This is a genomic window from Paenibacillus glacialis (assembly GCF_001637205.1).
Lineage (GTDB): Bacteria > Bacillota > Bacilli > Paenibacillales > Paenibacillaceae > Paenibacillus_AQ > Paenibacillus_AQ glacialis.
In genome coordinates this window covers 288,357-376,915 of sequence record NZ_LVJH01000003.1, presented here as the reverse complement: position 1 = coordinate 376,915, position 88,559 = coordinate 288,357, and the positions used below count along the sequence as shown (strand labels likewise).

Here is an 88,559-nt window from a genome sequence, read left to right as displayed (position 1 = left end):
GCCGTTGCACCCCACCCTACGGCATTCTTTTTATCTAACTTCCACATTTCCCTAGCTACTTCTTTTAATATACGTATTTGAATGACCCGTATTAAGAGCCCAGTGAAAATTATCCAACCCAAAATCAGGATCAATACCGTTCTTCTTCAATATATTTCTAGCATACTTTACACGAGCTTGAGTCATTTTGTTTCGATTTTTAAATTCTCCCTTAACTACAACGTTATATGCGTGAGGATTTTTCATTCCCGTGACAAAAGAAGAAAGACGAACATTTATAACTGAGTTCAAGAAACCACTGGTTTCAATGATGACCATCCAGGTCAGAAAACGGATATAGGAGCTTTTAATGATCTTACTAGTCCTACTTAAATATCAAAGGTGTTACTATAGGATTATTATGTAAAAACAAACCCCAATCGAGCTGCAAGATGCTCGTTGGGGTTTTGAAGTTATATAAATATGTCTGAAATCCTTTTCCCTGCTTCAATGGCTAGTCGTTTTAAACCTTCGATTTCTTTATCTGCTACTGTTATTAATACATAGGAGTCACTATCAACATCTAAATATGCTAATGTTATACAGCGTTCTTTTAGTTTTTGCGAAACCTCATTCAAGACTTGTTCAGTTAACAACTCTTCATACTGTACCTCATCTAACCATTTCCAATCTAAAGGAGGGAAATTATTTCTTTCAAGTAAGTAATCTATTATTTCACAAATATCCTGACTGGCTTCTTTCCAATCTATTTCATATGCCAATCCATTTTCAATTAATTCATCAACTAGTGCTATCCAAGGTAACTCTTCTGAATGCTCATCTATATTTCTCTCATTAAGTTGTTCGCTATGTTCTTCAAAATACCTATTTGGGTTATCTATGGCTAATCTAACAACCTGAATAATTACATCAGAATCTATTGACAGTTTTGTGCTGAGTTGCAAAAGAGCTAGGGTACTCATCTCGTCACACCTTCTACTCTACAAAATCAACAAGAGGGTAATTTATTTCCTGTTGTTCCAACAATATCATGGGTACCAACGAATCATCAATATCAATAGCTATATCATTACGAATAGCTAATTTTGCTAACCCTAATATTGGTATACTCAATAATTCTTGTGGAGTGTTACCGTAATCATCTTCCAACTTTTTATGACACTCTATCATGTACTTTAATCCTTCGTTCACTTGAATTTTATCATTTTCAATTATTCCACTTAGTACTTTCGCATAACCATTATAAAGTTTCATACTTTTTTTACCTTCAAGTTTCTTTAGTACTGCTACATACTCAGCAGCATGTTCTATCTCACCAAGAAGTATATATTTCATAGCATACCCAACAGATTTGTGTAGTTCATGGTCTTCATTCTCTTCTTTAATTCTTCCACCAAATAATGTTGTTAAAGAATTAATCAATTCTTCATTTCCACTAATTAATGCCATTAGTAACCTTGTATGTTTATCGGTAGTTACATAATCACTAGATATATCATTTTCTTTACTATCGTATCTTTGATAAAGCACTTCTTGCATTTTTCCAGCCAAGTAAAAACTTTGTTTAGATTTTGAAACATTTCCGTTCAGAACTATTTCTCCAATAGCTATGTCTTGGAATCCATCAGCAAGTAGCTCATAGTAGAATCCTGCATTCTTTGGTAATCCATTATCCCTATATCTCTGTATACGTTCATTTGTATCTTCTATTGTTTCATCAAAGATCTCGGGGAAATGTTGAAGATATTTTGCCATGTTAATCCTCCTATTTAGTAAAATTAATATAATGATAATACAGTAACATAGACCAGATATTCACATATTATACAGCGAAATAGATAATAAATATTATGGATAGGTACCTAGCCTTTTCCACTTATTTATGCCTTTGGAATTCATTCTATTGAGAGTTTTTGTTACCTTATTACCATCCTCAATAAATCTCTGTACTATTTTTGCAGCCTTTCTTACCTCTGGATCAGGAGATTTAATCATTTTCTTTAAATTCCCTTCAATCCATTTGTTACTCATTTGTTTGCCCATTTTTGTTTTTCCAAGTTTTGAACTTCCAAACTTTGATTCATTGATTATTATATCAGCAACTTTTCCATCTTTTGAATACTTAACATATAATCCATCAAAACCATTATTACTTCCTACTTTTGAAGGTAGCTTTTTACGACCTGCTCTTTTCATTACTATGTCGGCTAAGTCTTCTCCAACTTGGCCCTTTTCTGCGTTTGTTTTAGCCTGTTTAGCTCTATCCTTTATGTCCGTGTATGGTTTTTTCTTTGGTGGTGCGGAAGAAGCCTTACTCGTTTTCTTATTAGCTTCCTCACTAGCCTTCTTCCGCTTCTCACTGTCTTGGCGCTTCCATTCCTCTTTCGTGGTAGATCTTTCACCCGGCTTTGGCTTGTATCCTTTGTTCTCCTCTAATCCAGAGTTTTTCTTCTTCGACTTAGATGTATCTGTATCTTTCTTGGTCTTATCCGTATCCTTCTTCGACTTATCCTTCTTCCCAGATCCGCCGCCTGAGGAACCGCCTCCACCGTCTGTAATACCAGAAGAATTGTTTTTTCCTCCGCTGCGCTTGGAACCATTCATAATGGATATCATGGTGAGTGCAGCACGCATCTTATCTCCGCCTAATTTCTCGACAAGGTCTCCGACGAATTCATACCGCATTCCCTCTTGCATCGCTTGTTCCATTACTAGACTCTTACCGTACTGTGTCGCCACATGGCCTGATGTCGACAAGACTGATGCCATTTTAGGACTCTTCATCGCTAGGGATTGCATCACGTTCTTCAGCTTCATCACTTGCTCGCCGAGACCGAGGTTGTTTGCCATCTTCCTCGCATTGGTAAACACTTTCCCCAGACCTCCGCTGGCGAACCCAGATGCCATATCTGCGGTTTTACGCAATGCTTGGACCGCATCTACGGCTCGTGTTGTTGCCTGCACCAACTTCTTACCTGCATTAACTTTACTAATCCCTTTGCCTACGACCTTCGCTGCCGTTGCACCCCACCCTACGAATGGAATTGCCGCTGCCGCAGATAGGGCTGCGTTCGCGTAGTCTCCACGTGCTAGGTATATTCCCGCATTCGCTAAATCCGCTACTTCTCCGATACCTGGAATCAGCCCTGCCACATCGAGCACTACTTGCGTGATGTCTAGGGCTTTCTCCCAGAAGCTTTTCTTTTTCTTCGGTGGTTCCGGTTCAGGTTCAGGTTCGACAACCTCCACTTCAGATACAAATGGGGCTTCGGGTTCAGGTTCCATATCTTCGACATACACGGCACATTTCGTTTGTCCTGTGAGTCTGACTTCCGTCGCCTGGATGTCACTTATTCCATCGATGACGATACTGCTCTCGCCGCAGAGTAGGTATACGCCTTTCTGTGCTTCTATCGTTAATGCCTTCTCCGTCGTTAGCTCTATATCCTGCTTACCTGTCATCGAAATTCCGCTATCACTTTGGATCAGGACGCCGTTCCCATCCTCTAATGAGATGAATAGACTTCCTTCTGTGGCCTTCAAGGTCAGATCGGAGGCGCCGAACTTCATTTCCTTCCCGAAGTTCGTTCCCCAATACTTCGTATTCGGATCTTCCATCTTCGGGGATGGTGGAGCTCCTCCTCCGCCTCGACGAACGGAGCTCTGCGCGATGCCCTCTTCTTCTCGCCCGCTTGGAAAATACACCTGTACGGAGTCTCCCTCTTGCGGCATGCAGTGAAATCCACTGCCATCTTTCGATGCATAGACCGAGGAATACGGTATCCAGCTTGCTTCACTTTTCACTTGTGTGGCATCGTTATTCAGATGTACACGTACCGTGTCTTTCTTCACCTCGATGATTTTGCCTTCCAGTGAAGCACCTGCTAGAGGTGTGTTGATCATTTCATTTTGCCGAATGCCAGCTTCTGGACTGAGGGTATAGCGATGGAGTAGTTCACCATCTCTCAATTGGCTTGTCGCTGCAGCTACCGTAAGTTCATGCTTCTGAAATGTTACGTTATCCCCTAGATTGAACCACATGCTACTCTCTACCGTATACTGGGTGAAATCCACTTCACTTATTCCTGTAGCTCCACTTCCGAGCGCTTCCTCTAATGCTCCCAAGTTGCGACGAATTGTATACGGTAAATGGTTCGGCAGGGTGTGTAACTTGCCTTCGGGTAGTCCCACCCATAACTTCGGCGCACTCGCTGCTAACTCTGGCATCAGGACTGCACCGAATCGTGAGGCTACCCGCTTGATAAATTGCCAATCCGTCTCTTTATATTGCAAGGTAAAACTTCCTAATGGGTGTTCTCCTGTCGCGTTATCGATTACATCCGAACCTGTATAAGCACGGAGTACCTCCTGCACGAGCTCACTACATTTCATCTCCTGATTCTGAAATGAACGTATCCGTGGCTTGACGTCCAGTAACGCGGTATATGAAATGGCCTCTAATTCGAGTTGGTAAATCCCTCGTACGGTTTGTATCGCGAAGGTCTCTACCATGCCTTGGAACAAAACACGTACACGCTTCCCTTTGTCATCGATTTCCTCGATCAAGATCGTCTCTTCGTTGGCCGCTTGTTCTATGTAGTGATCTTTCGCTGAATCCGGTATGATGGCTTTCAATTGTAACCGCGCGTGTTCACCCACCCTTCGCTCCAGATCCAATACTTGAATCTGTTGCACCCGATAAGGCGATACGAGACGAATGTTCCCATATCCCGCTGCATATACTTTACTTTTCTTGGCTTGGATTTCAGTTCCCATACTCTCCTCCTCCCTAGCATTTGCAACCTATCTTGCTCAATATTCCATCATGGATTGGTTGGAAGAACCACTGCTTCCTAGCGAGGTCCCTCCAAGCTCCTGTCCATCATCTTCAATACGAATGCTGCCACTAAACACACAAGAATTGGTGCAACTACTCAACAAGGCCGGTTCTCCTTCTACAAGGACATCGCTTTTCCCGCCAACCCATGCTGAAAGAATCTGGGGTACACAGGGTGCTTTTTGCAATCCTTCAGTATCGAACTGCCCGTTCTGAACGGCCGGATTAAGTCGAGAAAAGCAATTCCCAAACGGCATAATATGAACACCAGGCACATAGTCCGCGATACTGAGTTGTGCTTTGTCCTTCAAGTGCACGCCATGACACATGGGTATCTTCAATCGATTCAATTGCGTTCCGAAGCTACAGCTCAGTATCGCTCCTGCAACAACATAACTTTTCTGTTCTCCCCCTGCGCCATCATTCACAATGATTGGTCCAGCTTGCATACTTTATGTCCCCCTTCGATTCTGGGTATGATTCATGAACAAAAAACGGCCATTATTGCGCGTCATTCGCTGCTGCCGTTTCTCTCGTGGTGTCATCTATGGATGTGCCATTAATGGCTCGTGTCTTGTTTCACTCTAGTCAGCTTGATTCCCGTGAAATCTCTTCGTAATAAGCTCTCCGCCACGGCTAAATGAATCACAATTTCCGTTTCTCTTATGCCATCGATTTGAAATAGCATCTGTTCCCCCACCTTATTGCTGTCCAAGACCAGCTCTTTTAAGGAACCATCGGGATGGAATTGACTTTGCCCAGACAAGCAAGCATTCCGCGGAGGCACCATCAGCCAATAGGTATCGTGTCTCATCCGTCCGATATCCAACAGACCTACAGGCTCATATGGCATGCGTGGACAATACATTTCAATAAGACGTTTCAGTCCGTCCGATAATAGTGGAAAGGGACGCTCCAAATAATCAGGATATGTAGGTTGTCCAACACCACGGATCGGAAATTGCAATTCAAGTTCACGTAATTCATGTGAACGGCTAGATGTTAACATCTCCGTCTTGACGACGTTACTCAGCCCTGCTGGCTCAGCAGGATCAGAGATCCGCGGATCCAATGACAGATGAAAATAATCCATAAGCATGGCTATACCTCCTGACGAGCAGGGAAAATTTGTAGCATCTTCCGCTCTGATTCTGACCATTTATCAGCATCTTGTTCATCAATCATTGCGCCATTCATAAGTGCTCCTGTGAAATCGGTATCCGATAGGTCTGCTCCTCTGAAATCAGCCTGCTCGACATTAGCCAACGAGAAGTTAGCCCCAGTTAAGATTGCTCCACTATAATTAGCACCACGTAAATACGATTGACTGAATTGAGCATGTGAGAGATTAGCCTGACTGAAATCCACTTCTTCAAACCCAGGCATTTCCCACAACTGTGGATCTGCTTGCCCCCGCATTCTCTGCACACCTTCGAATGTAGCCTGGCGTAAATCACAGCCCTTAAAGCTGGTACCATGAATACAACTATATGCAAAGCTAGCTTCCGTAAGGTGGCAATGTTCAAATCGTACGCCTACCAACAGACTCTTGGTCCAACGGCTACGTTCGAGATTACTTTCTTCGAACCGAGAATACCGGAAGTCCATACCTTCATACACCTCATCAGCCAAATCGAGATGGCTATAGACTCCATACCCATAAGCAGTATCTTTTCGCTCGTTAAGCCATGCTTTCACCTGTTTATTCTCTTGAGGACGACGATCCATTTTGTAGACCACTTCACTCATGTCTAGGTACTCACCAACACGAACCTCAAATACTTCTTCTTTGTCCAACAACATAAATTCTTGAGATTGAGCGGCATAGGGCATCGCATAACGAATTAGAGCAACCACATACGAATGAACATACTCAGCCTCTCGTAGTAGCTCTTGTTCCACATCCATCGAGGTAATCTGACCTCCATAGCTGTGAATCTGCGTCTTCATCTCAGCTACCCAACCATCCAGATGAGCAAAAGCCCACGTTGCGTCATAGTAACTACGATGGACCGTGTTATCCATGAACCACTTCTCATCCGTCGCTTCGGCAAGATAACGAGCTCTTCCCTCCATCAGATCCGTTCGTAGCATCGCGTAGGTTAGATATCCAATCTTCCCCTTCTCCCCAATCGACTGTTGTTCCAATAACGCCTTGCACCATGAGCGAATGGACACCACGAACATATCCTTAAGCACCTCACGTTGCTGGATATAATCTCGCTCAAGCTCAGCTAACAGGACAAGTCTTTTTGTCTTGATTTCCTGTTCCCGAAATTGAACCCTCGCCATGTCCTTCATTTGTGCTTTCCCGTTCGTAAGTTCTCCTATGGATTTCTCACTCACGAATACCCCTCCTGACTTATGATCCTTAATTCGTCTTCAGCTCGAGGCCGGATATATCTGTATTCCCATCTAACACGATGGTACTTTCTTTACATGTGAGGCTAATTTTATCCTTGGCGGAGATCACGATGTTCTCCTCAGCATTCATCATAATGTCTTGCTTGGCCACTAACCTGATCATCTGAGTACTACTAATTTCAATCCCGCCGCCTTCGCTAAGCCGGATGAAGATTTCGCCATCCTTACCCGTAATAACAATCTCCTCTGGCGTCATCTTGAGTTCCTTACCAGCAGCCGTACGGAAATATTTGTGGTCCGGGTTACTAAGTTTGTTCGACGCTCCTTCATCTGAGTTCTTACGAACGGAGCTTGATGCAACGCCTTCTTCTTCTTTGTTTCCTGGAAAATAGACCCTCACATGGTCCCCAACTTCTGGCATACAGTACCAACCACTATTTCCTTCTGCGGTGTACACGGATGAATAAGGGAAGCAGTGAGCCTCTGCTTTATTCTGGGAAGGATCAATGTTGAGGTGAACTTTAACCGTATCTCGCTGGATTTCGATAACTTCCCCTTGAATGGAAGCTCCAATAATCGGATCGTTATATAGGGGATTGGCACGCAAGCCTTTTCGTGTACAGAGGGTATATTGATGCTTTAACTGACTGCCTTTCATCTCCGTGCTGGCTTCGCACACGTACAAGAGCCTACCTTTAAATGTAATTGCATTACCTAGATCTAAGACAAGGCCACTTTCTACCTCGTAGTAGATGTAGTCGTTCTCCTCTACGCTAGCTCCCGTATTCTCCGTCGTGTCACGAAATGGCTCCAACCTTTTGACCACACGATAATGGAAATCATCTAGCTTTCCTTTGGGATTCGCATCGTGCAGACCGAAATAAAATTTAGGACGCTCAAACACCGAAGCTGACATAAGAATGGTCCGCAAGCGTGAAGCCATTCGCTTCAGAAACTGCCAATCTGTCTCCATATATTGCATCGTAAATCGGCCAATTGTGGCACCATTCGTCGCCTCATCCATAATATCGATGCCTGAATAATCCGAGGCGATCATATTTAGTAGCTCTGGATACGTCATATTCTTGTTCTGAAAAGACCGACTTTTCTTCTTAACATCCAATTCGTACGTATGCGATACACAGTCCACTTCGAGATAATAAATTCCACGAATCGCTTGTACCGCAATATTACGAACGATGCCACAGAACAACGGCGTACTCTTTCCGTCTTCATCCAATTGGCTTATTTCAACCGTTGTACCCGCATCGCACATGAGGACGTAACTATCCTTCAACTCCTCCGATACGATACCTTTGAAATGTAAATAAGCATGCTCGTTCAATTTCTTCGAGATCGTTAGCTCTTGTAGATTGACCAGTTCAAACGGGGATACTTTGAGGTTGTGGTAGGCTAGTGCAGCTTTATTCATACGTGGTCGCCTCCTTGAATCTTGGTTGAAGCCATCATCTGATGGGCTGCTGGTTTCCAATCTTCCATCTCGACATCCAAACAATTAAAGGTACATAACACAGCGCGATCATCTAACGAAACAAAGAACATCAGATTATACACGTTCAAAGTGATCGTAGGAGATAGAAACTCGCAATACCCAATAGGTATTGAATGCTCTTTCACACCGTCTCCATACCACTTCTGTAACTTCTGTGTTTTACGTAGGATCTTCGCCATCTCAATCGTGAAATCCTCAATCTCCGTTTCATCTACTGCTGTATTGGTATAGGTAAAAGCCATATTTACAGTTCCTTCAACATTCGTGAAAATATGATCAGGACGCCGTCCTGAAGGATATTTCAGGTTAGCCATCTCCGGTGACATTAGCTTAAATAATTGGGGCATAACACTCAGTTTGTCTTCATCATCTAGAGTCATAACTACGGTAACGGATTGTCCTTACTATCGCTGTTGTCCTCAGATTTCTTGATCGTATAGCGACAAAGAGGTAGAATCCAAGGATAAAGGGGAAACGCTAATGCTTCTCTATGACAATTCCGTCCTCTTCGCTACCATCTGCATAATCCATTGTTCCGAGCAAAATACTAATCGTGCCTCATATCCATTTTCTTTCTTAATTAGTTTTCCTCATGCAAAAAAAAAAGACTTACTCCTACTCATATTTTGAGTGGAATAAGCCTTGGTTTATTGATTTATAATCTATATTTTAATTCAATTAAAAAGAGAGAATCAGGTGTAGGAACAATCGACTACCAGAAGGCACCCTGTATAAGTTACAAAAGGTAGCCCGAGTGAACCGATTTATTATTCCTGATAGCGAAGACTAATCTAAGAAATAACGTACCCGAGATAAGTTTTCCATTGTTGTAGAGACATCTGCATTAAGTGAAATCGAGTTCCCAGAGTACTATCGAACGAAGGGTCTGTTTGTCGAGCAAATGGAAACATGGCGTGAGCGTATATACTCCAAAAAATCACCTAATACGGTACCTTGGTTTAAGTGATACCTCGGTCAAGAAATGACTTGCACGACGATTGATTAATTCCCAATCTGTTTCTTCATATAGAATATTCGGCTAGCCAATTATCCCCGAAGAATAGTAATTATCTAGGTATAATTAGTTATTTTACCTTTTGGGATGGTGATGACGTATCATATTCCATACTCCATATAGATTAAAATATGGATCATCTTCCTCAAACATTGTACACTTCTCTTGTTCTATTAAATAAATTGGGGAACTTGGATCTAGACTAAAAGTTTCTCCATCGTTGATCTTTGTTTTTTCATCAAGGTTATATAAACAAAACACCTTAAAAAGGGTAGCAACTTCCCTTGCTGTTATGTTTTCTGCTGAAGTGATCACATCACGTAGTCCAAAACATTGCATACCCGTAGTATAAAAAGTGCTACCTTCTTGTGACATCTGAATAAACGCAGAAAATATCTTCGAAATATCTTTACTCTTACTGATTTCCAACCAATCTTCTTTTGAGCGCGATCTTCCAGATGATTCAACATTTACTGCAATACCACCGACATTAAGAACAGCAGAAGCAACATCCATAATATTTAATATCTTATCGAAAGATCCCCCTTCTCCTATAAGGTAAATAATACTGCTATGTGTTTTCAGCCTCTCTATATCATCTTTATTAATCAATCCATAACCACTAATTTCAATAGCTTCTGCAATATAAGGATTATGTTCACTTATATCTACTTCATAAAGATGGTCTGGCTTATCTAAATTTCCAATATGATTTCCCATATACAGATAGCCGTTACCCTTTCTAGCCATTGCCTCTTTAAAATCCTCTCTATTCGTCCAAATTCCAGGTATACCCAAAATGATTTTTGGAGACGCCATAATGATATCACCTAATTTCTCATTATTAATTAATTTGTTTAAAAATGAAATTTATCTTGTCGAGATATTGGACTGGCTGTTTAATACTTATTTCCTTTAATATATTCATCACTTCTTCTTTTTTTGAAGGTACTACCTTTTTTAGAACACTAATATATGGGTTAATTAAGTCCTCTGAATTAAGAATACTTTTAAAAATCCTTTTCAAACAATTCTTTGCTTGTGGCTTCATATATGCTATTGCTTGAGTTAATTCATATAACCCCTCTTCAAGCCCATTACGTTCAGCAATATGAAAAATGGTTTCAATTAAATCACCTACAATAGCAGGTTCATCTATATCATCATGAAAAATATCACACAGAGCAATAATCGAATTATTATCTGCATTTTGTGCTATTTCATTTAAAACATCTTCTATTAACTCTATATTATAATCTTCGTTATCTAGAAAGCGCATTTTCTTTAAAGTAGCAATCTGATCTTCTATGGACATGCTATTCCTCCCAAGTTACGGCTTTTTAAAAATATTTACGTTATTTTTTTGATAATTTTCATAGTATTTAATATATTCCTTCAACTTTTCTTTAGTTTCTTTATTGTACAATCCATCTTCTTTTAAGATTCTTCTTAAGTCATTCATATCAAAAGCTAGCGCATCTCGTGAATTCAAAGACATATACAAATTGTAATCTTCAGGACGATTTTTTGAACCCATACCATTCGTAAATGTTCGTCTATGTCTTCCACCTACCCCTGGGAACGGATGTTCTAGATTTATAGCATAGCTCTCATCCATATCTATATCATAATTTTCTTTCATATATTTATTGGATGGCATATGATGGCCTGTGATATTGTCCCCTTTCACTTCTGGAAGTTCTCCAAACTTTCCATGATTCAATTCATTTGGTAACAGCTCATCACTTGTTTGTGGGACATTTTGTCTTTTCTTATTTACAAATTCTTTATATCTCTCATTAAGTCTATCCTTAAGTTTATCATAATCAGTTTTAGGTTTACCCTTCCCATCAGCATTCTTCGACATCCGCTCAGCCAATTCCTTCTTGCCTTGCTCCATCTCATCCCAGAATTTCTGTTGTTGGCGTGGATCGGAGCTCTTCCATACATTACTATTTGGCAAATCGACATTTGGCCCCAAGTGAACGGGCATTGGTCCAGCCAGTTTGTTCCCTGCTTGTTTAATCGACGCTGCAACATCATCAAGCAATTCTCGGGCTTCCTTCATATATTTCTGACCCATCTTATTTCCTAATTTAGATAGATCATCTACTTTCTTACTAAATTGTTGCCCTACAGCGCCTATTCCCTTTTGTATCCATGGAGCTACGCTACTGATTTTCTTTACTACTGCTCCACCGATTCCTTTAACGATTCTTGAATCAAGTATTCCTGCGGTTAACGCTCCTATGGCAACATCGTTCATGAGGGTTTCTAGACTGAATCCTTCTCCCATCATCGTCTGCCTTATGACACTCTCAAAGCCATTCACTACTGCTCCGAAGGTCATTTTCCCACCAATGACTGCTCCTGCTCCGAATGGACCGAATATAGCTCCAGATATTGCTCCTATGGTCGACTCTCGCAAGGCCGCCCATCCATAGGCACCGAAGTCACTTACTTCCCCTCGGGCAATATCGGACGCGGCCTGACTGACGACGGCCGCTGTCCCTGCTATCGCTGCCCCTGCTGCTACGGCTCCTATAACCACTGCTCCTGCACCCAGTGTCGCTACGACAACAACGGCAACAACTACAACTGCCGCAACTACTGCAAGTGCTCCAAGTACATTTCCGACAAGCTTTCCCCAACTAAACGGTGGTTTCGGTTCTGGTGGCGGTGGCGTCCCTATCTGTGGTGCATCATCGTAGACTGGATAGCTTGTTCTATCCGACCCATCAGCAATGACCTGATTCCCTAGAATATGGTACTCATTCTCAATCGCTATCCCGCTGGTCTGTCCAGTTTTTACAATCATAATCTGGCTTTCCGCTTGGATCACTACTCGCTTTTCGCTCTGTATAATGATTTCACTATCCGCTTGTAATAACAGTTTCTTGTGGCTTGTTAATGTAATACCATTATCGTCTTCTAGGGTTAGCTTTAAAGGTTCCTTCGAGCCACTTACAATATCTATTCCGGTCGGGGATAATTTAGCCTCACTCCCATGCTCTGTACCGAAATACCTAATATTAGGATCGCCCGATTTCTCACACTCTCCACCATTCTTTCGTATACACCCCGTTATGATAGCCCCTTTCCCATCGGCATCTGGCAAATACAATGTTGCGCTCGTTCCGATTTGAGGCATACAGTACATGGCATTCCCCGTGGGTGGAGCAAATGTGAACCAGTGAGCCTTCTCCTTGGGTTGTTCCTTATCTATCGTTAGATGTAGCTTGACCTGCTCTCCTTTAACGTCAAGTACTTCACCCTCAAGTGACACGCCAGAAAGTCTATCATTATGTATAAGTCTTCGTTGTATCCCTTTTTTTCGAGACAAGCGGTAACTGTATGCCAGCTGTATCTCCTCTAACCGTATCGTCTTCTGGCTAACGACCAGTTCTTTATCTCTGAATTCCACGATGTCACCGATCTGATAATGCTGATCACTCGTCATATCATAATAAAAGAAATCCGTATTATGCAGTCCTGACTCTCCGCCACCCGCTTGATGATAAGCGACTAAATCTTTTCCTGCTGTATAAGAAATATCCTCTGAAATCTGTAGTTGTCTACCAGGAGGTGTGCCAAAATATAGTTTCGGCGTGGCATACTGTAAATCGGATGTAACGAATTGTTGAAAATGACTTGCAAGCCGATTGATTAATTCCCAATCAGTCTCTTCGTATTGAATAATCGGCTCTCCTATAGAAAGCCCTTCTCCGATGTTACACGAAATATCTGCTCCGGGATGTTCTTTCATGATGTTCTTGAGCAAGGCATCATAGGTCATCGAGATATCCTGGAAGGATCGTTTTCTTTTTCCTCCTTTGATTTTGCTCACATAAAAAAAGCTTATTCCTACTCATAGTTCAAGTAGAATAAGCCTTCTATGTTTATAAGTGATGGTTTGTTGGTAGTATTATCGTTCTATTGTTATGAAGTGAATCCTAAATTATATTCAGAAGATCAATCATTTTATTCTGATAGCATTTCAAAGAACTCATTAATATTATCAGCTATTTTTTCAATAACGGGAGCTAACTCTTCAGATTCCTCATGATACCAAATGCAAATAGTCGGCTCTTGACTAACCGTATAGTCTAAACACACAAAATCCCCACCAAACAAAGCTCCAAATGGTATTAATTCATCACCTATTAGTTCGCCATTATCGGTTAATCTTTCATCCAGCTGTGTAAGCACCACAGAAATATCATAATCTCCTAATTCTGATTCCTTAGGATTATCCAAAATACAAAGAAATCTCTCAACAACACATTCATTTTGACTAAGAATAAATTTATTGGTAACAGGAATACCACCATTACTCTTTTTAATAAACTCTATAAATGCTGTTGGAAATTTCACATGGCTGTAATTTTCAATTTTGATAATTCTCTCATCACTAGGTGGATTAAGTATAGAATTTTGAATAATTTCCATTTTCATACCTCCATTATCATCTTCCATTTACTCTATATGACCAAAGGCCTTTAGTTCTTCCGCCATTATGGTTTGTAATATTATGAATGCCAAAGGGTACCAACTCCATCTTACCATCGAATTCAGAATGGTGCCAAGTCGTCCCTGAAGGTCTCCCTCCTATTGCTTCATCTAACCATTTAAACTGCTCTGCATCTGAAGCTTTCCAAAGTTCTTCTGGAAGTTGTTTAGTTTCCTTAACAACACCAGCGGCATTAAAATCAGCAATCCTACATTTCTTTCCTTCTGCTGTCACTATAGTCTTAATAGGTACATCTTCAATTAAGGCTTGTTTCACAGCATATTCTTTTATAGCAATTTTCTCATTTTTGGTAAGTTTTTCAGCACCAGGTATATCATCAGTCCATGTCCATCTTTTATTAGTCTTAACTTGATCAATATAATTTCTAGCCACACTATCTAAACTATCACCATTATTTAATATCTTCTGTCCAGCTTCACTTATCTCCTTAGCAGTATTTCCTGTCCCCTCAGCATTCTTCGACATCCGCTCAGCCAATTCCTTCTTGCCTTGCTCCATCTCATCCCAGAATTTCTGTTGTTGGCGTGGATCGGAGCTCTTCCATACATTACTATTTGGCAAATCGACATTTGGCCCCAAGTGAACGGGCATTGGTCCAGCCAGTTTGTTCCCTGCTTGTTTAATCGACGTTGCAACATCATCAAGCAATTCTCGGGCTTCCTTCATATATTTCTGACCCATCTTATTGCCGAATTTAGATAGATCATCTACTTTCTTACTAAATTGTTGCCCTACAGCGCCTATTCCTTTTTGTATCCATGGAGCTACGCTACTGATTTTCTTTACTACTGCTCCACCGATTCCTTTAACGATTCTTGAATCAAGTAATCCTGCGGTTAATGCTCCTATGGCAGCGTCGTTCATGAGGGTTTCCAGACTGAAGCCTTCTCCTTCCATCGTCTGCCTTATCACACTCTCAAATCCATTAACCACTGCTCCGAAGGTCATTTTCCCACCAATAACTGCTCCTGCTCCGAATGGACCGAATATAGCTCCAGATATTGCTCCTATGGTCGACTCTCGTAAGGCCGCCCATCCATACGCACCGTAGCCGCTTACTTCCCCTCGGGCAATATCGGACGCGGCCTGACTGACGACGGCCGCTGTCCCAGCTATCGCTGCTCCTGCTGCTACGGCTCCTATAACCGCTGCTCCTGCACCCAGTGTCGCTACGACAACAACGGCAACAATTACAACTGCCGCAACTACCGCAATTCCTGCAAGTACCCTTCCGACAAGCTTCCCCCAACTAAACGGTGGTTTCGGTTCTGGTGGCGGCGTCCCTATCTGTGGTGCATCATCGTAGATTGGATAGCTTGTTTTATCCGACCCATCAGCAATGACCTGATTCCCTAGAATATGGTACTCATTCTCAATCGCTATCCCGCTGGTCTGTCCAGTTTTTACAATCATAATCTGGCTTTCCGCTTGGATCACTACTCGCTTTTCACTCTGTATAATGATTTCACTATCCGCTTGTAATAACAGTTTCTTGTGACTTGTTAATGTAATACCGTTATCGTCTTCTAGGGTTAGCTTTAAGGGTTCCTTCGAGCCACTCACAATATCTATTCCGGTCGGGGATAATTTAGCCTCACTCCCATGCTCTGTACCGAAATACCTAATATTAGGATCGCCCGATTTCTCACACTCTCCACCATTCTTTCGTATACACCCCGTGATGATAGCCCCTTTCCCATCGGCATCTGGCAAATACAATATTGCGCTCGTTCCGATTTGAGGCATACAGTACATGGCATTCCCCGTGGGTGGAGCAAATGTGAACCAGTGAGCCTTCTCCTTGGATTGATCCTTATCTATGGTAAGGTGTAGTTTGACTTGCCCTCCTTTGACGTCAAGTACTTCACCTTCAAGTGATACGCCAGAAACCGATCATTGATTGTATACCACCTAAGCTGTAAAAATTCGCAAAGGCGAACGCTAATGGTTATTCAGGAAAAAACTACCATATGCATAATCCATTCTTATCAACAAAGTACTAATAATGTTTTGAAATCATCCTCTTCCTGCTTTTGTTTTTAATGTAAAAAAGATTTACTACTACTCATTTCGAGTGCAGTAAATCTTCTAAGTTCTAACCCTACCAACTGGTCAATAGTTCTTTTTTACCATTAATAATATGAATACCCTTTATTTTAAATACATTTCTAAAAAAATCATTAATACTATAGCTATTTTTTGTACCCAGGGCTAACTCACATCTAGCAGTTAAGTTTGTCCACAATTGCTCTCTTGGCTCAAAGAGTATTTAATATACTTGTTCATATGTAATAGAACCTCGGCATTATTCCCCGAGGTTCTATTACTATTTTTCAATCGTGTAATTTATCAAGAAATTCAGAAAAGTTATCTGCTATATAAAATACATTTTCGCGTGCTTTCTCCTCAGCTTCTTCTGCTGTTATTCCTTCATCTCTCATTAACATTTCTTTTTCTCCTGCATTTTCATGTTCCCAGAAAACTACAATCGGTTCATCTTTATGATTTTTATAATCAAAACAAATTAAGTTTCCTGCTGGATCAAACGCAATGGGAATTAGTTCTTTTGGTAACGTTCCTTTATATTCATTATAAACAAATATTATATACTCATCATTACTCCCATCAAATGACAATAGAGTGCCAAAAACTTTTTCTCGGTTTTCTACATTAAATAACTCTGGTTCTACATTTGCACCATTATTTAATGCAACGCACTTTATATAATCACTCGGAAAATTAAATCCTAACTCATCACCAATTTTATTCACAAAATCTTCACTGACAGGTTCATCGGCAAATTGCCATACTATCTTACTCATCTAATCCCATCTCCCCATAATTTATTACCACCTAAATGATTTACCTCATGAACTTTGGATATGACTAACTGCATCTTTCCAGGAATCTGGTGATGATGCCAAGTTAATCCCTGTATTCTTGCTTTTCCTGCTTTTATTTGCGCTAACTGTTTTGGAGTAAATATCTCTTCAGAAATTTCACCTTTATCAAGTGCTTTCTTTAACGCATTTGTACATTCTTTAAATTGCATATCATCTGCGCCCTTAAACAGACTTCCATCTAATTTAAGTGAAAATTTAACATTATCACCTTTAAATATTGGGAACCCTAATACATCGTAATCTACACCTTTCACATGCCTCCCTCCTGCTAACCCTTTATTTATTATATTATTTTCAAAATCAAGTTTTTTTGATACCTGATAGAGCAGGCCTCCCTTTAGGCTTCCCATCTTTTATATATGGGCCATCCACTAAAGAATTAGTATCGTTAGCTCCACTTGTTGCCTTACCACCTACCTTCACCCGTCCCCTAAGTAGTAATCTTAAACGTAGGGAAATTAAAAAGAAGCTATCCCGAAGTATGCAAAACCTCGGTAAGCCCCTTTCTTTTAAAACAATTTACACAAGAAATTTGACAGATCTTCTGACTTATTTGAGGCGATTCTTCAAATAAAAGTACTTGAAATTGTATGACCTGCTTTTAAAGCTAAATCTATTAGTTCACTAATTTCTATATTCGGTACTACCACTAAAATGTAAGAGTCGCTGTCTATGTCTAAATATGCAAGCGATAAAGATCGTTCATACATTCTATCCGCAATAGCCTGTAGCTTTTCCCCTGTTGGCATTGCGTCTGACATATTCTCAATCCAATCCCAATCTAATGAATCTATCTTTTTCCTATCAGATAAATCATCGATTGCATAAGTAATTTCCAAAGTACTTTCTTTCCAATCTATTTCATACGCTAATTCAGCTTCAATCAATGCATCAAGCAACACAATCCATGGTAATTCCTCTGAAGGTTTTTCCATGCCTCTTTCCTTAAACTTTTCTTTAAATCTAAAGAAATAGTTATCAGGTTCCTCTATTGCAAATCTAACCTCTTCGACAATCTTACTTGAATTCAGCGCTAGTCTCTCTGTCAATCTTAATAATGCTAAATTACCCATTCACATCCTCCTAATTATTAATCAACAAAATCAACAATAGGATACTGAATATCCCGCTGTTCCAACATAACCTTTGGCGCAAGTATGTGATCTACTTCTACCTCTATCCCATTATTCATAGCCAATTTAGCAAGACCTAATGCAGGAATACTTAAAAGTTCCTCTGGTGTATCTCCATAATCATCTGTTAATTTCCTATGGCACTCCAACATGTATACCAAACCCTCTTGAACAGATTCCTTATTCTTTTTTATTATTCCATCCAACACTATGCCATAACCCTTATATAGACGCATCCGACTCTTCTGATTTAATTCTTGAAGTTTTATAACATATGTCTCTGCTTCATCAAACTCTTTTAATATAATATGCTTGACAGAATACCCTACAAGTTTTCCTAAGATATCATCATCTGCTTCTTCTTTATCTCTACCACCAAAGAGTGCAGATAGAGAATTGATTAAATCTTTGTTATCGCTTATTAATGCCATAAATAATGTTCCATAACTATTGGTATTTACATAATCCATCGAAATATCAAATTTATCGTCGTATTTTTGAAATATGACTTCTTGCATTTTAGCAACCAGATAGAAATATTGCTTTGATTTAACTATATCCTTATTAAGGATGATTTCGCCAATTGCAATATCCATAAATCCATTACGAAGTAGCTTATAGTAAAAACCAACATTCTTCGGTAAGCCATTTATTCTATAATTCTCTAATCGTTTTTCCGTTTTTTCAATAAATCTAGCATAAATTTCTGAAAAATAATCAATATACGTCTTCCCAAATTCATCCATATCAATAAGCTCCTTATATCAGTTTTCAGTTTCCTATTACACTTACATACTATCAAGGAAACTTCCCCATACGCTTCCATATATTTAATCCTTCTTTTGTTAAATTATTAAGAGTTTTATTGACCTGTCCTCCATCTTGAATAAATTCCTCAATTAACTCAGCAGCCTTCACAACCTCAGGGTCTTTTGACCTCTACATCTTCTCCAGATTTCCTTCTATCCAGGAACTACTCATCTGCTTACCCATTTTTGTATTTCCGAGTTTCGAACTTCCGAATTTCGACTCATTTATTATTATATCAGCAACTTTACCATCATCTGAATATTTAACATATAGACCATCAAGTCCATTGTTGCTTCCAACTTTACCATCTGCATAATCCATTGTTCTGAGCAAAGTACTACTCGTGCCTCATATCCATGTTCTTTCTTAATTAGTTTTCCTCATGCAAAAAAAGACTTACTCCTACTCATATTTTAAGTGGAATAAGCCTTGGTTTATTGATTTGTAATCTATATTTTAATTCAATTAAAAAGAGAGAATTAGGTGTAGGACAATAGACTACCAGAAGGCACCCTGTATAAGTTACAAAAGGAAGCCCGAGTGAATCGATTTATTATTCCTGATAGCGAAGACTAATCTAAGAAATAACGTACCCGAGATAAGTTTGCCATTGTGTAGAGACATCTGCATTAAGTGAAATCGAGTTCCCTGAGTACTATCGAACGAAGGGTCTGTTTGTCGAGCAAATGGAAACCTGGCGTGACGCGTGTATACCCCAAAAAAGTCACTTAATATGGTACCTTGGTTTAAGTGATACCTCGGTCAAGAAATGACTTGCACGACGATTGATTAATTCCCAATCTGTTTCTTCATATAAAATATTCGGCTAGCTAATTATCCCCGAAGAATAGTAATTCTCCGGGGATAATTAGTTATTTTACCTTTTGGGATGGTGATGACGTATCATATTCCATACTCCATATGGATTAAAATATGGGTCATCTTCCTCAAACATTGTACACTTCTCTTGTTCTATTAAATAAATTGGGGAACTTGGATCTAGACTAAAAGTTTCTCCATCATTGATCTTTGTTTTTTCATCAAGGTTATATAAACAAAACACCCTGAAAAGGGTAGCAACTTCACTTGATGTTATGCCTTCTGAAGAAGTGATTACATCACGCAACCCAAAACAATGCATACCCGTAATATAAAAAGCATCTTTTTCCTGTAACATCTGAGTAAACGCTGAAAACACCCTCGTAATGTCCTTGCTATTAGTGATTTCAAGCCAATCTTTCTTCGTACGCGCCCTTCCAGAAGATTCAACATTTACCGCAATGCCACCAGCATTAAGAATAGCTCTCGCAACTTCCATAACGTTCAGTACCTTATCGAACGTCCCCCCCTCTCCTATAAGGTAAATGATACTGCTATGTGTTTTAAGCTGTTCTATATCTTCTTTACCGAACAAGCCATGCCCACCAATTTCGATAGCCTCTACGATATAGGGATTATGATCACTTATATCTACTTCGTAGAAATGGTCTGGTTTTTCTAAGCATCCGATATGGTTCCCCATATATATAACCATTACCATTTCTGACCATCGCTTCTTTAAAAGCATTCCTATCCTTCCATACCCCAGGAATCCCTAATATAATCTTCGGAAAAGTTTCCATAGTTCCACCCGCCAACTTTTTTCTGTATCGATTCTTCAGTTAAATTACTTGATCTAAAATCTTATCTATCGTTTCATTATTTTTAGAAGAGCCCTTTTTGATATCAATTAAAATATTGGTAATAACTTGCTTTGTTTCATTATCAACTTTCTTCAAAGCATCAGTAAATGGACTTATTAATTTCTCTCCATTCAACAACGTTTTAAGAAGCGTTTTAGCCCACCCTTTCGCCTGAGGCAACATGTTCACTATGCCTTGCGATAAAACATACATTCCCTGATCTAAGCCATTCCGATTTGCAATGTAAAAAATAGTCTCGATTATGTCGTCAGCGGCCGAAGGCTCTTCAATATCATCCTCGAAAATAGTACATAAATGCTTGATAACTTCATTACCTCCGTTATATGCTAATTCGTTAAGCAAGCTTGTAAATACATCAATGTCATCACCTTCATTATTTAAAAACCGCATTTGATATAAAGTATTAATTTGTTGCTCAAATGACATATTAAAACCTCCCTTACGACTATTCTCATTATTTCGGTGGTTTTTTAAATGCCTCTTTGGCGTCCACCTTGTATTTTTTATAATAGTCTATATATTCTTTTATTTTCTTCCTAGTTTCCTTATTGTAAAGATCGTCCTCTTTCAGGATTCTCCTTAAATCATTTATGTCAATCGCCAAAGCATCCCTTGGAGATAAAGACATATATAATATATCGTCTTCCGCTCTTGATTTTAGATTCAAACCATAGGTGAGCGTTCACTTGCCCAATGTATCTGGTGATAACCTTACATGTCACCCCATATGCCTTCGAATAAATTTATGAAGGAAAAGTTTGGTGTTGAACGTGATGAAAGTTATGCAATATTTTTGGAACAAATAGTTCCTGGCGTTAGTCGGAATACCTTTACCAGTCCTAAAAAAGGGGCTTTCCCTTGGTTTTTATACCTTGAGGAAAGCCCCTATACTTCACAAATATAAATATATTAATCATAAAATCTTATAGACTCGATTATTCATTTATTGAATATCCATAAAAATATTTCATACCTTTTTCCCAGTCCATTTTTGAAAGTACATCAATATAATTGAGGACATCTTTGAATTTCTCATCTGTAACAATTGTATTGTACTCAACAGGGCTTTTAATTCCACTCCAAACTGATAACAAAGAGGGAATTACATTAGTTTTTATCATATCCTTATTTTTCAATGATATTACTGCTTTCTCAACTAGTTTCTTAGCTAACTCTCCTGGAAACACGGGTTCCATATAATAATAATACTTACCATTGTTAATTCCTTTTATATAATCAAGATATAGGTTTCCAATTTCGTCAACTGGTGCCTTTTCATCTAATGTATCGGAATAGTTAAGCATAATATCCAAGGTATTCCTAATTGTTTCTTCTACATTAGTATCCTCCCATTCTTCTAGCATTGCTAATAAATATGGAATTACATCATATGATAAAGTATATAGAGCGCATGATGCAAATGTGTCCGCATTATCTTCAGACACATTGGAAAGAAACAATAAATTTTCATTGTTTAATAGATCTTGATGTGACGCAACCGAACAAAATAATCTTATACATAAATTCATAACATTTTCATCCGTAGCGGTATTCAACAATTGAATCAGTAAACTTTTAGCTGTAAAATCACCTAGTTTTAATAAATCATTTATTAATATGACACACTCTTTTTCAGTGGTTAATTTTGTAATAGATTCTTTCAACAAACTAATATCGCCACTAGAGTTTTTTTCTCCATACCAAATACTAGGCATTAGATAATCGGATTGTACCAATTTAACATCTCCTTTTCATTATTCTGATTCTCTGTCTATTAAACACTCAGAATCGTTTATTCCAATCATCTCAATTTCTGTCTTATAGCCACTTCCATTGATGGCATGCAAAAAAGACTTGTTCATACTCATAGTTCAAGTGGAATAAGTCTTCTAAGTTTTTCAAAGTGTTTAGTAAATTTATAAGTGTAAGGATTTGTTGGTTGTATTGTGCGATTGTTCTGTTTATGATGCATCCTAATTATAATTTTCCCGACGTCTACTAACTAAGTTTACACAAATAATTTGACTCACTCTTCTGATATGTAATAAAACCTCAGCATTATTTACCGAGGTTCTCTTACATCTTTTACTCATGTAGTTTATTAAAAAATTCAAATTTGACAGTCAGTCCAATTAATTATATCTTGTTTGCTTCTGTGCGTTTAATAGTGTTACTATTTCATTTTGATTCATTTTTCTGGCTAATTCAATTACACTAAAATTCCTCATGAATTCGTTTGAATATTCTAATGTTGCATCTACTCCATTGTCTAGCAACATTTCTACAGCTTTAAAATTCCCTTTTCTCGTTGCTATAAAAAGAGGGTTCATTTTAGGCGAACTTAAATTGAACATTATATTTTTTGAAAGTAGTAATTCTATTAATTCATTTTCATCATTTAGTAAGGCATTAATCAACTCAATTCCACTGAATTTATTAATATCTATCTCCCGCGATATTAATTGTTTGGCTAAATCAATGTTTTTATTTAAAATTGAAACATTAAGTAATGATCCTTCTTTAGTTAGGATATTTATCCACTTTAAATCTTCTTGGATAACTTCTTTTACGAATTCATTATTATAATTTAAAATACTTTTTCTAAGCTTCTCAGATAATTCTACAATTCCAATATCTTCTCCCCATAGACTATCCTCGTTAAATTTCGACATATAGTTTTTGTATTCTAACGAATTAGGCTTTGGCCCACTAAGAACAGCATCTATAAATTCTTTTGGAGGGCAGTAGTTATATTCCATGACATACTGAAAAATCAAATCAGGTGCAGCAAATCTTTTTACACAATCTTCGCCCAATACTCTTATCTCTGAAAAACCTAAAGTTACTTTTTCATTATTATATGTCATAACAATCGAATCATTTGTATCTCTTACCATATTAAGTGGATACTTTATATATTCCCATAGTTTTTTTATGAATTCTTCAGAAACATTTCCTTTATAAAAATCAGCCTTTTTATTTATCCACCCCACATTTTTAGAATTCTCAAAATGTTGTAGTGAATAATATGTTAAGTCCTTAAAGTAGTTCATTAAAACCCTCCATTTCATCACTCTCACTCTTACTACTTTATTAAATTCATTGCTTTTAATATATCCTGGGATCGTTCACTATAACACCATCCACAAATTGTAATTCCCTTTCCATTAACTATTTGACTAATTTGATCTCTTGACAACTCATTTATATCTAATATATTTACATTATTCTTATTTCCCCACGTTCCTAAATCAGAATCAAAAAATGTCTTCTCTGGTATTAGAGCACCATCTACAGTCCCATGAGCCCCAGTTAAAATATTTACATTACCCTCAGCATTATTTACTATATTTTCAAAATGTTTCTGTTTAATCTTATCTGTTGAAACAAAAATATTTCCTCCCGCTTCATTTTTAACAGAATAAAATGTCGGATCATCCAAGCCTCTGATAATTCCCTCATCCGCTCCATTATGAAAATCAGCTAAATATGGAACATCCTGACCATCACTCCCATAACCACCTCGAGTGCTAGTCCCCTTAGATTTAATCGCCTCATCAGCATTCTTCGACATCTGCTCAGCCAATTCCTTCTTGCCTTGTTCCATCTCACTCCAGAATTTCTGTTGCTGGCCTGATGGCGTTAGATCGGAGCTTTTCCACACATTTGTACTCGGTCCCACTGGTACAGGTCCAGCCAGTTTGTTCCCTGCTTGTTTAATCGACGTTGCAACATCATCAAGCAATTCTCGGGCTTCCTTCATATATTTCTGACCCATCTTATTGCCGAATTTAGATAGATCATCTACTTTCTTACTAAATTGTTGCCCTACAGCGCCTATTCCCTTTTGTATCCATGGAGCTACGCTACTGATTTTCTTTACTACTGCTCCACCGATTCCTTTAACGATTCTTGAATCAAGTATTCCTGCTGTTAAGGCTCCTATGGCAGCATCGTTCATAAGGGTTTCCAGACTGAAGCCTTCTCCTTCCATCGTCTGCCTTATCACACTCTCAAATCCATTAACCACTGCTCCGAAGGTCATTTTCCCACCAATAACTGCTCCTGCTCCGAATGGACCGAATATAGCTCCAGATATTGCTCCTATGGTCGACTCTCGTAAGGCCGCCCATCCATACGCACCGTAGCCGCTTACTTCCCCTCGGGCAATATCGGACGCGGCCTGACTGACGACGGCCGCTGTTCCGGCTATCGCTGCCCCTGCTGCTACGGCTCCTATAACCACTGCTCCTGCACCCAGTGTCGCTACGACAACAACGGCAACAATTACAACTGCCGCAACTACCGCAATTCCTGCAAGTACCCTTCCGACAAGCTTCCCCCAACTAAACGGTGGTTTCGGTTCTGGTGGCGGCGGTGGCGGTGGCGTCCCTATCTGTGGTGCATCATCGTAGATTGGATAGCTTGTTCTATCCGACCCATCAGCAATGACCTGATTCCCTAGAATATGGTACTCATTCTCAATCGCTATCCCGCTGGTCTGTCCAGTTTTTACAATCATAATCTGGCTTTCTGCTTGGATCACTACTCGCTTTTCACTCTGTATAATGATTTCACTATCCGCTTGTAATAACAGTTTCTTGTGGCTTGTTAATGTAATACCATTATCGTCTTCTAGGGTTAGCTTTAAAGGTTCCTTCGAGCCACTCACAATATCTATTCCGGTCGGGGATAATTTAGCCTCACTCCCATGCTCTGTACCGAAATACCTAATATTAGGATCGCCCGATTTCTCACACTCTCCACCATTCTTTCGTATACACCCCGTGATGATAGCCCCTTTCCCATCGGCATCTGGCAAATACAATGTTGCGCTCGTTCCGATTTGAGGCATACAGTACATGGCATTCCCCGTGGGTGGAGCAAATGTGAACCAGTGAGCCTTCTCCTTGGATTGATCCTTATCTATGGTAAGGTGTAGCTTGACTTGCTCTCCTTTGACGTCAAGTACTTCACCTTCAAGTGATACGCCAGAAAGTCTATCATTATGTATGAGTCTTCGTTGTATCCCTTTTTTTCGAGACAAGCGGTAGTTGTATGCCAGCTGTATCTCCTCTAACCGTATCGTCTTCTGGCTAACGACCAGTTCTTTATCTCTGAATTCCACGATGTCACCAATCTGATAATGCTGATCACTCGTCATATCATAATAAAAGAAATCCGTATTATGCAGTCCTGACTCTCCACCACCCGCTTGATGATAAGCAACTAAATCTTTTCCTGCTGTATAAGAAATATCATCTGAAATCTGTAGTTGTCTACCCGGAGGTGTACCAAAATATAGTTTCGGCGTGGCATACTGTAAATCGGATGTAACGAATTGTTGAAAATGACTTGCAAGCCGATTGATTAATTCCCAATCGGTCTCTTCATATTGAATAATCGGCTCTCCTATAGGAAGCCCTTCTCCGATGTTACACGAAATATCTGCTCCGGGATGTTCTTTCATGATGTTCTTTAGTAGCGTATCATAGGTCATCGAGATATCCTGAAAAGATCGTTTTCTTTTCTGAATATCTAATTGGATACTGCCAGATAAGCTTTCAATCTCAACATAATAGACACCATTCACATGCGTATTTTTCACGGAGGAAATTAAGCCTTTAAAGATGATTACTTGCTCGTCATTAATCTTGTCAGACAGGACTAGTTCATCTTCCCACATTGCTCCGGTCGTTGATTGAATCTGAAATGAATCATCCACGATACCTTTAATGGTCGCTCTAGCATGTTCACCAGGCCTAACGGTGATGTCCAAACTGATTATCTTTTGAATAGAATATGGCGCTTTAATAACTACACTATCGTAAGTAATCATGTTCATAACCTCCCATTTGACTACTCATCATGCTGTCCATCTTTGAGGAAAGCGATTTCTTTCTCACAACTTAAGCTACACACAAGTGTTGATTGTGTAGTCAGTGCTGCTTTCCCCTCCACCAATGTTCCTTCTTTACCATTCCGCCAATTCCCGAATGGGACTGGAAGGCATGGTTTACCACTGATCGTCGTTCCATCTTCTGCGATAAGATATATTACTTCGCTACTCGTATTATTCGGGCTTATACATATACCGAAATAAGGTATATTGTCAGGTTTACAGTCATCCACGTTCATCATTGGTTTTTCATTGACATAAGTACCGTGACTTTCAGGAAGATTAATGCGCCGACGATGAGTTCCAAAGTGACAATACATCGTTGCTCCTCTCACTACATAAGCAGGTTGATCTGACATAGAATCCCTCTCCTTTCTATTCAATAGGAACCCTATCTAACAAGATCCCTGTAAACCCACGACGAAGTATACTTTCCGCAACATCTAATCGAATGACAATCAATGGCTTTTCGCTCTCTTTAATTTGAAATATGGGGTGATTCTGAATCTGGCTTTCTTGTAGAACCAACTTTCTAATCGTTGTATGATCATTATGAAATTGCGTATTTGGACTCAAACAACTAATTTCCTTAAAGATAGGCAAATAATATTCTGATTGCTTCTGCATTACCTTATCCATAAAAACGACTACTTTAGTTAGGTATTCCGGCTGATACAAGTCTATCAGTTGCTTCATACTTCTTGATATCAGTACTAACTGTCGATCCAGAAGATCTAAATAGCTTGTATCTTGATCTGCTTTAACGTAAAAAATAGATGTATCAGGGATCTTATGTGCATCTGTCAGATGAATATTTCTGGTCTCAATTTGAGTTCTAAGTTGTTCAATCATTGGGATATTGGTATAACGCTCATCCTGCCTCAATACGAAGTAATCCATTATTCACAATCCCCACCTTGACCATTGTATTCAAAGACAATTTCACTTTCATCTCGATATTCCCCAACCGCCACCGTCAATCCTGAATCATCGGCCATTTGTTTGAAATGACATTCATTCATTACAGATGATATTTTATCTTTGATAAACTCTTTAGTTAACAAGTGACATTTGTAGCCTTCCATCTGCTTCACTTCATCAATATCCATCGAAGTAATTTTCCTTGCATACAGCTTCTTCTCATCTTCAAGTAGTTCCATACGCTTAAAAAGAGGATCGAACATAAAAGATGGATTCCATGTTATGCTGCACTCTATTGGGTCCAGATACCAATTAGAGTCATAAGCATCTAATCTATACACGACTTTATTCTCCATCACACTTGTACGTAAATAGGAACAATAGATATAACGGATTTTCCCTTTATCACCTTGTTCGTGTAACGTGCTTGCCTTCACAAATAAATCATTGAATGCATCACACAGGCTTCGGTCAATCTGTTCTTGACGTTCTTTGTAGGCATCGTCTATGAGAATGACATCATTGATCCACTGATTAAATACGTGTTTCTCCAGAAAATCGGATAGAGCAGCGTCTTTATCCATGTAGATCATCGAATGTTCACCTTAGATCCAGTCAACGCAACTTCATCTTGAATCGTTAACATAGTATCCGCCTGCTTAAGATCTACGCCTTCATCTCCCTGAATAAGAACCTTGGCTCCCCCTGTAATTTCTATATCATCTACAGCCGTAATCACGATTTTCTTGTCACTCTTAATCTCTATTCCACCATCGTCCGTAAGTCGTAATAACGTCTGTCCATTGCCAATGATCTCAACAGCTCCAGGCTGAAACACGATTTGTTTACCATACTTGGTACTAATACTTTTCACCGCTGGATCACTTCTCTTGGTTGTATCCGAAGAATCTAAGTCTACCGAACTTGCCGCAAAGGCATTCTTTTCTTGAGCATCTGGAAAATAAAGACGCACTTCATCACCTATCTCAGGCATACAATACCAACCGCTTCCATCTGGTGACGAGTACACTGTTGAATAAGAAAACCACATGGCCTTAGATGTTGAATGATTATCATCTATTTGAAGATGTAACTTGACCTTATCCTTAGCTATATCTGTGATTTTCCCGAATAAAGAGCTACCTATAATGGCATTGTTGTATTGCATATGACAGTGAAAACCTTCTCTATCCCGCAATTGATAATGATTTATGAGTATTCCTTTCTCAATCGCTATCTCAGCACGATATACGTATAATTCATGATCATGAAATTTCACAGGACAACCGATCTCTAACACCCTGTTGCTTGTTACTTCAAAACTGAAGTTGCTTTGTCCAGCAAACTGACCACCACTATTCTCGGTAATCTGTTTAAACTCTTTCATATTATTTTTGATCGTATAATTATATTCATTGAGTTCAACAGGTTGCCCCGACTCTGGTAGACCAACATAGTATTTAATCCCTTCCAGAGTACTTATAGGGAGCAATGGCATATGAAAGTGAGAAGCTAGTCTCTTAGCGAATTCCCAACTCGTTTCTCTATACTGAACCAATAACCCTCCAATTAAAGCTCCATTTGAGGATGCATCTACTACGTCTGCCTGTGGATAGGATTGTGTGATCACAGAAAATACATCTGAATAGGACTGTTGGCTATTTTGAAATGATCGATTTTCCTTTTTGATATCCATTAGGAAAGTCTTACTACTTGCTTCGATTATCATCGTTCGTACATTTCTATCCACTTGTACTGCTATATTCGTGATTACCCCTTTAAACAAGGTAATCTCACGTTTATCTTGTGTAACAAAAACCTCAATGATCTCATTTTCATCTATCTGTTCAACATACTGGTCTAGTTTATCTTCAGGAATAATTCCCCCAATGGATAACTTTACATGCTCATTAACCTGTCTGTGCAACCTCAAGTCTGTTATCTTATCGAACGGGCTAGATTTCATAGATATATCGGAAAGGGTATATATAACCTCACTCATGGTAATACCTCCTGTTCACGAATTTCAGCCGTTTGGATGGATCGAATAACTTGAAATGCTATATCTCTCCATTGAGGCTGATCTTTATAATGACAAGTAAATGTTCCCATAAGTGTTTTTCCGTCCACGGCTAGGAAATACATAATATTGTAAATAAAACCGTCAATTGCAGAGCCTTTAAATTCAAAGTATCCTATCTGTTTACCGTTCACACTCTCTACTTCGGTGGTATAAAAGACATTTGAAGGATTTGTTTTTTTGATTACGTCCCTCATACCATTCGTAAGTTCCTTCACCCAATAATCACTTAGTTCCTCATCTAGTTGACTAAATGTGAAGTTAATAGCCCCTGTACCCTCGGTCTTTATAATTTCAGGTCGTTGTTCATGTGGATATTTGATTTTCTTATGCTTTTCTTCCATGTCTATGAAATCTTTAGGCAATTGAACAAATAATCGTTGATTAAAAAAGGATGCTTCTTCAAATTCGTAATATTGATCTCCAATTTTTATTGGCCCATCTGTGATACTTAAAGGCTCTCTCGTTTTGTCTTTCATTTCATTTAATATTTTTAATATTTTCTCATCTGCACGCTCCATCAATTAACTTCCTCCTTCTCGTTAAAACTCACTAATCCACAATCACCCGCTGCGGTCCACCCGAGGAGAAGCTACGAGCTTTACCACCGCTGCGTACGTTATCTAGAATTCGACCCAGGTACTTGTGAATCTGCACATTGGTATAATCCTTGTAGGCTATGCCCATACGGCCTGAGATATAGTGCAGAATAAGGCTGCGTGACACGGTTCCCTCATTCGTGCACATCATCGCGAAGACGAGATCACGTGGGTCCGCACTGCCACTACGAAGCATCTGATCTGCGAAATAACGCATAACCATAGGCGTTACTGTACTCTCTCCATGTGCAGCATATGAGGTATGTAATACATTTAAGGTGTTGTATTCAGTCGTGAAATCCGCGAAGTTCTGGTAATCCTGACGGAGCCTTGCTCCTTCTTTCAACTTGAAACGACCAAGCTCTAGCTCTGAAGAGCTACAATCGATGTGTTCATCTAGCACAATCTCGCTAGCGTACACCGTCCGATCAATATCTTTCTCCGCTTCGAGGAAGCGAATCTTGACTACTAACTCCTTACCTGTTGCCAAGTAATCAATCGTCGTAGATTGATTCAAGATATAGAGCCTACCCTCATGCCGTACGATACCCGGTGAAATAATCAACTGCTTAGATCCAACTTCGAGATTAGCACCTGTCACAATACCATCGGAATAATCCGCATAGTGGATATCTACGAATTCACGAGGGAAATCTCGCAAGTTCGTCAACATTTCTGTCTTCAGAATTCTACCTTTATTGAACTGGGGATACAGATGCGTAAACAATGCGCTCCTCCTCTGCCCCTTGGGGACCTTTACTTCAATCCGTCGAAGAAATCGAGTTCAGACAGATCACTCTCAAATGCAAATATTTGTTTCCTTCCCAGATGTAATCCGTCCTTCCTCCGTGCGATAGGAAGTACGTGGAACCCCCAATGATTGTCATCTGCGAACACGAACCACTTGGTCTCTCCATTGACGATAGAGTCCGTGTCATCCTGTGGGATTTTATCAGGGTATGTCTTATCGACCTCCTCATGCGTAACAGGACGATAATCTTTCACTTTATTCACATATAAGTAACTCTGACGAAGCCCACCATCATTTCCATGAAGGAAGAATTCGATTTCCGCCGTATCGAAAGGACGTGAGATGGAACCCAGCACTCGGTTACTACGTTCCAAGCTACTAATCAATTCTTTCTCTTGGTTATTATGGGTATGTGCGCTGACCGTGTATGGAATAACAGCCGAGTAATTCGAAATATTTACTTCAATGCTACCGAATTTACGTGCATTTAAATACCGAATTGCGCCGCGTACACAAGATAGTTTAAGATCAGGCACCCTACCTTCCACTGGCTTCTGTTTGAACTCAATGCTCCGCCCTGGGACGAATTCTTTAAGTGCTTCGCGGAACACGTCGATGCGACAAGACTGACCTGTAAGCTTAATAATCGAATAGTCGCTGATACGACCTTCACGATAGAAATCATCCAAGAATTTACGAACAACATCGTATATATCTGCTTTAATTAATTGGGTGATTTCCTTAATGTTGAACACGACGTCAGGAAATTCATATTCATCCTTCATCTCGCCATTGCGAGACACCGATAAGAACCAACGATCCATGGTCGTTATCTGTAAGTCGCTCTGTTCAAGCGGATCGTTCTCCGAGTGAAATCGATTACGCAATATTCCGGTTCTGCGAAAGAACTGTTCTTTCATTTGTTCTGCAATTTCCCATAAGAAATGAAAGTTACCACGTACACGTAAATACTCATCACGTGAACGATTCTCATATAAGGTAAATGCCGTTGGGATAACATGCTCCGCCTCACGGTACCTTCGTTCTAATTCACTATATATTTGCTCAACACCCTGCTCATCGACCTCTCGGAATAGATCATTCCCAGGGATGTCAATCAAGGTGTCGATATCGCTCAGATTACGTTGACCCATGTAATAGTCGGCGAAGACGATCTTCATGAATTGCATAATGCGGTACGTAATGTTATTACCGCCAAAGTTGGTATCGCCATTCTCATAGGTCGTATTTATATCAATTCGGTAAGACATATGCCCGTCTTCTACGCGAAAGTTACAAGAGGATAAGTCCGTCGTTCCTCCCCCGCAATCAATGACTAACGCCTTATATTCCTCTCCGTCCTCGAACACGCCCCGCTCAATGCCGTCGGCAATGGTGTTATAGAGAACGGCCATCCCTTCATCAAGCGCATTATCTTCCTCAATCTTGTAATCAGGTAGAATTTGAGTGAACATATCGATAAACTGTGTCTTCATCTTCACGGGACTAGATAGATGCAAATGTCTGAACTTACATTTGAACTGATGTTCCGCTCGAGTCACCACATAACGGATATAAGCACGAAGAATGTCACTTCTAGATACCATAGCGATATTTCCCTGTGTATCCATGACTTCTTCGAGCTTGGTATAATTGTTCACCCATCGTTTCATCCCGTGAAATACACTGGCCCGGCTACTATAACTACTATGGCGCATACTTCGAAGCGCCTGATAACCGAAGTTATAATGAATATTCGTAGGGTCAGCGCAGTCCGTCACACTCACGACTGAGGGCAACGCTTCGATCCATTCCGTATTCTTATACGTGGTGTCTGGGAACTTAACATAGTTAATGGTATCCATTTGAATTTGTCCATTTAGTAGATCTAGACTACTTGGTGATGCCGCATAGCCGTTATATAGAAAGGCCCCAGCCGTCGTATTAGACGTACCGAAATCTATAGCGAGCACAGCGTCGGTCTCTTCTAGTTCTCTTATTTCGAGCTCTGCGAGTGGTATTTTGTAATATTGGATATTAGCTGGAGGTTGGTCATGTACCTGATAATAGGTGTTGTAGATATATTCCGACTCTCGCTTACGCAAGAATAACAAGCTGTAATGGCGATTCGATGTAAGCATCCACTGTGTCTCACGATCAGTTGACAGGTAATATTGTCCCTGCTTCCCATCATCTTGTTGCAGATTCAGAATGCCGCACAACTCCATCCGGTCATTCACCAATAGCACATTGGATTCCGTTAACGGGGCTGTAGATGTTACGCGATAACCATCTGACTTATCCATAGCCATACCTGAGTAAAGAATCAGTCTTGCAGGTACGCGAATCCCTCCGTCGCCTTGTAAAGGAATCTTCATATACTTGCGGATCGTACTTTGAACTCTATCAAAGCCATCCTCACAGATTGGCCCAATGAACAAGCGCTCTTCGGCACTCAAATATTTCATAATGATGCGGATTAGCCCTTCACGGTCCAAGTTATTGCCCAATCCTTCAACCAATCTTTGTTTATAGCAAATATTCCGCAACTGAAATGTGGTCATCTCCATAAGCTCATCGCGGGTATACTTAGCAGCACCACGTCCAGAGGATTGCGTTGTGAGATCATTATGCAATTTGTAGGAATAACCCTTCATGCCATCTCCTCCTCACTGTTTATCTGTGAAGTCATCCGTCATTCTTTCGACCCATACCAACCTGATGATTAATAGAGTGCGATATGATCTTGTATCATCGTAGAATCCTCATCGATAATGCCGAAATGATCGCTCCAATACACCTCGGCACGATACCGAATGGGAAGAAACAGCTCCATAATCAATTGAAGCTTCTTAACGGCTGTTTCATTCTCCCTCTGCCCGATGTATAACAGCAGTTCATCCTTCTCCTCACTGTTCGCATATATCGTCGAATATTGGAATATCCGACTCACCATGCATCTCAACAAATGGAGTGCCTCTCCGGTGTCATACAGTCGTAGTACATTGGCTGCGATGGTCTCTTGTTCCTCACGGTCGAACAATGAAATATGCTCTTGCACAAGTTTCCCTAGCAGTCCATCTCGGATATCTTTCAGTACAAATCGGATATAATACTCTCTCTTATTCATCCCCTGCATCAAATCAATATCTGCTAAGAAATGAATCAATATATCAAACAGCGTACTGCGTAGTTCTATATCTTCCGTATTGTTAATATCGAACATACCATTAAAAATATCGTAGAATCGATAGTACGGATTCACCTCAACGTCGCGTTCAACCGTCATGGCGTTCAAGTCCTCTTGACTAAGCTCCATATAAGGTGAATATACCTTGGCGGGTAGGAAATGGATGTCCTTCTTAGCTATTCCTAATTCCTGTCCACGAATGATGAGATCCCAGATATAATTCAAGCCCATTCTCCTTCGCACTTATATTCAGGGAACGCTAACTGAATCTCAGATACGAGAAAGCTCATTAGATCCTCCGATATAAACTGACTATTCCCCCGAACCTCTCGGCTCCGAAATCGAAGTAGTAATCGCGCCTTCCCTTGCTCTGACCGCACATGATCGTTAACAAAGGGATTCAATTCATACGTAACGGAATGATCCACGCCAGACTCATCGATCTCATGATCGACCAGTTCTAATATCTTGGATTGTTCAAAAGATTGAATCATACGAATAATCTCGCCCTTTGAGCGCACCCTTTGATCCTGCTTATGTCTGTATTTGCCGATAAATCCATCGACCCTACGGTTCGATATTACGTCATAATAGAGCTTACCGATCACCGTTTCTACGGGTTCTGCTAGCTGAAGTAAATGCCATATATCTGATTTATCACGCGGGGATACGATCGTAATCTCATCTTGTGTACGCTTGATATAACGGATATCTTCTTCGTCCCCATCTACGAGATAACCATGTCTGATCCCGGTTTTACGCAGCGGTAGCACATGTTCATAATTCACACGGTCTTCGGCTGGAATAGGAAATCCACCTGTCTTCAGCTCAAGCTTCTGAATGTTCCACAGCGGGATAAGATTCATTCGTTTGAATGATTCGTATTCTTCTAAATGAACTGTGACTTCCGAGATTTCTTCCGTTTCTGCCAGTTCCCCATCGCATGCTGTCAGCATGACATCAACGAACTTATGGATGTAGGGATGATTGACCGTTCTCCACGGAAGACCGTTGGTTATAAACACATGGTATAGTTTCTCAATTTCATCCTGATAAACCCTGTTCTGTTTCAGTCGAACTTGAACGTTATATCGTCCCTTGGAGGTGACCAACTCCCCCTTGAATTTCCTGTCACTGTTCAGCAATTGCTTAATGATCGAATAATTGCACTCTAGAAATACCGTGGTTAGTAATACCTCTTCCTTCTGACTCAATGCGTCGACGATACACTTCATATCAATCACTGTCGCTTCCGTATCTTGGGGAATCATAGGGTATAGAAATTCATGAATCGGGTCCAACTCTTCCCTTGGGCATAATGCCGTAAATACGTCATGATTGCCCTCATTTCCCTCGATCTCATCGAATACCCGACGTTCCAACTTCCGATTCAAATCATCCTGATACTCTACAAGATTGAGAAATACACTTGTCATCATGTTCTTCAACATACGACGTTGCTGTAGATCCTCCATCTTGTTAATTCGGTCCTGTACGATTTCCTTCATAATCACAATCCCTCCTTGCTATCAGGGCTAGAACTTGTCGAGGTTGAACCCTCAGCCGGTACATCGGTTGGTACACCCGTCGGTATATCCTTTCCATGCTGTGAACTATCAGTAGGCGGTGTTGTCGCCGGTTGCTTCGTAGTCGTCTGTGGAGTTGGCTCCATTGGCTCGGTCACCTCTTCAAAGGGAAAGGCTCCTCCTTGATCTCCCAAGGTAGCATTGTCTATCGGTGGTACTGATGCAGGAACTATGGGATGTAATTTCTCATCCGCCTTAGCAATCTTCCGCTCCATCGCCAGCACTCGTTCCAGCTTGCCGATCGATTGGTATTTCTCCTGTGCCTCCATGAAACCATCAATAGCTCCTGAATAATCCTGCGCATCGAATCTTCGGTCGCCCTTCTGCTCAAGCTTGTCACCCTGAAGGTTTACTGTCTCCATTCGCACGGCATCAAGCTTCTCCTGAACCTTACCTATCTTCTCTTGTAGATCCTTCTGAGCTGCGGTGTAGGACACTTCAATGGCCGATGTATTCGCCTTCTTGTAAATAACGAGTGCCCCACTGTAATCTTGGGCTTGAAATTTGAGATCTCCCAGCCTAATTTCTTCGGTTACACGTTCATAATTAATGGTACGATCTATTCTTTCTTGAATATCCACTTCATCGAACTCTTTCCAATTATCCGCATCATCTAGTGCCTTCGTATAACTAGAAACAGCCTTATCGTAGATGCCGTCTTTCAAATATCCGTCTCCGTCAACTAAGATCCGAGCGAGCTTCTGCTTCTTTCCAATGAGGAGCGCATGTACTCTATCCTTTACTTTGGAAGCTGCGTTTCTCGCCTCGCTATATGATTTAAGCGCCTTCGTATAATCTGCATCCGCCGCATATTCATCTCCATCACGTTCGAACTCCACCATATTGGCGGCTGCTTCAGCCATGCGGTTCGCTTCCCTAACTTTATAGATCCAGAATCCGCCACCCGTGAGTAGAAGCGCCAACATCACAATCAGAATACGCTTGATCCATTTCTTTCGATTCTTAGGTGGCTCCTTATACGTCTTATCTGTATAGATCGCAACAGCCGTGTAATTGTTGATGGTTTTTTGCTGCTTACTCAGAAGTATCTCCTCAAGGGTATCCGTCAGTGCATCAGGTTCTTTGCTTTCCACCAGTGCATCTAGCATCTCAGGAAGGTTAACCTGCTCCCATAATCCTGAAGTGCAGAGCAATATCACATCGCCATCTGACAATGGAATACGTGGAGAAAGGTACGGTTGGAAACGATCTGGATTACCCATATAATTCAGTAAGTTCCTACGTTCTTCATGCTGCGATACGGTCTCATCAGGAAGAAATCCATCATCCGCCATAACTTGTGATAGACTCTGATCTTTACTTTTCTGATTGACCCTTCCCCCACGAAAATGATAGAGCCTAGCATTACCACTGGATGCCCATATCATCTTTGTATAGTTGGTTACGACCACAAGTAAGCTTGCCTTCAGTCGAACCCTCCGACTCTCGAACTTCAACCATTCATGTGCCTCATGTAATGAGTTCCGTAATTGTCTGCGTGACAAGGTTGGTCGCTCTATGAAATTCTCTAATATCGTCTTGGCTATCATCTCGGCACTATGAGCTTCTTGATCGTTATCGATCCCATCTGCAATCACATAACATGCCATATCATCTAGCTCTATGTAAGCGAAATAATCTCTATTATCAATAAAAGAACCCGCTTCGGAAACGAAACCGGTCTTGAAATCACTGTTCTCCTTCCTCATGCGCGTTCCCCCTTATCTCTAGCGATCCGGATTTGGGGATTCCGCAAGGAATCACCAGCCCTTTTCTAATATAATAACTGTCGCATTGTCCTGATTTCTTAAGCCTTTAGCATCGACCTGTTCGATGATATCATCAGCGATTTCCTCCGCCGGCTTCTTCTGCTTCAATAAATGTTCAAGCTCTACTTCACTTAACGCATCGTAGACCCCATCACTGGCAAGCATGATTTTATCCTTCTTCTGCAATGTAAAAGGTTCACCTATCTCCATATTTCTAAAGCCCTCATATCCCAGATAGTTAACCAAATGCTTGCGTACAGGACTTGTTTCCGCGTCTTCTTTGGTCATTTCACCACTAAGAACTTTCTCTCGAAGTAACGTCTCGACCGTATGCTTAGAATTCATAGTAATAAACTCACTGTCACGGAATACGGAGATCATACTATCTCCCACAGCTGCCCAGTGAAGAATTCCAGAAGATATCACAGCCACAACTAAGGTCGTTCCACCGTTACTTCCACTTAAATTAGCCAGAATCCCACTGTTACTCTGCGTTGCTGCCTTGGCAAAAAACGAGGTAAAATCTTCCGTTTTCTCCAGTAGCTGAAATTCCTTACTAAACACCGTCACAGCGAGCGTACTAGCCATTCTTCCGTTAGACAACCCACTAATCCCATCAGCGATCACTGCAAATGTACCGACAGCGGTCGTTGAACTGGAGAAATAATCATCTTGCTCCTCGCGCCTACCGATACTTTGTCCATTTCCAATCTGAATCCCCTTGATCTTGGTTGTTGGTTGATGTCGCACGAGCGCTCGGCGGACAAAGTGCAATATAATCCATAAGAAGAGGGCTGACAGAATGACAATATAATGCTCTATATCTTTAATCTGCTGCATGTTAAGATCACGTCCTCAATTGTTTTCCCATTCGAAATGAGCGCCGCACAGAGGAATGAAGATAAATTTACTGTGCCCCAGCTGAATTAAATCATATGCTGCCAGTTCTGCAGGCGAGTAAACCGCTTCGTTATTATGATAGGCTAGTCCCGAGGCATCCCCAGGAAGTAAATAGAAATTTCGTTTCTTCGGATCGTAGACGATGACAGCATGATTTCTTCGAGAAATCGCATTGTCCCCAAGGATACGAATATGCATTTCCTCTGCGCGTCCAATGAAATTCTTCTCTGACATAATGCGGTAATCTTGACCAATCTGTGGTCCTTCAATACACACTAGCCAGCCTGTTACAGGATGAATACCGATTGTTTCTCCTAGATAAGGCATCGTCTTCTCTTCTGCATCCACAGAAGTCGGCCTTCTCGACTCCCCCTTAGGCATAGCCTCAACAGTAATATTGCAGTAGGGGCAGGTATTACCGTGTTTTCTCGTGCTGAACATGTGTCCGTTGGCGCATCTCGTCAAGCTCATCTTGTCTTCATTCCTCCAATTGTCTTAGTACAACACGCGACTTGTTTATTTCACTAGCAGTCGCGTGTTGGCAATATAGATCAAATCTCCCGTTCCAATCTGAAGCGGCTCTTCAATAACCAACTTACTTGCCGTACTCTTTCCAGCTTGTCTAATACCAGTCCCACTATTGGATTCCATGTCTTCAATGAACCACCGAGCACCTGCACGGTTCAATACAGCATGTTCCGAACTAATCAGTGATGCATATTCACATTCCGATAAATCTATATCAACTTCACCGCGTTGACTACTTTTTCCAATGAGTAACGATGTCTCCCCTTCGATGTACCATTCCTTTATCCGTTCGCCATCGTCATCTAATAGAACCAGCTTCACGACCGGAGCTCCTGCTGTACGTGAAGTCCTTCTAGTCAAGCGTTGCAATAGTATTGCACCTACAAAAAAGGCCGCTCCCACGGTGACTGAAATTTTCAATATTTGATCCTCAGGGTGTAATAAAGTGTAAAGAATAATGCCGGCTAGAATGCCGTACATGATCACATCAATCACTATAATCCACACGGTTTTACGCGCCTTCATATCCGCCACCTCCATATCCTTAAGGGGTATTCATGATTTGATTTATTTCTTCTTCGTTCCAAAATAACGATCGAACATAGCGGAAGTATTGAGCGGGTTCTTCGCGTTCTGTCCTTCTTTTGATTGCGATGACGCATCCTTCGATTTGTCCTGATATCCAAAAAACTGATCGAACTGATTACGCATTTGTTCGGCATTAAATGCCGTAGGATTCGTCTTAGACCTGTTACTTGCTTCGTTCTGTACATTCTGCCGTTGTTGATGTGCTTGCTTATTATGGTTCGTACTAGCTAATTTCTCATCGTATGCCTGACGGGAAGTTGCCTTGCTTAGTACCTCATATGCTTCATGAATTTGTTTGAATCGTTCTGCTGCTGCTTCACTGCCCTGATTGGCATCCGGATGGTATCGCTTGGCTAATTGTCGGTAAGATTGTTTGATTTCTGCACTTTGCGCATCCCGACCAACGCCAAGTATCTGATAGTAATTAGTCACTGACCTTGATCCCACCTTTATGTATAACAATGTCTGAATAACAACGAAAAAAGAATTTTAAGAGGCCGAAGCCTCTTAAAATCCGCCCTGATTAGGCATGTAATCATATGAGAAGTGCTTATTATTGTGCTGAGAAAGGATATCCGCCCAATACAGTAGCCAACTCGGTTTTGTCTTTCTTTTGCTTGATATACAAGCTGAACGAACCTACCCCTTCGGTATCGCCGAAGCTTTCGGTATAGTCCACAACGAAAGCGTTCGGGAAGCTCACTTCACGGACAACTTGATCTGCTGCGATCACTTTCAACGTAACTTTACGATAACAATCAGCCTTTTCAGCTGGTACTAATGACCAAGCTGCCAATTTCAATGTATCATCTGGCTTGTCTCCATCTGTAGCCGTGATAATCTTTCCACTGATTCTCAACGTAGAACCTACATCCGTTGATCTTGCATTTGAATCATCTGGTGTATCTGTGTCGTATACGACCTTCTGAATATTGTCCATACCTAGTTCAATCAGTTCCGCACCTTCAACTTTAAGAATAAATCCCATAAATACTTCCTCCTTTGAATTGGCAAATATAGTGTCTGGAGCGTTAGAACGTCTCCAGAATTTATGTGCAGAGGCGATCCTTTGAAAGAACGCCTCGAACATACGCTTAGGTAAATCCATCATCATGCTTTGATAGGGCTTGTAGCTTTAGTAATCATCACGTCCAAGTTCTTCACGTTACCGTTAAAGACCAAGTCAATGTGACACAGGTTATTCTTCTCATCGATCACATAAGTCATATCGTCTCCATCTTGAATGATGGAGTTGATGAATCCTCGCGTCCCTAACCATTTACTCTTTTGGCTTGTAGGGTTGTTACTGAAGAACTTCACGATATTCTCATGTTTGAAATCGCCTGTCTGAAAGCGAAGGATACGCTCTATATAGGTACTGACAAGCGTCTTATAGATCGAGTCGAACCCATCCTCGGAAGTCGCAAGACTTCTCGCTTTATAGACGGTAATTCGACGGATATCTTTATCCTGTAGCTGAGCACTCTCTGAGGAGAATACAAATCCGAAGTTCTTGCGATTAATGGCATCCTTAATATTGTTCGTGAATCCAGTAATCTCCTTCGCCATCGTTGTGACAGAACGCAGGCTATTGTCCCTAGCCTCAATGTCATAACGAACACCTGGGAATTCCCTACTCACATTCTTGAAGGACTCTTTCAAAAATTCTGGACATTGGTATGCAGCTACAATACCAGCCGCTACATAGGAAGCACCTACATAGACACCTTCAATCCACAACTTCAGAATATCTTCCTTCTCCCTTGAGAGCTGTACCCCATTCTCCGTCTGAAGCATACGACTATCAATCACAACGCCTGATTTATCCTTCGGAATAATGGTGAAGTTAGGTACACAAGGAATGGCGAATTCGCTATATTCCTTACGAAGTAATGGCGCACATTTATCGATATATTTATCAATACCTGCTGTTGCCATACTGCTAAAGGTTGTATCTTCCCCTGATTGAAAGTTGAAGAACAACTGTACTTTATAATCCTTAATGACTTGAAGAAGCATCGTTAGCGATTCAAGGTTATTCCCATCCTGCTTAACGACTTTCTCATTCCCACGGAAACGTTCACGACTGACTTTAGCTTGACCTGCCGTTTCTAACTCGATGGAAGGAACAATACCGAACCAGATTGTATCCGTGAATTCATTCTTTGAATTCACCGTATTCAGGAACGTTTCAAGTCTCGGAATATTACTACTCTTGACCATCATTTCAAGCTTGGTATTCGTAATCAGAAGCGAAGGTAACATCCCTTTGTTCTTGATTGCATATTGGTCAAAGAACATTTTGACACCAAGAATTTTCTCAACTAACGGCTTGACCGTTTTGACGAAATCATCTTTAGCTGTCTTATAAAATTCCAAATACGTATTATAATTCTGGATTTCCGTTGTAATATCTACTTCTTCATGAACAGCAGGAAGTGGGCAGAATGTACGCACGACGAGGTCCTTGACATACCCTGAAGGAGATTCGGAAACATTGTTATAATCATCTTCGAAGACGTTCACCAATTCATTGCTTCCGCTTTCATCAAGCAACAACAATTCTGTGCTCTCACTCTTCGGCGCCTCGATAATCTTCAATTCACCACTATCTCCAATCGTTAAAGTACCGATTCGAATGGCTTCAGACATATTCTCTTCTTGCGAATTACCTAGTAGAAGACGGGTCTTAATATCCTCAATGGCAAGTGGCAACATCGCCATGACATTGTTGTAATTCTGACTTGCATCTTCAAACATCGTATTTAGCTTATCTCCAAGGTCTAATTTCTTAGGATCGCCCTCATCTAACTTCTCATATTGTCCGAATAGGTAGTGGATTTCCTTACGCACTTGCCGAATATCATCCATCACTTTCTTCGGAGAAATCATATCGAGTAGATTCTCGAATTTGAAATCGACATTCGTGATACCCTGACTACGTTTCGTGTCGATAAGCGTAAATAACATCTTTAAGAAATCATTATTCTGATCAATACGGATCTCAGAAATACAATCTTCCGCCAATCCTTCAGGCTTTTTCAAGGCATACATAACTTTCTGATTCGCAGCGTTAAAGAATGAGTACACACTAGGTGAAAACTTGTCTAGAAATTCATCAAAGTTGTTCACCAAGAGGTGTTGATGGATCTCTTTGATCTTGTCATCACTCAGGCTGTCAATTCCTTTTACGTCCCCTACAATAGTGACAAGATCCAATTTCTCTGGATTGATTTCCTCAAAAAGCATCGTCCGATTCGTTTGATTTATAATGTCCATGAATGTCCCTCTCCCCGTTTACCGCTACTCCGACTTGAGAAGTCTGGTCCTGCTTATCATCTTTCCGCTCTTTCAAATCATCGCTATCATCCTAGTGATTCATTCGAGCAAATAAGACTTCATTCCCAATTTTTCCCCTGTCATACAATAATCTTAAGTAAACATGTTCTATATTGTCAATATATAGAATCACAGTATTATTTAGGGGACTTTTGTACCAAAATTAGGTATTTGATGATCACTTTTTTGTACACAAAGTCCTAATTATTGGATAACTATTATAATTCAAGGATGTATAACCGATAAACTCCCTTGTGTAAGCTTTTTACATTTGATCAAGATTCTACTTGATTCATCAGTCCTACTTTTTATAACACGCATATGCTTCTACTCCCGCTTCCCTAGTCACTTTTATCCATACATACCAACCGATCTAGTAACTAAAAAAGGTGGTTTTACAAAAACATGAGAATAATTGTTAGGACTATTTGCCTGTTTTTTGGATTCATACTTATTGCAGTTCCGACAATCTACGCAGAGGCACCCGCTAAAGATAATGGTGGTAAGGCTTTTGATGCCGTGTTCGTTCTAGATACGAGCTTCTCTATGAGTACAAGTGATAAAGAACGCATATCCGCTCAGGTTATCCAACTATTCATGGATATGAGTGAGGCAAGTCGTACACGCGTCGGCTTCGTAGCTTACAATGACCGTATTGTGGCAACACAACCCCTCACTTCCATTGCCGTGGTGGAGAAGAAGAAAGCACTTAAGCAGAAGATTAATGAATTACGAAGATCTGGTTATACCGATATGGGACTAGGTCTACTTAAAGGGGCTGAAGTTCTCGCAGCGGGGAGTTCAACTCCATCATCTCAAGACCAAGGCAGACTACCATTTCTCATCTTGTTATCTGATGGAGAGACAAGTTTCGGATCGAATAGCCATGGACGAACGAAACAAGGTTCCGATCAGGATGTCTCAGCCGCTATTGCCAAAGCAAATAAGAATGGATTCCCTATATACACGATCGGACTGAATCATGATGGTACCGTGAACCAGACTGAACTAGAACAAATTGCTTCCCAGACGGGGGGAGCATCCTTCATGACAAGTAGCGCTGATGATCTGCCGGAAATCTTCAATCAGATTTTCGCTAGTGAGATGAGATCCGTACTCGTTCCTATTGCTGGAATTACGGCAACAGGTGCTCTTCAGGAAATCAAAGTAACCCTTCCCAATTCAAGTATGGAGGAAGCTAATATTATTCTGCTCTCTGAACATCCATTGAAAGAGACACAAATGTATTTCAACTCGGAGAACACTAGGCTTTTCAAGTCCGACAAATATTCCTTAATGAAAATTTCTAATCCGCAACAAGGCACCGTGGTGCTTAAATTCAAAGCTAACCAAGGGGATTGGGTTAAGATCAATTTGTTAGGCAGTTATAATCTAGAAGCAGAGGCTAAGATCGCTCAGGATGCAACCATAAAGGGGCAGCCGACAGCCATTGAGGCTCACCTTGCAACACCCGGGGCAACAACGATGTTGAAAGATGATGCAGTATATACCGCACTGAAGGCAGAATTGGTCGTCAAAGAGGTCGAAAGTAACGAGGAACTGCGAATTCCCATGACCAATACGGGGAAAGGGTTTCGAACAGACTATGTATTTCCGAAATCGGGAGGGTATGTGTGGAAAGTCATGATTGATGGACCTGATTTCTATCGGGAGAGCTCATCAAGTAAAGTGAGTATTACCAACCTACCACCGCAAATAACAGAATCTTTGAACTTGAATTTCATCAAAGAAGACGGGGAAATAAAACTGGATCTTGCGAAATACATTCAAGATCCAAATAAGGATCCTATGACCTATTCATTGCAGGGGGGAGTCGAGGACAAGCTGTCTACAGCATTACTTGGATCTACGCTAACCTTAACTCCCACGCGCACGGGACAAACAGAAGTATCACTTGTAGCAACCGATTCTGAAGGTGGAACTGTGACTGCTCTCTTCCACTTCTCTATCCAATCCAAATATACGATCCACAAGATCATAGGTGTTGCCGTAGCTGTTCTTCTCATCGTTGGCATCATACTGTACTTCTGGCTACGTCCGAAACCTGAATTTGCTGGGCGCCTGGAAGGCTACTTCCTCAATACAGCTAGTGGTACTGATATTCCAGTGAAATCATGGCCGTTAACTTCATTCCCAGGTAGACAGATCACTCTGCTGCAACTATTTCGAAGCCTCGATGTGAATGAGAGTCTTTCGGAAAGCGAACATATTGTGTTCGAACCGGGGAAGAATGGGATATTGTTCGTCAAACATAATACACGTTGTGCCGTGGTTCGTGGGAAAACGCCTCTGCTTAGAAACAAAAAAGAAGCCCTCCACTTCAATGATAAATTGTATATCACCTTTGAAGATGGGAAGACCGAAATTGAGCTTCGCTATAAAGCGGTTAAACCAACGACTACCATTTATACAGGGGATAATTCCCAACACTCCGCCTAATCTGAGTGTTGGAATTCCCTTTCTTTAGGAAGCGAGTGTGGTACGACTGCGGGTTTTCGACCCGTTAGCCGGACCACACTCTTTTTGTGCAAAATATATTCTGTTTGTAGTGCTGCTCGAAACCAGCGAAGAGAACTACACCTCTTATTTGCGGATAACGCAAGTCCCCAATGAATGATGCGTGACAAGAACGGCGAAACAGCTCTATTTCCGGCTCGAACTGACACAAGCTTATCCTCAAATAAACGTGTTGGTACAGCGATAGGCGCCGCTCCGATGCAGCAAAAGTATAGCGTTGCCGCTAAGCTATAGATATCAGCGACGGGTGTCTGCAACGACTTATCAGAATATAATTCAAGTGGTGAATATCCGGCCGTAGTAAAGATGGGATGTTCAGTTGCAGAATCTGTATAACGAATAACAGACCCGAAATCAATCAACTTGCTCTTCCCATCCTTCCCAATGAGAATATTGGCAGGTTTGATATCTCGATGAACGTATCCTTGTTGATGAATATGCTCCAGTGCCCCAATCAACGGGAGCATGGAAGTTCGCAGAAAGTCAGCATTGATTCTCAGTTGGTTCTTCCTCACGACACTGTCCAACGTTATGCCATGACAATACTCCATCACTAAATACGCCGTTCCGTTTGTTTCAAAGTATCCCTCGTAACGGACAATACCTGGATGCTGTAGATCACGTAATACCATAGCTTCCCGTTGAAATGCCTCCCTTAGCTTTACAAACTGCGGCGAGACGGAAGCTTTCAAGCATTTGATCGTCTTGCCATCAGAACAACGGCGGGCCAAGGCACTCGGAAAGAACTCTTTGATCACACTCATTGTTCCTGTCTCTATGTGACGTACAATATATACGACTGACAGCTCACTACGGGACAATACTCTGCGAATTTGGTAATCTTGTTCATTTCCGAGCTTCGTATTTCGAGATAAAACGCCAATCATCGATTCTTTTCTCACGGCAGCCTCTCAGTTAAACCCCTTACTGAAGGAAATAGATCATTCGTTTCCCGGGTTTGATAGAATTGTGTCGAACTACTATATCCACACTATAGTAACAGAGAGCACAATTATTTCCAAGCTTGGGATTTGATTTTCGCCGTATCAACCACGTTTCATATTCTTCCCATAATAGATTTCTTCCATTTCTTCCGTAATTCTCTTGGTAATCTTCTCCTGTTCCCCTAAATCTAACATTTCTTTAGTGTAACCAAAGAGATAGTTATCTAGGTCAAATGCTTTGAGCTTGCACTTGGTATGAAATATGTTCTCTTGGTATACGTTAACATCGATCATATCATATTGCCCTTGAATTTCTTCTGGGATGTAATTCTGAATGGAGTTAATATCGTGATCAATAAATAGCTTGTGCCCACTGATGTCTCTTGTGAAACCTCGCACTCGGTAATCTATCGTCATAATGTCCGTGTCGAACGAGTGAATGAGATAGTTGAGCGCTTTAAGGGGCGAGATCTCTCCGCACGTAGATACGTCAATATCTGCTCGAAACGTACTTATCCCCTCATCGGGATGGTACTCAGGATAGGTATGAACCGTAATATGACTCTTGTCTAAATGCATCAGAACCGTCTCCGGTAATGGACCTGGTGACTCCTGGAACGAATCTGTTGGTGCTGTTTCCACGGGTCCTTCTGACACAAGCATCGTTACACTCGCTCCTTGTGGGAAATAATCCTGTTTCGCAATGTTGAGTACATGTGCACCGATTATGTTAGATACCGTCTGCAGAATTGTAGTTAAGCGATCGGCATTATATTGTTCATCAATATATTCTAGATAAGCTTCACGTTCTTCTTTCGTTCTGGTATAACAAATATCATACATATTGAAACTTAGGGATTTCGTCAGGTTATTGAATCCGTGTAATTTAATCGTTTGTTCTGGTGTAATCTTCATAGGTCATATCCTCTCGTTGTTCCAACATTCAAACTCTAATATACCCTTTTCGTACGAGGTGAAACCTTTGATTTTAATTAATGTATTTAAAATTTCAAACGCAATATGACCGAATCACACCCTACTGGTACTGTGAAATGTCGGATTGTCGCAAGTGAGCTTGGGTCATTCTTCTGTATACTTCTGCAATAATCTATGCTGTATCGCTTAGAACGTAACTATAGTCGAACAAGAAGCACAAGAACATCTGCTATCTCCAACAGCTGTGAAATGCAAGTGTTCTACGATGTATCTCGTCGTCATCATTTCTTACGCATTCTTTTCCATTTCAATATCGTGTTCTGGTTCTTTTAATAATGGCTGATACATCATAATCGCATGGTTCTCCGTAACGAATTGATCATCAATCAGTTCGTGATGTGCATTATACTTTTTACGATGGATGATATTATGCCTTACATATCCTCCCCATGGCTCAAGCGTGATCCGATGGTCTCGTTCGTACACTTCATATGTATACGACTCAGGGTTCATGGCTCTCCATTCCCCAATTAAATCGTTATCATCCATGTAAAGGCATAGCTGATAAGGAACTTCGGTATCATTACGGATCTGAAGATCTAGATAGTTATATGCACATGTTGCTCCACTTCCAAAAGGCTGTGTACGTCTTGCATCAGGAAACACATCATAACTATGACGATGTCTCTCCGTTATGGTTAACGAGGTATGCAGCGTAATCCAATAAATAAGGTTCGAGCATTGACACAGTCCTCCACCAACGCCTGCTTTGAAATTTCCATAGAACAGCACCATTCCCTCTTGATATCCCTTACGTTTCGTAGGTTTACCAATCTGTTTCCAATAAGAGAATGTCTCACCCGGTTGAAGGACAATTCCGTTCAGTTGCTTAAGTGCAATTCTCAAATTGATCACTTTATTATGCTGCATCCACATATCTACATTCTTAAGTTCTCTTAGCAAGGGTGTATTATGCGAACTCACAATATGTTCCAAAGGAGCTAGAGATATTTTCTTTGCATATCTCTCTTTACCCAATATCCACTTCATATATCTTCGATAGACAAAATAATTCTTCCCTACACATAATCTCAGTGGCGACCTTTTCTTGGGTTTCATCCGAAAATCCCTCCTTTGGTTTTGAGCCTCCATATTACGTCTTGTGTCACATTATAATGTATAAAAAATGCTTTGAAGGTCTATATAAGACTGGCAGTACTTCTTGCAAAAGATCGGCATCCGTTCTCTCATCCAAGCATGTTGCTCTTCATTTTCCATATGAAATGCATAGAAACCGAAGATACACAATATCATGAAACCCTCCAACAACTGCATATCCTTCTCCGTAAATGTCGACGATTTATCGATGTACTCTGCTATAAAATGAAGCCGGTCTTCCGGCTTAAAGCTAAGCACACTTCCCGCTACATCATAGAGATAATAACCATAACCAAACAAACAAAAATCAATGATCGCAATCCCATGCTGTGTTATGAGGAGATTGCCCTTGTTAATATCCGCGTGAATGATTCCCCAAGTATTTACGGTCTTAGGGTAAGTCTCTAATCTAGCGTTAAGGAGTTCAAAGAATTTCTTTACGATTATAAAATCATCAACCGAAAATACACCCAAAGAGACGCCCAACTCCAGCTGCTTAAGCATCGACTCATTTTCTGTTATATCAGAGTAGGTTGGACGAAATTCGCTCGAACTCACTCCTGATGCTCTTCCGAATTGATGCAAGTTGCGAACCTGTTCCGCCAAATGAGTAATGTGTTCTTTGGAGATCACTTCACCTTTCTGTATATCTCTGCCTTCAATCCATCGAAGCAGTGTGCTATGAACGACTACTCCTTCTTCTGTCACCTGGGTAACCCAACCCCCTAATGAATTACGAACTGGAGTCTGCACCATGATATCCGTTGTTCCGCTCAATTCATTTAATAACATCATCTCAATCTTGAGCCCTTCATTAGTATGTTGCAAACCACTCATAGTAGAAATTACTGATTTATGTATTCTTAAAAGATACGACATCCCACTTAATTCATCAGTCACTTTATAGGTCAGATTCTCGTTATGCCGAATAAATGCTGTTGACGAAACATGAATGGGGTATTGCTCTAATATTTCAGTGATCAACTTGTCATCCAATTCTATTACCTCCTGTTGAAATACCGTGACAAGCACTTTATATAGATTTTTAGATTTTAGTATGATTTATCACTTTTCTTTTATCCACAATTTTAACATATATCCATGATTATTCATCCAATATTTAGAACACCTAAATAAGCATTCATTTCATTCTTACGAGCAACCTATATAATATTGAACTAAAGTTTTCGCTCACAAGTTCAATCATTTCTAAAGAAAATCATGAAGTTCTCATTCGTAAAAAAGACCCCTCAACAGCATTGAATACTGTCGTGGGATCTCTTATGTGTGTTCAAATATACTTACTCCTGATCATTTTCTTTCCCTTGATTTGGTGTGTTAAGTCGACCCGCGTCCTTAAGCACTTCACGCAGCAAAAATTCTATATGTCCGTTTACGCTACGTAATTCGTCTTGGGCCCACCGCTCTAACGCTGCGTAAAGCTTAGGATCAAGTCTCAAGGGAAAACTCTTCTTCGGTGCCACCTTAGTAAATAGTACTTGTATTAATGATAGGTTGCGCCGAGCGGTCGGACACGATAGCCACCATTAAATTATTTATCATCGCTGCTTTGCGTTCCTCATCCAACTGAACGATCCCCTCACTTTCAATTCTTGTGATAGCCATTTGTACCATCGTTACTGCACCTTCAACAATCTTCTCCCGTGCTGATATGATAGCGGATGCTTGCTGACGTTGCAACATCGCGCTAGCAATTTCTGTAGCATAGGCAAGATGCGTCAAGCGAGTCTCAATGACCTCTACACCAGCAACCTGCAACCTCTTCTGTAATTCATCGCCTAATTCTGCTGCGACTTCTTCTGCATTACCCCTAAGTGAATATCCAGTACCCTCAAAACGGTCATATGGATATTTGCTCGCCACATGACGAAGCGCTGTTTCACTCTGAATTTCGACAAACACCTCATATTTCTCAACTTCGAATAGTGCTTTTGCGGAATCCGTAACCCGAAATACAACTACCGCTGCAATCTCAATAGGATTTCCTTCAATGTCATTTACTTTAAGTTTAACGCTATTAAAGTTACGCACACGCAGAGATACTTTTCTATGAAATGAGAACGGAACCGTCATCCAGAATCCATCATTACGGATGGACCCAACATATTTACCGAAGAACGTAATGACCTTGGATTGATTAGGCTGAACTACTGTAAAGGATGCCATACAGGTAACTGCAATCAATATCGATATTAACCCTAATATCACAATACCATTTATTAAGCTGAATGTTGCTAAAGCAATAAATCCAAGCATTATTAACAATCCCACAAATCCATTGATTGACCACGCCTTGTTCTCTTTCATGCTAACTTCCTCCTCAGATATAATATCTATTTGATATTATCATGATATCACTTTTGTATTTTATTTACAATATTTTTTTTATTATCTATACAAAAAAACAGACTCCCCCATCCAACAGGGAAGCCCATTCATGTCATCTATTCCATTAGTTCGCTACACTTCTCGCTTCTCTTGCGATTTCAGTCGCTTGCACCATGTGTTTCAGAGATGCAACAGTCTCTTCTATTCCACGAGTCTTCAACCCGCAATCTGGATTAATCCAGAATAATGCTGGATCTAATACTTGTAGCGCTCTATCGATCATCGATACCATTTCCTCTACGCTTGGTACTCTTGGACTATGAATATCATATACACCTAATCCAATACCTAGCTCATATGTGGATTCTTCAAAAGTATGAATAAGTTCCCCATGACTACGTGATGTTTCGATGGAAATAACATCGGCATCTAGTGCCCGTATCGCATCAATCATTTCGTGGAATTCACAATAGCACATATGTGTATGAATTTGCGTCGTGTCCTTCACTGTAGATGTAGATAGACGGAAGGCAAGAATGGAATCTTCCAGATAACTATCCCACTTCGCTTTCTTCAGCGGTAATCCTTCTCGAAGTGCAGGCTCATCGACTTGAATCATTTCAATTCCAGCCTTCTCTAGCGCCTCAACTTCCTCCCTTAATGCCAATGCAATCTGGAAGGCTACTTCATTACGAGGAAGATCATCACGTACAAAAGACCAGTTCAATATCGTCAATGGACCTGTCAACATCCCTTTTACCGGCTTATTCGTTAGAGATTGGGCGTATATACTTTCTTTCACAGTCATCGGAGCAATGAACTCCACATCTCCGTAGATCACTGGCGGTTTCACGCAGCGTGAACCATAGGACTGCACCCAACCATTCAATGTAAAAGCAAACCCATTCAATTTCTCTCCGAAAAATTCAACCATATCCGTTCTTTCGAATTCACCATGAACGAGGACGTCAATACCAATCTCTTCTTGAAGTTTAATCCAGATTTGAATCTGTTCTTCAATGAATGTCTCGTATTGCTCGTTGCTCCAATCTCCCTTGCGGAAGCTTTGACGAGCTTTTCTGATCTCTGGTGACTGCGGGAAACTTCCGATCGTCGTTGTCGGTAGGAATGGAAGCTGCCATTTCTCTTGTTGACTAACTTGGCGTTTGGCGAAGACACTTGTTCTTGTCGACGGCTGTGAATCCCTATTAGCAGCAGCTTGTCGAACTTCAACACGATTTCTTGACTGTGATGCATTGAGGGCTTCAACTGCACTTCTACTATTCTTTAATTTCTCTTCTACACCCTCATGTCCACTAGCAGCTGCGACAAGAAGAACAATCTCATCTAACTTCTCATCCGCATAAGCCAAAGCCTCTTTTAACACAGGATCTAATGCTGTCTCTGGTTTAGTACTAACCGGAACATGCAGTAGGCTGCAAGAAGGTTGAACCACAATCCGATCATAAGGTACGAACTCAGATAGTTCTTTAAGCAATTGCAGTGGCGATTCAAGACTTGAACGCCAAATGTTACGTCCGTCAATCAGACCCGCACCAAGCGTCTTCCCTTCTGGGAATCCGAACTTCTTAATCGACTGCAAATTCTGCTCTAATCCATGAACAAGATCAAGTCCGAACCCCTGAACTGGAAGTGAGATAATCTCTTCATAGTGATCGACCGCTTCAAAATACGTCTGTAGCATAATATTTAATTCTGGCGCAGCTTCATGCAGAGCTGTATAAATACGACGAATTCTCTCCAGATCCACTTTCGTAATAGATGTTACTAGAATAGGCTCATCAATTTGGATCCACTGAACACCTTCTTGTGCAAGCTCCTGTACAATTTGAGTGTAGATCGGTAAGAATTGTTCGATCTTATCATCGATTTGGTCCGGCTCATATCCTTTGGAAAGTTTCAAGAACGTGTACAATCCAACCAATACCGGTTTACCTTCTATACCTAACTTTTCTTTCGCTTCTTGATAAGCTTTAAGAGGACGGTTCTCAGTTAACGTTGGGGCTGCCCCATTCAACTCTGGCACAATATAATGATAATTGGTATTAAACCATTTGGTCATCTCACATGCAGCGGCACCTTTGTCTCCTCTTGCCATCGCATAATAGGTAGAGAACGGAACGACACCACCTTCGTATGAGAAACGTTCTGGTACAAGCCCGAACATTGCAGAAGTATCCAATATATGATCGTAGAACGAGAAATCATTCACAGGAATGAGTTCAATTCCTTTAGATAGTTGAAGCTTTAAATGATCTAAGCGAATGTTCTCCAACTGACTAGTCAATTGCGTTTCATCCAATTTCCCTGCCCAGTATGCCTCAAGTGTTTTCTTCCATTCTCTATTTGCTCCGATACGTGGGTACCCTAGATTACTACTCTTTAACATGTGTACATAACGCCTCCTCATATTTCATTATATTTATAAATATATTCATAAAAATACCCAAAAAAGGCATCTTTACCCTCTTATAAAAAGGATAAAGATGCCCTAGGATATACTTAATCTAGTCGCGATCTTTAACACCTCCCTATCTCCCGTAGGTACTTCAGTGTTGTCAAAATAGGCAGGTCTCCTGGCTCCAGAATCGTAATCCATTTGCTCCCTTCCCGATCCTTACGATCAGTGGTTAATGAGCAATGACTCCTCTGTTACAGTGGCGGGACCGCGCCGGTATTACACCGGTCTTCCCTTTTAAGCTAAAGTTAGTTCAACTAAAGCACCTTATTTGCACAATATTATTTGGTTGTCGTCTTTTGCATATAATACATCTTAGTGTATATTTATGCAACCATATATTACAAAATACTAGTTATCCTATGATTATAGTTGATATTAAGTGCTTTATCAATCTTATAAAAGTTCACTCCCTTGTCCACACCAAAACTGCTAAAATAGTAAAGTTGGTAGTTAATAATTAGGAGGATACGAATACTTCATGCGCTATATACATCAAGTCAAAAAGGGATGGACTGACCTATCCCTGAATATTAAACTATTCTTTCTAGCAAATGTGTTATTTCAGATCGGAGGCGGCATGTTCTCCGTCTTATATAATCTCTACATCCAAGGCCTTGGTTACGAAGATGCCATGACCGGAAGAGTCGTAAGTATTCAGTCATTGGCTACGGCTCTCATGTTCATTCCTGTCGGCTTGCTTGGAGATCGAACTAGCCGCAAGCGGCTACTCATCATTGGAGCTATGTTTAGCGGATTAGCTTTTATCGGTAGATCATTCTTGGATTCGGAGTTCAGCCTATTATCACTTGCTGTCGTCTCCGGCTTGTTCGCTGCCATCTTTCAAGTGCTGGCTATTCCATTCCTAGCTGAAAGTATTCCTATTAAACAGCGACTGCGCATTTTTAGTTATTATTCTTCTCTCGTCCTTGCATCACAAGTGCTTGGTAGTATGGGAGGCGGAATGTTAGCCGATCTCATGCAAACCTTCGGTATGAACCGTATTTCTAGTCTGCAAATTGTTCTGGCAGCAGGTGGGCTGGCTACTTTTGCAGCGTTCATTCCATTACTCTTCATCGTTGAAGCTACGCGAACGGTTAAACTCAAGGCGAACCTTTCCAATCCTACAGATCAACCGTCCAAGTCTGCATCCAACAACCTGAAGTCTGATTATACAATGATAGGGCAGTTTGCACTCGTCCAGCTTATTATCGGTATCGGCTCTGGGCTCGTTATTCCCTACTTGAACCTATATTTCACCAACCGTTTCTCTGTGTCCCTTAGTGCCGTTGGTTTACTCATCTCACTTGGACAGATAATGACGATTGTATCCATGTTAATCGGTCCATCTTTAGCTGCAAAGGTTGGTTCTGTGAAGGCTGTGGTGTGTTTTCAATTACTCTCCCTTCCTTTCCTTCTATTGACTGGATTTACGAATCTATTCGCTATCGCTGCGGTGAGCTTCTTATTCCGACAAGCATTGATGAATGCGGCCAATCCAATCCAGTCTACGGTCATGATCGACCGTGTGTCTGAGTCGAGCCGCGGCATCGCCAATTCCATTACCCAGACTGCATTTATGCTTGGATGGGCATTCATGGGTCCCGTTCAATCCTACTTTGTTACTACTTACGGTTATTATTGGGGTTATGCCGTCACTTTCAGCATCACAGGTGTGTTATATGTCAGTGCCGCTGCCCTTTATTACACAATGTTTAGGAAACCACGTCTACAACCAAAGAACGAATCGCTAGTAACAGATTAATACCCAAAGCAAAGGGCGTCTCTTAGCCATATATGACTGAGAGACGCCCTTTATATTTTTTTTAATTCAATGAGAAATCTCCCTCAAACAACTCATTCACGCTTACTCCTTCATAAATAATTCGAACGAAATCTTTCAACCTCACCAATATATAGTGTAAGACCAAAGGGGGAATGGCGGATGAACAATCCACAACAATATACTAAGCTCATTGCACTCACGCTAGCCGGCAGCCGTGAAGCCTACAGTGAGTTGTACGAAATAACCATTCAGGATGTTTACAAAACCGTTCATTTCCTCATTGGAGATCCATCTGATGTAGACGATGTCGTTCAAGAGATTTACATTCAAGTGCACAGGTCTCTTCCACAATTCGACATAAACAGACCCTTTCCCCCTTGGTTAATGGGTCTCGTGATGCGACAGATTCTTGCTTATCGTAGAAAGAGATGGACGCATCTCAGGATAACAAAAAAAGCTGAAGAATATGAACAAACTATGACCTATGATTTCTCACATCACGTCGTTGATAAATTATCTAATCATTCGTTGCTATCGAGTGTTGAACACCTGCCATACAAGTTGAAGCATGTCGTGATTTTACATTATTTAAGTGAATATTCACAAGAAGAGGTGGCTATTGCCCCCGTTGACATGACAATAGATCGCCCCTTCTTCTTCGCTATTAAAGATACACAGAGTAAGGCTTGACTATTCTAGGTACGATTACAGCCCCATAATGGACTTCCAAAGGAAAACCCAACTCCATAAGTAATTCGTGGTAATTATAGGGATATTTAGATATACTTATAGCTGTCATAACACCACAAGAGGAGGATTCACCCTATGAATCAATATTCCAACGATTTAAATGCACCCTATAATAACTATCCACCACCTATGCCACCTGCAAAAACGAACGGAAAATCCATCGCTGCACTCGTACTTGGCATATTATCTGTTGCTACTCCGTACATCGGTCTTCTTTTCGGAATCATTGCTATGATCTTAGCAAGTATCTCTCTCAAAGAGCTTAAATATAAAAATGAGGAAGGACGCGGTCTGGCCATAGCCGGTCTTGTATGCGGCATTGTCGGCACTGTAATTTATGCCCTTCTTATTGCCTTTCTCGTTGTCATTTTTATTTTCGCTGCTTCTTCAGATTATTAATATTAGCTTATTCCTTCTACTTCGAATCCTTAACGATCTACGACCTACATATGCAAAAAGAGACCTTAATCCATCATTTCTGATGAATTAAGGTCTTTTACTGTAAGTCTACTGCTATGATCATACTTTATAATTTATCTATAACGTCTCTTGTAGCGTAACACCTTCCGGCATCACAGACAGAACATGCTCTCGTACGGAAGCCTTCTGCTGTAATTCTTCGCAAAGAATAGCAATAATCCCTTGGTCTCCACGAGATCGAATCAGACGACCCATACCTTGTCTTAGACGTAATAGCATATGTGGTAGATCTACCTCTTCAAAAGGAGCAACCGATGCATTACGCTTCGCCATAAATACAGGATCGTTTGGAGGAAATGGGAGCGACCATATGATCACGTTCGATAATGATGGGCCAGGTACATCCAGTCCCTCCCATAGACTTACCGCACATAGAACGCTTGCTTCATTCCTTTGAAATGCTGAAATGAGATAACTAATCTCCTGATCGCCTTCATAATAAAATGGCATGTCCGCGCACCTTGGATCTAGCGTAATCTGCTGTTTGAACTGTTGTAACTCTTCATGCGTACGGAATAGGATTAGAGCCCTTCCATTCGTGCGTTCCAGCAGTTGGCCTGCAATCTCCAACTTCTCAGCAAAAGTCCCGTGAGCTAATTTCGGTGCAAAAGCTTGCATCTGATTCGGATAATCATACGGCGAATTCACCGAGAAGGACAAATAATTGTCCAGTCCTAGACTATCTGCAACATAATGAAACGATCCATCAACAGAGAGCGTTGCAGAAGAGAACACAATCGGCATATTCGTATTGAATACGCGTTCTTGCAATACTTCCTTAACAGCCCTTGGCATGATCGACAACGTTAGTCCATCTTCACTATCCGTCACCCAACATATCAAAGCCTCAGATTTCTCAAAGAGGCTTAGTGCCTTCTGCATCATCTCAATATGTTCTTCCACAATCCGTAGTTGATAGTCATCTAACGTGTATAGCTCACTTTCAAATACAAGCTCTTCCTCGATAGCCGTCAGAATACTTCGGAAACGGTGGACCGCCTGTAGTAATGTATCATTCAAATGAATCTGCTTCCGATCTGAACCCAGGATGCTCTCACTATTCTTTTCCAATAAATGAAACATGATTTCAGATTGATCAATCGCCTCATCAATAAGCACAGCAAGTGCTTCACGCACTTCTCCCTGTAGCAAGCGTAAAATCAACTCTTCAAATATGACATGCTTCATTTTGTATCCAAGTGCTTTCATCGCGGCTGACTCTAACAAATGTCCTTCATCAAATACGACCGCACAATGATCAGGTAAGAGCGGAAGTTGTCCCTCACGTTTTCTCCCCTCGAACGTCCATACATGTTCCATATAGTAATCGTGTGAGCATATCACTAAGTCCGACGAATGACGATAATATTCTCTGGATAGTGTCTGTCCACAACGATGTCGTCTGTCACACGTGAAGCAATCCTGAAAGGAATCCCAGTTAATCTTGTGCCATTGTTCATCATTTAGATGTGGATAGTTCTTACGATCACCGTATGCATAGAACGTCTGCATAGGCCGAGGGCTATGAACAAATTCAGGTAGGTTCTCGTACAAATCCTCCCATTGTGCCCCTTGCTCGTCCTTAAATCTAGCTTCGTCTAACTTCACTAGACATACATATTGATCTGGAGATTTCCCCAAACGTGCGTCAATGGCTAAGCTCAGGTGCTGAGCCAACTTGGCAATATCCCCTTCTGGCTTTACCAATTGCTCAATCAGTGACTCATCCGCACAAGCGATAATAGCTGGTTTCCGAGTATATCTCGCATAACAAATGGCGTATAACAAATACACCAACGTCTTCCCGGTCCCAACTCCTGCCTCTGCAAAGATCGCCTTCTTATCTGCAAAAGCACGTTCCAATTGGAACGCCATATATATTTGTTCATCGCGAACTTCGAAGCCCGCTTCTGGTAATAGTTCATAGAATACATCTGCCACCCAATCGCCAACTTGCGAAATAAAAGACTTGGTAGGATCATGCTCAAAAGGATAACGCTCCACTATATTGTTTACCTCCATGAAGTTTATTGCAAAAAAGCCCAATATTTAAACATGAGCTAACGTTTCATTATGTCATAGGACCGGAATAAAAGCAATTCACTCCCTTATGATTACACCCAAATTTTCAGATTATGAATATTTCAGTTATACTATTGAAAACTAGCTATCAATTACTTGGAGGATCTTCCACATGGAAAATTGGATTACGAGTTTCATGGAACAATACGGATATTGGGGGATATTTCTACTTATCGCGTTAGAAAACATATTCCCTCCGATTCCATCTGAAGTCATTCTTACCTTCGGGGGGTTTATGACAACCCATTCTGATTTGACGGTTACTGGCGTCATTGCGGTAGCAACACTCGGATCTACGGTTGGTGCCATTATTCTATATGGTATTGGTTATCTACTTAATGTAGATAGATTAGAAGCTATCATCGACCGCTTTGGACGATACCTCCGTGTAAAGAAAGAAGACATCCACAAAGCAGATGCCTGGTTCGAGCGCTACGGATATTGGACGGTGTTCTTTTGCCGGATGATTCCTTTAATTCGCAGTCTTATTTCAATCCCAGCAGGCATGGCTAAAATGAAATTCGGGCTATTTCTACTCTTCACAATAGCCGGCAGTGTAATATGGAATATCGCTCTTGTATTGGTGGGTGCCGCTGTTGGAGACAATTGGGAGAAAGTCGTCGAGTATATGGATGTGTATTCCAATGTCGCTTATGCAATCATCGCCGTTGCTATCGTTACTGCATTGTATTTTTGGATTCGAAGAAGTAGAAAAAAGGCGTAGTCTTATATCACACATAGACTCTATCGCATTCATGATGTCACGCTCAAACAAAAATACGCTACCTAGCTTATATTCGGCTAAGTAGCGTATTTACTATACATTTATAGAGAAATACCTAACGTTTGCGTTTCTCCTTACGAGGCGAAATGAAATAACTAGCTGTAATCATCAGATCCACACCTAGGATGATACTCCAAGTCTTCATCATATTACTTAGTGCCTCTGTGCGAGCTGGATCATTAATAATATAAACCATGCCCATAATAAGACCACATCCTATGACATAGGCTACCATGTGCCTCACAAATCCTTTTGAATAGTGCTTTGCATGTTCCATTCCTGTTAATTTATTAGGCGCTACACCTTGTTTCGTGACGTAATATTTAAACCGTATATCTACCCACGCAATCATGCTTTTACCAAATCCAATAGACACACCAATGTATACAGCTGCAAGCGCATGAGCCGTAGTCGCTATCGTACCATTATATAAATCAACGCCTGTCACAATTAATAAGATAAGATCAGTAACCGGTGTGCATACTAATAATAGAATTCCTAACTTCTCCAACTTCAAAATATATCTACATGTTAAACCGAGTAAGATGAATACCCAAAAGGCAATTTCACATCCTATAATCATGTATATGATCCAATTCATATTATAATCCCCTCATAGCTTTTTTTTGCGCACACCTAACACACCCTTATAATACCAATTAAGAATTCATTTGGATACTTATAGTGTTATAATTTGCAAAAAAAAGAACCCTCCAGATCAACTCACTGATCCATAGGGCTCTACGCTATCTCAAAATCTTACGCAAAACAACATTGCCTTCTAAATGAGGTCCGAACACATCTGGTATCGTAGCCAAAATGAGGAGCCTAAATAGCTCCCCATTTCCTTATAGTTCGCTTTCTTCTTTTTCGACATTCTCACGAATAATCTCAATTTTACGAATACGATTTTTATCTTTTTCTCGAATAATGAACGTCAGTTCGTTAGATTGCCAAGCAATACCTTTGGGAAGTTCCGGTTGTCGACTATACAACCAACCCCCAATGGAATCAACATCTTCATGTTCAATATTCACTCCGAGCTGCAAGTTAATATCATCAATAGAAGTGTTACCTTCAACTAGGTAACGATGATCCTCTATTTTTTCGATAGGCTTCTTCTCATCTATATCAAATTCATCACGGATCTCACCGACAATTTCCTCCAATATATCTTCGATCGTAACTAATCCTGATGTCCCACCATACTCATCTAACAAAAGAGCAATGTGTACATGTTGATCCTGCATCTTCAACAAGAGTGATTTAACAGGTAAACTTTCCGGCACGGTCATAACAGGTTGAATCAACGTATTAAAATCAAAATCAGGATTGCTACTATCGTATTTCAAGAAAAACTTTTTTGTATTTACGAAACCAATGATATTATCTTTACTCCCCTTGGTAACCAAAAAGCGAGTGTATTGTTCTGATTTTACAATAGCTATATTCTCTTCAAGTGTTTGATTTACATCTAAACACACCATATCTGTACGAGGGACCATGATCTCTCTTGCTAATAAATCATCAAATGCAAAGATCCGACTCACATATCCATATTCTGTTTTGTTGATTTTCCCGCTCTCATAGCTCTCAGATAAAATGATTTGAATCTCTTCCTCTGAATGAGCCTCGTCATGCTCGCTTGCTGGCATAATACCGAACATTCTTACGAAAGCATTCGCTGAACCATTTAATAACCATATGAAGGGATACATAACTTTATTAAAAACAATAATAATAGGAGCAGTAAGAACTGCGATTTGTTCTGCCTTTTGAATCGCGAGCGTCTTTGGAGCTAGTTCACCTAACACGACATGAAGGAACGTTATCGACACGAACGCAATAATAAAGGCAAGAATATGTCCTGTGCTTTGGCCAATGCCAAGTTGTTCGAACAATGGGAATAATATCTTCTCTACTGTAGGTTCACCCAACCAACCCAGTCCCAGAGCAGTAATTGTAATACCAAGCTGACAGGCTGATAAATATCCATCCAAATTACTTGTAACCTTCTGAACTGCCAGCGCGTTCTTCTTACCTTCCATAACCATTTGATTTACTCTACTAGGACGAATTTTAATGATCGCAAACTCCGTAGCAACGAAAAACGCGGTAAGTATAATCAGTACAGCCACCAAAAATAAATTCAGTACCATATCAAGCTCCTTCTTCGTGATTGTTGAACCGTTCAATCAAACAGTTCTTATGAACTAATTATATAATGTCCCACTCTAGGTTATCAAACGGCTATAAAGCGAATACAAGGTGAAATTCGACTATTTCCGCTCATTAACGAAACACCAGAGGACAATCTCTTTCAGTATATCGTTTTGACACAACCGCATAATCATTTTATGATAAGTTCGGATGAACTATTCATTATAGAAAGGTGTCGCTATGGAAACTCTAACATTTACTCGTAAAGCTATGTCTTGCTTGTTACTTTCTCTACAAGTTGATGCAACAAGCTCCCCACGAACCGTCATACAAGACATCTGGAGAGAAAACCACGAACGAGAATTGGCACAAGGTACATCCATGTCTGCCTTCATCTCAACTTCATTTCCATCCATTATAGAGAAAATGATTAAGTCAGATGCTCATCCCTCTTTTTCTCTTCATGATATTGTGTCCTTAGGATCGCAAATTGAATACACTCATTTCTCCATTACTTCTATTCAAAATTGGGTTAAACGAGATTTCAAAGATTTCATTGGTCATGCTGAAGAAGGTAAGAAGTATTCGTTACAACAAGTTGCTCTATTCTTCATCATTGAAGATCTTAGATCAACATTGGATTACGACACGATCCGTAAGTTCTGTCACATTGTATTTGAACTGATTCAACCCCTTGATTTCTATTCCTCCTATGCTAAATTATTTGAGGAACTTGATGAACGTTACCGCAATTGCATAGATGCACGCTCAGACTTCGTCCATAAATGGGATCAGATGATTACTGTGGCAGCCAAAGAGCATGTCGCGCACACAACAGATCTCTCAGCCGAACACAAAGAAACGTTACAAACCGCCATCCATGTAGCCTTAACATCTGTTCACACATCCTGCTTCCAGTCTCTCTCACGCCGTTATGTCCACGGCATGCTATTTCTTCACAATCTTCAATAACGAGGTGTTATACAACTATGAATGATTTCATAAATTTGCTGAAATATGCCTTCTTAGGCTTAGTACAAGGTATTACTGAACCTATTCCTGTATCCTCCAGTGCTCATGTTATCATTGTGCAAAATCTTTTCGGATTAGAAATTGAAGGGTTAGGGTTTGAGGTGCTCGTCAATTTCGCTTCACTGTTAGCCATTCTACTTATATACAAGAAAGATTTAATACAGTTAATTAAACACGGATATTTATTCCTAATCAAAAAAGAAGAACAATACAAAAAAGATTTCCACTTCATCCTTTATCTCATTATTGCAACCATCCCTGCAGGGCTGGTCGGATTTCTGTTCAATGATCTCATCTCTAATGTCTTTAAAGGAATGCTGACCATCGCTATTTCACTCTTTATTACTGGTATTGCGCTATGGTTGATACGTAATCTACGCGGGCGTAAGAATGAAGCAGGACTCAAATTGAAAGATGCTATCATCATTGGACTTGCGCAGACCGTTGCCTTGATTCCTGGAATCAGTCGATCTGGAGCTACGATTGTAGCGGGTATGGGACTCGGACTCAAGCAATCAACTGCTCTCAAATTCTCATTCTTTCTATATATCCCTATAAGTGTCGGCAGTATGATTCTTGAAGGATCTAACCTTATCCATGACCCTCTAATAGGCACATTAGCTCTTCCCTACACACTAGCCTTCATATGCTCACTTGTTACTTCCTACTTCTCTATGAAATGGTTCATGGGCATTATGGAGCGTGGTCAATTGAAGTACTTCTCGTGGTATTGCTTTCTCTTAAGTGCATTCATATTGATATTCATGTTATAAACTATTAATAGCATAACAAAGAGCCCTGCTAGACGAATCAATGGTCTAGTAGGGCTCTTTCATATTCTTATGACTATGTTAATGCGTGGAGACCAGTTGTTTCAATTCTGATATCAATTGATCCAACTTAATGTAATCTTCCACGATAGTACCTATTTTGTGATCCTGTGTTTCCATGCTTCCATACACTTCTTCCACAGCTGCCATGTTCTGCTGCGTCGTAGCGGCAATATTAGTTATATCATCTGATATGCCCAACTGTCGTTCATGAAGGCGGTTCGCAGAATTACCGACAATGTTAGAATGCACCTTCACTCGATCCGCGTTCTCATTAATACTCGAAATGAGCTGTCGAACCTCCTGCGACACCTTACTGCTCTCTGTCACTGCCGTCTGACCACGTTGAACCTGAACATCGACTGCATTTATTTGACTGCGTATGCCAGACAGAATCCCATCAATTTCATTCGCAGCATTACGTGAACTTGTCGCAAGCTTACGAACTTCATTCGATACGACTGCGAACCCTTGACCGTGCTCACCAGCACGAGCTGCTTCAATAGCTGCATTAAGTGCAAGTAGATTCGTCTGTTCAGAAATATCGCTAATGGTTCCAACAATAGAGCTAACACGTTCATTCTCCTTGTTCAGAAGCTCCATGATCTCCACGGTATGAACGATAATCTGTCTTACACTTTCTACTTCTGAAGATAAGATTTCCATCTGTGTACTACTCTGCTCGGTCAAAGCCGCATTATCCACGGAATATTGTTGCAATTGTGTCGTTCCGTCTAATAACTCTTTCACATCATCCTTGATGATGTGAGTCGTCTCGCTTACATTCATGACGTTGCCCGTCTGTCTCTCAATAGCTACCGCCATTTCTGAGAAGGTATGAGTCACTTCCTTAGAAATGTTACCTGTAACACGAACATTCTCTTGTTGTCTTTCACTAAATTCGTTCAGCATCAAGATAGAACCTTTCAACTTTTCAAGTAACGCATCCGCCGTATTCTTAGCCACAAGCGTCTCCTCTTGCTCTTTTACCACCTGTTGCTGCAATTTTTTACTAAATTTAGCTGAGAAGGCAAGCGCAGCTGTAGCAAATGCAAGATACAAGTAGATATAGACTAAGGATTCACTAGGAAACAACTGTTCTCGTAATGAAGGGACCATGAACAGATATGTACTTACAGCTGCACCTAGAATTCCATTAAATATAATAGGCTTATGATCTTGATATAGCGTCATTAATGCTAAATTAACATAGACTAAAAAATATGTACTAATAATAGGCTTAGGATCTGAGACAATTAGAAAGAGTACGATTAAAGTGATTATACTCGCTACAAAATATTTTATGTATGGAACTCCAATTTGACGATAGGTCATAAAAGTCGCAATACCACATGCAACTGACCCCAAACCTGCTAACATTAGAATCATTTGAATATCTAGCCCAATGGCGAAATCCGTAACGATACCAAGTGCAAGCATTCCCCACAAGATCTTAATGAACAACCGATTACGTTTATTTAGTTCTGAAAGCGTTGATACATCCATGAATATCTCTTCCTTTACTGTAAGCTTATTTGATTGTTTCCCGTGTTTGACTTGTCTCTTGTGGACAAGTAATCCATGGATACTGTTTTTTATTATTATACATTTCCTCTAAATCAATAATAACGGGTACGACATAATCACCCTTATAAAACACTTTGCCTCCAACCTTCTCGAAGGGTACTTGGAACGTAATACGGAGGGCTCGTAGAAATACAGGCTCCATCATAGCCACATAATATCGTATTTTCTTTTCTTCTCCATATAGAATAGATCCTGATAGGAGATCTGCAATATTATGACCTCGATATTGATTAAGCACCGCAATCTTATCAATCTCAGCTACCGCTCCTTCTGCATGTATAAGTTTTGGATGATCCGCAAAGGGCGCCGTCTGATTGATCACACTATTGTGAATACTGTAAGGCTTAATTTCGGAGGTACCTATATAGTCACCCTCCTCCGTAACGATTACAAACCGTTCCAAGACCTGTTCGGTAAAATCAAGATCAAATCCTTTTTCCAACCAAACGGTTGTCCAAATGTTATTAAACCGATCTAACTCCCCTTTACTTTCTACACGTTTGAACATAATTCCTACTCCTTTCTCTCGAAGTAAAAAACATATATCTACATTCATATCGGAATAAATCGATAAAAAATGTAGTTGCAGTTCTATGTCTTTAGATTAGAGAATGCAGATCAAACTACAATTTCTCGATGGAAGCGCTACATAAATATGACCTAAGCGATTCCCCTAAATAACACCAAGGAAATTACTTAGGTCTATGAATATATCGAATGTCTCTCTACTAGAAGACTGATGTATTCATCTCATTCCAGGCTGCCTGCCCTATAATCCCAATTCGCCAGATCGCAATTCCTTTAAGCCCATAACGTTTGGCAAGTCCAATCTTGGCATTCACCGATTGCTCGTTCTCACTAGCCAGAGATATACCTAGAATCAACTTATCTTTACCGACTTCCTTTAATGCCAAAAGAATAGCCTCATCTACCTTCGCAAGTGGTTCTGGACTTTTCTCATCCTCATAAGCATATCCCATAATAATCAAGTCATCAGCGAGGCTCGCAAGCGTCTTATAATCATAGCCCGAATATGCACTGTTCAAAGGATGAAGGACGATGCTGAGCTTAAGACCTACTTGATCTGCCTTTAATGATAAGTTCTTAATAAATGCGTTGTAGTCCGAACGTGCTTTGGCTTTGTCGCCGCTCCAACCCAGACCCTCTAGATCGAGCACGATCCCTTTAAAGCCTTTTTGTGAAGCGGTATCCACGATGGAAGTGATAGTCTTGTTCTGAAGTTCCTTATCTTCTAAGTTTTTGGTAAGCTCCAAGCCTCCATCAACCGAATACACCATCAGATAAGGTGTCGTCCCCTGCTCGTTCGTTTCTTGAATAATGGATTCTGGTGTAACAGTTCCAGCTGCCTGCGGCCATCTATATTCCTTACCCTCCGTGGTAAACTGACCCTCTTTATCAATTCGGCTCCAGCCAAACGCAACAGAATCAAAGGAAGGAATCATAGATCGTTCGTCAAATGAAGACAACGCATAAAACCCCATTGTATATATGTCCTCTTTCGGCGATGTAATGGATACCGTCTTTGTCACTTGATCCCACGCGACGACTGCTCCAAACTGAGTACTAAAAAAGCTTAAAGGGATCAACGTGTTACCGTTTACCGTTTGCGGAGAGGCTATCAATTTTACGATCCTACCATCAACTACCGCATTCTTACTTCCCATCGTGAGTACGACTTGTTTGGTACCAGCTGCACCCGACTTAGATGCTGTAATTTCCTGTTTAGCCTGATTCCACACAACCTTAACACCAAGTGCTTCAGATATGGCCCGAAACGGAACCATCGTTGTCCCATCCTTAACCGTTGGCTGTACCGGAAATGGAAGTTGATATTCATCCAACATAATACTTACCTTACCGGATTGATTGGGTGCTGCTTCACTTGTGCTGGTACTTAAAGCAGCCATGCCACCTACGGCGATGATAGAACATAATAATATTTGAGCAAATCGTTTCATGGTCAGTCTCCTATTCTATGAATAATCTAAATATAGTAGATGAGAAACTATCAATTCTCATTTTACCTCAATATGGTAGATTTATCTATAATATAGGACTCTTTGTCGAATAAGAGTACATAACAAAAACCTCGTGAGCTTGAGTAAGCTACGAAGTCCTTGTTGATTTCTATTCTGTAAAGAACCGAGCAATCTTAATGGCCAGAATGAGTATTTTCTCCAGAAGCAGATGTGATTTCCAACATATCATCAATTTCACTTTGCGCACCATCAGAAATCGTGTTGCTATCGCCAGTCAACCAGGCATGATTGTAAGGTCCTTCTGCTGGCGAGTTTTGAAATTTAGGCTGAAGAGACATCGTATAAGCCATAACAGAATTCGGCATCCCCTTTGTATCTGTAAATATCAGTGGTGCATGTTTCCCCAAATGAGAGAATGGTGCTGCCGCAATAGCTAACATCGTAGAGTCCTTCGTCAAAAAGGATAAATTATGGCCAGGCTCCGTTATTCCCCACCCGAATTGATTCGTTGAATCCTTGAACTGTGCAAAAGCAATGGCATTCTCATATGGATCATTACCAGAAATACGAGTTACCGATCCGTATGTTCTTAGTTCATTCTCCACTTTTGCCGATATCACGGATTCAGGACCTAGTACATAAATCGAGGCTTTTCCATTCCGTTGTTGTAGTGCATCCATTGTTGGCTTAGGAATTTCACTTTTGGTTACATAGAGCAATGGCTCAGGCATATGCGCTATCCAATTTACAGCAGGGAGCGTATACTCAGAATCATCCATCGATCCAATAATAACCGATTGGGGTAGTTCCCCAGCTGCCTTTCCATAATAGGAATCAATCGCTTGCGCCACAGCCGCAGGCTCATCACCTTCAATTCTATCTACCTTTAGATTCAAAGAACCTAATTGTTCTTCCACATTAGAAGCAATCGGACCAACTAGCACCACTTGTATTCCATTATTTCCTTCAGCGCCCTTAGGATCCAAACGTTTCAGTTCATTTAGGGTTTCCGTAGGAACTCCCTCTTTATTGATATAAAGAATAGGGCCATTGTTAGGATGATGGATTAAATCGGCACTTGCTGCTGCAATCTGCCAATTACTCACATCTGTTAGCACAACACTCGAAGGTCTATTGTTCTCACCTTGAGCTGTCCAAAGCGTACGGGAGACCACAACTGCCGCCTCAATGGGATCAGATGTATTCACACGTGTCGTATTTTTGGTAGCTATCCAAGGTAGTGCGACTGCGCTGTTATTTACTTGATCAGATTTAGCTGTAGAAGCGTTATCACCTAATTGACAGCCGGTTAAGGCAACACTTAGAAGTAACGTTAAAGTGCCTAAGATTACTCTCTTTTTCATCATAATTCCCCCAAATTTAATATTTCTTCTCACGAATGATTACTACTTTACCCTATAAATGTGTAGAAATAATGTGGAAATCACTTCATAATTCAAGAATTAAAAGGATATCTTTATCAACAGAAAAAGACCCCCATTGCATTAACATGATGAATTGTTAATGTCATGTGGATCTTTCCCTACATCTGTTTAGAAATATCAATACATATCTTTGTGCTTACATTCATTTCGCTTTCAATCGTAATCCCATACGGTTCTCCATAGTACAATTTAATACGTTCATGGACATTTTTCAGACCATATCCCGTTTTCGTCAGCATATAACAAACAATTAATTTTCTCATTATCCATACCCTTTTGTTAAGCTCATTTAGTTGGAAGATATACAAAAATAGTCGTGCCTCTGCCAATCGTAGAGCGTATTTCAATCCGCCCGAGATGAGCTTCGACGATCATTTTGGCTATGCTCATACCAAGACCAGATCCGGCGGTTGTCTCTTCCGTGTTCGTCCCACGGTAATAGCGTTCGAAGAGCTTGCCCATCGTCTCCTCGTCCATACCGCGGCCATTGTCTGACACTTGAATAAAGGCTTCATCATTTAACATACCGCACACTACAGTAATGGTTACACCCGAAGAGTTATGCTTCACCGCATTAGATAGCAGATTATCCATAAGTCGCTGTAGCCATTTTTCGTTGCCGATAACTGGCACGGACTGATCATCGCCCTCGTATTGAAATTCCACATTTGCAAGTGTCACGTCATTCACATATTTTAGAACTGATCTACGCGTTAGCTCACCAAGCTCGATATCATGCTGATCCATGAATATAGCACCTTGTTTTAATTGGTAAATATGTGAAAAGTCGGTGATCAGGTCCAGCATGTAGTCACCCTTCTCGCGAATCATCTTGCCCATCTCCTGAAGTTCCTCTTGACTCCAAACCGCTGGCGAGCTTTCCAAAATGTAGCCATAACCCTGTATAGTCGATAGAGGCGTTCGTAGGTCATGCGAAATACCACTCATCCATTCCTCACGGGTCTTCTCTAATTGAAAGCGATCTTTCTCCGTTTGCGCGAGCTGCTCGGCCATTTGATAGAAGGATTGAATGACCTCTCGATATAGACGATAACGGATACGGAGCTTGCCATTTTTACGAAACACCCTGCGACGATCCTTCGGCGTGAGCACTTCCGCATAGAGTCCTTTACCCATTCGCTCGAACCAGCCTGTAAACAGAATAAGGGGCTGAGCGTAGCGATAGCCGTGCCAGATTGAAATGGCGAGTGACAACACGAGGATCGAGCCACCTACCCAAATGAAGATATTAATGAACTCTTTCAAAATAGGCTGATCGTTGAAACTTCCTGGTTGATTGGGGGTATGAACGATCCATGTCATTGCATTCTTATCTGATTGATAAACGACCACATTCGTATCGAAATTTCCAGGGGCCTGCTTCATCGATAAGATCTCCAGTGGCTCGTAGCTATCCATAGAGGATGAGGGTTTGCCAATCGTTTGAATACTTTCACCCTCCAGATTGACGATCGTTAAGTAACTGTTTGTCTCCTGTAATTCTTTGAGTAGTGTTTCCTTATAACCTTCGGCAACGATTCCGTTCTCTTGATAGCTGTCATACCACAGCGCGAGCTGCTCCTGACGAGGATTCTCAAATCCGAGTAGGAATAATAGAGGCGATTCATACGAGTTATCCAGCTTCATATTAACGAAGTAATGATTGTATTTCCCCGTTTCTTGAAGCGTTAGCAGCTGAGTGACTGAATAAGCTGTAGGTTGATCTGAATCCGTATTCACTTCATAAATGACGTCCCCTTTAGATCCGAGGACCTGTAACCACATGTTTTTTTCCTTAATGAACTTACTCCAATACGAGGGGAACTTAAGCGTATCATTCTGGTAGTAAGTTTCACTTATGACGGAATCAAGCGCAGCCACGGGAAGGTTACGTTTAAGCTCTTCATTTGTGATTTTATTAATCAAGACGAGGAAGAGTATCGTCATCGAGATGAAGACGAGAATCGAGTACACAATGAGTTGGTATGTAAAATGGAAAGCCATCCTGCGCTGTATCTTCATACGTTGATCGGCTCCTTAACCAGCTTATAGCCTAGTCCGCGGATAGTCAGCAGATGGGTAGGCAAACTCGGATCATGCTCAATCCGTTCGCGAATGCGGCGAATATGGACCATCACCGTATTATCATCTCCAAGTCCGTCGATCCCCCACACGGCTTCATATAGTTGCGCTTTAGAGAAGACAATGCCGGGATTTTTGCAGAAATACAGTAGCAGCTGGAACACTTGAGCTGGACAGGTAACAACAGCACCATCCACAAGTAGCTCCCCTGCAGCTTCATTTAATTGAAAGCGGCCATAGCTATACACGGTTTGTGCCACAGTATTGCTTCTTGCCGCAGGTTTACCAATTTCATCAATGCGCCGTAGACGCGCCTTAATACGAGCGGCTATCTCAAGCGGATTAAACGGCTTCGTAATGTAATCATCGCCACCCATCGCGAATCCAGTCAGAACGTCCAGATCAGACACTTTGGCAGTCAAAAATAAAATATGTGGATTGCCTAATTGACGGATTTGCGAGCATAATTCAAAACCACTACCGTCCGGTAGCATAACATCCAGCAGAACGATGTCGGCTCCGTTACGAGCAATCGTATCGAGTGCTTCTTGGCAGGTTCCAGCTGTATATAGTTGGTGAAATCCTTCCTTTTGGAGCACAAGTTGCAGCATTTTTACAATAGAAGGTTCATCATCAACGATAACTATTTTATTCATATTCATTCTTCATCACCTGATGTAATGCTAGCATATAAACCTTAACATCTGTTGAACAAAGTTAGAAAAAATTAAGTTCATGTTATGGTTCTGTTCCTTAGCTGTTCAGCTTGATTGATTATGATTTGTAAGAGAGGTGATGGTAAAGATGAATCAAATAGACACAGGAAACCGCATTCGCGTTATAGATGCGATTCGCGGCTTCTGCTTACTTGGTATACTTATTGCAAATATGCTCATTTTCCAGTATGGGATGTTCGGACAAGGGGAACTACAGCAATTTAACCCTACAAGTATGGACACGATATCGCATCATGTATTGAAAATTATAGTTGAAGGAAGCTTTATGCCGATCTTTATGTTCCTGTTTGGCTATAGCTTATATAAGCTTCGGGGAAGCTTGGTGAAGCGTAACTTAAAGCCCGGGTGGGCGTTATCTCGACGCTTCCTCATGCTTATCGCATTAGGCTTGATGCACAGCTTTTTGTTATGGGAGGGTGACATTTTATTAGCCTACGGGGTAATGGGTTTCACTTTGCTGCTATTCGTTAAGAGAAAGCCTAAGACGCTAATCATATGGGGAATCATACTGAGCATATTGATGGCGGGTCTAAGCTATGGTATCGAGAAGAAGACAGTTAAAGAAGAGACGCGGATGCAGGAGTATGTTGCAACATCTATGGAAGTCTATGGTGGGGGGACCTATCAAGAGATTGCTAAGTTTCGTTTTAATGAGGATCCGCTTGATTTGCCATCAGGCGCTATCATCATCGTAATGTTTATTGCACCGCTCTTTCTGCTTCCGATGTTCTTGTTCGGGATTGCCGCGGCAAACAAACAATGGTTTCACAATCCACGGCGAGAAAGACGTAGATACGTGTGGGCGACGGCAATCCTTCTGCCGCTTGGTCTAACGTTTAAGAGCATAGCGGAACTCCAACCAGAATCCGCTTGGAGCGGCGTATTTCTTACAGCGGGAGGGCAGCTTCTCGCACTTGGATATATTTTTGCGCTAGCACTGGTGTTATCGCACTTATCGAAGAGATCGGTGCTCGTATCAGCGTTTGAAGCGGTCGGTCGCATGTCGATGACGAACTATTTGATGCAAACCGTCATTTGTACGACCTTATTTTATGGTTATGGGCTAGGTTGGTTCGGACAAATCGGCATTGTGAACGGCTTTCTATTGGCCTTGCTCATATATACTGTGCAAGCTGTACTAACGAGCCTGCTACTACGACGATTTAAGAACGGCCCAATCGAGAGACTTCTTAGGATGTGGACTTATCTCTCACTCAACGGCAAGCCACGTGCTTCGCATAAGGTTGTTCATGATCCAAATTTGAATACTCCAGTGTAATAAAGAAGTAGAACTTGCCATTGCATATATTCGCATCATAAATGTAATAGACCCGAAAGACGGACACATGGTTTCACAGTGTCTATCTTCGGGTCTATCCATCGTTAATCCTAATTCTGGATAATTCCAGCGGAGAAGTTATTGACCGTCTCCAGTTCGCTTGAGCCTTATCTATTTATAAATGACGTTACCGCCTTTTTTAAATTCTTCTGCTTTCTCAAGCATTCCTGCCTCTATTGTTTCCCGTTCCTCTAGCTGTAAAGCTCTCGTAGAATCTCTAATATCGTGAGAAATCCTCATACTACAAAATTTCGGTCCGCACATGGAACAGAAGTGAGCCGTCTTAGCTCCTTCAGCGGGCAGTGTCTCATCATGATATTCGAGAGCTCGTTCAGGATCCAATGACAAATGAAATTGATCCCGCCAACGAAACTCGAAACGAGCTTTCGAGAGAGCGTTATCTCGATCTTGTGCACCCTTATGTCCTTTTGCCAAGTCGGCGGCATGAGCCGCTATTTTATAAGTGATTACCCCTTCTCGTACATCTTCCTTGTTCGGTAGACCAAGATGCTCCTTCGGAGTGACATAACATAACATTGCTGTGCCGAACCAACCGATCATCGCTGCACCAATGGCAGAGGTAATATGGTCATAACCTGGTGCGATATCTGTCGTAAGTGGACCTAATGTATAAAATGGCGCCTCATTACAAATTTCAAGTTGCTTATCCATGTTCTCTTTTATCAAATGCATAGGTACATGTCCCGGCCCTTCGACCATCACTTGAACATCATGACTCCAAGCAATTGCCGTTAATTCACCTAACGTCTCTAATTCAGCAAATTGTGCTTCATCATTAGCATCAGCAATCGAACCAGGACGTAAGCCATCCCCTAGGGAAAAAGAGACATCATACATTTTCATGATCTCACATATGTCTTCAAAATGTGTATACAGAAAGTTCTCTTGATGATGTGCAAGACACCATGCGGCCATAATCGAGCCACCTCTTGAAACAATGCCTGTCATTCGCTCTGCTGTCATCGGAATATAACGAAGTAGAACGCCCGCATGAATGGTGAAATAATCAACGCCTTGTTCTGCTTGCTCGATGAGTGTATCACGGTAAACTTCCCACGTTAAATCCTCCGCTTTGCCATTCACTTTTTCCAGTGCTTGATAAATTGGTACCGTACCAATAGGCACAGGAGAATTGCGAACGATCCACTCGCGTGTCGTGTGAATGTTTTTACCCGTGGATAGATCCATAATGTTGTCTGCGCCCCAACGTGTCGCCCATCTCATCTTCTCCACTTCTTCCTCTATGGAAGAGGATACAGCGGAGTTTCCAATGTTGGCATTGATCTTAACTAAGAAATTTCGCCCAATAATCATAGGTTCGCTCTCAGGGTGATTGATGTTCGCTGGGATGATTGCGCGACCACGAGCTACTTCATCTCTTACAAATTCCGGTGTCACATTCTCGCGTATAGCGACGTATTCCATCTCCGCTGTGATGATGCCCTTACGTGCATAATGCATTTGAGTGACATTTTGTTCTCTCTTCGCTCGTAGAGGTTTCCTTTGGAGCGCTGGAAACACTTCCGCCGCAGTTTTACCGTTAGCGTAGCCGTTATCTTCAGGTTTCACAGTTCTTCCTTCGTACGCTTCTGCATCTCCTCGTTCCTCGATCCACCGTAAACGGTTAGGTTCCAAACCCTGTCGGATATCGGTTTGAATGTCAGCATCCGTGTAAGCGCCACTTGTATCATAGACATGGATCGGTGTATTCTCCTCTTCTCCATGTACGCCCGAAGTTGGACTAAGTGTAATTTCCCTCATTGGTACCTGAATGTCTGGACGTGAACCCTTTACATATACTTTTTGACTTGCTGGAAAAGCCGATAAATTGATTGGTTTCTTCTTCATTTCGCTTGTCATCTCATTTCCTCCTAAGTAAAGGTGATTTGATCAAGCGGAGTACAGTCTACTCTAACAAGTAGAAACGGCTTCGCCGTCCTTATAAAGACGGTATCCATTTCAGCGAGAAATATAAGAAAGTATAAGATAAAATTTATACTTTCTTATATTTAGAAAAGGCCGCATCTGAGTAAGATGCGGCCTTAGAGTAGACAAATAGAAATAAAACTCCATTTCCTCCGCTGGCATTATCCAGATCAGGTTTGACGGTCGATAGTTATAACTATCCTCTCAGCCTGGTCCCACCAAGCTCCCGTGACGATATAATTGCTACATAAAGTATAACGTAATAGCTATTTATTTACAATTCATTTCCAAGTTGAATGTTACGCTTTGGCTAAGGGTCTTACATAGACCGAATCTCTCTAGTAACATCATATATATTGTGGGGCTTGGCGAAAATGGTATTACTCAGCGCAAGAAACGTGTTGAAGGGACCTTTGGGAACAGCCCATAATCCAAAGATGAGGGTAAATCCAATAAATAGTATCGCGATGAGCGGTGTTGGATGATATTCCTTAATATAATAGCTGGTATAATTCCGATAACTAATGATGCCAAGGGAAATGCATATCTCATAACGAATGAATTCAGTCTGATTATCTATGAGGAACCCGTTGTAAGTCGCGCCGGAATCCCTAATCTGATCGTGATTATCTCTCATCCATTCCCTTAGTCTCTTGGTATGCCGTTCATCATATTTAAATAAAATAAAAAATATGAGACACACGATAGCCATTATCACAATACATATAGTCACCTCTGGGTTTCCAGCCTCCAAACTGAAATAGAAACTAGAACCCAAGAAAATAAAGAATACTAACAGTAGATTGGTCATCAACACGATTCCTTTCGAAAAATATTTACATATATTTTATTATATTCTCGATCGTCACAATCACCTCCTCTTTATGTGAAATAATGAAATTAATCAACATGGACTTTAGTTAACTTCCGTCCCTGTTCTACAGTTGGCATTGTATACTCACAAAAAAAGAAGTCTCGGCACATGCCGAGGCTTCCCTGTTCATCATAGTATATTCAGCCCATATTCTTTCTTAGGTATCGTTGAGAACTCATTTATGATTGCAATTGCATTAGAATCTGTGGATCTTTAATCTTCTTATCCTCAGCCAACATCACGATCTTGGACAAAATTTCCGCCGTCTTCGGATCTTCATCTATGAAGGGTAAGAATATACGGCCTCTATGCTGTGAATGTACAGGAATGATATGCATAGCGCCTGTAGCTTGTCTGTAAACCATACCGCTACCCAAATGTACCCCATACTCACCCAAGGAACCATCAATTCGAGCATAGTTCCCTTCTAAACGAACGTTATCAATCTTCAAGAGACGAAGTGATTCTCTGACGATCACGCTTCGCATCTCTATCGTAGTCAGACTAGCTTCCGGATCAACGCCTCCAACATGCGCGACGCTCACGACTAAATCTACGTCTCGCATCACTTCTGAGAACAGTATCGGTGGAACTTTATCCAAGGCTACGCTCTTATAGGTATTGCGATCAAAGAATTGAACCGTCTCAAGCGTAGGTGCTTCACTCTCCGAGGGAGAGAACCAATCTGCCATCGCATAGAGATTCGCTATTAGATTCTCCGCATAGTATACCTTCTGTAATCCCTCTTCATAACTAACTGTCCACTGCCGGCCTTTGAGTAAGGAGACTGTCTTTCTCGGCTGAATTTGATGCCCAGCGTATCTGCGAGAGACGGTTTCATTAGCCTGTTCATCCGCATTGGGAAGGTATAACTCACGGAATACCTGTTTGAATGGCTGACGGAGTTGACGATCGAACAGGTCTTTCTGATACTGACTCCAGTGACCACTTTTATATAAATGAAGAGGATGCGCAATGAGGAGTTCCTCTTTGTCTCCGATAAGAACTAATTTACCTGCTGGATCGATAAGTCCGCCTGCAGCTGCATCGAAATATCCCAAAGTCTCTCCCGATTTAAATACTAACGTCCGCAATAGAGGCGTGATGACCGGATTACCTGATAACCCCTTCAACTCTTGCAGCGTAAATGTATTCCCTGATTCCATCGAGCGTTCAAGCTCCTTGCGTGCTCTCCGGTATTGATCTGTTAGTTCAACCTTCATTTCTTTCAAAGCAGTAATATATTCATCTTTCTTGTACTTTGCAGGAACGGATTTCAACTCTTTACCTTTACGCATAATGCCTATCTCTGACTTTCCTTCGTCATCAATAAGAAGCTTCACTGTCGTCTCCTCATCAAGATTATGAGGTTCGAAGAAGGATTGCATATCGTCCAACTTTCGCGCTTCCATATCCCACATGAGTCGAATGACATCGCCATACCCTGCATTTCTCGCCAAATTGCCAAGGGCTATCTGAGAGATCATGCCTTCACTTGCCCGACGCTGAGCACCAAATTTCTTACTCTGCATAAGAAACTGTTGAATGAACTCATACCGCTCACGAATATCTTGTTCTCGATCTTCACGCAATGAAATAAGGCTATAACAGAGCAAGTGATCTTTATTCCGCTTCTCTTCAACGGATTTCTGTATTTCCTTAATATCTAGTTTCCCCAGTGTCGCATCTGCGAACAGCTGTGATCTTCGGTGGTTAGCTCCAGCTGAAATATATTTAGCACAATCGTACAATAAGTCGAATCGCTTCTCTCCCACCGTATCATAAGCCTCTTTAAACCAACTGATATCGAAGGCACCATCATTAAAGTCTTGTGCTGATATCGGTGAATAGTGGGCCACAACCGTCTCCTTCTCAGCTGAGAAGCCTTCATTAATGTGCGCATGGAAATACCAAGCTGCACTACGCAGACCTTCCCAATCTAGATATTTAGCTACAATATCTAACCACTGTGGAGCATACATTGCTGCTTCTAGTAGCCTTTTCTCCGTAATATGATGACCTTCAAGCATTTCTCTCAAACATGTATCATCTTCACCTTCGCGTGGATAACTGATCTTAAGTAGGTGACTGAACGTTTCCTTCTTCGTGATGCTATCTCCATATCCATAGATATAACCACGAATGAAAGTTTCCTGCTGTAAGCCAGATAATATATGAATTAAATGCTCCATACCCTCGATCCGTTCCAACCCCATCGCTAGCGGTGTAACATCAGTCGCTAGATCTCCACGTTCGAGCTCTACCTCAAGAATTCTCTCTACAGCGGTCTGACGAATCGTAACTAACGCAGGCTTGGCATCTATCCAATCATATCGTTTAGATGTAATATTGCGTATATGATTGCGACTGTCTTTACTGCCTACTAATTCCCGATATACTTCTCCTGTACCGATCATTCCCACTTCAAAAGCACGTAAGTAATCCTCTAGATCAAGTACCGAGTCATCGTTTTCTTTCGGATTCATGATATTAAATGCATAGAAAGTATGGAACACTCGCTTGAAGCTGTCATCATCATACATTCGACTACGGACCATTGAGAACCACGGGTTCACTAAGAGCTTGAATATGCCCCATTCATTGGACACCTTCTCCTTAGGCATCAATCGCATCACAGTGTTTAGAGCACCTACGCTCAAATCAAAGGTTGAACGTTTATCACTATCCATGTAGTACGCAAACAATAAGCTGCCGATTTGATTACTATACTTAAATCCTTTAAGTGCATCTTTAATCTCTTGAATCTGAGCAACAGGATACAACTGCTCTGCAAACTCCTTACGCCAACCCTCGAGCAATGTATGCTTCCCAAGCTCAGTGTAATCCATTTCACCGTCCGAGAAATACCGATAATATTGGTTCAGTGTCTGATCAAGAGGTTCCAGTATAGAATAGAAATAGATCTGCATTAAATCAGTAGCCCCTAAATGACTCCGTTCTAAGTAATCTCTCCACACCTCATGCAACGGATACTTCGTTAGCTCTGCCGTATCTTCCTCTTCATCTTGAAATGGACGAAGTCTTCTTAAATCTGCACCGAGCAGCAGCGTATCCTTATAACCAGAGTAATACTCTACCTCATACTCATAATCACGATGATTATGAATCTCTTGCTCCAGCCCAGAGAGGAAAAGAATCACATCTTCAGTCGATAACCTGAAAATATTCTTCCAGTCGAATTCTCCTATTACTGGAGTCTCTGTAAGCCAAGGTTCGATTGTGTTCGGATCGAATAGACCGAAGCCATTCGCTGCTGTATATTCATTCTTTTGACTAAGTCTTCCTATCAATTGCTGTTCCTTAGGTGTGGGATTCTCAATTAAATGAGGCAGCGAACTCAAGCCTTCATACTGCTCCGTTCGTTCACTATCCTCAAAAATCACGACAATCGTCTCCAACCCCGCCAAGCGCTGTAACTCACTCTTACCTTGCAGTAACCGAGTTAGAGAGGCCATCACACTGCCCTCTGGCTGACGCAACAGTAGCTCAATAGCACTTTGACGTAAGGATCCTGTCTTCAACTTCAACAATCCTTCAATTAACTTCAACTCTTCATCCGTTAACGTCAATTTCTTCGCCTTCTCGAGTGCCTTCTCGCGATTAAGCATGCTTTTATCTGATAGGGATGAGAAGATAAATTCACGCTGTGCCGAATGATCCATATTCTGCATGAAATAAGACAACAACTCACCACGCAACTCCGTACTTAATCGATCCTTCAAGGCAATGATTGCGGCGATCCATTCACTGTCCATATCATACGCTGTAAGGTATAGCATCTTACGAATAGGGAGGTCCGGAGTGTAATGAACATGCGTAAAATCCAACACTTTGGAAGGTGCGGATATCTCTTTGTGAGTCATGCCAAGGAACATTCCCATGAGTTGTTCGAATTCAAGTCGACGTTCTTCTTTGTTCTCTAGCAGAGGTATACGCTCAATCGTAATGCTAAGCCCATACTCTTCCTCTCTTCGCCAATTACGTGTGTACTCATAACTATAGTTGGATAGAATCCAATACTGTAATTCAGGGTCCGTAGCATCTAGGTATTGTCTAGCAATCCTATAACGAACATCTCTATTCTCACTATTGGCGAGTACGTACTGTGCAATGATCTTCTGATACAGCGCACCGCGCTCCATCAGGTCCTTAATCCCACTAAATAAATCACGTTCTTCATATACTGCTGTAGCCCATAAACTTAAATAAACGTGGTTCGCATTGTCACTAGACAACCACGACGCACGAACGGATTCATCACTTAAAACATGATATGCTCCCTCTATAAGTTGTCCTGCTACACGTTGATTCGCTGATTCCAGTCCCATTCCTGTCCATACGCCGAGCGCTCTCACGACAGAACTATAGCGAATATAACCTTGATCAATAATGACCTTCAGCATGTATAGATTCGCATCAAGCGTCCCTTCGTCCATTCGTTCCACAATGGATTGCCGAAGCCCCTCTTGCAATCGTGCAGCCGTTAATAGCTCACCCATCATCACATACAAGTCCGATTGGTGACTCATAAATATTCCTTTGATCATCCCATGGGTGAGTAACGCCGTTTGATTATCTCCATATACAATTTCCTTAAGTGCCGCAATGACTTCTGTATTGTTACGATCTAGCTCGAAAGCAATGACGTCACTAATCGTCTGTGCCAAATGATAATTCTGCTTCAATGGATAGTCTGCTAACGTCAAATAATCAATAATTGCGAATTCATGACAATCCATGGATAAAAGCGAACTCATCTTGCTTATCACCTGACCCATATGGGCGCTCCATTCCAATGTACGAAAAGGTCTTCTTTCGTATCCTGTGCCATAAGGGTATTCAGTCGCATGAGTAGTAATATAATCAAAAACTTCTCCCGTGTACACATTCGTAAGTTGCCTCACAACTTTCACCAGTGGTTCGAACAATCCCTCGTTGTTTCCCGCAGCAAGTGAATACAATATCTCTTGGCATTTCAAAAAACACTCTTCATCCTGACGCACATACCCCATTTGCCCCAACTCCGCCACTAACTTCGCTAGTGGAGAAAGATGAGGATCTAACCCCTCTGCTCTTTCTTGTAATAATGCATAATAATGCCTCTCTCGTTCATGCTTCTCCATCATTAATTGTCCCCTTTCACCATAAGCTTCCAGCCAGCATTGTGAACCTGATAAATACAATCTCATCTTCTTCCATAAGCTTAAGTGGTGCTTCCAAAAGACTATTCTCTTCTTCTCGAATAAATACTTTGTATAACCCATCTTCAAAAGCTAATAATGCCGTCTCTACTGCCTTCGCGACATCAGGACTCTGTTCGTTATACACCGACCCGAAACCTACTTTTCCATTCTCTCCACGCGCCTCGATCTCCGCTCCTGTTAAGAATGGTATCAGCTGAGTGCTTTGTTGCTTATCCTTTAACTCCTGAACATTAACATTAACCACTTCCGTAATGAGCTCCCTCAGTGTTGTGGGAACGACTGGAAGTTCTATTCCAATTTTGGTCAGTACATTCTTACGTTTACCCAAGCTTTTAACGGTTACATACAATTTCATAGATGATTTCTCCACCTCGCATTTAGATAATCAAGAGCATTTTGTTTACCTTCCTCTTTGGTAAGTAAAGTTCATCTTCTAATTACATTAAAGAAAGCCTCAGTTATCAATATATTATATAACCATATATTAGATATAACTATCATCGACTTCTTATTTTTTCAACTAAAAATCTAGAAATATCAAGGGTTTCAGCTCTGATCACGCATAACAGAAAAAGACCCACATGACATTAAAATACTGAATCGTTAATGTCATTATGGACCGTTGATCATATTAATTTTTTGCGCAATGGAACCTGGTCTTTTATTTCATTTTGAACTTTGATACAGCTTCCTTCAATTCAAGGCTAAGCTGATCAATTGTTCCTACCATATCAGCAAGCTGCTGAACCATTGAGGATTGCTCATACATCGTTGCTGTCACTTCCTCAACCGATGCTGATACTTCTTCACCTGAAGCAGACAACCCCTGCGTAGCATCCAACACCTCATTTTTGTCTTGCTCCATTAAAGTTATCTCATTAGCCATCTCTTTGATCTGTTCTGTAATTTCAACGACGTTCTCTACAATCGTTTGAAACGCGGACTGCGTATGATTTACATACTCATCCTGCTTTTCTGAAATTCCTTTAATTTCTAACACGCTATCGTTGTTCTCCGACACGAACGACAATGTCTGCTGAATAATATCATAGATTTCATTGGATTGTTTAGAGCTTTGCTCTGCTAATTTCCGAATCTCCGTAGCCACTACCGCAAAACCTTTTCCGTGTTCTCCTGCTCTTGCAGCTTCTATAGAAGCGTTGAGGGCTAGAAGATTTGTTTGTTTAGCAATGGCTGAGATCGCCCCAGTGATGTTACTAATATTCTTAGAGCTCTCCTCTAGCTTCAATGTAATAGATGAGATGATGTGGACTTCTTCTTCATTCTTACGGTTGTTATCCATAAGATTATCTATAACCTCTTTACTACTGTGGAACACTTCCATTATCGCTTCCGTACTGCCTTTTACCGTCTGTGCTCTATGATTAATAGTAACAATCTTATCACCTAGTTGGCTGAACTTCCCGACCATATGTTCCGTGTCATGAGCCTGTGACTCCATAGCCTTAGCAATCTCCATCGTTGTGGTTGAAGTCTCATTAACGGAACGAGATGTCTGCTTAGAGTTTGATTCGAGCTCCGCTGTACTAAAGGTTAATACTTCTATTGAAGCATTCATATTACCAATGAGTGTTTTATTCTGCTCTACCATGCCGTTGAAGCTATCTGCTAGATCTTTGAATTCGCTATTGTACTTACCTTCCGCTGATACCGTTAAATCCCCCGAAGCTAACCTTTTGAATAAGTCGGTTAATCGAAGAATCGGTTTCGTGATCGCACGAGATACCAATATACCACAAGCTACAGCGATCATAACCGCTACTAATGTTGCGATAATAATGTATTGTAGAAGCTGTTCAAGAGGTCTTTCAATATCCTTGTAGCTATCCTCTACAATAACCGACCAATCCGCCTCTGGAATTTTAGTATAGTGCACATAACTTAGCGGCTCATCAATAGTCCCCGTAACAACACCTTTAGTCGCTTTTGCACTAATGGCTTGTGAATATTTCTCCGCATCTATCTTTTTACCAATTAGACTCTTGTCTGTGGATTCATAAATATATGTGCCTTGACGATCGACTATAGAAATCTTTCCCTCACTATTAATTTGGATGTCATCCAATTTCTCCACGAAAAAAGAAGTGTCAACCGTTACGAGAAAGGCACCTATAACTTGACCCTTACTATCTTTAATAGGCTGTGTAAACACAGAAATTAGAGTGTTTGTTGTTCTTGATATGATCGCTTCGCTAATATTGAAATTTCCCTTTAGTGCCTCTTTCAAATATCCACGATCTGAGCGATCTGATTTGACACTATCTGGGGTGCTACTTGCGACAATAATTCCCTTAGTATCCGTTACGGTCAAAGATTGAATGCCTTGTGTCACCTCCAAGCTTTCCCGTAATAGATCAAGAGATTGCGTATACGCTTCATTATTCTTAGAGAAGAATTCGTCATCCGACATTTCATTCTCACTTCTTAGGACAAGTAATTTGCGAAACGTGCCATTAACTGCAAACAAATGCGAGGTCTGCTCCAACAATTGAACTGAGCTATCTAAGCCTTCACCCAGCCGATTCGCATTGGCCACTACTTCATCTGTACTTTTCTTGAGCAATAACTCAGAGCTAATCAGATACGTGGAAAAGCTAGAACTGATTAATACGATCGCCACCAACATACTTATAAGTAGCGGCAGCTTGACTCTTAAAGACATATTTCTGATGCTTTTGTTCCCTTGACCTTTAGTTAATCCCACTTGCTCTCATCTCCAACCTTCTATTTCTTTAGTACTCTTTTTTATCGGAAGATTGGGTCCATTTACTTATAGTCATTGTTTGTTAATATGAAATATTGAAAGAACAATATTGTGAGGAATATCCGAATTCAGAAGCCATGTGATTTGGGCCACAAAAAAAAAGAGCTTTCACAAATCGAATTGCGGAAGACTCTCGGTTATTCAGACATTTACACTTTCATTTAGGGGAAATACAATTTCAATCGTTGTTCCGTAACCCACTACACTATTAATTTTAATTTCTCCACCGTGTACCCGAATAACATCATTTGCAATAGCCATGCCAAGACCGGAGCCTTTATGTAACTCCCCAGTATTTGTTCCCCGATAATACCGATCAAAAATTCTTTCCAACTCTTTTTTCTGTATGCCTTTTCCATCATCTTGAATGATGATGTGTATCCGTTCCTTCTTTTCAATACGGACAACGATGTTTACATTATTATCATTATGAACAATCGCATTATAGATCAGATTACTTATCGCTCTCCGAATGAGAATCTCATCAACATCTATTGCAATCGTTTCTTGATCACACTGAAATTCAATGTGTCTATCGGAATACTTGGCGTCATTCAAAATATCAATCACCATATTCCGTAGAAGAGTCACCATATTAATCGTCTTATTATTTAAAGACAATTCTTTGTTTTTCAATCTTGTGGTTAAGTTTAAATCCTCGATAACCTCATTCATATATAGTGATTTACTTTCAATGATTTCAGCATATTCCATCATTTCTTCTATTGAAAATTGATATTCTGCATCTTTCATCATTTCGGCATAACCTAAGATGGAAGCTAACGGTGTTTTAATATCATGAGAGATATTCGAAATCCACTCTTCCTTCATTTTATCCAGTTTTTTTCGCTCATTTTCGTTCACTCTTAGCTCATTTGACAAATAATTAACATTGTAAAAAACTTCTTTGTAGATTCCTTTAGGTTCATAATTTATGTTGTATTCTTTATTTGCCAACCTTTTGATCCCATCAATTAATGAGTTTAATGGCTTGGTAAGCCTTTTACTGAATAAATATCCGATCAATAAAGCAATAAATCCATCAATAATTATAAAAATGAGGCTGCCTACTTTGAACATATGGAAGATGTCCCGGTAATCATATGACAAGACATATTTACCGATATTAGGATCTTCAAGACCAATAAAAAAACTGTAGTATTTTTTATTCATTTCTTTTCCACTAACAAAAACAGTGGTTTGTCCATCAACTTCCTTATATTTGTACATTTGAATCGCTTCTAATGGCGTATATTTCTTCTTTACCTCTTCTGGCAATCTATAGCCGTATATTTGCTTGCCATTTTCGTCTAATATTTGTATCCAGGCCTTTTTGGCTTCAAGCTCTTTTTTTCCTTTTTCACTGATTGTCACCTGATTATTAGCCATCGCTATATAATCACGGAATCCTGTCGTAAAGTCTTCCGCAGATATCTCTGTGGTATGAAAAATAGGCTTCTGAGATACAGCCTGGGCGATGAGCAAACCCACTACAATCACAATATTAATAATAAGTACTAGTATGACTACCAACACAACCGATAATAAATATCTTCCAGTTAACCACCATTTCATGGATTATTCGTCCCTTATAACAAGTTTATATCCCAAGCCTTTTACTGTAATTAGATATTGGGGGTTTGAAGGTTGTTCCTCAATTTTCTCCCTTAACCTCCGAATGTGTACCATAACCGTATTATCAAAGCCTATAAAATCTTCCCCCCACACATGGTCGCAGAGGCTTTCTTTACTAATAATTCGATTCGCGTTCTTAAGAAGATACGATATCAAGCCAAGTTCTTTTGGCCTTAGTTCAATGTTTTCACCATTCTTTTTTAATTCTGCTCTTTGTTCATTTAATTCGAAGGGACCTGCTTTCAATAGAGTGTCTTCTTCCTTATCAGCCTGGATATAATCAGCTCTACGTAATTGTGCTTTTACACGATAAGCCACTTCTTTGGGGCTAAACGGCTTTACAATATAGTCATCACCACCAATAGCAAATCCTAAAATTTTGTCAATTTCCTCTGTTTTTGCGGATAAGAACAAAATGGGCACGTTAGAAATACTTCTTATTTGTTTACAAACGTCATAACCTTCTCCATCGGGTAGCATAATATCCAGCAAAACAATGTCAGGCTTTTTTTCCTGGAACTGCATAAATCCGTCACTCACTGTTGTCGAAGTATAGATATGATCTATTCCTTCTTTTGTTAACACTGTTTTCAAAATTCTTAGGATGTCTTCTTCATCATCTATAATTAAAACCTTCGTATTTTTTTGTGACATATCATGACTCCTTCGCCCAAATTCCTCTGTGTTAGTAAGTATATAGCATAGGTACGCCAGTTTAAACAATAATACTCGAAATGACAGCACGTTTTAGATGTTGTTTCATAATGAAAAAGACTTAGTTACCTTAAATCGGGATAACTAAGTCCTTCACTTTTAATTATGCTTCGCTATAGAGTGAACTTCATTTTTCATTTTTCTAACTCTTCCATTTTTCCCATATGTCATAAACCGCCATACTCTCTCTAATGGTCCCATCTTAAAGAATTTAAACCACACAGTACTATAAATCATTTGTATTAACACCACTGTATTCAGGTATTAATGTTCCTTCCATGATGAGCATATATCCCTTTACATTGATAAACATGATGCCGAATAATGCGAGACCACGAATAATATCTAATGAAACAATTCTTTGTTTTTGAGATATGGATGGATTCATTTTAGCTTTTCCTTAGCCTCATTAGAAATATCTTCTATTTTAACTTCTTTATAGGACTTCACTTTTTCGTCTTTCACAAACAAATTTAAATAGGCTTCCTCACGAAGTTGCTTGTTACTTGTAAAAGTAAACGTTTTTTCTTGCCCATCTTCATTAAAGGCGGGTAAGGTGTATTCATAAGTTACGAATTTCTCCCCACTACTTGATTTACTTTCTATTTTCTCACCCATCCCTTTAATTTGAACATAATAATTGTCTGTACCTATTCTGTTTATATTAACATTTTGCAAAAAAAAGAAAGCCCCAACTACCATCACAAGTATTACGGATACAAATATGATTAACTTTTTCATTATTTTTCCCCTTTACTATCCTTTATTTTGTTTTCGTCACTGTCTTGTAGTAAGCATTGACTGTCAAGAAGTAATAAGCGATGTAAATACATGTGTATACGCCCATACAGATCATCACTGGTACAACTAAGCTGATTTGTAATAATCTCGATAAAGCCGTTAATGCCACAGCACAATGGGCTATTCCTGCAATCAAAGGTAAACCAAAGATGAATACCATTTGTTTGGCAATAACTAATCGTATTTCCTTTTTATTCACACCGATTTTATGCAAAATTTCATAACGCTCTTTGTCAGAGTTCGCTTCTGTTAATTGTTTGAAATAGATGATGCTTCCTGTTGCTGTAAGGAATACTAACCCTAAGAATCCGCCCATAAAAATCATTAATCCTGATGATTCTAGGCCCGCAGCATAATCCGCATAGAAACTAGAAAACCTTGCTTCATCTGGCATGATCGTTCGAACATCCTTTGTTAACTGCTCAGCATCATCTTCATTTGTGATTTTATACAAATGCATATCTTCTCGTTTGATTTCTTTTGCTAAACCGGCAAATAACTTATCACTGACAACAACCGTAGTACCCGCAGTGCGATAATTGAAAATACTATACTTCTTCAAATTGCTAAATGTAACATTCTCTTGGCGATCATTTACCTTTAAAGAAATCGTTGAACCGACATATTCAGGCGACATCTGTTCTGAGTACATGGCATCTAAAACAGCTGCTTCATTTGCTTGTAGTGAAAGCACATCATTTCTTCCTTGCACTTTAGCTATTGTATTGAAATCACGGTTTGAAACCACGGTATAGATCATTTCATCACTATAGAACTTACTATTTAGATTGGTTACGTCTGCATCTACTTGAAGGGTGGAAATCGTCTCATGGTAGATAAGGTCATGATCTTTACTGTTTGTAATCATGGCATTTACTTGTTCAGCTATGTTGTTGTCTTCCGCAATAAAGCTGATGCTACTCGGGTCAGCCGTTTCCACATTACTTCTGTTGTTGTAATACAAACTATAGGCTGCTCCAACAGCTGTTAATGTCGTTGCACTAAGCACTGCGATAATGGTCAGTGTACGTGCATTACCTTTAATTCTAAATAAAAGCTGAGATGTCCCGATTAAGTTAATTCCGTTCCAATATTTCTTTTTGTTCTTTCTTGATACCTTTAATAAATACACAGTTAAACTACTAAATAAGAGATACGTACCTAGTATCACGGTAATTATTATGATGAGCGGCGTAACTAGGAACCCTATTTTCCGCCATATCGCTGAATCTAGCATGTTCTGTAACGCGAGCCAATAACCGATTCCGATGAGTACAACGGATAGCAAGGCTATGATAAAAGAAGTTTTCGGTTCTTGTTCACCTTCTTTATCTGCCTGAAATAGTTCAATTAATTTAAAACGATAAATTAATCGGTAGCCATGAAACGATGTAATAAGCGTAATGATCGTAAACACAATAATCGTATTTATGATCGCTTCTAGAGAAATGGTGAAATTCACAATGGCATTATACCCCATGATCTTCATTAGAATCGTCACAAAAAACTTCGACAAGACCGAACCCAACAGAATTCCGACAATAAGGGCCAGAACTCCCATGATGAAGTTTTCATAAAAGAGCATGCGACCTATTTGCTTCTTGCGTACACCAAGTAGTGAGTACAGTCCCACTTCTTTTTTACGTTTGCGTGTAAAGAAGGAGTTGGAATACCAAATAAAAACAGCTACGAAAATAATTAAAACGACTGCCGCCCCGCTAAATACGGAGTTGATTTTAGGTGATGTGTCAGAAGTAGCCTGAATCGTCTGATCGTACTTTAATGACACGAATACAAAGTAAATCACAATGCTAAATATCATCGATGCAAAATAGAGAAAATAGTTGCTAAAATTTTGCCTAATCGTTTTTCTTGCAATGCTAAATAGCGTCATGATCTCCACCTCCGAGGGAAGCGAGAATATCTAATATTCTGCGAAAGAACTCCTTGCGCGGCATCTGTCCTTTATGAATTTCCGTAAAAATCTGACCATCTTTTATAAATAAAACTCTCTTAGCGAAGCTAGCTGCATATACATCGTGAGTAACCATCATAATGGTTGATTTGTTTTTTTCGTTTAATGAGCTTAAGCTTTCGAGTAAATCTGTAGCAGATTTCGAG

The 88,559-nt window shown here is 40.6% G+C and carries 78 protein-coding genes and 2 riboswitches (1 of these 80 only partly in view); of the genes, 9 read left to right on the top strand and 69 right to left on the bottom strand.

Annotation, left to right across the window (positions count from 1 at the left end):
* Window positions 1-452 precede the first annotated feature (452 nt).
* The 21 genes from PGLA_RS04530 to PGLA_RS27845 form a co-directional block, all read right to left on the bottom strand.
* Window positions 453-962, bottom strand: coding sequence for a DUF6630 family protein (locus PGLA_RS04530; protein ID WP_068529327.1), 510 nt, complete (start codon window positions 960-962; stop codon window positions 453-455).
* 13 nt (window positions 963-975) lie between these two features.
* Window positions 976-1,755 carry an Imm49 family immunity protein gene (locus PGLA_RS04525; RefSeq protein WP_068529323.1) on the bottom strand — a complete coding sequence of 260 codons (780 nt, stop codon included), beginning with the start codon at window positions 1,753-1,755 and terminating at the stop codon, window positions 976-978.
* A 93-nt stretch (window positions 1,756-1,848) separates the two neighbouring features.
* The gene (locus PGLA_RS04520; protein WP_068529321.1) at window positions 1,849-4,776 is read right to left on the bottom strand and encodes a contractile injection system protein, VgrG/Pvc8 family; all 2,928 of its coding nucleotides are present in this window, start codon (window positions 4,774-4,776) and stop codon (window positions 1,849-1,851) included.
* Between the two features lie 36 nt (window positions 4,777-4,812).
* Window positions 4,813-5,286 (bottom strand): DUF4280 domain-containing protein, encoded by a 474-nt coding sequence (locus PGLA_RS04515; protein ID WP_068529318.1) that lies wholly within the window; start codon window positions 5,284-5,286, stop codon window positions 4,813-4,815.
* Window positions 5,287-5,396: 110 nt separating this feature from the next.
* Window positions 5,397-5,936 (bottom strand): serine protease, encoded by a 540-nt coding sequence (locus tag PGLA_RS04510; RefSeq protein ID WP_245699704.1) that lies wholly within the window; start codon window positions 5,934-5,936, stop codon window positions 5,397-5,399.
* 2 nt (window positions 5,937-5,938) lie between these two features.
* The gene (locus PGLA_RS04505) at window positions 5,939-7,183 is read right to left on the bottom strand and encodes a pentapeptide repeat-containing protein (protein ID WP_068529313.1); all 1,245 of its coding nucleotides are present in this window, start codon (window positions 7,181-7,183) and stop codon (window positions 5,939-5,941) included.
* Window positions 7,184-7,208: 25 nt separating this feature from the next.
* On the bottom strand, window positions 7,209-8,633 hold the full coding sequence (locus tag PGLA_RS04500) for a contractile injection system protein, VgrG/Pvc8 family (RefSeq protein WP_068529310.1): 1,425 nt from the start codon (window positions 8,631-8,633) through the stop codon (window positions 7,209-7,211).
* A complete protein-coding gene (locus PGLA_RS04495; protein WP_161487840.1) occupies window positions 8,630-9,094 on the bottom strand; it encodes a hypothetical protein in 465 nt (154 codons plus the stop codon). Before PGLA_RS04495 ends, PGLA_RS04500 begins: the two co-directional genes overlap by 4 nt.
* 710 nt (window positions 9,095-9,804) lie before the next feature.
* Entirely contained in the window at window positions 9,805-10,548 is a 744-nt protein-coding gene (locus PGLA_RS04490) for a DUF4261 domain-containing protein (RefSeq protein WP_068529304.1), read from the bottom strand.
* A 25-nt stretch (window positions 10,549-10,573) separates the two neighbouring features.
* Window positions 10,574-11,044, bottom strand: coding sequence for an Imm30 family immunity protein (locus tag PGLA_RS04485; protein ID WP_068529301.1), 471 nt, complete (start codon window positions 11,042-11,044; stop codon window positions 10,574-10,576).
* A gap of 15 nt (window positions 11,045-11,059) precedes the next feature.
* Window positions 11,060-13,576: a hypothetical protein gene (locus PGLA_RS04480; RefSeq protein WP_145939471.1), complete on the bottom strand. Its 2,517-nt coding sequence runs from the start codon at window positions 13,574-13,576 to the stop codon at window positions 11,060-11,062.
* A 134-nt stretch (window positions 13,577-13,710) separates the two neighbouring features.
* Window positions 13,711-14,205 (bottom strand): SMI1/KNR4 family protein, encoded by a 495-nt coding sequence (locus PGLA_RS04475; protein ID WP_342671678.1) that lies wholly within the window; start codon window positions 14,203-14,205, stop codon window positions 13,711-13,713.
* Window positions 14,195-16,006 carry an HNH endonuclease signature motif containing protein gene (locus PGLA_RS28745; RefSeq protein ID WP_245699702.1) on the bottom strand — a complete coding sequence of 604 codons (1,812 nt, stop codon included), beginning with the start codon at window positions 16,004-16,006 and terminating at the stop codon, window positions 14,195-14,197. Before PGLA_RS28745 ends, PGLA_RS04475 begins: the two co-directional genes overlap by 11 nt.
* Before the next feature lie 587 nt (window positions 16,007-16,593).
* Window positions 16,594-17,082, bottom strand: a complete 489-nt coding sequence (locus tag PGLA_RS04465) for an SMI1/KNR4 family protein (protein WP_068529292.1) — start codon at window positions 17,080-17,082, stop codon at window positions 16,594-16,596.
* The gene (locus PGLA_RS04460) at window positions 17,079-17,417 is read right to left on the bottom strand and encodes an HNH endonuclease (protein WP_245699701.1); all 339 of its coding nucleotides are present in this window, start codon (window positions 17,415-17,417) and stop codon (window positions 17,079-17,081) included. Before PGLA_RS04460 ends, PGLA_RS04465 begins: the two co-directional genes overlap by 4 nt.
* Before the next feature lie 312 nt (window positions 17,418-17,729).
* Window positions 17,730-18,236: a DUF6630 family protein gene (locus PGLA_RS04455; protein WP_068529289.1), complete on the bottom strand. Its 507-nt coding sequence runs from the start codon at window positions 18,234-18,236 to the stop codon at window positions 17,730-17,732.
* A 17-nt stretch (window positions 18,237-18,253) separates the two neighbouring features.
* On the bottom strand, window positions 18,254-19,042 hold the full coding sequence (locus PGLA_RS04450; protein ID WP_068529287.1) for an Imm49 family immunity protein: 789 nt from the start codon (window positions 19,040-19,042) through the stop codon (window positions 18,254-18,256).
* 193 nt (window positions 19,043-19,235) lie between these two features.
* A complete protein-coding gene (locus tag PGLA_RS04445; RefSeq protein ID WP_145939470.1) occupies window positions 19,236-19,439 on the bottom strand; it encodes a hypothetical protein in 204 nt (67 codons plus the stop codon).
* Between the two features lie 544 nt (window positions 19,440-19,983).
* Complete coding sequence (locus tag PGLA_RS04440) at window positions 19,984-20,628, bottom strand: DUF4261 domain-containing protein (RefSeq protein ID WP_245699700.1); 645 nt, start codon at window positions 20,626-20,628, stop codon at window positions 19,984-19,986.
* A gap of 139 nt (window positions 20,629-20,767) precedes the next feature.
* Window positions 20,768-21,235, bottom strand: a complete 468-nt coding sequence (locus tag PGLA_RS04435) for an Imm30 family immunity protein (RefSeq protein WP_068529281.1) — start codon at window positions 21,233-21,235, stop codon at window positions 20,768-20,770.
* A gap of 28 nt (window positions 21,236-21,263) precedes the next feature.
* Entirely contained in the window at window positions 21,264-21,476 is a 213-nt protein-coding gene (locus PGLA_RS27845) for a hypothetical protein (protein WP_161487839.1), read from the bottom strand.
* Window positions 21,477-21,536: 60 nt separating this feature from the next.
* Between PGLA_RS27845 and PGLA_RS28480 the strand changes: the two genes are divergently transcribed.
* Window positions 21,537-21,713: a hypothetical protein gene (locus PGLA_RS28480; RefSeq protein ID WP_211269498.1), complete on the top strand. Its 177-nt coding sequence runs from the start codon at window positions 21,537-21,539 to the stop codon at window positions 21,711-21,713.
* Between the two features lie 31 nt (window positions 21,714-21,744).
* Here PGLA_RS28480 and imm47 read toward each other — a convergent pair whose 3' ends face one another.
* From imm47 to PGLA_RS04335, 19 genes are all read right to left on the bottom strand, one after another.
* Window positions 21,745-22,545: an Imm47 family immunity protein gene (gene imm47 / locus PGLA_RS04425; RefSeq protein ID WP_068529275.1), complete on the bottom strand. Its 801-nt coding sequence runs from the start codon at window positions 22,543-22,545 to the stop codon at window positions 21,745-21,747.
* 396 nt (window positions 22,546-22,941) lie between these two features.
* The gene (locus tag PGLA_RS04420) at window positions 22,942-23,862 is read right to left on the bottom strand and encodes an ankyrin repeat domain-containing protein (protein WP_068529273.1); all 921 of its coding nucleotides are present in this window, start codon (window positions 23,860-23,862) and stop codon (window positions 22,942-22,944) included.
* A gap of 32 nt (window positions 23,863-23,894) precedes the next feature.
* Window positions 23,895-26,648: a hypothetical protein gene (locus tag PGLA_RS04415; RefSeq protein WP_068529270.1), complete on the bottom strand. Its 2,754-nt coding sequence runs from the start codon at window positions 26,646-26,648 to the stop codon at window positions 23,895-23,897.
* Between the two features lie 20 nt (window positions 26,649-26,668).
* A complete protein-coding gene (locus PGLA_RS04410) occupies window positions 26,669-27,067 on the bottom strand; it encodes a DUF4280 domain-containing protein (RefSeq protein ID WP_068529267.1) in 399 nt (132 codons plus the stop codon).
* 16 nt (window positions 27,068-27,083) lie between these two features.
* Complete coding sequence (locus tag PGLA_RS04405; protein ID WP_068529264.1) at window positions 27,084-27,608, bottom strand: hypothetical protein; 525 nt, start codon at window positions 27,606-27,608, stop codon at window positions 27,084-27,086.
* Window positions 27,608-28,222: a hypothetical protein gene (locus tag PGLA_RS04400; protein ID WP_068529262.1), complete on the bottom strand. Its 615-nt coding sequence runs from the start codon at window positions 28,220-28,222 to the stop codon at window positions 27,608-27,610. The genes PGLA_RS04405 and PGLA_RS04400 overlap by 1 nt, the downstream gene beginning before the upstream one ends.
* A complete protein-coding gene (locus tag PGLA_RS04395; RefSeq protein ID WP_068529259.1) occupies window positions 28,219-29,631 on the bottom strand; it encodes a phage tail protein in 1,413 nt (470 codons plus the stop codon). The genes PGLA_RS04400 and PGLA_RS04395 overlap by 4 nt, the downstream gene beginning before the upstream one ends.
* Complete coding sequence (locus PGLA_RS04390; protein WP_068529256.1) at window positions 29,628-30,230, bottom strand: hypothetical protein; 603 nt, start codon at window positions 30,228-30,230, stop codon at window positions 29,628-29,630. Before PGLA_RS04390 ends, PGLA_RS04395 begins: the two co-directional genes overlap by 4 nt.
* A gap of 31 nt (window positions 30,231-30,261) precedes the next feature.
* Complete coding sequence (locus PGLA_RS04385; protein ID WP_068529253.1) at window positions 30,262-31,035, bottom strand: DNA and RNA helicase; 774 nt, start codon at window positions 31,033-31,035, stop codon at window positions 30,262-30,264.
* A gap of 29 nt (window positions 31,036-31,064) precedes the next feature.
* Window positions 31,065-33,716, bottom strand: a complete 2,652-nt coding sequence (locus tag PGLA_RS04380; protein ID WP_068529250.1) for an acetate and sugar kinases/Hsc70/actin family protein — start codon at window positions 33,714-33,716, stop codon at window positions 31,065-31,067.
* 68 nt (window positions 33,717-33,784) lie between these two features.
* Window positions 33,785-34,480, bottom strand: a complete 696-nt coding sequence (locus tag PGLA_RS04375; RefSeq protein ID WP_068529247.1) for an iron-dependent peroxidase — start codon at window positions 34,478-34,480, stop codon at window positions 33,785-33,787.
* Complete coding sequence (locus PGLA_RS04370) at window positions 34,471-35,757, bottom strand: normocyte-binding protein (protein WP_068529244.1); 1,287 nt, start codon at window positions 35,755-35,757, stop codon at window positions 34,471-34,473. The genes PGLA_RS04375 and PGLA_RS04370 overlap by 10 nt, the downstream gene beginning before the upstream one ends.
* A 2-nt stretch (window positions 35,758-35,759) precedes the next feature.
* Window positions 35,760-37,544: a PP2C family protein-serine/threonine phosphatase gene (locus PGLA_RS04365; RefSeq protein WP_068529241.1), complete on the bottom strand. Its 1,785-nt coding sequence runs from the start codon at window positions 37,542-37,544 to the stop codon at window positions 35,760-35,762.
* 51 nt (window positions 37,545-37,595) lie between these two features.
* Window positions 37,596-38,444 (bottom strand): PP2C family protein-serine/threonine phosphatase, encoded by an 849-nt coding sequence (locus tag PGLA_RS04360; protein WP_068529238.1) that lies wholly within the window; start codon window positions 38,442-38,444, stop codon window positions 37,596-37,598.
* Window positions 38,445-38,459: 15 nt separating this feature from the next.
* Window positions 38,460-38,975: an FHA domain-containing protein gene (locus PGLA_RS04355; protein WP_068529233.1), complete on the bottom strand. Its 516-nt coding sequence runs from the start codon at window positions 38,973-38,975 to the stop codon at window positions 38,460-38,462.
* Between the two features lie 45 nt (window positions 38,976-39,020).
* Window positions 39,021-39,557 carry an FHA domain-containing protein gene (locus PGLA_RS04350; RefSeq protein WP_068529230.1) on the bottom strand — a complete coding sequence of 179 codons (537 nt, stop codon included), beginning with the start codon at window positions 39,555-39,557 and terminating at the stop codon, window positions 39,021-39,023.
* A 42-nt stretch (window positions 39,558-39,599) separates the two neighbouring features.
* Window positions 39,600-40,052 carry a DnaJ domain-containing protein gene (locus tag PGLA_RS04345; RefSeq protein WP_068529227.1) on the bottom strand — a complete coding sequence of 151 codons (453 nt, stop codon included), beginning with the start codon at window positions 40,050-40,052 and terminating at the stop codon, window positions 39,600-39,602.
* A gap of 121 nt (window positions 40,053-40,173) precedes the next feature.
* Window positions 40,174-40,608: a membrane-associated protease 1 gene (locus PGLA_RS04340; protein ID WP_068529224.1), complete on the bottom strand. Its 435-nt coding sequence runs from the start codon at window positions 40,606-40,608 to the stop codon at window positions 40,174-40,176.
* A gap of 122 nt (window positions 40,609-40,730) precedes the next feature.
* A complete protein-coding gene (locus PGLA_RS04335) occupies window positions 40,731-42,899 on the bottom strand; it encodes a transcriptional regulator (protein WP_068529221.1) in 2,169 nt (722 codons plus the stop codon).
* A gap of 465 nt (window positions 42,900-43,364) precedes the next feature.
* Here PGLA_RS04335 and PGLA_RS04330 point away from each other — a divergent pair, with 465 nt between their 5' ends.
* Window positions 43,365-45,419 carry a vWA domain-containing protein gene (locus PGLA_RS04330; RefSeq protein WP_068529218.1) on the top strand — a complete coding sequence of 685 codons (2,055 nt, stop codon included), beginning with the start codon at window positions 43,365-43,367 and terminating at the stop codon, window positions 45,417-45,419.
* Here the strand turns inward: PGLA_RS04330 and PGLA_RS04325 are convergent.
* The 7 genes from PGLA_RS04325 to metE all read right to left on the bottom strand — a co-directional run bounded on the left by PGLA_RS04325 (window position 45,416) and on the right by metE (window position 53,294).
* Window positions 45,416-46,399: a serine/threonine protein kinase gene (locus PGLA_RS04325; RefSeq protein WP_245699699.1), complete on the bottom strand. Its 984-nt coding sequence runs from the start codon at window positions 46,397-46,399 to the stop codon at window positions 45,416-45,418. The genes PGLA_RS04330 and PGLA_RS04325 overlap by 4 nt on opposite strands.
* 144 nt (window positions 46,400-46,543) lie before the next feature.
* Window positions 46,544-47,356 carry an adenosylmethionine decarboxylase gene (speD, locus tag PGLA_RS04320; RefSeq protein WP_068529216.1) on the bottom strand — a complete coding sequence of 271 codons (813 nt, stop codon included), beginning with the start codon at window positions 47,354-47,356 and terminating at the stop codon, window positions 46,544-46,546.
* 309 nt (window positions 47,357-47,665) lie between these two features.
* On the bottom strand, window positions 47,666-48,496 hold the full coding sequence (locus PGLA_RS04315; protein ID WP_068529214.1) for a VanW family protein: 831 nt from the start codon (window positions 48,494-48,496) through the stop codon (window positions 47,666-47,668).
* 51 nt (window positions 48,497-48,547) lie between these two features.
* A complete protein-coding gene (locus PGLA_RS04310; protein WP_068529211.1) occupies window positions 48,548-49,531 on the bottom strand; it encodes a phosphotransferase enzyme family protein in 984 nt (327 codons plus the stop codon).
* 305 nt (window positions 49,532-49,836) lie between these two features.
* The gene (locus PGLA_RS04305; RefSeq protein ID WP_068529209.1) at window positions 49,837-50,019 is read right to left on the bottom strand and encodes a type II toxin-antitoxin system antitoxin; all 183 of its coding nucleotides are present in this window, start codon (window positions 50,017-50,019) and stop codon (window positions 49,837-49,839) included.
* A 1-nt stretch (window position 50,020) separates the two neighbouring features.
* Window positions 50,021-50,863, bottom strand: coding sequence for an SPFH domain-containing protein (locus tag PGLA_RS04300; RefSeq protein WP_068529206.1), 843 nt, complete (start codon window positions 50,861-50,863; stop codon window positions 50,021-50,023).
* Between the two features lie 145 nt (window positions 50,864-51,008).
* Window positions 51,009-53,294, bottom strand: coding sequence for a 5-methyltetrahydropteroyltriglutamate--homocysteine S-methyltransferase (metE, locus tag PGLA_RS04295; protein WP_068529203.1), 2,286 nt, complete (start codon window positions 53,292-53,294; stop codon window positions 51,009-51,011).
* A gap of 160 nt (window positions 53,295-53,454) precedes the next feature.
* Window positions 53,455-53,649, bottom strand: a riboswitch (cobalamin riboswitch).
* A 195-nt stretch (window positions 53,650-53,844) separates the two neighbouring features.
* Here metE and PGLA_RS04290 point away from each other — a divergent pair.
* The 3 genes from PGLA_RS04290 (at window position 53,845) to PGLA_RS04280 (ending at window position 56,298) form a co-directional block, all read left to right on the top strand.
* Window positions 53,845-55,128, top strand: a complete 1,284-nt coding sequence (locus PGLA_RS04290) for an MFS transporter (protein WP_068529200.1) — start codon at window positions 53,845-53,847, stop codon at window positions 55,126-55,128.
* A 180-nt stretch (window positions 55,129-55,308) separates the two neighbouring features.
* Window positions 55,309-55,839, top strand: coding sequence for a sigma-70 family RNA polymerase sigma factor (locus PGLA_RS04285; RefSeq protein ID WP_068529198.1), 531 nt, complete (start codon window positions 55,309-55,311; stop codon window positions 55,837-55,839).
* 135 nt (window positions 55,840-55,974) lie between these two features.
* Window positions 55,975-56,298, top strand: coding sequence for a DUF4190 domain-containing protein (locus PGLA_RS04280; RefSeq protein ID WP_068529194.1), 324 nt, complete (start codon window positions 55,975-55,977; stop codon window positions 56,296-56,298).
* Between the two features lie 138 nt (window positions 56,299-56,436).
* Here the strand turns inward: PGLA_RS04280 and PGLA_RS04275 are convergent, their stop codons facing one another.
* The gene (locus PGLA_RS04275) at window positions 56,437-58,383 is read right to left on the bottom strand and encodes an ATP-dependent DNA helicase (RefSeq protein WP_068529192.1); all 1,947 of its coding nucleotides are present in this window, start codon (window positions 58,381-58,383) and stop codon (window positions 56,437-56,439) included.
* A gap of 190 nt (window positions 58,384-58,573) precedes the next feature.
* On the opposite strand from PGLA_RS04275, the gene PGLA_RS04270 reads away from it, so the two are divergent.
* On the top strand, window positions 58,574-59,185 hold the full coding sequence (locus tag PGLA_RS04270) for a DedA family protein (protein ID WP_068529189.1): 612 nt from the start codon (window positions 58,574-58,576) through the stop codon (window positions 59,183-59,185).
* 115 nt (window positions 59,186-59,300) lie between these two features.
* Here the strand turns inward: PGLA_RS04270 and PGLA_RS04265 are convergent, their stop codons facing one another.
* Both PGLA_RS04265 and PGLA_RS04260 read right to left on the bottom strand, forming a co-directional pair.
* Window positions 59,301-59,846 (bottom strand): hypothetical protein, encoded by a 546-nt coding sequence (locus PGLA_RS04265; protein ID WP_068529186.1) that lies wholly within the window; start codon window positions 59,844-59,846, stop codon window positions 59,301-59,303.
* A gap of 247 nt (window positions 59,847-60,093) precedes the next feature.
* On the bottom strand, window positions 60,094-61,404 hold the full coding sequence (locus tag PGLA_RS04260) for a hemolysin family protein (RefSeq protein WP_068529183.1): 1,311 nt from the start codon (window positions 61,402-61,404) through the stop codon (window positions 60,094-60,096).
* A gap of 241 nt (window positions 61,405-61,645) precedes the next feature.
* Here PGLA_RS04260 and PGLA_RS04255 point away from each other — a divergent pair, with 241 nt between their 5' ends.
* Both PGLA_RS04255 and PGLA_RS04250 read left to right on the top strand, forming a co-directional pair.
* Window positions 61,646-62,377: a DUF1836 domain-containing protein gene (locus tag PGLA_RS04255; protein WP_068529180.1), complete on the top strand. Its 732-nt coding sequence runs from the start codon at window positions 61,646-61,648 to the stop codon at window positions 62,375-62,377.
* Window positions 62,378-62,394: 17 nt separating this feature from the next.
* Complete coding sequence (locus PGLA_RS04250; protein ID WP_068529177.1) at window positions 62,395-63,210, top strand: undecaprenyl-diphosphate phosphatase; 816 nt, start codon at window positions 62,395-62,397, stop codon at window positions 63,208-63,210.
* Window positions 63,211-63,288: 78 nt separating this feature from the next.
* On the opposite strand, the gene PGLA_RS04245 is transcribed toward PGLA_RS04250, so the two are convergent.
* The 7 genes from PGLA_RS04245 to PGLA_RS04220 form a co-directional block, all read right to left on the bottom strand.
* Complete coding sequence (locus tag PGLA_RS04245; RefSeq protein ID WP_068529174.1) at window positions 63,289-64,773, bottom strand: methyl-accepting chemotaxis protein; 1,485 nt, start codon at window positions 64,771-64,773, stop codon at window positions 63,289-63,291.
* Between the two features lie 25 nt (window positions 64,774-64,798).
* Window positions 64,799-65,362, bottom strand: coding sequence for a hypothetical protein (locus PGLA_RS04240; RefSeq protein WP_068529172.1), 564 nt, complete (start codon window positions 65,360-65,362; stop codon window positions 64,799-64,801).
* 220 nt (window positions 65,363-65,582) lie between these two features.
* Window positions 65,583-66,782, bottom strand: coding sequence for a stalk domain-containing protein (locus PGLA_RS04235; RefSeq protein WP_425415338.1), 1,200 nt, complete (start codon window positions 66,780-66,782; stop codon window positions 65,583-65,585).
* Window positions 66,783-67,027: 245 nt separating this feature from the next.
* On the bottom strand, window positions 67,028-68,221 hold the full coding sequence (locus PGLA_RS04230; RefSeq protein WP_245699698.1) for a cell wall-binding repeat-containing protein: 1,194 nt from the start codon (window positions 68,219-68,221) through the stop codon (window positions 67,028-67,030).
* A gap of 176 nt (window positions 68,222-68,397) precedes the next feature.
* Window positions 68,398-68,538 carry a sensor histidine kinase gene (locus PGLA_RS27840; protein WP_211269497.1) on the bottom strand — a complete coding sequence of 47 codons (141 nt, stop codon included), beginning with the start codon at window positions 68,536-68,538 and terminating at the stop codon, window positions 68,398-68,400.
* A 46-nt stretch (window positions 68,539-68,584) separates the two neighbouring features.
* Window positions 68,585-70,321, bottom strand: coding sequence for a sensor histidine kinase (locus PGLA_RS04225; protein ID WP_068529164.1), 1,737 nt, complete (start codon window positions 70,319-70,321; stop codon window positions 68,585-68,587).
* Window positions 70,318-71,043: a response regulator transcription factor gene (locus PGLA_RS04220; RefSeq protein ID WP_068529161.1), complete on the bottom strand. Its 726-nt coding sequence runs from the start codon at window positions 71,041-71,043 to the stop codon at window positions 70,318-70,320. Before PGLA_RS04220 ends, PGLA_RS04225 begins: the two co-directional genes overlap by 4 nt.
* A gap of 142 nt (window positions 71,044-71,185) precedes the next feature.
* Between PGLA_RS04220 and PGLA_RS04215 the strand changes: the two genes are divergently transcribed.
* Complete coding sequence (locus PGLA_RS04215; protein ID WP_145939469.1) at window positions 71,186-72,397, top strand: DUF418 domain-containing protein; 1,212 nt, start codon at window positions 71,186-71,188, stop codon at window positions 72,395-72,397.
* A gap of 171 nt (window positions 72,398-72,568) precedes the next feature.
* On the opposite strand, the gene thiC is transcribed toward PGLA_RS04215, so the two are convergent.
* The 12 genes from thiC to PGLA_RS04165 form a co-directional block, all read right to left on the bottom strand.
* Complete coding sequence (gene thiC, locus PGLA_RS04210) at window positions 72,569-74,338, bottom strand: phosphomethylpyrimidine synthase ThiC (protein WP_145939468.1); 1,770 nt, start codon at window positions 74,336-74,338, stop codon at window positions 72,569-72,571.
* Window positions 74,339-74,534: 196 nt separating this feature from the next.
* A riboswitch (TPP riboswitch) is annotated at window positions 74,535-74,644 on the bottom strand.
* Window positions 74,645-74,723: 79 nt separating this feature from the next.
* A complete protein-coding gene (locus PGLA_RS04205; protein WP_068529155.1) occupies window positions 74,724-75,215 on the bottom strand; it encodes a hypothetical protein in 492 nt (163 codons plus the stop codon).
* Between the two features lie 242 nt (window positions 75,216-75,457).
* Window positions 75,458-80,422 (bottom strand): DUF4132 domain-containing protein, encoded by a 4,965-nt coding sequence (locus PGLA_RS04200; RefSeq protein WP_084410739.1) that lies wholly within the window; start codon window positions 80,420-80,422, stop codon window positions 75,458-75,460.
* A gap of 16 nt (window positions 80,423-80,438) precedes the next feature.
* Window positions 80,439-80,858: a hypothetical protein gene (locus tag PGLA_RS04195; RefSeq protein ID WP_068529148.1), complete on the bottom strand. Its 420-nt coding sequence runs from the start codon at window positions 80,856-80,858 to the stop codon at window positions 80,439-80,441.
* 306 nt (window positions 80,859-81,164) lie between these two features.
* Window positions 81,165-83,228, bottom strand: coding sequence for a methyl-accepting chemotaxis protein (locus tag PGLA_RS04190; protein ID WP_245699697.1), 2,064 nt, complete (start codon window positions 83,226-83,228; stop codon window positions 81,165-81,167).
* Between the two features lie 201 nt (window positions 83,229-83,429).
* Window positions 83,430-84,863, bottom strand: a complete 1,434-nt coding sequence (locus PGLA_RS04185; RefSeq protein ID WP_068529145.1) for a sensor histidine kinase — start codon at window positions 84,861-84,863, stop codon at window positions 83,430-83,432.
* Window positions 84,864-84,866: 3 nt separating this feature from the next.
* The gene (locus tag PGLA_RS04180; RefSeq protein WP_068529142.1) at window positions 84,867-85,577 is read right to left on the bottom strand and encodes a response regulator transcription factor; all 711 of its coding nucleotides are present in this window, start codon (window positions 85,575-85,577) and stop codon (window positions 84,867-84,869) included.
* A gap of 159 nt (window positions 85,578-85,736) precedes the next feature.
* Window positions 85,737-85,874 carry a DUF418 domain-containing protein gene (locus PGLA_RS26520; protein ID WP_084410713.1) on the bottom strand — a complete coding sequence of 46 codons (138 nt, stop codon included), beginning with the start codon at window positions 85,872-85,874 and terminating at the stop codon, window positions 85,737-85,739.
* Window positions 85,864-86,025, bottom strand: a complete 162-nt coding sequence (locus PGLA_RS27835; protein WP_161487837.1) for a hypothetical protein — start codon at window positions 86,023-86,025, stop codon at window positions 85,864-85,866. Before PGLA_RS27835 ends, PGLA_RS26520 begins: the two co-directional genes overlap by 11 nt.
* On the bottom strand, window positions 86,022-86,378 hold the full coding sequence (locus PGLA_RS04175; protein ID WP_068529139.1) for a YxeA family protein: 357 nt from the start codon (window positions 86,376-86,378) through the stop codon (window positions 86,022-86,024). The genes PGLA_RS27835 and PGLA_RS04175 overlap by 4 nt, the downstream gene beginning before the upstream one ends.
* Window positions 86,379-86,400: 22 nt before the next feature.
* The gene (locus PGLA_RS04170) at window positions 86,401-88,332 is read right to left on the bottom strand and encodes an ABC transporter permease (protein WP_068529136.1); all 1,932 of its coding nucleotides are present in this window, start codon (window positions 88,330-88,332) and stop codon (window positions 86,401-86,403) included.
* On the bottom strand, window positions 88,319-88,559 hold the 3' end of the coding sequence (locus PGLA_RS04165; RefSeq protein WP_068529134.1) for an ABC transporter ATP-binding protein. 527 nt of this gene lie beyond the right edge of the window; the window shows 241 of its 768 coding nt (coding positions 528-768); its start codon lies beyond the right edge, outside the window; its stop codon occupies window positions 88,319-88,321. Before PGLA_RS04165 ends, PGLA_RS04170 begins: the two co-directional genes overlap by 14 nt.

Coding starts and splice junctions, on each gene's coding strand:
- PGLA_RS04530 (WP_068529327.1), bottom strand. CDS start 962: ATGAGTACCCTAGCTCTTTTGCAACTCAGCACAAAACTGTCAATAGAT.
- PGLA_RS04525 (WP_068529323.1), bottom strand. CDS start 1,755: ATGGCAAAATATCTTCAACATTTCCCCGAGATCTTTGATGAAACAATA.
- PGLA_RS04520 (WP_068529321.1), bottom strand. CDS start 4,776: ATGGGAACTGAAATCCAAGCCAAGAAAAGTAAAGTATATGCAGCGGGA.
- PGLA_RS04515 (WP_068529318.1), bottom strand. CDS start 5,286: ATGCAAGCTGGACCAATCATTGTGAATGATGGCGCAGGGGGAGAACAG.
- PGLA_RS04510 (WP_245699704.1), bottom strand. CDS start 5,936: ATGCTTATGGATTATTTTCATCTGTCATTGGATCCGCGGATCTCTGAT.
- PGLA_RS04500 (WP_068529310.1), bottom strand. CDS start 8,633: ATGAATAAAGCTGCACTAGCCTACCACAACCTCAAAGTATCCCCGTTT.
- PGLA_RS04495 (WP_161487840.1), bottom strand. CDS start 9,094: ATGACTCTAGATGATGAAGACAAACTGAGTGTTATGCCCCAATTATTT.
- PGLA_RS04490 (WP_068529304.1), bottom strand. CDS start 10,548: ATGGCGTCTCCAAAAATCATTTTGGGTATACCTGGAATTTGGACGAAT.
- PGLA_RS04485 (WP_068529301.1), bottom strand. CDS start 11,044: ATGTCCATAGAAGATCAGATTGCTACTTTAAAGAAAATGCGCTTTCTA.
- PGLA_RS04475 (WP_342671678.1), bottom strand. CDS start 14,205: ATGGAAGATGATAATGGAGGTATGAAAATGGAAATTATTCAAAATTCT.
- PGLA_RS28745 (WP_245699702.1), bottom strand. CDS start 16,006: ATGCCTCAAATCGGAACGAGCGCAATATTGTATTTGCCAGATGCCGAT.
- PGLA_RS04465 (WP_068529292.1), bottom strand. CDS start 17,082: ATGAGTAAGATAGTATGGCAATTTGCCGATGAACCTGTCAGTGAAGAT.
- PGLA_RS04455 (WP_068529289.1), bottom strand. CDS start 18,236: ATGGGTAATTTAGCATTATTAAGATTGACAGAGAGACTAGCGCTGAAT.
- PGLA_RS04450 (WP_068529287.1), bottom strand. CDS start 19,042: ATGGATGAATTTGGGAAGACGTATATTGATTATTTTTCAGAAATTTAT.
- PGLA_RS04440 (WP_245699700.1), bottom strand. CDS start 20,628: ATGGGGAACCATATCGGATGCTTAGAAAAACCAGACCATTTCTACGAA.
- PGLA_RS04435 (WP_068529281.1), bottom strand. CDS start 21,235: ATGTCATTTGAGCAACAAATTAATACTTTATATCAAATGCGGTTTTTA.
- PGLA_RS28480 (WP_211269498.1), top strand. CDS start 21,537: ATGCCTTCGAATAAATTTATGAAGGAAAAGTTTGGTGTTGAACGTGAT.
- PGLA_RS04420 (WP_068529273.1), bottom strand. CDS start 23,862: ATGAACTACTTTAAGGACTTAACATATTATTCACTACAACATTTTGAG.
- PGLA_RS04415 (WP_068529270.1), bottom strand. CDS start 26,648: ATGATTACTTACGATAGTGTAGTTATTAAAGCGCCATATTCTATTCAA.
- PGLA_RS04410 (WP_068529267.1), bottom strand. CDS start 27,067: ATGTCAGATCAACCTGCTTATGTAGTGAGAGGAGCAACGATGTATTGT.
- PGLA_RS04405 (WP_068529264.1), bottom strand. CDS start 27,608: ATGGATTACTTCGTATTGAGGCAGGATGAGCGTTATACCAATATCCCA.
- PGLA_RS04400 (WP_068529262.1), bottom strand. CDS start 28,222: ATGATCTACATGGATAAAGACGCTGCTCTATCCGATTTTCTGGAGAAA.
- PGLA_RS04395 (WP_068529259.1), bottom strand. CDS start 29,631: ATGAGTGAGGTTATATATACCCTTTCCGATATATCTATGAAATCTAGC.
- PGLA_RS04390 (WP_068529256.1), bottom strand. CDS start 30,230: ATGGAGCGTGCAGATGAGAAAATATTAAAAATATTAAATGAAATGAAA.
- PGLA_RS04380 (WP_068529250.1), bottom strand. CDS start 33,716: ATGAAGGGTTATTCCTACAAATTGCATAATGATCTCACAACGCAATCC.
- PGLA_RS04375 (WP_068529247.1), bottom strand. CDS start 34,480: ATGGGCTTGAATTATATCTGGGATCTCATCATTCGTGGACAGGAATTA.
- PGLA_RS04370 (WP_068529244.1), bottom strand. CDS start 35,757: ATGAAGGAAATCGTACAGGACCGAATTAACAAGATGGAGGATCTACAG.
- PGLA_RS04365 (WP_068529241.1), bottom strand. CDS start 37,544: ATGAGGAAGGAGAACAGTGATTTCAAGACCGGTTTCGTTTCCGAAGCG.
- PGLA_RS04360 (WP_068529238.1), bottom strand. CDS start 38,444: ATGCAGCAGATTAAAGATATAGAGCATTATATTGTCATTCTGTCAGCC.
- PGLA_RS04355 (WP_068529233.1), bottom strand. CDS start 38,975: ATGAGCTTGACGAGATGCGCCAACGGACACATGTTCAGCACGAGAAAA.
- PGLA_RS04350 (WP_068529230.1), bottom strand. CDS start 39,557: ATGAAGGCGCGTAAAACCGTGTGGATTATAGTGATTGATGTGATCATG.
- PGLA_RS04340 (WP_068529224.1), bottom strand. CDS start 40,608: ATGGGATTTATTCTTAAAGTTGAAGGTGCGGAACTGATTGAACTAGGT.
- PGLA_RS04335 (WP_068529221.1), bottom strand. CDS start 42,899: ATGGACATTATAAATCAAACGAATCGGACGATGCTTTTTGAGGAAATC.
- PGLA_RS04330 (WP_068529218.1), top strand. CDS start 43,365: ATGAGAATAATTGTTAGGACTATTTGCCTGTTTTTTGGATTCATACTT.
- speD (WP_068529216.1), bottom strand. CDS start 47,356: ATGAAGATTACACCAGAACAAACGATTAAATTACACGGATTCAATAAC.
- PGLA_RS04315 (WP_068529214.1), bottom strand. CDS start 48,496: ATGAAACCCAAGAAAAGGTCGCCACTGAGATTATGTGTAGGGAAGAAT.
- PGLA_RS04300 (WP_068529206.1), bottom strand. CDS start 50,863: ATGAAAGAGAACAAGGCGTGGTCAATCAATGGATTTGTGGGATTGTTA.
- metE (WP_068529203.1), bottom strand. CDS start 53,294: ATGTTAAAGAGTAGTAATCTAGGGTACCCACGTATCGGAGCAAATAGA.
- PGLA_RS04290 (WP_068529200.1), top strand. CDS start 53,845: ATGCGCTATATACATCAAGTCAAAAAGGGATGGACTGACCTATCCCTG.
- PGLA_RS04285 (WP_068529198.1), top strand. CDS start 55,309: ATGAACAATCCACAACAATATACTAAGCTCATTGCACTCACGCTAGCC.
- PGLA_RS04280 (WP_068529194.1), top strand. CDS start 55,975: ATGAATCAATATTCCAACGATTTAAATGCACCCTATAATAACTATCCA.
- PGLA_RS04270 (WP_068529189.1), top strand. CDS start 58,574: ATGGAAAATTGGATTACGAGTTTCATGGAACAATACGGATATTGGGGG.
- PGLA_RS04265 (WP_068529186.1), bottom strand. CDS start 59,846: ATGAATTGGATCATATACATGATTATAGGATGTGAAATTGCCTTTTGG.
- PGLA_RS04260 (WP_068529183.1), bottom strand. CDS start 61,404: ATGGTACTGAATTTATTTTTGGTGGCTGTACTGATTATACTTACCGCG.
- PGLA_RS04255 (WP_068529180.1), top strand. CDS start 61,646: ATGGAAACTCTAACATTTACTCGTAAAGCTATGTCTTGCTTGTTACTT.
- PGLA_RS04250 (WP_068529177.1), top strand. CDS start 62,395: ATGAATGATTTCATAAATTTGCTGAAATATGCCTTCTTAGGCTTAGTA.
- PGLA_RS04245 (WP_068529174.1), bottom strand. CDS start 64,773: ATGGATGTATCAACGCTTTCAGAACTAAATAAACGTAATCGGTTGTTC.
- PGLA_RS04240 (WP_068529172.1), bottom strand. CDS start 65,362: ATGTTCAAACGTGTAGAAAGTAAAGGGGAGTTAGATCGGTTTAATAAC.
- PGLA_RS04235 (WP_425415338.1), bottom strand. CDS start 66,782: ATGGCTGCTTTAAGTACCAGCACAAGTGAAGCAGCACCCAATCAATCC.
- PGLA_RS04230 (WP_245699698.1), bottom strand. CDS start 68,221: ATGATGAAAAAGAGAGTAATCTTAGGCACTTTAACGTTACTTCTAAGT.
- PGLA_RS27840 (WP_211269497.1), bottom strand. CDS start 68,538: ATGCTGACGAAAACGGGATATGGTCTGAAAAATGTCCATGAACGTATT.
- PGLA_RS04225 (WP_068529164.1), bottom strand. CDS start 70,321: ATGAAGATACAGCGCAGGATGGCTTTCCATTTTACATACCAACTCATT.
- PGLA_RS04220 (WP_068529161.1), bottom strand. CDS start 71,043: ATGAATATGAATAAAATAGTTATCGTTGATGATGAACCTTCTATTGTA.
- PGLA_RS04215 (WP_145939469.1), top strand. CDS start 71,186: ATGAATCAAATAGACACAGGAAACCGCATTCGCGTTATAGATGCGATT.
- thiC (WP_145939468.1), bottom strand. CDS start 74,338: ATGACAAGCGAAATGAAGAAGAAACCAATCAATTTATCGGCTTTTCCA.
- PGLA_RS04205 (WP_068529155.1), bottom strand. CDS start 75,215: ATGACCAATCTACTGTTAGTATTCTTTATTTTCTTGGGTTCTAGTTTC.
- PGLA_RS04200 (WP_084410739.1), bottom strand. CDS start 80,422: ATGGAGAAGCATGAACGAGAGAGGCATTATTATGCATTATTACAAGAA.
- PGLA_RS04195 (WP_068529148.1), bottom strand. CDS start 80,858: ATGAAATTGTATGTAACCGTTAAAAGCTTGGGTAAACGTAAGAATGTA.
- PGLA_RS04185 (WP_068529145.1), bottom strand. CDS start 84,863: ATGAAATGGTGGTTAACTGGAAGATATTTATTATCGGTTGTGTTGGTA.
- PGLA_RS04180 (WP_068529142.1), bottom strand. CDS start 85,577: ATGTCACAAAAAAATACGAAGGTTTTAATTATAGATGATGAAGAAGAC.
- PGLA_RS26520 (WP_084410713.1), bottom strand. CDS start 85,874: ATGATTTATAGTACTGTGTGGTTTAAATTCTTTAAGATGGGACCATTA.
- PGLA_RS27835 (WP_161487837.1), bottom strand. CDS start 86,025: ATGAATCCATCCATATCTCAAAAACAAAGAATTGTTTCATTAGATATT.
- PGLA_RS04175 (WP_068529139.1), bottom strand. CDS start 86,378: ATGAAAAAGTTAATCATATTTGTATCCGTAATACTTGTGATGGTAGTT.
- PGLA_RS04170 (WP_068529136.1), bottom strand. CDS start 88,332: ATGACGCTATTTAGCATTGCAAGAAAAACGATTAGGCAAAATTTTAGC.